Source organism: Dyadobacter subterraneus (assembly GCF_015221875.1).
In the GTDB taxonomy this organism is placed as follows: Bacteria; Bacteroidota; Bacteroidia; order Cytophagales; family Spirosomataceae; genus Dyadobacter; species Dyadobacter subterraneus.
The window spans coordinates 3274557-3389899 of the sequence record NZ_JACYGY010000001.1 but is presented as its reverse complement, the minus strand read 5'-3'; the positions used below and the strand labels follow the sequence as shown (position 1 = coordinate 3389899).

97 protein-coding genes (2 of these 97 cut by a window edge) are annotated in these 115343 nt (G+C 39.4%); 39 read left to right on the top strand and 58 right to left on the bottom strand.

All coding sequences use genetic code 11. The features are described from left to right. A protein-coding gene (locus IEE83_RS13910) for a sensor histidine kinase (protein ID WP_194121153.1) crosses the window boundary here: on the bottom strand, nt 1-1025 show its 5' portion. The gene continues 10 nt to the left of window position 1, outside the view; only the first 1025 of its 1035 coding nucleotides appear in the window; its start codon is at nt 1023-1025; the stop codon falls past the left edge of the window. A gap of 180 nt (nt 1026-1205) precedes the next feature. Here IEE83_RS13910 and IEE83_RS13905 point away from each other — a divergent pair, with 180 nt between their 5' ends. Beyond that, nucleotides 1206-2126: a sugar phosphate isomerase/epimerase family protein gene (locus IEE83_RS13905; RefSeq protein WP_194121152.1), complete on the top strand. Its 921-nt coding sequence runs from the start codon at nt 1206-1208 to the stop codon at nt 2124-2126. 78 nt (nt 2127-2204) lie between these two features. On the opposite strand, the gene IEE83_RS13900 is transcribed toward IEE83_RS13905, so the two are convergent. The 6 genes from IEE83_RS13900 to IEE83_RS13875 form a co-directional block, all read right to left on the bottom strand. Then, nucleotides 2205-3656 carry a hypothetical protein gene (locus IEE83_RS13900; protein ID WP_194121151.1) on the bottom strand — a complete coding sequence of 484 codons (1452 nt, stop codon included), beginning with the start codon at nt 3654-3656 and terminating at the stop codon, nt 2205-2207. 288 nt (nt 3657-3944) lie between these two features. Continuing rightward, nucleotides 3945-4946 carry an alpha/beta fold hydrolase gene (locus IEE83_RS13895; RefSeq protein WP_194121150.1) on the bottom strand — a complete coding sequence of 334 codons (1002 nt, stop codon included), beginning with the start codon at nt 4944-4946 and terminating at the stop codon, nt 3945-3947. A gap of 89 nt (nt 4947-5035) precedes the next feature. Beyond that, the gene (locus IEE83_RS13890) at nt 5036-6199 is read right to left on the bottom strand and encodes an MFS transporter (RefSeq protein ID WP_194121149.1); all 1164 of its coding nucleotides are present in this window, start codon (nt 6197-6199) and stop codon (nt 5036-5038) included. 327 nt (nt 6200-6526) lie between these two features. Beyond that, nucleotides 6527-6946, bottom strand: coding sequence for a hypothetical protein (locus IEE83_RS13885; RefSeq protein ID WP_194121148.1), 420 nt, complete (start codon nt 6944-6946; stop codon nt 6527-6529). Between the two features lie 313 nt (nt 6947-7259). Beyond that, nucleotides 7260-8141: a bestrophin family protein gene (locus IEE83_RS13880; RefSeq protein WP_194121147.1), complete on the bottom strand. Its 882-nt coding sequence runs from the start codon at nt 8139-8141 to the stop codon at nt 7260-7262. After that, nucleotides 8138-8725 carry a 3'-5' exonuclease gene (locus IEE83_RS13875; protein WP_194121146.1) on the bottom strand — a complete coding sequence of 196 codons (588 nt, stop codon included), beginning with the start codon at nt 8723-8725 and terminating at the stop codon, nt 8138-8140. The genes IEE83_RS13880 and IEE83_RS13875 overlap by 4 nt, the downstream gene beginning before the upstream one ends. Before the next feature lie 131 nt (nt 8726-8856). On the opposite strand from IEE83_RS13875, the gene nspC reads away from it, so the two are divergent. After that, nucleotides 8857-10014: a carboxynorspermidine decarboxylase gene (gene nspC / locus IEE83_RS13870; RefSeq protein ID WP_194121145.1), complete on the top strand. Its 1158-nt coding sequence runs from the start codon at nt 8857-8859 to the stop codon at nt 10012-10014. 47 nt (nt 10015-10061) lie between these two features. Here nspC and IEE83_RS13865 read toward each other — a convergent pair whose 3' ends face one another. After that, nucleotides 10062-10955, bottom strand: coding sequence for a PIG-L deacetylase family protein (locus IEE83_RS13865; RefSeq protein ID WP_194121144.1), 894 nt, complete (start codon nt 10953-10955; stop codon nt 10062-10064). Nucleotides 10956-11244: 289 nt separating this feature from the next. Here IEE83_RS13865 and pyrG point away from each other — a divergent pair, with 289 nt between their 5' ends. The 5 genes from pyrG (at nt 11245) to IEE83_RS13840 (ending at nt 18951) form a co-directional block, all read left to right on the top strand. Continuing rightward, nucleotides 11245-12891, top strand: a complete 1647-nt coding sequence (gene pyrG, locus IEE83_RS13860; RefSeq protein ID WP_194121143.1) for a CTP synthase — start codon at nt 11245-11247, stop codon at nt 12889-12891. A 96-nt stretch (nt 12892-12987) separates the two neighbouring features. Further along, the gene (gene yidC / locus IEE83_RS13855) at nt 12988-14811 is read left to right on the top strand and encodes a membrane protein insertase YidC (protein WP_194121142.1); all 1824 of its coding nucleotides are present in this window, start codon (nt 12988-12990) and stop codon (nt 14809-14811) included. Between the two features lie 121 nt (nt 14812-14932). After that, on the top strand, nt 14933-16639 hold the full coding sequence (locus IEE83_RS13850; RefSeq protein WP_194121141.1) for an ABC transporter substrate-binding protein: 1707 nt from the start codon (nt 14933-14935) through the stop codon (nt 16637-16639). Between the two features lie 7 nt (nt 16640-16646). After that, entirely contained in the window at nt 16647-17939 is a 1293-nt protein-coding gene (gene hemL, locus IEE83_RS13845) for a glutamate-1-semialdehyde 2,1-aminomutase (RefSeq protein WP_194123406.1), read from the top strand. Between the two features lies 1 nt (nt 17940). Continuing rightward, nucleotides 17941-18951: a glycosyltransferase family 2 protein gene (locus IEE83_RS13840; protein WP_194121140.1), complete on the top strand. Its 1011-nt coding sequence runs from the start codon at nt 17941-17943 to the stop codon at nt 18949-18951. 38 nt (nt 18952-18989) lie between these two features. Here the strand turns inward: IEE83_RS13840 and IEE83_RS13835 are convergent, their stop codons facing one another. After that, nucleotides 18990-19760: a class I SAM-dependent methyltransferase gene (locus IEE83_RS13835; RefSeq protein ID WP_194121139.1), complete on the bottom strand. Its 771-nt coding sequence runs from the start codon at nt 19758-19760 to the stop codon at nt 18990-18992. Nucleotides 19761-19819: 59 nt separating this feature from the next. On the opposite strand from IEE83_RS13835, the gene IEE83_RS13830 reads away from it, so the two are divergent. Beyond that, nucleotides 19820-20209 (top strand): hypothetical protein, encoded by a 390-nt coding sequence (locus IEE83_RS13830; RefSeq protein ID WP_194121138.1) that lies wholly within the window; start codon nt 19820-19822, stop codon nt 20207-20209. A 41-nt stretch (nt 20210-20250) separates the two neighbouring features. On the opposite strand, the gene IEE83_RS13825 is transcribed toward IEE83_RS13830, so the two are convergent. Continuing rightward, nucleotides 20251-20475, bottom strand: a complete 225-nt coding sequence (locus IEE83_RS13825; protein WP_170982949.1) for a hypothetical protein — start codon at nt 20473-20475, stop codon at nt 20251-20253. Between the two features lie 162 nt (nt 20476-20637). Here IEE83_RS13825 and hisS point away from each other — a divergent pair, with 162 nt between their 5' ends. From hisS to IEE83_RS13755, 14 genes are all read left to right on the top strand, one after another. Further along, nucleotides 20638-21996: a histidine--tRNA ligase gene (hisS, locus tag IEE83_RS13820; protein WP_194121137.1), complete on the top strand. Its 1359-nt coding sequence runs from the start codon at nt 20638-20640 to the stop codon at nt 21994-21996. 70 nt (nt 21997-22066) lie between these two features. Then, on the top strand, nt 22067-22927 hold the full coding sequence (gene hisG, locus IEE83_RS13815) for an ATP phosphoribosyltransferase (protein ID WP_194121136.1): 861 nt from the start codon (nt 22067-22069) through the stop codon (nt 22925-22927). Between the two features lie 55 nt (nt 22928-22982). Further along, entirely contained in the window at nt 22983-24251 is a 1269-nt protein-coding gene (hisD, locus tag IEE83_RS13810; protein WP_194121135.1) for a histidinol dehydrogenase, read from the top strand. 83 nt (nt 24252-24334) lie between these two features. Then, the gene (locus IEE83_RS13805; protein WP_194121134.1) at nt 24335-24763 is read left to right on the top strand and encodes an Xre family toxin-antitoxin system antitoxin; all 429 of its coding nucleotides are present in this window, start codon (nt 24335-24337) and stop codon (nt 24761-24763) included. After that, a complete protein-coding gene (locus tag IEE83_RS13800) occupies nt 24764-25207 on the top strand; it encodes an RES family NAD+ phosphorylase (RefSeq protein WP_194121133.1) in 444 nt (147 codons plus the stop codon). A gap of 53 nt (nt 25208-25260) precedes the next feature. After that, a complete protein-coding gene (gene hisC / locus IEE83_RS13795) occupies nt 25261-26334 on the top strand; it encodes a histidinol-phosphate transaminase (RefSeq protein ID WP_194121132.1) in 1074 nt (357 codons plus the stop codon). A gap of 49 nt (nt 26335-26383) precedes the next feature. Beyond that, nucleotides 26384-26914, top strand: coding sequence for a hypothetical protein (locus IEE83_RS13790; protein WP_194121131.1), 531 nt, complete (start codon nt 26384-26386; stop codon nt 26912-26914). A 103-nt stretch (nt 26915-27017) separates the two neighbouring features. Next, nucleotides 27018-30350: a UvrD-helicase domain-containing protein gene (locus IEE83_RS13785; protein WP_194121130.1), complete on the top strand. Its 3333-nt coding sequence runs from the start codon at nt 27018-27020 to the stop codon at nt 30348-30350. Nucleotides 30351-30364: 14 nt separating this feature from the next. Next, nucleotides 30365-30850, top strand: a complete 486-nt coding sequence (locus IEE83_RS13780) for a GNAT family N-acetyltransferase (RefSeq protein ID WP_194121129.1) — start codon at nt 30365-30367, stop codon at nt 30848-30850. 284 nt (nt 30851-31134) lie between these two features. Beyond that, a complete protein-coding gene (locus IEE83_RS13775) occupies nt 31135-34563 on the top strand; it encodes a response regulator (RefSeq protein WP_194121128.1) in 3429 nt (1142 codons plus the stop codon). Nucleotides 34564-34566: 3 nt separating this feature from the next. After that, nucleotides 34567-35382 carry a CheR family methyltransferase gene (locus tag IEE83_RS13770; RefSeq protein ID WP_194121127.1) on the top strand — a complete coding sequence of 272 codons (816 nt, stop codon included), beginning with the start codon at nt 34567-34569 and terminating at the stop codon, nt 35380-35382. Beyond that, nucleotides 35379-35966 (top strand): chemotaxis protein CheB, encoded by a 588-nt coding sequence (locus tag IEE83_RS13765; protein WP_194121126.1) that lies wholly within the window; start codon nt 35379-35381, stop codon nt 35964-35966. Before IEE83_RS13770 ends, IEE83_RS13765 begins: the two co-directional genes overlap by 4 nt. A 3-nt stretch (nt 35967-35969) precedes the next feature. Further along, nucleotides 35970-37892: a response regulator gene (locus tag IEE83_RS13760; RefSeq protein ID WP_194121125.1), complete on the top strand. Its 1923-nt coding sequence runs from the start codon at nt 35970-35972 to the stop codon at nt 37890-37892. A gap of 144 nt (nt 37893-38036) precedes the next feature. After that, complete coding sequence (locus IEE83_RS13755; protein WP_194121124.1) at nt 38037-38804, top strand: hypothetical protein; 768 nt, start codon at nt 38037-38039, stop codon at nt 38802-38804. 58 nt (nt 38805-38862) lie between these two features. Here IEE83_RS13755 and IEE83_RS13750 read toward each other — a convergent pair whose 3' ends face one another. The 7 genes from IEE83_RS13750 to IEE83_RS13720 form a co-directional block, all read right to left on the bottom strand. Then, complete coding sequence (locus IEE83_RS13750; protein WP_194121123.1) at nt 38863-40125, bottom strand: SAM-dependent methyltransferase; 1263 nt, start codon at nt 40123-40125, stop codon at nt 38863-38865. Between the two features lie 22 nt (nt 40126-40147). Next, nucleotides 40148-40960 carry a DUF1365 domain-containing protein gene (locus IEE83_RS13745; RefSeq protein WP_194121122.1) on the bottom strand — a complete coding sequence of 271 codons (813 nt, stop codon included), beginning with the start codon at nt 40958-40960 and terminating at the stop codon, nt 40148-40150. Between the two features lie 24 nt (nt 40961-40984). Then, nucleotides 40985-42259: an NAD(P)/FAD-dependent oxidoreductase gene (locus IEE83_RS13740; protein WP_194121121.1), complete on the bottom strand. Its 1275-nt coding sequence runs from the start codon at nt 42257-42259 to the stop codon at nt 40985-40987. A gap of 2 nt (nt 42260-42261) precedes the next feature. After that, complete coding sequence (locus IEE83_RS13735; RefSeq protein ID WP_194121120.1) at nt 42262-43389, bottom strand: alpha/beta hydrolase; 1128 nt, start codon at nt 43387-43389, stop codon at nt 42262-42264. A 2-nt stretch (nt 43390-43391) separates the two neighbouring features. Continuing rightward, nucleotides 43392-44423 carry an SAM-dependent methyltransferase gene (locus IEE83_RS13730; protein ID WP_194121119.1) on the bottom strand — a complete coding sequence of 344 codons (1032 nt, stop codon included), beginning with the start codon at nt 44421-44423 and terminating at the stop codon, nt 43392-43394. Nucleotides 44424-44519: 96 nt separating this feature from the next. Then, complete coding sequence (locus IEE83_RS13725) at nt 44520-45311, bottom strand: DUF1295 domain-containing protein (protein WP_194121118.1); 792 nt, start codon at nt 45309-45311, stop codon at nt 44520-44522. Next, nucleotides 45304-45660: a DUF1475 family protein gene (locus tag IEE83_RS13720; RefSeq protein WP_228101806.1), complete on the bottom strand. Its 357-nt coding sequence runs from the start codon at nt 45658-45660 to the stop codon at nt 45304-45306. The genes IEE83_RS13725 and IEE83_RS13720 overlap by 8 nt, the downstream gene beginning before the upstream one ends. Before the next feature lie 289 nt (nt 45661-45949). Between IEE83_RS13720 and IEE83_RS13715 the strand changes: the two genes are divergently transcribed. Continuing rightward, on the top strand, nt 45950-47698 hold the full coding sequence (locus IEE83_RS13715; RefSeq protein ID WP_228101805.1) for a chloride channel protein: 1749 nt from the start codon (nt 45950-45952) through the stop codon (nt 47696-47698). Nucleotides 47699-47784: 86 nt separating this feature from the next. Here IEE83_RS13715 and IEE83_RS13710 read toward each other — a convergent pair whose 3' ends face one another. From IEE83_RS13710 to mgrA, 6 genes are all read right to left on the bottom strand, one after another. Beyond that, nucleotides 47785-48624 (bottom strand): DUF4097 family beta strand repeat-containing protein, encoded by an 840-nt coding sequence (locus IEE83_RS13710; protein WP_194121115.1) that lies wholly within the window; start codon nt 48622-48624, stop codon nt 47785-47787. A gap of 4 nt (nt 48625-48628) precedes the next feature. Continuing rightward, nucleotides 48629-49489 carry a DUF4097 family beta strand repeat-containing protein gene (locus IEE83_RS13705; RefSeq protein WP_194121114.1) on the bottom strand — a complete coding sequence of 287 codons (861 nt, stop codon included), beginning with the start codon at nt 49487-49489 and terminating at the stop codon, nt 48629-48631. 24 nt (nt 49490-49513) lie between these two features. Continuing rightward, nucleotides 49514-50356, bottom strand: coding sequence for a HEAT repeat domain-containing protein (locus IEE83_RS13700; protein ID WP_194121113.1), 843 nt, complete (start codon nt 50354-50356; stop codon nt 49514-49516). After that, nucleotides 50325-50867 (bottom strand): RNA polymerase sigma factor, encoded by a 543-nt coding sequence (locus tag IEE83_RS13695; protein ID WP_194123405.1) that lies wholly within the window; start codon nt 50865-50867, stop codon nt 50325-50327. Before IEE83_RS13695 ends, IEE83_RS13700 begins: the two co-directional genes overlap by 32 nt. Nucleotides 50868-51240: 373 nt before the next feature. After that, a complete protein-coding gene (locus IEE83_RS13690) occupies nt 51241-51594 on the bottom strand; it encodes a hypothetical protein (RefSeq protein WP_194121112.1) in 354 nt (117 codons plus the stop codon). 90 nt (nt 51595-51684) lie between these two features. After that, entirely contained in the window at nt 51685-52671 is a 987-nt protein-coding gene (gene mgrA, locus IEE83_RS13685; protein ID WP_194121111.1) for an L-glyceraldehyde 3-phosphate reductase, read from the bottom strand. A gap of 353 nt (nt 52672-53024) precedes the next feature. On the opposite strand from mgrA, the gene IEE83_RS13680 reads away from it, so the two are divergent. Genes IEE83_RS13680 through IEE83_RS13665 form a run of 4 tightly spaced genes read left to right on the top strand, consistent with a single transcriptional unit; the run spans nt 53025 to nt 56471 of the window. After that, nucleotides 53025-54395 carry a sensor histidine kinase gene (locus IEE83_RS13680; protein ID WP_194121110.1) on the top strand — a complete coding sequence of 457 codons (1371 nt, stop codon included), beginning with the start codon at nt 53025-53027 and terminating at the stop codon, nt 54393-54395. Nucleotides 54396-54427: 32 nt separating this feature from the next. Next, entirely contained in the window at nt 54428-54808 is a 381-nt protein-coding gene (locus IEE83_RS13675) for a response regulator (protein WP_194121109.1), read from the top strand. Then, nucleotides 54798-55844 (top strand): adenylate/guanylate cyclase domain-containing response regulator, encoded by a 1047-nt coding sequence (locus IEE83_RS13670; protein ID WP_194121108.1) that lies wholly within the window; start codon nt 54798-54800, stop codon nt 55842-55844. Before IEE83_RS13675 ends, IEE83_RS13670 begins: the two co-directional genes overlap by 11 nt. A 42-nt stretch (nt 55845-55886) precedes the next feature. After that, complete coding sequence (locus tag IEE83_RS13665) at nt 55887-56471, top strand: HD domain-containing protein (protein WP_194121107.1); 585 nt, start codon at nt 55887-55889, stop codon at nt 56469-56471. A 111-nt stretch (nt 56472-56582) separates the two neighbouring features. On the opposite strand, the gene IEE83_RS13660 is transcribed toward IEE83_RS13665, so the two are convergent. After that, nucleotides 56583-59816 (bottom strand): cyclic nucleotide-binding domain-containing protein, encoded by a 3234-nt coding sequence (locus tag IEE83_RS13660; protein ID WP_194121106.1) that lies wholly within the window; start codon nt 59814-59816, stop codon nt 56583-56585. Between the two features lie 180 nt (nt 59817-59996). Between IEE83_RS13660 and IEE83_RS13655 the strand changes: the two genes are divergently transcribed. Then, the gene (locus IEE83_RS13655; protein ID WP_194121105.1) at nt 59997-60365 is read left to right on the top strand and encodes a VOC family protein; all 369 of its coding nucleotides are present in this window, start codon (nt 59997-59999) and stop codon (nt 60363-60365) included. A 199-nt stretch (nt 60366-60564) separates the two neighbouring features. Here IEE83_RS13655 and IEE83_RS13650 read toward each other — a convergent pair whose 3' ends face one another. The 11 genes from IEE83_RS13650 to IEE83_RS13600 all read right to left on the bottom strand — a co-directional run bounded on the left by IEE83_RS13650 (nt 60565) and on the right by IEE83_RS13600 (nt 76800). Continuing rightward, the gene (locus IEE83_RS13650) at nt 60565-62049 is read right to left on the bottom strand and encodes a mandelate racemase/muconate lactonizing enzyme family protein (protein ID WP_194121104.1); all 1485 of its coding nucleotides are present in this window, start codon (nt 62047-62049) and stop codon (nt 60565-60567) included. Nucleotides 62050-62120: 71 nt separating this feature from the next. Then, nucleotides 62121-63053: an RraA family protein gene (locus IEE83_RS13645; protein WP_194121103.1), complete on the bottom strand. Its 933-nt coding sequence runs from the start codon at nt 63051-63053 to the stop codon at nt 62121-62123. A gap of 81 nt (nt 63054-63134) precedes the next feature. After that, nucleotides 63135-64679 (bottom strand): SusD/RagB family nutrient-binding outer membrane lipoprotein, encoded by a 1545-nt coding sequence (locus IEE83_RS13640; protein WP_194121102.1) that lies wholly within the window; start codon nt 64677-64679, stop codon nt 63135-63137. Nucleotides 64680-64697: 18 nt separating this feature from the next. Further along, complete coding sequence (locus tag IEE83_RS13635) at nt 64698-68114, bottom strand: SusC/RagA family TonB-linked outer membrane protein (RefSeq protein ID WP_194121101.1); 3417 nt, start codon at nt 68112-68114, stop codon at nt 64698-64700. A 253-nt stretch (nt 68115-68367) separates the two neighbouring features. Continuing rightward, the gene (locus IEE83_RS13630) at nt 68368-69450 is read right to left on the bottom strand and encodes a FecR family protein (RefSeq protein ID WP_194121100.1); all 1083 of its coding nucleotides are present in this window, start codon (nt 69448-69450) and stop codon (nt 68368-68370) included. 180 nt (nt 69451-69630) lie between these two features. After that, complete coding sequence (locus IEE83_RS13625) at nt 69631-70242, bottom strand: RNA polymerase sigma factor (protein WP_194121099.1); 612 nt, start codon at nt 70240-70242, stop codon at nt 69631-69633. A 178-nt stretch (nt 70243-70420) separates the two neighbouring features. Further along, nucleotides 70421-72415 (bottom strand): plastocyanin/azurin family copper-binding protein, encoded by a 1995-nt coding sequence (locus IEE83_RS13620; RefSeq protein ID WP_194121098.1) that lies wholly within the window; start codon nt 72413-72415, stop codon nt 70421-70423. 44 nt (nt 72416-72459) lie between these two features. After that, nucleotides 72460-74184 (bottom strand): 3-keto-alpha-glucoside-1,2-lyase-like domain-containing protein, encoded by a 1725-nt coding sequence (locus IEE83_RS13615; RefSeq protein WP_194121097.1) that lies wholly within the window; start codon nt 74182-74184, stop codon nt 72460-72462. A gap of 345 nt (nt 74185-74529) precedes the next feature. After that, nucleotides 74530-75852: a sugar porter family MFS transporter gene (locus IEE83_RS13610; protein WP_194121096.1), complete on the bottom strand. Its 1323-nt coding sequence runs from the start codon at nt 75850-75852 to the stop codon at nt 74530-74532. Nucleotides 75853-75958: 106 nt separating this feature from the next. Further along, nucleotides 75959-76360 carry a hypothetical protein gene (locus IEE83_RS13605; protein ID WP_194121095.1) on the bottom strand — a complete coding sequence of 134 codons (402 nt, stop codon included), beginning with the start codon at nt 76358-76360 and terminating at the stop codon, nt 75959-75961. A gap of 50 nt (nt 76361-76410) precedes the next feature. Further along, nucleotides 76411-76800, bottom strand: coding sequence for a hypothetical protein (locus IEE83_RS13600; RefSeq protein ID WP_194121094.1), 390 nt, complete (start codon nt 76798-76800; stop codon nt 76411-76413). A 127-nt stretch (nt 76801-76927) separates the two neighbouring features. On the opposite strand from IEE83_RS13600, the gene IEE83_RS13595 reads away from it, so the two are divergent. Further along, nucleotides 76928-77836, top strand: coding sequence for a LysR substrate-binding domain-containing protein (locus IEE83_RS13595; RefSeq protein WP_194121093.1), 909 nt, complete (start codon nt 76928-76930; stop codon nt 77834-77836). 70 nt (nt 77837-77906) lie between these two features. Next, on the top strand, nt 77907-79097 hold the full coding sequence (locus tag IEE83_RS13590; protein WP_194121092.1) for a threonine synthase: 1191 nt from the start codon (nt 77907-77909) through the stop codon (nt 79095-79097). A gap of 111 nt (nt 79098-79208) precedes the next feature. Here the strand turns inward: IEE83_RS13590 and IEE83_RS13585 are convergent, their stop codons facing one another. The 3 genes from IEE83_RS13585 to polA all read right to left on the bottom strand — a co-directional run bounded on the left by IEE83_RS13585 (nt 79209) and on the right by polA (nt 87646). Then, the gene (locus IEE83_RS13585; protein WP_194121091.1) at nt 79209-80789 is read right to left on the bottom strand and encodes a SusD/RagB family nutrient-binding outer membrane lipoprotein; all 1581 of its coding nucleotides are present in this window, start codon (nt 80787-80789) and stop codon (nt 79209-79211) included. Between the two features lie 22 nt (nt 80790-80811). Next, a complete protein-coding gene (locus IEE83_RS13580; RefSeq protein WP_228101804.1) occupies nt 80812-84165 on the bottom strand; it encodes a SusC/RagA family TonB-linked outer membrane protein in 3354 nt (1117 codons plus the stop codon). A 598-nt stretch (nt 84166-84763) separates the two neighbouring features. Beyond that, nucleotides 84764-87646: a DNA polymerase I gene (gene polA, locus IEE83_RS13575; RefSeq protein WP_194121090.1), complete on the bottom strand. Its 2883-nt coding sequence runs from the start codon at nt 87644-87646 to the stop codon at nt 84764-84766. 161 nt (nt 87647-87807) lie between these two features. On the opposite strand from polA, the gene IEE83_RS33280 reads away from it, so the two are divergent. Both IEE83_RS33280 and IEE83_RS13565 read left to right on the top strand, forming a co-directional pair. Beyond that, nucleotides 87808-88356, top strand: coding sequence for a hypothetical protein (locus IEE83_RS33280; protein WP_194123562.1), 549 nt, complete (start codon nt 87808-87810; stop codon nt 88354-88356). 102 nt (nt 88357-88458) lie between these two features. Continuing rightward, nucleotides 88459-90609, top strand: a complete 2151-nt coding sequence (locus IEE83_RS13565; RefSeq protein WP_194121089.1) for a S9 family peptidase — start codon at nt 88459-88461, stop codon at nt 90607-90609. A gap of 178 nt (nt 90610-90787) precedes the next feature. Here the strand turns inward: IEE83_RS13565 and IEE83_RS13560 are convergent, their stop codons facing one another. The 9 genes from IEE83_RS13560 to IEE83_RS13520 all read right to left on the bottom strand — a co-directional run bounded on the left by IEE83_RS13560 (nt 90788) and on the right by IEE83_RS13520 (nt 96918). Then, nucleotides 90788-91339 (bottom strand): NADPH-dependent FMN reductase, encoded by a 552-nt coding sequence (locus tag IEE83_RS13560; RefSeq protein WP_194121088.1) that lies wholly within the window; start codon nt 91337-91339, stop codon nt 90788-90790. 19 nt (nt 91340-91358) lie between these two features. Then, nucleotides 91359-92327 carry a hypothetical protein gene (locus tag IEE83_RS13555; RefSeq protein ID WP_194121087.1) on the bottom strand — a complete coding sequence of 323 codons (969 nt, stop codon included), beginning with the start codon at nt 92325-92327 and terminating at the stop codon, nt 91359-91361. 53 nt (nt 92328-92380) lie between these two features. After that, nucleotides 92381-92674, bottom strand: coding sequence for a DUF3861 domain-containing protein (locus IEE83_RS13550; protein ID WP_194121086.1), 294 nt, complete (start codon nt 92672-92674; stop codon nt 92381-92383). A 40-nt stretch (nt 92675-92714) separates the two neighbouring features. Continuing rightward, nucleotides 92715-93665, bottom strand: a complete 951-nt coding sequence (locus IEE83_RS13545; protein WP_194121085.1) for a helix-turn-helix transcriptional regulator — start codon at nt 93663-93665, stop codon at nt 92715-92717. Between the two features lie 22 nt (nt 93666-93687). Beyond that, entirely contained in the window at nt 93688-94701 is a 1014-nt protein-coding gene (locus IEE83_RS13540; protein WP_194121084.1) for an LLM class flavin-dependent oxidoreductase, read from the bottom strand. Between the two features lie 110 nt (nt 94702-94811). After that, a complete protein-coding gene (locus IEE83_RS13535; protein WP_194121083.1) occupies nt 94812-95186 on the bottom strand; it encodes a VOC family protein in 375 nt (124 codons plus the stop codon). Between the two features lie 87 nt (nt 95187-95273). Then, entirely contained in the window at nt 95274-95972 is a 699-nt protein-coding gene (locus IEE83_RS13530; protein WP_194121082.1) for an SDR family NAD(P)-dependent oxidoreductase, read from the bottom strand. Nucleotides 95973-96012: 40 nt separating this feature from the next. Then, entirely contained in the window at nt 96013-96438 is a 426-nt protein-coding gene (locus IEE83_RS13525) for a DUF2141 domain-containing protein (protein ID WP_194121081.1), read from the bottom strand. 12 nt (nt 96439-96450) lie between these two features. Beyond that, a complete protein-coding gene (locus IEE83_RS13520; protein WP_194121080.1) occupies nt 96451-96918 on the bottom strand; it encodes a DoxX family protein in 468 nt (155 codons plus the stop codon). A 200-nt stretch (nt 96919-97118) separates the two neighbouring features. On the opposite strand from IEE83_RS13520, the gene IEE83_RS13515 reads away from it, so the two are divergent. Continuing rightward, nucleotides 97119-97349, top strand: a complete 231-nt coding sequence (locus IEE83_RS13515) for a hypothetical protein (RefSeq protein ID WP_194121079.1) — start codon at nt 97119-97121, stop codon at nt 97347-97349. A 56-nt stretch (nt 97350-97405) separates the two neighbouring features. Here the strand turns inward: IEE83_RS13515 and IEE83_RS13510 are convergent, their stop codons facing one another. After that, complete coding sequence (locus IEE83_RS13510; RefSeq protein ID WP_194121078.1) at nt 97406-98002, bottom strand: peptidylprolyl isomerase; 597 nt, start codon at nt 98000-98002, stop codon at nt 97406-97408. Between the two features lie 171 nt (nt 98003-98173). Here IEE83_RS13510 and IEE83_RS13505 point away from each other — a divergent pair, with 171 nt between their 5' ends. Beyond that, entirely contained in the window at nt 98174-100315 is a 2142-nt protein-coding gene (locus IEE83_RS13505) for a Tex family protein (protein ID WP_194121077.1), read from the top strand. Between the two features lie 106 nt (nt 100316-100421). Then, nucleotides 100422-100877: an SRPBCC family protein gene (locus tag IEE83_RS13500; RefSeq protein ID WP_194121076.1), complete on the top strand. Its 456-nt coding sequence runs from the start codon at nt 100422-100424 to the stop codon at nt 100875-100877. Nucleotides 100878-100955: 78 nt separating this feature from the next. Here the strand turns inward: IEE83_RS13500 and IEE83_RS13495 are convergent, their stop codons facing one another. The 9 genes from IEE83_RS13495 to IEE83_RS13455 form a co-directional block, all read right to left on the bottom strand. Next, nucleotides 100956-102287 (bottom strand): putative porin, encoded by a 1332-nt coding sequence (locus tag IEE83_RS13495; protein ID WP_228101803.1) that lies wholly within the window; start codon nt 102285-102287, stop codon nt 100956-100958. A 534-nt stretch (nt 102288-102821) separates the two neighbouring features. Continuing rightward, the gene (locus IEE83_RS13490; RefSeq protein WP_194121075.1) at nt 102822-103259 is read right to left on the bottom strand and encodes an SRPBCC domain-containing protein; all 438 of its coding nucleotides are present in this window, start codon (nt 103257-103259) and stop codon (nt 102822-102824) included. A gap of 162 nt (nt 103260-103421) precedes the next feature. After that, the gene (gene ygiD / locus IEE83_RS13485) at nt 103422-104249 is read right to left on the bottom strand and encodes a 4,5-DOPA-extradiol-dioxygenase (protein WP_228101802.1); all 828 of its coding nucleotides are present in this window, start codon (nt 104247-104249) and stop codon (nt 103422-103424) included. A 146-nt stretch (nt 104250-104395) separates the two neighbouring features. Then, on the bottom strand, nt 104396-105049 hold the full coding sequence (locus tag IEE83_RS13480; RefSeq protein ID WP_194121073.1) for an NAD(P)-dependent oxidoreductase: 654 nt from the start codon (nt 105047-105049) through the stop codon (nt 104396-104398). 69 nt (nt 105050-105118) lie between these two features. Further along, nucleotides 105119-105529 carry an RrF2 family transcriptional regulator gene (locus tag IEE83_RS13475; RefSeq protein ID WP_194121072.1) on the bottom strand — a complete coding sequence of 137 codons (411 nt, stop codon included), beginning with the start codon at nt 105527-105529 and terminating at the stop codon, nt 105119-105121. Nucleotides 105530-105926: 397 nt separating this feature from the next. Then, nucleotides 105927-106352 (bottom strand): DoxX family protein, encoded by a 426-nt coding sequence (locus IEE83_RS13470; protein ID WP_194121071.1) that lies wholly within the window; start codon nt 106350-106352, stop codon nt 105927-105929. A gap of 60 nt (nt 106353-106412) precedes the next feature. Continuing rightward, entirely contained in the window at nt 106413-106841 is a 429-nt protein-coding gene (locus tag IEE83_RS13465) for a type II toxin-antitoxin system VapC family toxin (RefSeq protein ID WP_194121070.1), read from the bottom strand. A gap of 3 nt (nt 106842-106844) precedes the next feature. Beyond that, complete coding sequence (locus IEE83_RS13460; RefSeq protein WP_194121069.1) at nt 106845-107102, bottom strand: DUF6364 family protein; 258 nt, start codon at nt 107100-107102, stop codon at nt 106845-106847. Nucleotides 107103-107165: 63 nt separating this feature from the next. After that, a complete protein-coding gene (locus IEE83_RS13455; protein ID WP_194121068.1) occupies nt 107166-109373 on the bottom strand; it encodes a T9SS type B sorting domain-containing protein in 2208 nt (735 codons plus the stop codon). A 61-nt stretch (nt 109374-109434) separates the two neighbouring features. Here IEE83_RS13455 and rlmD point away from each other — a divergent pair, with 61 nt between their 5' ends. Then, on the top strand, nt 109435-110838 hold the full coding sequence (gene rlmD / locus IEE83_RS13450) for a 23S rRNA (uracil(1939)-C(5))-methyltransferase RlmD (RefSeq protein ID WP_194121067.1): 1404 nt from the start codon (nt 109435-109437) through the stop codon (nt 110836-110838). Nucleotides 110839-110998: 160 nt separating this feature from the next. Here rlmD and dnaB read toward each other — a convergent pair whose 3' ends face one another. After that, nucleotides 110999-112630 (bottom strand): replicative DNA helicase, encoded by a 1632-nt coding sequence (gene dnaB, locus IEE83_RS13445; protein ID WP_194121066.1) that lies wholly within the window; start codon nt 112628-112630, stop codon nt 110999-111001. Nucleotides 112631-112867: 237 nt separating this feature from the next. Between dnaB and IEE83_RS13440 the strand changes: the two genes are divergently transcribed. The 3 genes in view from IEE83_RS13440 to IEE83_RS33200 are tightly spaced (at most 10 nt apart) and all read left to right on the top strand, a layout consistent with a single transcriptional unit that may run on beyond the window. Then, complete coding sequence (locus IEE83_RS13440; protein ID WP_194121065.1) at nt 112868-113815, top strand: PhoH family protein; 948 nt, start codon at nt 112868-112870, stop codon at nt 113813-113815. Further along, nucleotides 113796-115130 carry a M43 family zinc metalloprotease gene (locus tag IEE83_RS13435; protein WP_194121064.1) on the top strand — a complete coding sequence of 445 codons (1335 nt, stop codon included), beginning with the start codon at nt 113796-113798 and terminating at the stop codon, nt 115128-115130. Before IEE83_RS13440 ends, IEE83_RS13435 begins: the two co-directional genes overlap by 20 nt. Before the next feature lie 10 nt (nt 115131-115140). Beyond that, a protein-coding gene (locus IEE83_RS33200; protein ID WP_194121063.1) for a ComEC/Rec2 family competence protein crosses the window boundary here: on the top strand, nt 115141-115343 show its 5' portion. It continues 757 nt past the right edge of the window; 203 of the gene's 960 nt are visible here — the first part of the coding sequence; its start codon is at nt 115141-115143; its stop codon lies off the right edge, out of view.

Below are 115343 nucleotides of genomic sequence, written 5' to 3'. Positions count from 1 at the left end.
GTGAGTTTTAAATCGATAACAAAATTTTCAGTACTGTCCTGAATTTCCAACTGATATTTAGAGGGATAAAGCAACTGCAAACGGGTTTTTGTATTATTTATTCCAATACCGCCCGACGATTCCTCCGTATGATTTATCCTGACTTTATTATTACAAACATGAAGAACAAGGTCATCACTTTGCATCGTAATTGATATTTTTATTAAAGATTGCTGTTCAGGATTGACGCCATATTTGAATGCATTTTCAATAAAGGAAATCAGTATAAGAGGTGCAATCTGCTTGTTTGCAAAATTACCCGAAACCTGAAAATTTATCAAAACGGTGTCATCTAATCTGAATTTTTGAAGAGAAACATAATTTTTGATATACTCAATTTCTTTATTTAACGGCACCAAACTTTCAGTCGCGTCGCGGATAACATAACGCATTAATGAAGAAAGCATCACGACCGCGTCAGCGGTCCGGTCAGATTTTTCGATAGCGAGCGAATAAATACTATTCAATGTATTGAATAAAAAATGCGGATTGATTTGTGCTTTTAAATACGATAATTCTGTATGAAGCTTTTCCTGTTCTGACCGTTTCAATCGGTCATTAATCTTTAAGGCAAAAGATACTACCAGCCCGACGAGGAAAAGAAATAATGTCTGACTATTGTCAAATGCTCCGGGTGGTTTGTCAAATTTTATAGCATGCGGTGGGCGATGAGGAAAAGGTCGTGGATTTCCCGGCTGTTTATCAAGTGTATATATGAAAAACAGGATGGCAAGGAAACTGCCCAGAATAAAAGCAGCGTAGAAAATATATTTTTTGTTGAAATAAAACCGGGGTATTAAATAGTAATAATTCGCATAAAAAAATGTCAGCATCAGCAGATAGGAAACGAAAATTGTTCTTTCATGTGCGTTCCGTTCAAATTCTGCAAATCCGGGAAAACCTGTCGGAGCAAAAATATAAGGCAAGGCCAGAAAGGCCGAAATCAGAAAAACATGTATGAAAAATTGAGCTCCCGAACGTTTCATATAAATCAATTTCCTGAAATTTACGAAACCGGATGTTTACTAAAAAACCTTTGCGGTATTTGGCCGGAATGTGTCGGTATTTCTGGTGATTTGAATTGATATCCTTAATTTCACATTTATAAATAGTGGAAATTTCTGCGTTCCGTAGGAAATTGATTTAATATTCTAATCCCTTTTGTTATGCTCAAATTAGGTTTTAATAGTGCCATATTAGCTGATTTTGGTTTTGATCATGTGGTTAAGTTTGCTGGCAACCACGGATTTTCATGTATAGAAATGATGTGCTGGCCAGCCGGGAATGCGGACAGTCGCCGTTATGCCGGTGTTACCCATATTGACGTAAATTCATTGACTGATCAAAAAGTTGCGGAAATACATTTTGCATTGAAAGAAGCGCAGGTTTTCATTTCTGCCCTGGGTTATTATCCCAATCCCATGGATCCAGATCCGGTTAAATCTGAATTTTATCTTGAACATATCAAACAGGTAATCCGCGGAGCTGCAAAACTTAGTATTCCTGTGGTTACTACATTCATAGGCCGTGATCCGTCAAAAAGTATCAAAGAAAACCTGAAAACTTTTGCTGACGTCTGGCCGGCGGTTGTAAAAGTGGCTGAGGAAAATAATGTGAAACTGGCGATTGAAAACTGCCCGATGTTTTTCACGGATGATGAATGGCCGGGAGGTAAAAATCTTGCGATCAGTCCTGCTGTTTGGGACAGAATGTTTGAAATAATTCCAAGCCCTATTTTTGGTCTGAATTATGATCCTTCTCACATGATCTGGCAAATGATGGATGAGATAAAACCGATTTATGGGTACAAAGATCGCCTGCATCATGTACATTTGAAGGATGCCAAACTTTATAAGGACAAGCTTGATAAAGTAGGAATTATGGCAAACCCGCTGGAATATCATTCGCCAAAGTTACCGGGACTTGGTGATGTTAACTGGCGTGGTTTCTTCGGTGCACTTACCGATGTGCGTTACCGTGGACCTGTGGTTATCGAAGTGGAAGATAAGGCGTATGAAGGAAATATTGAAGATGTACAAAGTGCAATTCTTACGAGCAGAAATTACGTAAAGCAATTTTTTGCCTGATAGTTGAGAAGATATTTTTACAAGAACAGGGCTGAACAAATTTTGGTTAGCCCTGTTCCTTTTTATTTCGATTCATTTTCAATTCTTTAACTTATAAATCCGAACTCCTTCAATATTTTCTATTAGTGAATAGTATTTATTAATATACTCCCTTATCTGCGGGATATTGTAGTGAGGAGAAAGAATTTTGGCAAATGTAGAATAACCCTCGGGCTGTGTGACGTCTATAAAAACGGACGGTTTGTTTTTCCTAATATCATGTAAAAAGTCGATGGTCCAGTAAGGTATTAATCTTGATTTTAGTGCAAAATGAAAACTATGCGCATCCCTATATCCCATGGGACGCTGAGCGCGTACATACAACTGATCACGCCACCCCCAGACAACAACGGGCTCACCAGACCTGGAATTTCTTCTAATGCTTGCAATGATTTTTTGATCCAGATCAGAGTGGTCTGCCAGTAAGTTTTTTTCTTTATTCAGTAAATTTTTTCCAGCTATGAATGCGCTGCTTATTATAAAGAAGATCAGGCAATATTTTTGGATCTTCGTAGGAGAAAGTGCAATGATAATTCCAGTGAAAAGGGTTACCGGCACCCACAAATACAATTTATAGTGGGCAAAAGAATTTCCGGATTGTAAAACGGCATATAAACTAACAAAAATATAGAGCAGGGAAAAGAAGAATATTTGCTTTTGTCGGGCAGTTGTGGGCTGACGTTTGACAACATTGGCGATAATCCCGACTATTGCGACGATCGTTATCGATAAATAATACCATTTCGAATCATCATAAAAATATATGAATCTGAAAATTCTTACCAGATTGAAACGATCGCTAATCGGGACGTCGGAGAACTGGGTTGTGTAAGCATAATAGAAATAATTCCAAAAGTAATTATTCCAAAAAATCATCAAACTTCCCTTTGAATAATAATAGAGATTGATGAAAATTGTAAGTATAAGAGCGCCAGAAATTAGAATCAGCGCACTTTTATAACGTTTTTTGACCAGTACTTCAATAAAAAGCGCTATTGAGATGAAAATCCCCATGGGGACATTCTGAAATTTCACGTAAACGAGACTTCCCATGGCAAATCCGAAAAATAAAATTCCCCAGCTGCTTTTCCACTGATCATAGCTATAAGTAAGATATGCATAAGTACAGGCGGTAAGTAAAAGAACACTAAGCTGCTCTGAATTGTAAGCGGTATAATCGGAGACAAAAGTGGTTCCAATAAGCAGGCAAAAGCCCCAGATGAGAATCAGACTAACTTGTTTTGATAGAAAGAAATCAAAAATTTTGTAAAGAAGGAAGGTCGTCGTTAACCAGAATACTAATCCAACACATTCTGAAACGATATAACCGACATTGATACCAAGCTTTGAGACAAAAATTAGCGGAAGGACAGTCAACGGTCGGGAATCCGTATAATTGAGTAATGTCCATATCCATTCCGGATAATGATTTACCGTATAAACTGCACTAAGCCAGGTACTTGTATCGATATTTGACTCTGCTTCTTCCATATACAGGAAGCGTATAACAAAAGTTATTACCAGAAATGCAAGGACATAAAATTCAGAATTACGAACCAAAATTTTTCCTGGCTTCAAATATTCTTTGCCAAGCTGAAAACTGATAAAAAATAGTATTAAAATTAGAATTAATTTAAAGTAAAAGTTATATATCATAGATGGTAAAGTGCTGATTTGTAGAGATTAACTAATTTAAAAATAGGTTATAATCATACAAATTGCAATTATACTTATCTAATGGTACAATTTCAGTTCTCGGAATAATTCGATTGTTTAATTTCAATCTTCATTCAGGAAACTTAGCAGCGGTTTTATAAATCTGTCAAAATCTTCAATATGAGGAAGATGTCCAATATTATCCAAAGGTATCAGCTGACTATTTTTTATTAAGGTATTAGCTTTCTTACCAAGTTCCGGATAATTACCCAACGTTTTCTGATCCTCTGTCGATGCCAGATTTTTACCTACTGAACTGCGATCTCTTTGTCCAATGATCAGCAGTGTTGGAGATTTGATGGCCTGGATTTCATAAATAACCGGCTGGGTCATGATCAGATCATAGGTCAACGCGGAATTCCATGCGATTCTTGGATAATCCTTATTCAACGTCCATCCAGCGTATAAATTCGCCCAGCGCGTGTAAGCATCTTTCCACTTTCCGTCATAATAGCTGTTGAGCTGATACTTTTTGATCGTTTCAAAATTGCTTTTTAATTCTGTTTGATACCACTTATCAACGGGTTGATAGGGAATTTTTAATTTATAATCTTCTAATCCCAAAGGATTTACTAGTACAAGTTTTTCTACCGTTCTTGGAAACATCAAGGCAAAACGCATGGCAACCATACCACCCATGGAATGACCCAGAATCGTTGCAGAGGAAATACTTAAAGTATCAAGAATCTTTTTGGTATTCGTTGCCAGCTGTTGAAATGAATATTGAAAATGTGCAGGCTTGGAAGATTTTCCGAATCCGATCTGATCGGGAATAATCACACGATAGCCGGATTGCGTTAAAGATTTTGCCGTTTGCTCCCAATATGCCCCGTTGAAGTTTTTGCCGTGAAGTAATACCACTGTTTTTCCATTCGCCTTTTCGGGCTGAACATCCATGTAAGCCATTTTTAATTTTTCTCCCTGCAAATCAAGCGGTAGAAATTTTACAGGAAATGGATATTGATAATTTTCCAGATTAATGTCCAGATTTCGAAGCGAATCATTTTGTGCATTTACATGCAGCGTGAAGAGAAAAAAGGCAATAACAAAAAGTGAAGTTCTCATAATTGGAAATAAAAAAAGCCAGGATGACTAAGTCATTATCCTGGCTAATAAAAATGTACCAATCTATTTTGAAAGCAATTTCGACCAGATTATTGGATCAATTTTGCTCTTGAAGATAAAAGCGTTGTACAAAAAGCTAACAATGCTACAACGGCAAATGAGAAACGAAGATCTGCAACTTGTGCAATAATTCCGATCAGCGGAGGTCCGATAAGAAAACCAATAAAACTGATTGAAGAAACTGCGGCAAGCGCCATTCCTGCCGACATTGTAGTAGATCTTCCTGCTGCACTATAAACAAGCGGAACCACAGAGGAAACTCCAAAACCTACAAGTAACAAACCGAAAGTTGCAGTAGCCATATATGGCAACAAAACAGCAATACCCATTCCACTTGCCATCAATAAACCGCTGATTTGCAGCATCTTCTTTCTGCCAATTTTGTTTGCAAGCCAGTCACCAGCAAAACGTCCGCCAGTCATTGTTCCCATGAAAGCAACATATCCCATCGTTTTCATCGCAGCCGGAACTTTCACAACTTCCATGAAATATACACCAGACCAGTCAAACATTGCACCTTCACATACCATTGCACAAAATCCGATCAGACCAAGCATTAAAAGATCGCGGTCAGGTTTCACAAACATTGGCTGTTCTTCGTCGCGATTTTTTTCGCTGTCAGGCATTGTATGTTTGTAAGCAGTAAAAATGATCGCAAATGCAATTACCGCAATTACCATAAAATGGATTTGCGGCGGAATATTAATTGAAATAAAGAATGTACCGATCATCGCACTCACAAATCCGGCTAGGCTCCACAATCCGTGAAAGGAGGCCATAATGGATTTACCATAAACCTGCTCAACGGCAACTGCCTGGGTATTTACCGCGATATTACAAAGGTTTCCCCAAAGTCCGAATGAGAAAAGAACGATAACCAATTGTTCTGTTCTGGTTGCGAAACCAATGAAGGTTAATGTTATGGCGTAAAGAATTGCTCCGAAAAGAACCATTTTTTTACTTCCGTATTTGGTAACCATCCAGCCTGAAATTGGCAAACTGGCCATCAATCCAAGTGGTAATGCAAGCAACACAGTTCCCAAACCGCCTTCGGTCAGGTGAAGCATATTTTTAATATCCGGAATACGACTTGCCCAGGCTGCGAAACTTAAACCCTGAACAAAAAAGAAAGCAGCAACGGCCATCCGAAGATATTTTTTTGACTGCGAGGGTGCTAAAATTGAATATGACATAGGTATTATAGTTGCTCTGTGATTTTATCAAATGTTACAGGATAGAAAAAATATAACATTTCACAGAATTTGTTAATTTCTTTATGGTGTTAATTTGACCGGGCTTAAATGTTAAATTGCCTCTGGTTGAAATAAAAACATTATTTGTTCAAATAACATTCCATTAATTTGTATTATCTCAATAATAATGAAAAGTAGTTATTGTACTAATTAAAGAATTTTAAATTTATTTGAACGATTTTTTCGCAAAGTTGCTCTTCAATGAAAAAACAACAAAAAAAGCCAGTGCTATAAGCGCCGGCTTTTCAGTTTCTAGTTTGAAGTATGTTAATCGACAGATAGGTAACCTAAGGTGTCGGCTTTGCTTTTTATTTTCGCAACATCTTGTGAGCTGCTGCGTTCCGTGACATTAGGTGTTTTATAATTTCTCGGCGAAATAAGCGGATTTATATCAACTGCTTCCTTTTTATAAGTTCTTGTCACAACAAGCGGTGTAGCTCTTGGTGCATACTTAGGCGTGGTACTCACGTAACGCGAGTTTTGCTGTTTACTATACGACTCAATCGTGTTGATATTCGACACAACAATTCCGTCATTTTTCAAAGCTTTGGCTTTTGCTGCTTTATTAGGATGTTTGTAATTATGCGTCGACATACCAGGATCAACTAAAGTTGACTGCGCTTTAACTGCTCCTGCAATAAAACCTGATATGATAATTGCTGCGAATATTAAGAATGATTTTCTCATGACATTATGATGTTTATTGGATTAATGAACAACAATCCCTAAGGATCAAGCGCAATAAACATCAAATATTATTGAGTTCTAAATGGGTTGAAAAAACAGTTTTTTGCCAGTTTTCAAAAAGTAAAGATAAGAATAATGATATTTTTATGAGAAAAGTGAAAAGCCAGCGCGATTGGGTTTCAAAACCGTGGCGGTTTTTGAAAAAAATGAATAATTGCCAAAAAACAGGTGAAATTCACACCAGTGAAAAAAGTTTTAAATACTATAAATTTTAATCACTTTCTAATAAGTAGGATTAAAATTGCATTAAAATCTATTTTAATAATGCGTTTGCAGAAACTTGTATCCCTGCACAAATCCTGTCAATTGGCAGATCATTGGCATCATCTCCAAAAGGATCTTCGATCTCTTCGGCAATCACTTCGAGACTTGCCAGGATATAGAACACGAACATTACAAAGGGAATAACCAGAAAATGCAGGCTGAATACATAGCCAATTGGTAAGGTAAGACAATAAATAAAGATGAATTTTTTGATAAAAGAGCTGTAAGACAATGGAATGGGCGTGTTCTTAATTCTCTCACAGGCACCACAAATATTAGTGAAACTTTCCAGTTCAATATTGAGAATTAAAAGGTGCTCGGGTAATATCAATCCTTTTCTTTGCAATTCAACTGCTTTGCTAAATATGGCTGCTGCAATCTGATTTGGGATATGATCTTCTAAATGCAAATTAGAAAGTTTGAATGTAGAAGTTTCTGTAAAGCTTTCAGAAAGAAAATGACCTCTGAGATGATTTTTAAATGCAAAAGCATAATTGGGAATCATGATACGGAAAAATTCTCGGGCTTCAATATTGTCTTTATCAACCAGAGAATTGATTTTTAAGGAAAGGTTCCGGCTGCAATTCATCAGAGCGCCCCATTGCCTTCTGCCTTCCCACCAACGGTCGTAAGCCGTATTTGTTCTGAAAACCAATAACATGGAAATAACAAAACCCAGCAGGGAATGCATTAATGAAATATTTTTCAGATCGGTATTTTCACCAATACGCCAGACTTTCAGAATTAAATAGGCCAGGATAGAAGTGTAAACCATGATAGTAAGTATCAATGGCATCAGTTTGCGGACTGTATCCGCTTTCTGAAAATAGAATATATACTTAAACCATTCTTTGGGATTGTAATCAATCATACCAGTTTTATCTTATCAATCAGTTTAAAGAATTCTTTAAAACAACGCGCTGTTAATTGGGCATCTTCCAGTGCATTGTGTGTTTCATCTTCTCTTTCAAAACCAAAATAGGCGGAAACGGAGCCCAGACTTAATGAACGTGGAACGGATTGTCCATTCTTTTCCAAAATTTTGAAAAACAAGTAAGAAACCGTGTGTAGGTCAATTTGTTTATTGGAAAATGGCCAGTTAATCTTTTCCTTCCGATAGGCGAAACGAAGGAAATTAATATCGTAAACAACACTTTGTCCACAAATAATAACGTTTGAAAGATTGGGTTTGCCTGAATTTAATTTTTTGAGCCATTTTTCAAATTCCGGAATTACGTCAAAAATCATGGGTGCTTCTTCCAGATCATCGATAGAAAGTCCATGCACTTCTTCCGATTTTGCAGTAAAGGCTTCTTCGTTTTCCGGGTACACGTTTTGAAGATAAGTACCCAGCGAACGCCACTGATCATCAAAGAATTCAGCACCGATTTGTATAATTTCATTCCAACCTGGCTCCGGCCCGGTCATTTCGATATCAAGCACAAGGAAGGCCATAGTTCTATATTATTAATTTGAAATGAAAAACGTAAAATGCAATTTTCGCAAACCAATCTTTTACTTTTGTACGCAAATGTAAATAAACATTGCTTTTAGCTCATTGATTCATCGCTCATTTGTATATAAAAATGCCAATCGATTACACGAATATCCCGTCTCCCTGTTTTGTTTTAGAGGAAGAATTACTAAGAAAAAATCTGCAATTAATAGATCAGGTCCAGAAATCGGCCGGCTGCAAAATTATTCTTGCGCTTAAAGGTTTCTCGATGTACAGTGCTTTTCCAATTGTAAAAGAATATTTGAGCGGGGCTACTGCCAGTTCATTAAATGAAGTAAAACTGATCAATGATTTCATGGGATATCCTGCGCATACGTACATGCCGGCATATTTGGATAGTGAATTCACAGAAATCATGGAACGCAGCAGTTACATTACATTTAATTCTTTTAATCAGTGGGAACGCTTTAAAAAAAGGGTTTTTGATTTTAAAATTAAAAATCCTGAGCAAGCTTTGTCTTGTGGAATCCGCGTAAATCCTCAGTATTCCGAAGTTGAAACGGATATGTATAATCCTTGCGTTCCGGGTTCACGTTTAGGTGTGACCAGAGATAAATTACCTGATACTTTGCCCGAAGGAATTGACGGAATTCACTTCCATTCTCTTTGCGAAAATGATTCTTATACACTGGAAAGAACATTGGAAGCACTGGAAACGCGTTTTGCCGATTTATTACATCAGGCAAAATGGCTGAATATGGGCGGTGGACATTTGATGACAAGGGAAGGTTATGATACCGAAAAGCTGATCGATCTTGTTCAGAAAATACGTGCAAAATATAATATTGAAGTCATTCTGGAACCGGGTTCTGCGATTGCGTGGCGAACCGGAGAATTGGTAACGACCGTTCTGGATGTGATGGATAGTCAGGGAATTAACGTAGCAATTCTGGATACTTCTTTTGCAGCGCATATGCCGGATACTTTGGAAATGCCTTATAAACCGGTTATCCGCGGAGCGTATCACGAAGCGCAGGCAGGAAAACCAACTTACAGAATGGGAGGGATGACTTGCCTTGCTGGAGATTTTATTGGGGATTATTCTTTTGACAAACCGCTGGAAATTGGTGATCAGATTGTTTTTGAAGATATGATCCACTATACCATGGTAAAAACGACGACATTTAACGGCGTTAACCTTCCTTCCATTGGTATCTGGCAGAAAAACGAATCTTTCAGGTTAATCCGGTCTTACGGTTACGAAAGTTTTAAGGATCGTTTATCATAAGAAAAACTGGCCTTACGGGTGTTAAATACATCTGTAAGTCCAATTCTTTATGGAAGCATCGGAAACAGCTTCCTGATTTCTTCTGTTGTCGGCTGTTTTCCATATTCACATATTTCAAAAACTTCCGCCTGTTTAACCAGAGCAGCCTTTTCCTTCCCATACCATTTGTCAAGTGCAACCTTAATTTCCGGCGTCACGGCTGATCTTTTTTCAATAGCAGCAAACAGCCACTTTTTTCTTTCAAGAGTATCTTTTGGAACATTTTCAAGATCCTGATTTGTCCAGGGCAGCCACTCGTAAAACTGTGATACGTGCGCATCAAGGCCATTTACTTTTTGCGGTAATGCGCCAGTAATGTCGATGGCAATATCGGGCCGGAATGGGTTAGGTTTTTGAAACCTGTCCCGGAAGTAAAGGAAAACCGGATTTTTCCTCAGTGGCGGAACATTGCTGGCTATGTTTGGAACGATTACCAGATAAGCTGCGTCCTGCACAATTACGCCAGTATTCCTATGATCCGGATGATAATCATTTGTACGCGGTCCAATGACAATATCAGCATTCCATTTTCTTATTTGTCTGATTACTTCAAGGCGGTTTTCCAGTGTTGGAAACAATTCACCGTCGTTATTATGCAGCACTTCATATTCAACCCCAAAACGTTTTGCCGCTTCCTGGGCTTCTTTTAATCGGCGATAATACAATTTCCCTTCGCTCATATTCTGATGACCTTTATCGCCATTTGTCAGCGAAACAAATTTCACTTTGTGCCCCATGGCAGAATACATTGTTGCAATTCCGCCGGCTCCCAAATCACAATCATCCGGATGTGCTCCAAAGACAATAACACGTATAGGATTGGAAAGTTGTGGTTTATTTGTCTGCGCGTGTGCATAATCAGCAGCGAGTAATGCTATTACAATTACGAAGATTTTTTTCATGTGGTGTTTTGGTTAGGAAGTAGTGGAGTAATTGCTAAAAATAGTGATTTTAGTTCTATTTCAACTTAATTTGAAAAGATTGGAAAATGAGAAAAATGGTATTTTGAGCTTAACAAAGGGACAAAATTACTTTCACGGAAATGTTCAAAAATATTTTTTTCATGCTTCATCTTGAAGACTTCCAATCCGTTACATTATCAAATAGAAATATTTAACAGGCAAACCATAAAAATCTGCCTTTTTTGCTGTACTTTTGTATCCCGTAATCATAGAAAAAAAGCAAAGTCTTATGGCTTCCAAAGCACGAAAGACCGCTAAGTACATTTTCGTTACGGGCGGTGTTACATCTTCATTAGGTAAAGGGATAATAGCATCTTCTCTTGCTAAATTGCTGCAAGCCAGAGGGCTTTCAGTTACAATCCAAAAATTCGATCCATACATAAATATTGATCCGGGCACAATGAATCCTTATGAGCATGGTGAATGCTATGTAACGGACGACGGTGCAGAAACGGATCTGGATTTAGGTCACTACGAACGTTTCTTGAACGTTAGTACTTCTCAGGCAAATAACGTCACTACGGGAAGAGTTTATCACAATGTTATTACAGCTGAAAGACGCGGAGATTTTCTTGGAAAAACCGTTCAGGTTGTTCCTCACATCACAGATGAGCTGAAAAGAAATATGATGTTGCTGGGTCAATCCGGTGATTATGATATTGTTATTACAGAAATTGGTGGTTGTGTAGGGGATATTGAATCGCTTCCGTTTTTAGAAGCAGTTCGTCAGATCAAGTTCGAACTTGAACACAATGACACATTAATTATTCACCTGACGCTCATTCCTTATTTGAATTCTGCCGGTGAATTAAAGACAAAACCGACGCAACATTCGGTAAGAATGTTGCAGGAATCAGGTATTCAGCCTGATATTCTGGTTTGTCGTACAGAACATCCTTTGCCAACAGATCTTCGTAAAAAAATTGCGTTGTTCTGTAACGTTCAGGTTAATTCTGTAATTGAAGCAATGGACGCAGACACGATTTATGCTGTGCCGTTATTGATGTTGAAAGAAAGACTGGATCAACGTGCATTGTATATGCTTGACATATATAATGATAAAGATGTGGATCTGGATGCATGGAAAACTTTTCTTTCAAGACTTAAAAATCCAATTGACGCGATTAAAATTGGTCTGGTTGGAAAATATGTGGAATTGCATGATGCATACAAATCGATCGTTGAGTCTTTTATTCATGCAGGTTCTGCCAACGAATGTAAAGTAACTATCGAATGGATTCACTCTGAGAGTCTTACACCTGAAAATGTAGTTGAAAAGCTGGCAAATCTGGACGGTGTACTTGTTGCTCCGGGTTTTGGAGAAAGAGGAATTGACGGTAAAATTGAAGCAATCCAATACGTTCGCGAAAACGGAATTCCTTTCTTTGGAATTTGTTTGGGTATGCAAATGGCAGTTATTGAATATGCCCGTAATGTGGTAGGATTGGAAGGCGCGCATTCTGTTGAAATGGATGCAACTACCGAACATCCTGTGATCAATTTGATGGAAGACCAGAAAGATGTTTCCAACAAAGGCGGTACAATGCGTTTGGGAGCTTATCCTTGCCGTTTGAAAAAGGATTCTCTTGCCAACCGTATTTACGGAAAACTGAATATTAAAGAACGTCACCGTCACCGTTACGAATTCAACAACAAATACCTGAAAGCTTTTGAAGACAAAGGTTTGTTGGCTACGGGTATCAATCCGGACAATAATCTGGTTGAAATGGTTGAACTGCCAGGACATCCGTTTTATGTTGGTGTACAATTTCACCCTGAATTGAAAAGTACTGTAATGAATCCGCATCCGCTTTTCGTTAATTTTGTGAAAGCTGCGCTTACTTATTCAATTGAAAAACGGTCGGTTATATCCTGATTTCATCTTATCCTGTAATCAGGAAAGCCAATCAGGAAAAACTTATTACCTTTGCCCTCCCGATGGGGCAATATCTTCAATAATTTTTAGTTAAGAATGGATAAAAATTTTATAATCGGCTTAGTACTAATAATGCTAATGCTGGTAGGTTATCAGTTTCTGGTTCCGAAACCAGTTGAACCCGCGCCGATAGCCCAAGTAAATAGTGACTCTGCAAAGTCTGTAACTGTAAAAGGTTCAATAGCATCGGATACAGCAAAATTGGCTTTAACTGCTGGTGACTCTTCGGCCGTGAAAATCGCTCCACAGGATCTAGTAATCGAAACAACGGATTCGCGTGTTGTTTTCACAAATAAAGGTGGAGTTTTGAAAGAAGTGATGTTGAAAAAATACAAAACTTTTGACAAAAAACCGCTTTATCTTATTGTTGAAGACCACAATAAATTTCAAATTGAATTTCCAACACAGACAGGTAATATAAACATTGCTGATCTGTATTTCCAGACTACGGCAACCGGACAAACATTGACCGCAAAAGATTCTGCAATTATTTCATATCGTGCGGATTTGGGTAAAGGCCAGTTTGTAGAGCAGACTTATGTTGTTCATGGTTCAGGATATGTTATTGATTATGGTATCAAGTCAAATAGTCTGGTGGCGGGAGACAAGACAATCAAGTTTGATTGGAAAAATGATCTTCTGAAACTGGAAAATGACATGAATGAAAACCGTAAGGCGATCACTGTCAACTATTATACAGACGGTTTGCATAGCCTTGCGCAAAGTCCTACGGCTAATGAAGCGGCAAAAGCGGAAGATCCTGTTAAGTGGTTTACCATCAAACACAAGTATTTCTTGGCTGGATTGATTTCTGAAAAACATCCTTTTACTGATGTTGATGTTCAGACAGCGGTAAACGTGAATGACACGACCATTGTTAAAACAGCAAATGTTGCTGCTTCGATCCCGATGTTGGCAGTTCAGAAAAATGAAGCAAATTTCCAGTTTTATATTGGTCCGAATGATTACCATATTGTTCAAACAGTAAAAGCTGAAAACTTTGATCAGAACGTTTATTTAGGATACGCTTTCCTTAAACCGATCAACAAATTCTTCCTGGTTCCGTTGTTTAATCTTTTAGAAGGATTTATTACAAACTACGGTTTGCTGATTATATGTCTTGTATTGTTTGTAAAAACGCTGTTAACGCCGCTGACTTACAAATCTTACATCAGCATGGCGAAGATGAAATTGCTTGCGCCGGAGCTTGAAGAATTGAAAGCTAAAAATCCTGATGACGCTGCAAAACAACAACAGGATCAAATGAAATTGTATCAGGAAGTGGGTGTGAGTCCGTTAAGTGGTTGTATACCAGTGCTCGCCACAATGCCGATTCTGTTTTCGTTGTTCTTCCTATTTCCGAACTTAATTGAGCTGCGACAACAGACTTTCCTTTGGGCAAGCGATTTGTCGACTTACGATTCATTTATAAAACTACCGGTATCGCTTCCTTTTTATGGTAACCACGTTAGTTTGTTTACCATCATGATGACGATTTCGAGTATCGGATATGCATATTATAACAACCAGATCACACCAACGCAGCCTGGGCCGGTTAACATGAAAATGTTGAGCTATATCATGCCGTTGATGTTTATGTTCGTTCTTAACTCTTTCCCGGCAGGTTTGACGTTCTACTATTTTGTGTCTAACGTCGTGACAATCGGTCAGCAGTTGTTGATCAAAAAGTTTGTGAATGAAGATAAGATCAGAAACATTCTGGAAGAAAATCGCAAGAAAAACGCGAATGGCGAGAAGAAACAAACCAAGTTCCAAAAATATCTGGAAAAGTCTCTTCAAGCCGCTGATGAAGCTAAAAAGAAACAGGCTGAATTAGAAAAACGTACGAAACGTAAGTAATAAAGGGTTTTTACCTAAGGAAAGAGGGCAATGTTTCGGAAGGAAACATTGCCCGTTTCTTTTTCCCTTAAAACGGTTTTCGTAATTTGACCCACCAAATTCAACAACGACAAAAAGACCAATGAGAATTTTCGTTCTTTTAATAATATTCATCTGTTCAGGTTTTGGCAAAATTGTTTGTGCCCAAAATCCTGCACTGAATGAAGATAAGTATAAAGCTGCCGTATCGGACTTGAAACAAGGACGTTACAGCATTGCTATTGAAAAGTTTGCTCCATTAACTACTACGAACATTCAGGCTCCGTACGCGCCTTATGCGCATTATTACTATGCGTTATCTGCTTATCAACTAAAAAGATACAGGGAAAGCAAGCAAATGCTTCTTCAATTGTTGAGCCGCTATCCGGGTTGGAACAAGATCAATGATGCCTATTATTTATTAGGTGCAAATAATCTTGCAACCGAGCAATACAAGGAAGGACTTGGTTACTTGCAGCGCATAAAAGATTCTTCTTTCAACAAAGATGTACAGGGTTTAAAGCAGCATTATTTTGGTGAAATCCGTGATCTTGCAAAACTTAGAGATATTCAAAAACAATATCCCGAAGACCGTGATATTGCCATTGCTTTAATTCAATCGATTGAGCATTCGCCGTCATCGACCAAAACGGATCTGATGCAGGCAAGTCAGCTTAGTGCAGATTTCAAAGTGAGTGGTAAAGAAAAAGTTGAAAAAACGGAAGGTCCCGACAAGAGTATTCCAAAGCGCGCAAATCAGTGGGGGAAAGGTTATTATAATGTGTCAGTTTTACTTCCTTTTAGGCTGGATGAATTTGGAAGTTCTAAAAAACGCACAAATCAGTTTGCGTACGACTACTATCTTGGTCTGGTTCAGGCTAAACAGCAGCTTGAAACAGAAGGAATTAAAATAAATCTTTGGGCTTATGATGTCAGCAACGATGAAAAATCGATGAAGGCCATTGTGGGTAATACTGATTTTCAGCAATCAGATCTGGTTATCGGTCCTTTGTATCCAAGCACTTTTGAGGTAGCGGCAAATTACGTTTCAGGTACAAATTTGTATATGTTGAATCCCCTTTCAACAGATGCCAATGTAGTGAAGCATGGAGAAAACACTTTTCTGGCACATCCTTCAATTCCTTTTCAGGTTCAAAAAGCTGCGGAATGGATGAAAACAGTTGCTCCCGGTCCAACGGCTGCGATTTATTATGGAGGTAGTGCAAAAGATTCCATGATGGCGTTTTCCTACGCAGCCGAGTTTATGGCGCGTGGCGGAAAAGTTATACAAATGCTGAAAATCATTTCAGATCGTGAATGGCTGCAAAACAAAATTTTATCGTTTGAAACCAGCAAACCTTCACATGTAGCGCTCTTTGCCTCTGACGGAAATTCAGGAGCTCCAATTATAGAGATTTTAAATGACAGAAAATTGACGGCAACGCCAATAATTGCAACGTCAGGCAGTTTTAATTCTCAACAATCGCGTTTGGGAAAATATGGTTCACGTTTGTATTTGATCGAAACAGATCATGTTGACAGGGACAAAGAAAACGTCCGTGAATTTCAAAAAAACTACTGGTCGCAAACGAATACTTTCCCATCTAATTATTCTTATCAGGGATATGATCAATTGCTTTTCTTCGGCAGAATGTTAGCGGAATATAAAGATGGATTGAAAAGAGGAATTGGAATGAGACGTTATGAAGACGATTACCTTCTTTCCGGTTTTGATTTTACCAGATCACGCGAAAACGAGATTTCGCCCATATTAAAATACAGCGGTACTAAATGGGTACCAGTCAGATAATCACATGATGAATATTTCAACAAGTCAGGCCTTATTTGAAAAGGCGCAGCATTTTATTCCGGGTGGCGTAAATTCACCCGTTCGTGCGTTTCGTGCAGTAGGTGGTTCACCGGTTTTTATTAAGTCGGCAAAAGGGCCATACGTTTATGATGAAGACGATAATGAGTATATAGAATTGATCAATTCTTGGGGACCGATGATTTTGGGTCACGGGCATGAATTAATCCAAAAAGCCGTTTCTGATGCCATTCAGCACTCTTTTTCTTTTGGCGCACCCACAAGAAGAGAAGTAGAAATTGCAGAATTGATCACTACTATGGTACCATCCATCGAGAAAGTACGTATGGTGAATTCGGGTACAGAAGCTACCATGTCTGCCATTCGCGTGGCCCGTGGCTTTACTGGACGTGATAAAATTATTAAGTTTGAAGGTTGTTACCACGGTCATGGTGATAGCTTTTTGATTGCTGCCGGTAGTGGTGCCGTAACTTTTGGTACACCTGACAGTCCGGGTGTGACAAAAGGTGTTGCGAATGATACCCTAACGGCTCCTTACAACGATTTAGACGCTGTGCAAAAACTTGTTGATGCCAATAAAGGTCACATTGCAGCTTTGATTTTAGAACCGGTTGTTGGAAATATGGGCTGCGTTTTACCGGCAGAAGGATTTTTGGAAGGTCTTCGGAAGATCTGTGATGAAGAAGGAATCGTTTTCATTTTTGATGAAGTCATGACAGGTTTCCGTCTTTCAAAAGGCGGGGCTCAGGAAAGATTTGGTATCAAACCGGATTTGACTACACTTGGAAAAATTATTGGCGGTGGTATGCCCGTTGGTGCTTACGGTGGAAAAGCTGAGATTATGAACTGGGTTTCTCCATTGGGGCCGGTTTATCAGGCAGGGACATTATCCGGAAATCCCATTGCTATGGCTGCGGGTTTGACCATGCTGAACTATCTGAATGAGCATCCGGAAGTTTATACCCAGTTAGAATTATCAGGTCACAAACTGGTGAACGGTTTTACCAATTCAATTAAAAAACTTGGATTGAATTACACGATCAACAGCATCGGATCCATGTATACTTTGTTCTTTACGGATCAGGCTGTGACGGATTTTCCTTCTGCAAAATCATCAAATCTGCCGTTGTTTGGAAAATATTTCCACGCCATGCTGGATCGTGGAATTTATATGGGGCCATCTCAGTTTGAAAGTATGTTTTTGTCTACCGCGCTGGAAGACGGTCATATCGAAAGAATTATTGAAGCCAACGAAGAATCGCTTAAAGAAGTAATTGGATAATATGCGTAAATATTCAGTCATAATTCCTGTATATAATCGTCCTGATGAATTGCAGGAATTATTGACTTGTCTGGATACCCAGACTTATAAAAACTTTGAAGTTATTATTGTTGAAGACGGATCAAAAGTAAAATCGGATCTTGTGGTTCAATCTTTTCAACACAAACTTGACATCCATTATTTTTACAAAGAAAATGGCGGTCAGGGGTTTGCAAGAAATACCGGTTTTGAAAAATCGAGTGGAGATTATTTTATTCTTCTTGATTCGGATGCGCTGATTGAGCCGGATTATTTGTCAATAGTCGAGCAAAGGTTAAATTCAGATTATGTCGATTTATATGGAGGACCGGATACGGATCATCCTTCTTTTTCTCCAATCCAGAAAGCAATCAGTTACTCGATGACTTCTTTTATTACAACCGGAGGAATTCGCGGTAAAAAGAATAATATGGGTGGAACCTTCCATCCGCGTAGTTTTAATATGGGACTTTCGCGTACCGTTTACGAGCGTACAGGAGGTTTTCAGACGAGCAGAATGGGAGAGGATATTTTGTTCAGCATCGGCGCTCTGCGACTCGGATTTCGCTCAGCATTAATTCCGGAAGCTTTTATTTATCACAAAAGAAGAACCCAATTCGCACAGTTTTTCAGACAACTGAAATTTTTTGGACGTGCGCGGATTAATATCGCCCGTTTTTATCCTGAGGAATTAAAACTTGTCCATACCATACCATTTCTTTTTACAGCTGGTGTGATCAGTATTCCGTTTTGGTTCTGGATTTTTAAACCATTTTTTTATCTGGGAATTGCCTTTGTTTTGTTGATCATTTTGGCGCTATTTTTTGACGCTTTACGTTCAACCAAAAGTATAAAAGTGGCTTTTTTAGGAATAGTAGCAGCTTTTGTTCAGCTGTTTGGATATGGGATTGGGTTTATTCAGGAGGGCTGGACGCGTATCTGGGAAAAAAAATCGCACCGGGAAACCGGCGCGACCATTGAATATCCTTCATGATTTGTAAAGCGGTTTTAATCAACCACTTTTTTTACATCTTATTTCTGACAGAAATAAACGATCTCCTGGCTCGGCAATGAATAACGTTTTACTTCCGCAGGTGTTAATTCATCCATCACAAACCGGTCTTCGGTAACAGTGAATCCTCCTTTTTCCAATTCCCTGCCGTAATTTCTTCCAAAAAGACGCAAGTGATCATTTTGAAGGAAATGTATTTCACGTTCACGCGGATCTGTGATCGATGCATCCTCATAAGTGAATTCGTATTTCAAATCCTGTGGTGACTGGATTAGGGCCCAACCGCCCGGTTTTAATACACGATGTAATTCGCTCATGGCTCTGATGTAATCGTCCACATGTTCCATAACGTGATTACAAAAAGCCACGTCAAAAGTATTATCAGGAAATGGGATGTCATGAATGTCCATTTTCACTTTTGCCAGCGGAGATTCAATATCCGCCGTGATATAGTCAAGATTTTTCATATGCTCGAATCGGTCGATAAAACAGTATTCCGGCGCTACATGTAAAACTTTAAGATCTGCGCTAAAAAAGTTGGTTTTACGTTTTAAATACAAACCCATAAGACGATGTCTTTCCAAAGATAAACAATGGGGACACAGCGCGTTATCTCTGCTTGAAGTATTTCTTCCGTAAGGTAAAAACTTGCGGTAATGGCTGTTGCAAACAGGACATTCAACCTTATTTCCAATGTAAAAAATACTCAGAAAACGGGCAACCCAGTGACCGACAAGTTGCAGATAGGGACGAGGAATATAACGTAAAACTAAACTTATGATGGCTTTCATTAAACCAATTGATTAAAAATTAATAATTTTATGTTCTTACCAAGTAACAAATACTTAAAATGATCCCAGATATCAATCCAAAACCGCCGGGAAGGCAGATGATTAAAAGAATGTCGACGCGTACCAAGTGGCTTATACTTGCTCCGCTGGGACTTGTTTTATTCAGTTTTGGCCTGTGTGTGCTTAGCGAAGCGGCACATCAGCGCCGAATAGGCCAGCCGACACAGGTTTGGGTTCTTTTGGGACTTTACAGTCTGGCGTTAATAAATACCGGACTGATTTTCTTCGGAGAAGCTTTACGGTTTCGTATACTTCTGGATGTTCGCCGGGAAACCCGCCGCAGTATGCGTCAGCTTTTGCGGAAAGTGAATGCAAAAGCACTTCGTAAAGAACCAGTCCGAAAAGGCAAATCCGACAAAAAAACAAAAAGCCCTACCAAAACAGATTGACAGGGACTTGTTGATAACTTTGTATCGGAGAGGCGCTTGGATTATTGCTTGTTAGCTTCAAACTGCGCTTTTATTGCCTCAACATCGACGTTTCTTACTTCTGGCTTACGCAAAAGATTCTTGATAGTAGCTGTACGATTATTTGCCACAGCTTTATTTCTACGACTCTTACGTTTTAATTCCGTAACTCCCATTTTAAAATTATTGTTTTGTGAAAGAGCCGCAAAATTAGTAATAATTACGTAAATAAAGTAGCAAATAGTCATAAAAATTGCATAACCTCTCTAACTTTACATTTTTAAATGCTGAGATATTTGTTTGAGCAGTTCCGATTTTCAACTGGATTTGTAATCTGTTGATCGAAAATTGTTTTCAGGGGAACTAAACTTTTATGGCAGCCATTGACTATTTGAAGAATTTAGAATTAAATGAGTAAACCAAGCCTTGCCCGCGGCACCCGTGACTTCGGTCCCGAACAAATGGTGAAACGCACCTTTATATTTGATACGATCCGTCGCTCTTTTCAACGTTACGGATTTCAGCCTCTGGAAACGCCGGCATTTGAAAACCTTTCTGTTTTGATGGGGAAATATGGCGATGAAGGAGATCAGCTTCTGTTCAAACTTTTGAATTCAGGAAATTTTAGCGAAAAATTAACTGAGTCGGATCTGAATGCCGGTTATAAACCATTGACTGCCAAGATTTCTGAAAAAGGTCTGCGTTATGATCTTACCGTTCCTTTTGCCCGTTATGTGGTGATGAATCGGGGGACTTTGGTAATGCCATTTAAGCGTTATCAGATACAGCCGGTTTGGAGAGCAGACCGCCCGCAGAAAGGTCGTTACCGGGAATTTTATCAGTGTGATGCCGATGTAGTAGGAACGGAATCTCTGCTTTGCGAAGCGGAAATTGTTTTGCTGCTTCACGATATTTTGCCTCAGTTAGGTATTGAAGATTTTACAGTGAAGATCAACAATCGCAAAATCCTGACAGGAATTGCGGATATGATCGGTGCACATGGCCAAGAAGGAACGCTTTGTGTTGCGATTGATAAACTGGATAAAATCGGAAAAGATAAAGTCGTCGATGAATTGCGCGAACGTAATTTTTCCGAAGAAAGCATCAATTTGCTTGATCCGGTTTTTTCTTTGACGGGTGGAGAAAATCCATTTGCTGATCTTCGAAAATGGCTTGCATCTTCTGAAATTGGCTTAAAAGGCATTGACGAACTGGAACAGGTTTGGGAAATGGTGGAATCGCTTGGTTTGAAAAACCCTAAGATTCAGTTTGATGTAACTTTGGCCAGAGGTTTGTCTTATTATACAGGAGCAATCTTTGAAGTGAAAGCAAATAATGTGCAGATTGGCAGTATCTGCGGTGGCGGAAGATATGATAACCTGACCGGCACATTCGGTGTTCCCGGAATTTCCGGAGTGGGTATTTCTTTCGGTGTTGACAGAATTTATGATGTGATGGAAGAATTAAACCTTTTTCCTGAAAATCAGACGATCAGTACGAAAGTGATGATTTCCAATTTTGATAAAGAAGCTTTCAAATACGGTTTGTCTGTTCTGCCAAAATTACGTGAAGCCGGATTGAACGCTGAAATGTATCCGGATTCTGTCAAGCTGAAAAAACAGCTGGATTATGCTGATCGTAAGAATATTCCTTTCGTAATCCTGATCGGATCTGATGAAATGAATACCGGGCAGCTTACCTTGAAAAATATGAAAACCGGAGAGCAGCAAAAAGGAACGATTGAAGAATTGATCGCCGCTGTGAATTAACGGATTTAAAAATAACAATAGAATTTTAAGCTGACAGCCGCAAACGCCCCAGCCCAATTTTAATTAAAACATGGATAATATTTTAAGGATTGCAATACAAAAATCTGGAAGACTAAGTGAAGATTCTTTGAAATTGATCAAGGAATGCGGTATTCGTTTTGACAACGGAGCCGGAAAGCTGAAAACTTCCGCAACCAATTTTCCTGCTGAAATTCTTTTTTTACGTGATGATGATATTCCCGGATACGTGGAAGATGGCGTGGCACATCTGGGTATTGTTGGTGAAAACGTTTCGGTTGAATCGGATCGTGATGTGAATACGGTTCATAAACTTGGTTTTTCAAAATGCCGTCTTTCTATCGGGGTTTTGAGAGAACATGAGTATGCTGGTGTTCAGGATCTGGATGGAAAGAGTATTGCGACTTCTTATCCAAAACTTTTGGGGAAATATCTTGCTGAAAACAATGTTAAGGCTCAGATCCATGAAATCAGTGGTTCAGTAGAAATCGCTCCGAGTATAGGATTGGCTGATGCGGTTTGTGATATCGTAAGTTCAGGAAGTACTTTGCTTAGCAACGGTTTAAAAGAGGTAGAAACGATTTTCAAGTCGGAAGCGGTGATGATTGCGAGTAAGCATTTAACGGCTGGTCAGCAGGATTTACTTGATCAATTGCTTTTCCGTATCAAATCGGTTCAGGTTGCTAAAAACAATAAATATATTTTATTGAACTGCCCGCTGAGTGCAGTGGATGAGATCACAAAATATTTGCCTGGAATGAAAGCGCCAACGGTTATGCCATTGGCAACGGAGGGCTGGTGTTCAATTCATTCGGTGATTAATGAAAATGATTTCTGGGAAAATATTGAGAAGATCAGACAGGCGGGAGCGGAAGGAATTTTGGTAATTCCGATTGAAAAAATGATTCTTTAAATGGCTATCGGCTGTCAGCAATCGGCTTTCAGCCTGGCGATGAATAATATCAGTTATGAATATAATTTCTTATCCTGAAAGAAGTGAATGGCCTGCGCTTTTGACCCGGCCGGTTCAGGATTCTTTGGCTATTGAAGGAAAGGTTTTGCCTATTCTTGATTTGGTTAAAACCAAAGGTGATGAAGGTTTGCGTGAACTGGCTAAGAAATTTGACGGCGTTGAGCTGGCTGAATTTGCTTTTTCACAGGAAGAATTTGATGCCGCAGAAAGCCAGCTGGATGAAGAATTGAAAGCAGCGATCCGTCAGGCTTACCAGAATATATATACTTTTCATAAGGCTCAGTTGCAGCCTGCTGAAAAAATTGAAACCATGCCTGGCGTTACTTGCTGGCGACGGAGTGTGGGGATTGAAAAAGTTGGAATTTACATTCCTGGCGGTACGGCACCTTTGTTTAGTACAGTTTTAATGCTTGGGATTCCTGCACAGTTGGCTGGTTGTAAAGAAGTTGTTCTTTGTACACCATCCAATCACCCGGCTATTTTATTTGCTGCCAAATTGGTCGGTGTCACTTCCGCATTCCGTATTGGTGGTGCTCAGGCTATTGCTGCTATGGCTTACGGGACCGAAAGTGTTCCAAAAGTTTACAAAATTTTTGGTCCTGGAAATCAATATGTTACCACTGCTAAGATGTTAATTAGCAAGGAAGGTATCGCGATTGATATGCCGGCTGGTCCGTCGGAGGTTGCGGTTTATGTGGATGATAGTGCGGTTGCTACTTTTGTTGCGGCGGATTTATTGTCGCAGGCTGAACATGGCGCGGATAGTCAGGTTTTACTGGTTTCTACAAGCGAAAAGTTTTTAACAGCTGTCAATGAAGAATTGACAACGCAGCTTGAAGTTTTGCCACGCCGGGAACTTGCTGCTCAATCTATTGCAAATAGTAAAGCAATTCTTGTCAATTCAGCTTATGAAGCCATTGATATTCTGAATGATTACGCTGCGGAACATTTGATTTTGAGTGTGAAAGATGCCGAATCTGTTTCAGATAAAATTTTCAATGCAGGTTCCATTTTCCTGGGCAATTATACACCTGAATCTTGCGGTGATTATGCTTCTGGTACCAATCATACTTTGCCTACCAATGGATATGCCCGCGCATATAGCGGTGTATCTGTGGATAGTTTTGTAAAGAAAATTACTGTTCAGCATATCACAGAAACAGGAATTAGAAACATAGGACCGACTGTTGAAGTAATGGCACATGCGGAGTCTTTGGATGCTCATAAAAGGGCGGTTACTGTTCGTTTAAATTCTCTTTTGTAAAAAATAGTGGCAGGGTTTCTATAAATGAGAAAAATGTCGTAAATTTGAAAGACTAATTTCCGGTCTCTTAAAATGACAGAAAGATGACAGCATTAATGGTTAATGAACTTTTGGGAGGTTATAATGTCCTGAAACATTCTGTAAAGAATGATTTTGACCTGGCTTACCTTGCCGAAAACGGTATTCCCAAAGAAGCAATTCAGCATCTTGCGGATTCCGCAGGCCTTGAATTGAAAGATGTAATTTCACTTTTGCCGGTTACGCCAAGGAATCTGCAACGCTATGAAGATAAAGATCTGCTTAGCAATGTGGTTTCTGATCATCTGATTGCTCTTGCTGATTTATTTTCAGTAGGAACACGGGTTTTAGGAAAAGAGTATTTTTTGGATTGGATGAATAGCAAAATCCTGGCTCTGGGCAATGTAAAACCGATTCAGTTTCTTCGTACTCATGCAGGTATCGAACTAATAAAAACGGAACTGGGGCGTATCGAGCACGGTATTTTTGCATAGATGGAGTTATTCAGAATCACGAAGTCGGAGTACCAGCATGATTTGACGGGAATTGGAGCTTACCGGCATGGGGGAAGATGGAATACACCTCAAAATTCCATGCTTTACACTGCTTCACACCGCTCACTCGCTATGCTTGAAATCATCGTTCACTGGCAACAGCCGAGTCCTCCGAAAGATTTTGTAGTTGTTGTTTTATTTGTGCCGGATAATGCGTCTGTGGTTAATCCTTACATGATTGCTGACTGGCACGAGGATTCACAATGGAGCAAAGAATTTGGAGATTCCTGGCTGAAAGAAAATAAAACGCTGCTTATGAGTGTTCCTTCTGTGGTGGTGCCTTCCGAAAAAAACTATTTGATTAACCCATTACATGCTGATTTTGGTTCGGTCAAAATTATTAGTATTGAGCCTTTTCAATTTGATAAAAGATTATTTTTATAATTACAGAAGCAAAATTGTCTAAACCGAAAATTGCTTCAAAATAGATAGTACCAATGAACAATTCCTTCGACCTGAATTCGGTCATTCGCCCGCACATTTTAACTTTGGCTCCATATTCTTCGGCACGTGACGAATATACCGGACATTCTGGTGTTTTTCTGGATGCTAATGAAAATCCTTATGGCTCGGTCACTGTTGAGCATTATAACCGCTATCCAGATCCATATCAGGCTGAAATAAAAGCGAAATTAAGTCCGATAAAAAATATTGATACCAAAAGAATTTTTCTTGGAAACGGGAGCGACGAGCCGATTGATTTATTGATCCGCGCTACCTGCACGCCTGAAAAAGATCATGTTATCATTTTGCCGCCCACGTATGGAATGTATGAAGTGAGTGCTTCTATTCATAACGTTCAGATTGATAAAGTTTCATTAACTGTTGATTATCAAATTGATATTGATGCAGTTTTGAAAGCGATCACACCTGATACCAAAATTATCTGGGTTTGTACGCCAAATAATCCAACCGGAAATGTGATGCAGGATGAAGCAATTGTTACGCTTTTGAATAATTTCAATGGTCTGGTTGTGGTTGATGAAGCTTATGTGGATTTTACAGATTCTGTGTCGTGGATCTCACGTCTGGATGAGTTTCCCAATCTTGTTGTTTTGCAAACTTTTTCGAAAGCCTGGGGCCTTGCCGGTATCCGCGCCGGAATGTGTTTCGCTTCTGCGGACCTGATCAAAATCCTGAATAAAATAAAATCGCCATACAATATTAGTCTCCCTGCACAGCGCGCTTTGCTTGAAGGTTTGAGTGCAGTTGAAAAGAAGGATGAAATGGTGAAAGAAATTCTGAAAGAAAGAGCTTCCCTACGTACGATGCTGGAAAATTTATCGTTGGTGAATAAGGTATTTCCATCAGACGCCAACTTTTTACTTGTCCATTTTGACGATGCCAAGGCTGTAATGGCTTATTTGATCGACGAAGCCATCATTGTTCGTGACCGTTCGAAAGTGCATTTGTGCGAAGGATGTCTGCGGATTACGGTAGGCACCGAAGAGGAAAATGAGCTTTTGATAGAATCTTTAAAAAAATATCAGCAAAATAGCGTAATTGCATAAACACTAAAATCACACTATAACAACAATCCCCAGCACCAATCAATTATTTATGAAGAAATTAGCACTTACTTTTATTTGTATACTTTCCTTTGGACTTGCTCAGGCACAGGATAACAATTGGGCCGTTGGTTTTAAATTAGGAGAACCATCTGGCGTTAACTTCCGGAAATATTTTAATAACATTCATGCGCTGGATGTGACAATAGGCACTTATGGTGGCGTATTGTCAAATGACCGTGATTACCGTAGTGGAAGATATAAAACTACGGGTTTGTCAATTCAGGTGCATTATTTATGGACAACCCCACTTTTTAATGCTGAAAATGTTCGTGTTTACTACGGATTAGGCGGACAGGTGAATAGCAGAAATTACTATCCTGATAATAAAAAATTGCTAGCTCCTCCGGGTGATCGTGAGAAAACTGTTTCTCTTGGTGGTTCTGCGATTGGTGGGGTAGAATATTTTATACCTGACAACAGAATTTCGGTATTTTTAGAAACAGGCGCTTATGTTGAATTGCTTCCAAGGCCGTTTTATTTAAGTCCGAATCTTTCAGCAGGTATTCGCTTCAATTTATAAAAAGTTGTAAGTCAAAAACATAGAAAATAGTAAAAGCAGGCATTTTAGCCTGCTTTTTTTGTAAATTGATTTGCCGTTTTCATCCCAAATTAGAAATTCAAACGTGTTCAAAGTATATAGCTCTTCCGCTGGTTCAGGTAAAACTTATACGCTTACCAAAGAGTATCTCAAACTTGCCCTGCATTCCAATTCTGACACTTATTTCAGGCAAATTCTGGCTGTAACTTTTACAAATGCTGCGGCAAATGAAATGAAGGAGCGGATTTTGCTGATGTTAAGAACTTTCGCTAATGCAATGTCGGCGGAAGGAACAGAGCATCCGATGCTTAGAGATGTCGTTACTGAATTATATCCGGTAACGTTGGAGGATCCGGAGCTTTACGCAGGTGCAAAGGAGCTGATTTCCGGTCGCGCACAGCTGGTTTTTCGTCAGATACTGCATCGCTATTCAGATTTTTCAGTGATGACGATTGATAAGTTTACACAGCGACTGATCAGTAGTTTTACGGATGAACTTGGAATTCCTTTTGTTTTTGAAACTCAGCTTGACGGACAATTACTCGATGACGCGGTAGACCGTTTACTGGCCCGCATTGGTCAGGATGGAGAAGAGATTTTATCAGATATCGTTGAAAAATATTACAGGGAAAAAGCAGAAGAAGGAAAAAGCTGGTCGTCATTGCCGGCACAAATAAGAGAAACGGCCGGCACCTTGTTAAGCGAGCAAAGTTATCTGCAAATGCAGCGTGTTGCCAATTTGCAAATGAGCGACTGGGTGTCGATTCGAAATCAAATGCGTGTTTTTGTGAAGGGACGGGAGGATGCTATAAAACGTCTTTCACTTAGTGCGTTTGAACTTATTCAGGCGGAATTATTGTCAGATAAAGATTTTTATCAGGGAGCTCGGGGAATTTATGGATATTTCAAAGACAGGAGCGAGGGCAAAAATACCTGGACTGCGCCTAATTCTTACGTAAGCGGAAAAACAATTGGTGAGGAAAACTGGTATGGTGCAAAAACTGCGGGACCGATTAAAAATAAAATTGAAGCGATAAGACTGGAACTGGAACGGTTGTATTTTGAAATTGAAAAGATCAGAGACGGAGAATCGGCTAAGATCACTTTGTATACTCAGCTCGACAGGCACTTATATAACTTGTCGCTTTTGGGAGAAATCCGGAAGGAATTTGATGTACTTTTGAAACAAAATAACCAGGTACATATTTCTGATTTTAACCGTCGGATTCTTGAAATTGTATCAAGAGAGCCGGTTCCATTTATTTTTGAGCGCCTTGGCGAAAAGTATAATCATATTCTGGTAGATGAATTCCAGGATACTTCCAAATTGCAGTTTGCCAATTTACTTCCTTTAATTGAAAATGCACTGGCGGATGGTTATTTCAACCTGATTGTGGGTGATGCAAAACAATCCATTTACCGTTTCAGAGGTGGAGATATGGATTTGATTTTGCATCTGGCACAAAACCAGGTGATGCAGCTGATGCCGATTCTGGGCGATAATATTTACAATGAGGAAAGATTATGGAGCGTTGACAGCCATCTTGAAATAAACCATTTACGTACTAACCGCAGAAGTTTCAGGGAAATTACCAATTTCAATAATCAGTTTTTTGGATTTATTTCAGAAACAGTAGGTGAAGAATATCCTTTGATCCGCCATGTTTATGATGATAATTTCAGACAGGAAATACCTGATGGTGTAAATGAAGGCGGCCATGTGCAGATGGAATTTATTGATATGCAGGAATTTGCGGATGAGTTTTTAGAAAACCAGACAAAAAATGATGCGATCGTAAAACGAAGTGTTGAGCTGATTTCCGAGCTGCGAAATTCCGGCTACCAATGGCGTGATATTGCCATATTATGTCGTAAAAAGAAAGAGGCTACTGCTTTGGCAAATGCTTTGAAAGAGACAGGATATCCGCTTATTTCCGACGATGCTTTATCATTAGCTTATTCCAGATCCGTGCATTTCGTCATTTCGTTTATGGAGGTATTACATACTGACCAGCGATTAAAACGATATGAAGCAGCTTATTTGTTTCACCGGGTTATCAGAAAAGAAAACCCGAGTGCAGAAGAACATGAGGCACTTCGCAAGCTTTGCACTCAGAAAGGGCTGGATACTTTTTTAAGTTATTTTCTGAAATGGAACATTGAATTAACCGCGTTCCGAATCCGCCAATTAACGGTGTTTGAGCTCAGTGAGCAATTGATGCAAACTTTTGGACTTTTTGAAAACAAGACTGAAAATGAATATTTGTTCCGTTTCCTTGACGTCGTGCTGGAATTTGGAACACGCAGAAGTAATCACCTTGGAGACTTTCTTCAATACTGGGAGACATCAAAACATAAACTTTCCATCACAATTCCGGCTGATACGGATGCGCTCCGGATCACAACCATTCATAAATCAAAGGGTCTGGAATATCCGGTAGTTATCGTTCCCTATGCAAATTGGAAAGTCACCCCTAATGCAAAACTTGACAGGTTATGGATTGATCTGGATGAGGTTTCCTATGACGAACTGGTTTTAAAAGAAAAAGAAAATGAGCTTTTCCCGATCACCAAGAAATTGAGAAGTTCTCTGGTTTCGGTGGTTAAGGATTTGGATAGTACGCTTGTCGCTGATCAGTATCAGGAAGAGAAAACAAGGACGCTGGTTGAAAACCTGAATTTGCTTTACGTTGCTTTTACAAGACCCATTCAGCGTTTGTATATTTTGGCAAAACGTGAAAAAAACTGGAAGCAATCGCAGCAGGTAAGTACCTGGCTTCACGATTATATAAGTCAGCCGGAATCGCAGCCGGCTTATGACGAGCTTGAAAGTAAATTTATTCTGTCGCAGGGAAATCAGGATTGTTTTCATTCACATTCGAAAAATAACGCCGAAACTTATCTGATCAGTGATGTAATCAGTAATGACCGAACCGATACGCTTCGCCTCAGAAGAATGGCAGAGCGGATTTTTGATATCGAAACTTTTGAAAGGAAAAAAGATCGACTTCAAAAAATGAGGCATTTGTTGATTAAAATGAATATTGAATCTGATTTGCCTCAGACTGTCAGTCAGCTTATTCGTGAAGGAATTGTGGTGAGAGAGGAAGCGAGGAGCCTTTATGATCAGGTAAAAAATTTATTGCAAAATAAGTTGCTGAATGATTTATACAACGAAAATGTCAAAGTTCAAACTAATAAAGAGTTGTTACTTCCGGGCGGAAAAATGCTTCATATAGACAGAATCGTTCAATTACCAGATGAATCGTTTGTTTTTATGACTTTTATTGCCGGAAGCGGAAATGAACAACCTAAAAATCATTTAAAACGTCTGATACGGGTTTTTGAAAATGAAGGAAATGTGGCAAGAGCGGTTTTAATAACGCTTGAAAATGAAGTTATTGAGTGGATAAGTTAGACTTTATGAAAGTTATGAATATTACAATCAGAGAAATTCAACCGGAGGATAACGCCGAACTGGCACAAGTGATTAGAAAAGCGCTGGAAGAATTTAAAGCCAATAAACCAGGAACTGTTTATTACGATAAAAGTACGGATCATTTAAGCGATCTTTTCAAAACGGAAAACAGCGTTTATTTCGTAGCACTGGAAAATGATATATTGTTAGGCGGAGCAGGCATTTTCCCAACCGAAGGCTTGGATCCGGATACCACCGAACTGGTTAAAATGTATCTCAAACCGGAAGCAAGAGGCAAAGGGCTTGGAAGAACTATAATTCTGAAATGTATAGAATACGCCAAAAGCAAAGGATACAAAAGAATTTATCTTGAAACGATGACGGAACTTGATAAAGCAGTTAAGGCTTATGAAAAGTTGGGATTTGAATTGTTAGATCATCCGCTGGGAAATAGCGGTCATCACTCCTGCGAATTGTGGATGGTGAGAAGTATTGAATAAGAAATTGAAATACCTTTTCTATCTTTTTATATTTTCTATCATTCACTTTCGAATCTGGGAAAATTTATATTAGTGTTCAGTTGTATGTCAAATCCTAATTTGTACTATATTAATAATAATAATACTTTTTCTTTTTTGTGAATAAATTTATCAGCGTTGTAGAAAGAACTCGGTCTTTTATGTAGCAAAATTAGTATCATTGATAGTTCTGCTTTATTTTTTTGATGATATTCACGGGAAATTTGAATGATATTTCCTTAGGTACTCTTCGTTATTTATAAAATATGCGATTTTCGTTTCAACAACAGGTCTTCACGGGCATTATTGTGTCTATACTTCTTGTAATAATCGTAGGAATCACTTCTTATGAAGCAATTCTGTTACAACAAGAAAATGCAGGTTGGGTGGACCACACCAGAGAAGTAATCCGATCCTCATCCGAAGTCAGAAATGAACTGCTTACTGCTGAAACCAATCTTCGGGGTTATGCACTTTTAAATAACCAGGATTTTGAAAATGCACATGTAAAGGCAAGGGAGCGAATATTAAGTCAATTCAGTTTTTTAAAACAATTGGTTGAGGATAATCCGGTACAAACGGCTCGGCTGGATAGTCTGGCGCCTGTGCTGCAAAGCAGGTTAAAACTCATGTCGCAGCAATTAGTGTTGATTAAGTCCGGTAATTATTCTCTTGATTCCCTAAAATCAATGGTAGCTGGCGGACAAAAATTGTCTGCTCAGCTTTCAACATATTTTAACCATGTTGAAGGAATGGAAAACAATCTGCTGGCAGTTCGTGAGGAGCAGGCACTTGTGAGTACAACCAGAGCAAAACAGGTGATTTTGGGAGGAACTGCCGTTTTCATGCTGGTGATATTTATTCTTTTCTATTTCATAAGAAAAACATATCTGGCCCAGGTATCTTCAGAACAAGTCGCATTAAAAGCGAATGCAGAACTTGAAAAATTATCTCTTGAAGATCAGCGCAAAAACTGGATTTTATCGGCCGCAGTAGAGGTTAGTATTTCCATTCGTGGAGAACCTACGGAATCCGAACTGGCTGAGAAATTTTTGCATAAAATGGCGAAGCTTACGGATGCTTCCGGAGGGATATTATATATCGTCAATCGTGATGCAAGTGCCTGGGAACTGGCTTCTTCCTATGCGGTGGATAGGCGTGACGGGATACCAGCGTTGATTTCTGAAAAAGACGGATTATTCGGACAAATAATTAAAGACAAACAAAGTCTGAAAAAACTGGAAGTCGCTCCCGGGTATTTAAAAATCGGTACAGGGCTTGGAAATACCACACCTGAATCAGTTTTTGTAAAAACGATGATCCAGGAAGGAAAAGTAGTAGGAGTGCTCGAACTGGGATATCTGACACAGCCGGATGACAACGTAATTAAACTTTTGGAACGCGTGACTGACGGTGTTGCCATTGCGTTTATGGCTGCGAGGGAACGTCAGTTGATGAGAGAATTACTTGACAAAACCCAGCTCCAGGCAGAAGAACTTGAAAGTCAGCAGGAGGAATTAAGGGTTACTAATGAGGAACTTACCAGACAAAGTTCACTTCTTCAGGTATCCGAAGAAGAGCTGCGTGTTCAGCAGGAAGAACTCAAACAAATCAATACCGAGCTTGAAGAAAAAGCGTTTTTGTTAGAAGAACAAAAGAGCACGCTGGTAGAAGCAAGAGATCAAATTCAGATCAAAGCCGACGAACTTGAAAAAACGGGGCGTTTTAAAAGTGAATTTTTGGCTAATATGAGTCATGAACTGCGCACGCCACTTAATAGTATACTGATTCTTTCACGCATTTTATCCGAAAATAAAGGGGCTCGTCTGAGTGATGAAGAGCAGCGTTATGCTTCGGTGATTAATAATTCCGGAAATGATTTACTGACACTTATCAACGATATTCTGGATCTGGCGAAAGTTGAATCGGGAAAAGTAGAACTTCATCCCGAAGAGATAAATACAGAATTACTTCTCGTTGAAGTTAGAAATACCTTCCAGAAAATAGCTGAAAATAAAGGACTTGATCTTAAAATGATCAAGGAAGATTCCTGCCCTGAAACGCTGTTTGTGGATCATGTGAGGATTTTGCAGGTAATTCGCAATCTTCTTTCGAATGCAATAAAGTTCACTTCGGCGCCGGGAAGTGTTTCCCTTATCATCTCACAAAGTGAAAATCAATGGCACTTTGAAGTTTCGGATACAGGAATTGGTATTCCAAATAATAAGCAAAAAGCAATTTTTGAAGCATTTCAGCAGGCTGATGGTTCTACAAGCAGAAAATATGGCGGAACGGGTTTGGGATTGTCCATCAGCAGGGAACTTGCGATTTTGTTTAAAGGCTCAATTTCGCTTAGAAGTGAAGTAGGGAAGGGTTCTTCTTTTAAACTTTCCATACCGGTTCAAATCAGTAAAGCTGGTGCAGAAGTTACTGAAATTGAGCCGCAAACACCAGTGGAGAAAGTTGAAGTTAAAATACAGGAACCCAAGATTGCAGACACTTTGAAAGAAAATCGTCTGCTGCTCATTGAAGATGATCCGATTTTTGCCGAGGATATGGCCAGCAAAGCACGCGACAGCGGTTTCGATGTACTGGTTGCATCTACCGGTAATTCTGGTTTGGATATGGTCAAAAGTTTCAAACCAACGGCCATTATTCTGGATATGCATCTACCGGATATTTCAGGCGAGGAAGTTCTGAAAGAATTGAAATCCGATTCAAAAACCAACCTTATTCCTGTTCACACGGTTTCCGCGGGTGACGAAAGTATTGCGCAAATGCTGGAAGAAGGCGCGATCGGTTTTATGCAAAAGCCGGTTGACAAAAAATCAGCCGAGTTTATTTTCAATTTATTAAAACTGGAAGGTTCAAATACTGAGAAAAGACGGATTCTTCTTATTGAGGATGATGCTTACCAAAGTCAGTATTTCGGAGAGTTTCTTGAAAATAATAATCTGTTCGTTTTATACGCATATTCCGGGGCGGAAGCATTGTCATTGTTATCCAGAGAAACTGTTGACGGCATTATTCTTGACATCCGGTTATCGGATATGAACGGGCTCGATTTGCTTGATCAAATCAAACAAGATCCGAAGTGGGCCGGTTTGCCTGTTGTTGTGAACACGGCCGAAGATCTTTCGCAGGAAGATTTATCGAAAGTGATGCGTTATTCGCATCCTGTGGTTATGAAAACGCGCAAATCCAATGAGCGTTTGCTGGATGAAGTGAATTTATTTTTGAAAAAGTTTCAGCCTAAACAGGCTCCGTCCATTCAGAAATCTCAGTCATTCAGCAATCCTGTTGTACATGCAGAACGTGTTTTTGTTGGGAAAAAATTGCTTCTGGCCGACGATGATATGCGCAATATTTTTGCTTTGAGCGCTGTTTTGGAAGAAGCCGGATTTGGCATAACCATTGCTGCAAATGGTCGTGAGGCCATTGAAAAGCTTCAAGAAACAAAGGATATCGACCTGATTCTTATGGATGTGATGATGCCTGAAATGGATGGCATCCAGGCAACAAAGCTGATCAGGAAAGAACAAAAATGGAACAATTTGCCCATTATAGCTGTCACCGCAAAAGCGATGCAGGGCGACAGAGAATTATGTTTATCAGCCGGTGCGAATGATTATATATCCAAACCGGTTGACATCGATAAATTACTTTCTCTGATCAAGGTCTGGCTTCATTCGTAAATTATGGTTTTGTTGGAATATCAGGAACTGGAATTATTAATTACACGTGTCAGGGAAATATCAGGTTTTGATTTTTCGGGATATGCGCGTCCTTCGCTGCTGCGCCGCGCTTCCCGATATTTGGCAAAACATACGATGAACTTGTCTGAGCTTTATGTTCATATTGAACAGGGCGGGAAAGCAGTTTATGATTTTATTCAGGAATTGACGGTCAATTATTCCGAAATGTTTCGGGATGCTGACTTTTTTATAGCCTTGCGTTCCGAGGTTTTAGCATATCTGGCATCTTACCCGGCCATCCGTTTATGGGTTGCTGGCTGTGCATCGGGAGAAGAAGCTTTTTCGCTTGCGATATTATTGAAAGAAGCCGGATTATTCGAAAGATCACTTATTTATGGAACAGATTTGAGCGAACGCGTATTAGCGTCAGCGCGGGAAGGTGTTTTTGGTCTGGGACATATGCGTACCTTCTCGGAGAATTATATGTTGGCAGAAGGAAAAAGATCTTTATCCGATTATTATCATGTTGCTTACAATCAAGCGGTTATTGATGCCACATTAAGAAAAAACATCGTTTTTTCCTTACATGATCTTACCGGCGACGGCGTTTTTAACGAGTTTCAAATGGTGAGCTGCCGGAATGTAATGATCTATTTCAATCTTGAACAGCGCCAAAAAGTTTTCAAACTGTTATACGAAAGCCTGGGAATGTTTGGTTTTTTATGTTTAGGAAAAAGAGAAACCCTGCGTTATTCAGGTTTTGAGGAAAATTTCAGGATTATCAATGCCCATTTAAATATTTATCAAAAAATTAAATGACCGAGCCGCACAGTAATCCGCTGAATTTGGTACTTATGGGAGGCTCGTCGGGAAGTTTTGTAATTTTTGAACAAATTGTGAAGCTGGCTACGAAGCCGTTATCATGCGCTGTAATATTTATTATTCATCGTGGGAAATCCAGTTTGGCCAATCTTCCGTATTTGTTCAAAGGAAAAACAACGGTAAAAATGGAAGAGCCGCAGCATCTGGATCCGATAAAGAATGACTGCATTTATTTTGCCATACCGGATTATCATTTGCTTGTGGGGCCCGACGAAAGATTTTATCTGGATGACACAGAAAAGGATTTTTTTTCGCGTCCGTCCATAAATGCAACGTTTATTTCAGCGGCGCAGTCAGGTATTAACATACGTGCTGCCATGTTGTTCTCCGGTGCAAGTCAGGATGGAGCGGCAGGATTAAAATTAATTGCTGAAAGAGGTTTTGCCACTTATGTCCAGAATCCTGATTTTGCGGAGATGCCTCGCATGACAGCGGAAGCTTTAAGTCAATACAATGGACATCATATTTTGAATAGGGAAAATATTTTTGAGGAAATAAGAAGTGTACTTTACTCAACGTAGGCCATGGAAAAAACCAAAATTTTACTTTTAGACGACAGGGAAGAAAATCTGATTTCCCTGAAAGCGATACTGGATCGGGATGATATTTCCATTTACTCAACCACTTCGCCAAATGAAGCATTACGTATTGTTTGGGAAAATGAAATTGCCGTGGCGCTGGTAGATGTACAGATGCCCGGAATGGATGGATTTGAATTTGCCGAAACACTTGCTTCCAATCCAAAAACGAAGGATATTTTAATCGTTTTTGTTACCGCCATTTCCAAGGAAACTACCTACGCAGTGCGTGGCTTGAAAACCGGTGCGATTGATTATTTGTATAAACCGCTGGATCCTTACATAACCAATGCAAAAGTTGATTCGCTGGTTCGTCTTGCAAAAAGTCAGCGGGAGATTCGCGAGAAAAATAAGCTGCTTGAAAATTACGCAACCATCGTTACCAATTCTCCCGATATTATCGCTACCGTCGATGCAGAATCAGGACGTATTTTGTCGATAAATCCGTCAGTTTTTACAATTCTGGGTCTGCATCCGTCGTCATTGTTAAATGTTTCCATGCTTGATTTACTGGTGGAGCCTAATCGTTCTGGTTTACAGGGCGTTCTCATTAACCAGACTTATATGAGTGGAGAAACCATTGTTGTTGAAGACAAGTTTCATGGAAAACTGCATCAACCGGTTTGGCTTGAATTGCGGATTATGTACAAAAATAAACTCTTGTTTATCAACCTGCATGATATTGAAAAACGTAAAGCACACGAACTTGCTCTGGTAGAAGCACGGAGCCTGGCGGATAAATCGCGAAAAGTTAAAGAGGCGTTTCTTGCCAACATGAGCCACGAAATCCGTACACCCCTGAACGGAATAATTGGTATCGGTAACCTGCTGGAAGCTACTGAATTAGAGCCCAGTCAGCGGGAGTTACTTGAAATGCTGCTGCATTCTTCGGGATCTTTACTCAACATTCTGAACGATATTCTCGACATATCCAAAATTGATGAAGGCAAGTTTTCTATTCTTCCGACACCTACAAATCTAAATCTTTTAGGAAAGGGGATCATTGACCTGATGCGTTTCAAGGCAGATGAAAAGCGGCTCGATTTGATATTAAACGTGTCAAGGGAAATACCTGAAAGTGTTTTGGTAGATGGCATGCGCCTGAATCAGATACTAATGAACCTGGTGGGTAACGCATTAAAATTCACACACGCAGGTTATGTCAAGCTCCGGATTGAGTACGGTGGCGTTGAAGGAATTTATCACAAAGTCAGACTGGCTGTGGAAGATACCGGAATCGGAATTTCGGAGGACCATATACAGTTCATTTTTTCAGAATACGGCCAGGCCACGGCTGAAACCTCTCATAATTACGGAGGGACAGGTTTAGGACTTACCATTTCTCAAAAACTTGTTTTACTAATGGGCAGTGAATTGAAGGTAACCAGTCAGTATCAGCGGGGAAGTGAATTTTATTTTACTTTGATGCTGAAAGATGCCAATCAAAAAATTGAAGAAAAAAAGCCGGTCATTTCTTTTAAAACACTGAACCCGTTTTTCGGGAAAAGAGTGCTGGTAGCCGAGGACAATCAAATTAATGCCATGTTAATAAACAAGTATCTGACAACCTGGCTTATTGATACTACACTGGTAGTCAATGGAAAAGAAGCGGTGGCAACATTGCAAAAGGAGGAATTTGACCTGATCATTATGGATACCCGCATGCCGGAAATGGATGGCTATGAGGCAGCACAACGGATCAGGAAATTAGGAATTACAACACCAATTCTATCGCTTTCTGCAACAGTACTGGAAGAAGATACGAAACAGGCGCTTGATTCCGGAATGAATGATACTTTATCAAAACCATTTGAACCAATGAAACTGCATGAGAAAATTGGTTCGTTGCTGTCACTGCCTGTATTTTAAATTTATATCCACGTTTAGGGTTGATTTACGTATTGAATTTTATTAATGTAATATTAAATGCAACGATTTTTTCTAATTAATCGTAATGATTTATATATGATTTCGTTTAATTAAAGTCGAAATTTAGTGTACTTAAAAAATAAAATGAAAAGTAAATCGAACCGCTGGTTTCTCCTGTCGTTAGTAGTGCTGGCAGGGTGTAGTTCTTCCAAAACTATTCCTGTTGAATCAAAATGGAATGCCCCTTTTACTTATGTTGATGAAATAAAACCTGATCATAAAGACCAGGCTTCCAGGCTTGCTTATGGGATCATAAATGATGATCACTACCTTTATCTGACCATGACAACGCGTGATCCGCAAACCATACAAAAGATTCTTGGCAGCGGACTGAAAGTATCTTTCACGCCTGAGGGACAGAAAAAGGATTCTTATTCATTGATGTTTCCAGTCGTATTGAAAGAAGATCGCAAGGCTTTACGCCGGATTGATACTGATCTGCCGAATAGTCTGGGGCTCAATTTGTTGATGGACTCTTATAATAAAGAAGCCGTTTGGAAAGATCCAAAAGGGCAGCATTTTATCAATTTGGTTGAAGCGGACGGCAGTATTAAATCCAAAATCAGCATGGATCAAAACGGTGAGCTTACGGAGCAAATCGCAATTCCATTTAGCTTGCTTGCTTTAAACACAAGGGAATCTTCACAGTTGGGAATCAATATCAAAATTGATGGCGCGTCCTCTCAATCAGGTTTTTCGCCAAGAATCGGTATTGGTTTGGGTGGCGGAATTGGTATGGGAGGTGGAATGGGTGTTGGTATTGGAACAGGAAGCGGTTATGGCCGTTATGGCAATGCTGACCGTGGTGTTGATATTCGCCTGGCCGTGCAGCTTGCCCGCGGAAATGGTTAAGTAAAAAATATTATAGATATAATAAAACGCCCGTCGGTTAATCCCAGCGGGCATTTTATTAATGCAGATTTGCATTATTTGGCCTGCTGTATACAAGTTGCATGACACTGATATTCCGGCTTGCAAAAGCTGCTTCACAATAGCAAAGATAATATGTCCATTTACGGATAAAGGAATCATCAAAACCCAATTGCTTTATTTCTTCAATCCGCTCAATGAATTTTTGATACCAGGCGTTCAATGTGTATGCATAATGAAGGCCTAATTCTTTCAAATCAACCAGACTCATTTCGCTGGTTTTGTTAACAGATTGATTTATAGCGGATACGGAAGGAAGTAATGAGCCTGGAAAAATATGTTTTTGAATCCAGTCCACACCATTTCGCAAGCTGTCATAGCGCGAATCCGGGCAGGTAATAACCTGAATGGCCAGAATTCCGTCTTTTTTCAAAAGTGAATTACATTTACTGAAATAAAGATCAAGATATTGATGACCCACTGCTTCAAGCATTTCAATTGAAACAATTTTGTCAAACTGCCCCTGAATGTGACGGTAATCCATCAACAATACCTGTACTCTTTCAGACAAACCGGCTTTCTCTATACGTTGCATTGCAAGTTGTTGTTGTTCGGTGGATAACGTTAGTGAGGTAACTTTACACCCATAATTTTTCGCCATAAAAATTGCATTTCCACCCCAGCCGCTGCCGATTTCAAGTACATGATCAGAAGGTTGCAAGTGCAGTTTTTGACATAAACGATCATACTTTTCCAGTTGCGCTTCTTCCAGGCTCATTCCTTCATTCCGGAAATACGCACCCGAATAGGTCATTGTTGAGTCAAGGAAAACCGCAAAAAAATCATTACTCAAATCATAGTGCTCGGAAATGTTTTTTCTTGATCCTTCCAGCGTATTGGATCGCATATTATGGGTCACCTTGTTCAAGAATCGCAAAATATTCAAAGCAAAATTTTGCGACTTGCTTCCGGATACACCAGGTGCATTTTCAACATTTAAAAGCACCCAATTGATCACATTGGTTATATTGTCGCTTTCCCAGAATCCTTCAACATAGGCTTCACCAAAACCAATATCACCAAATAATATCAGCTTTTTAAAAAAATCAGTGTGCGTAACGGTGATGCAGGCTGTGACATGAATGCCTCCGTCGCCAAAAAATTCTGTCTTGCCGTCAGGCAAATTCATTTGAAGCTGGCCGATTGTCATTTTTCTTAATTGACTAAAAACCAGTTGCTGATAAAAGCCGGGTTTTGCGTCAACCAGTGTTGTGCGATTTAGTTCTGAGCGGGTTCTTAGCATAATGATGATAGTGTCTGGCCTATTAAGATTTATACGATCGGAAAACTTCTGTTTGCAGTTCAGGATTGTCCGCTTTTTTATAATATTTTACTTTTTTTGACCACAATTTGAAAGCCTGCCAGTGTATCAAAAAAGTTATCTTCATGGTAATCAATGGGATACTGAAAAAATACCGTATCATGTTTCGGTCTGTTAATTCTTCCCGTGTACCGTGCAATTTGCTCAGGAAAAAAAGTTTACCCAATTCATCATAATCATTTACAGCAATATTCAGATTCTCCTGAGGGATTTTTAGATTGAAATCAAAATAATTATCAAGCTCTGTAAATGGCGAAACATAGAATTTTTTAAAGGTGTGAAGATGAAAATGATCCTTCTTAAATCTTTCCGTACCCATGAAATACGGCTTGATTTCTTTATAAGTATTACAAACTTCTGCTACCGAGCAAACCGGATTATCGTTCTCATCAAAACAGAAATAAAAACAAACCGGATTGAACTGGTAACCCAACGTGCATAAATTGGTTAGTAACATGATCCGCCCGTTCCCAATTTCAACTCCGTTTTCCGACAAAAAGCGTGTAATATGTTCTCTTGTACTTTTGCTCTTATCGGGTTTTTCTCTCGGCAGCTGCATATGATCGTTGTCTCTAAAATTGAACAGGTTGAAACGATTATAGCTTAGCCATTTGAACTTCGCAGTAATTACATCCAGTTCAGCCAGATCCAGGTAAAACATGAAGATGTCATACTTGAACTGATGCTTTTTCGGAAGAATTCTGTAATGCATGACACTAGCCTTGTACAGGCAGGAATTTAATTTATCCTGTTTCATACAAGGATATACGACAAAATAATTTCAATAGATTGTCGTACCTGAAATTTTTACTTTTTTCAAATTTTCACACAATTCCACTGCGCTCGTGTAAGCATCTTCATGAAAACCGTATCTGAAATAACTGCCACAAAAGTAAACCGGACCATTTTCATTTAACAATTTCAGACAAGCCTGTGCATGCATTGCAGGAACATCAAATAGCGGGTGGTCGTAGTCAATTTCCCTGATAATTTTTCTCTCATCAAGATCATCATGCGGATTAATTGAGACGAAGTAATTTTTCTTGTCCGAAACCTGTTGGAGTTTGTTCATCCAATAAATAGTACTGGGAATCAGCTCATTATTCTTTTTCTGTATGCGATAATTCCAGCTGCTCCAAGCCAGTTTTGTTTGCGGCATCGTATTTTCATCCGTATGCAAAACTGCTTTGTTGTATTGATATTTAAATTTGGACAAAACATTCTGTTCCAGATCCGTCGGATTTTCGAGCATCAAAAGTGCCTGATCCGCGTGACTGGCAATGATAACCCTGTTAAAAACTTCCTGCGAACCGTCCGATGCATGAACAGTAACTTTATCATTTTCCCGGGAGATTTTTACCGCTTTCCGGTTTATATGGATTTTATCTTTAAAAGGTTTGATCAGTATTTCCCTGTAAGCCTGGCTTCCTTTATCCAGCGTATACCATTGATGCTGAGTATCAAGCCCTAAAAAACCATGGTTTTTAAAAAAGCGGATTAAAGTGATCGCAGGAAATTCCAGCATTTGCTCCATGGGCGTAGACCAAACGGCCGAGCTCATCGGAACAAGATATTTCCAAAGCATATCCTCACTGAAATTGAATTCCTTTATATACTGTCCGATGGAATAATTCGCGTAACGGGAATCATCCAGAATTTTGATACTTTCCTTATTGAATCTTGAAATCTCAGCAAGCATTTTCAGATAAGCAATATTGAAAATGTTTTTTCTTTGAGCAAATAAATGATTTAAGCTGGATCCGCTGTATTCAAGCCCGGTAGGTTTATGCTGGACGCTGAAAGACATATCCGTTTTTTTGACCGGAGCACCAATTTCGGTAAATAACTTGCAGAGATTTGGATACGTTTCGAAATTGAAAACCATGAAACCTGTATCAATAAAAACCGGTTTTCCGTCTTCATCCACAGTTACTGTATTGGTATGTCCGCCAACGTAATCGTTTTGCTCATAAAATGTAAGATTATCTGTCGAATGCAAAAAATGGCCGCAGCCCATTCCCGCAATGCCTGTTCCGATAATTGCTGTTTTAAGCATAGTTATTCTGTTACAGATTTTAAAAAATACATGATAGCGTATGTAGAAATTTGTCCGCCTGGGCCGTATAAATTGTAATCAAAAGCATGCGTTGCCCAGGGCAATGTCACCAGGTAATGTTTGACACCATTTTCTTCAAGTTTGGCATTCAATCGGCGACTATGTTCGTAGGCAACCAAAACATCATTTAGTCCATGAATTAGCAGAGTAGGAGGCGATTGTTTATTTACAAAAAGCAGGGGAGAACTTTTCTCGAATTTTTCGGGATGTCCGCTGTAACTTCCACCCAGATAATCCTCCATCACTTTTCTGGAATCCATAATCAAAGGATTGGACGGAATCGAATATCCCCAAACCATATCCGCAGGTCCGTATAAGTCAATGATTCCTTTTAATGCAGGTTCTTTCAAAGTATAACCAGCCAGCAAAGCAATCTGAGCACCGGCTGATCGTCCTAATAAAATAAAGTTTGTCGTATCAATGTTCCATTCGGCCGATTTTCCTTTCAAAAAATGAAAGGTTTTACTAATATCTTCAACGGGTGCCGGACTTTGAAATTCCGGCGCTAAACGATAATTAATCGCTGCAACGTGATAACCATTTTTAGCCAGATAGCTGTTAAGCTCAGGTAATTGCTGGCTGTCGCCACTTTTCCATGAACCGCCATGAATGATAATAACACATGGTTTTTTGCCTTTTATCTCAGATGGGTAAAAATCCAGGGTCAAATCCGTCTTTCCGTTTTTATCATAACTCACTGTACTATACGGTACAGTAACTTTTGGCTTAAACATTTGAACGTAAGAAAACGGAGTGAATTCAAATGCATTCGTTCCGATTTCGTTCCCAAACGCAGCCGCCAGATTTTTTTGTAATTTGCTCCCAACCAGGTATGATCTCACCATTGGCGAAAGAAAAAGCAGAAGCGATATTACTGCCAGAATCATCGTAGGCAACTGATAAGACGGCGACCTGAAATTGATAAAAACAATAACCAGAATGATGGCAATGAAAATCCACGGGAATTCATCAGTCGCAATGGCAAGCAGCCATAAATAAAATGCCGGAGCCGATAAAACGGTCAGTAACGAAATCAAAAAAAGGATAATCGTTAAAACAAGCTTTACCATAATTATGGTGTTTTATGGAAAAGATAGTGGCTCACCATCCACTCATTACCATGATTGTAATTCCATAATTCCGTACAGGACATGTAGAAAATCCGCCAGTATACCCACCACTTTAAAGCCTGGTTTTCTCCATATGTTTTTTCAAAAAGTGGCATAATTTCCGCTTTGTGGGCATCCATATTGCTTAGCCAGGCTTCCGATGTTTTGGCATAATGCGTACCATTTACCAGCCACTGCCGCTCAATCTGCATATCTTCATTGAAATAAAGAAGCAAATCATTGCTCGGCATGACACCTCCCGAAAAGAAATATTTGCTCATCCAGTCGGTTTCATCTTTTACTTCAAAAAGATAGGCGTATTCTTTATGTGTGAAAATGTGAATAAACAATTTTCCATCGTCTTTCAAAAAGGAGGCTATTTTTTTCATCAGCAGCTGATAGTTACGCATGTGTTCAAACATCTCGACAGAAACCACGCGATCAAACTTTTCATCGATCTGAAAAGTATTCATATCCGCCGTGATGACTTTCAGATTTTTGATATTTCTTTCAACAGCCTGTTGATCAATATATTCTTTTTGTGTGCGGGAATTCGAAACTACGGTGAAAGAACTTTCCGGATATTTTGTCGACATAAAGAGAGACAGCGAGCCCCAGCCACAACCCAGTTCCAGTACTTCTTGGCCATTTTTAAGTTCAGCTCTTTCGCAGGTTATTTCCAACATATCCTTTTCGGAAGTGTCGATATCCGTTACTCCTTCTTTCCAGAAACCACAGGAATATTTTAAATTTTCACCAAGGCAGTACTGGTAAAATGGTGTTGGTACTTCATAATGCTGTTCGTTGGCGTCAGCTGTATTTACTGCAATTGGAAACGTTTTTAATTTTTCGACAAAATTCAATAAATGCAATTTTTGAGAATCTGCATTTCCCTGATTTTCATCGTCCAATCTTTGTTTTAAATATTTTCGAATTCCTAAACGTATTAAAAAATCGGGAATCTGGTCATTAATTAGTAACTGATCGTACCACATGGTAAATTATTAATGGGTTATACAGGGAGTCTTAATAATATACGTCTGCGGCTCGTCCTTGGATTTATACTAATCAGATTTATTCTAGGTGTTCATTTATTTTCTTTTAAACCAGGGGAAAAAGGCGCTTGTAGTCTGCTGGTAACGAATATACAACTGACCTTTCGACCGAATGGACTGTTCTTCTGTGGCGGGAATTCCGGTCACCTTGAAAAGCAGATAAAGGATGATGGCAGGGCTGATGATGGCAAGATATCCGTATGGAGAACCTAATGCGAAAATAAAATAAGACATCCATATCAGCCATTCAAAAAAGTAATTGGGATGGCGCGAATAATTCCACAATCCGGTATCGCAAACTTTTCCTTTGTTGTCAGGATTTTTTTTAAACTGATCAAGCTGCCAATCCGCTGTGGCCTCGCCGATAATGGCAATAACCCAAAGGCCTAATCCGAAAAACTCAAAAGTTGATAATTCCGTCGATTTATTTTGTGTGATCATGAAAAATGGAATCGCTAAAAACACATTGGATAACCCCTGAGCCTGAAAAAATGTAAAAAACTTCTGATCTGCTTTGGGAGCCCATTCTTTTCTTAGTTGTGCATAACGGCCTTCTTCTTCGTGCAAATGTTTAATCACTCTTCTTCCCAGATGCAAACCCAAGCGGCATCCCCAAATTATTACCATGCCGCATATCAGCAGTTTTCTGGTTTCAAATCCATCTGCCAAAAAGAACAAAAGCACCGCAATAACCGGGAAATTTAAGGACCAGAAAATATCGACAACGCCTGCGTTTTCAATTTTTTTAGCCCAAAGCCAGACAAGCCACATAATAATGGCGCAGACTAGCAGACAAACCAAAATGGTTAAAATGAGAGAACTAAACATGTTTTTTAACAAATAAATCCCTAAGTCCTTGGCCAGGTTTCAGACGGAAAAGTTGGATAAGTATGTAGGCGCAGCTGGCTATACTGCCAAGAAAAAACATTAGCAAAAACCAGATAATTTTTGCCAGCACGCCTGACTCTTTATAAAAAATCCACAAGTAAATGATTAGCGCATTGGTGTAGAAATCCCAAAGTGTCGCACGCATCCAGGGAATTGATCCCAAAAAATCCCATTCTGCAAAAAGATTGCTTTCCAGACTTGTACTGATCACCACATGGATCATCCAGACCAGCAGGATTGTGAAAACTATTTTCAGGGCGTTAATCATGGTTTTCCGGTTTGTTGACAAAGCGAATTTATTAGTTATAAAACCAATCGGAGTGAGATGAAATTTTTTAATTATTCAACCCGGTTTACTTAAAAGAATCGTTGTTAAAGAAGTGCAGTATAATTTAGTAATACGTTTTTTTCGATAAATCAGATTGACTGATGGGAGTTTTACTTTAAAAAGATGTTAATTTGACCATAAAAGAAATAGAGTGAAGAATCGGGACATAAAAAAATATTATAATTTTTTAAAATTTAAGCGGGACTTTACGCGGTTTAGCCTGCACAGGGTCAAGAGTTATGAGATTGTAATGTTCTGGCTTAAAAGTTTGCTGACAAGAAGCCAGTTTTTGATTCTCTCGGGTATTTTGGTAGGATGTACCGCCGGGCTTGCAGGTGTGGTTTTGAAGTCGCTGGTGCATTATATTCACTATGTCATCACGTATAAAGTCCATTTTGAAGACCAGGTTTTTTTCTATCTCATCTTTCCTTTTTCCGGCATTGTGATTACGTCGCTGGTCGTGAAGTTCTTCTTCAAAGGACTTGACAAAAAGGGAATTCCTGTTATTCTCTATGAGATCGCGCAGAATGCCAGCAATGTTTCTCCGGTTAAAATGTATTCCCAAATTGTTCAAAGTGCTATTACTGTCGGTTTGGGAGGTTCCGCCGGACTGGAAAGTCCGATTGCAGTTACCGGTGCCGCCATCGGTTCAAATTTTGCACAAACCTATAAACTGGATTATCGCGAAAGAACTTTATTGCTCGCTGCCGGCGCTACGGCGGGTATTGCATCGGCCTTCAACGCGCCGATTGCGGGTATGATGTTCGCATTTGAAATACTGCTTACGGGTGTCGTTTTTTCCGATTTCATTCCTCTTGTTGTTGCAGCTGTTTGCGGGAGTTTAATTTCCCGAATTTTGTTGAAAGAAGAAGTTCTTTTTCTATTTCATACCCGAGACGCCTTCAATTATCACAATCTTCCATTTTACTTCATTCTCGGTATTTTTTGCGGTTTATATGCCAGGTATTTTCTTGTAATTACCCGTTACATCGAAGAATTTTTTCACGGTTTGAAAATGTCAAGATTGCAAAAGGCAATGCTTGGCGGTGCTATTTTGTCTGTTCTCTGTGTGTTGTATCCACCTTTATTTGGAGAAGGTTATGATACAATCAAATCATTTACCAACGGTGAAATCAAGGAAGTAATCGAAAACAGTTTTTTCAGTTTTATCGCTTATCGTGAATGGGTGGTTATTGTATTTGTTGCGGTAGTTTGTCTTTTAAAGGCGTTTGCTACTTCAATTACAATTTACAGTGGTGGAAATGGGGGGAATTTTGCTCCGTCTCTTTTTGCGGGAGGTTCTCTTGGTTATGTGATGGCATTGCTTTGTACACAGGCAGGAATTCAGGATGTGCCGATGACTAATATGATTCTGGTCGGTATGGCCGGCGTTATGAGCGGCGTCCTTTATGCACCGTTGACAGCCATTTTCCTGATTGCTGAATCAAGTTCAGGATATGATCTTTTTATTCCGTTGATGGTCGTTTCAGTGATCTCTTTTTTGATGGCAAAATGGTTTTCGCCAATTTCTCCGGATCTTGAAAAACTGGCCAATCAGGGGAAAATATTTACAAGAGAGCACGACAGAAATTTATTATCACTTCTACATACGCTGGATTTGCTTGACAAAGACGCTCAGGTAATAAAAGAAAATGCAACTTTTGACGAATTGCTTGAAGTCGTTAAAAATGGAAAAAAGAACCTGATTGCCGTTTTAAATGATAATCTAACACTGGTAGGAATTATAACTTTGGACGATTTGAGGCCAGTTCTCTTTAATAAGGATTTGGATGGAACGCTGACCGTCGGCAATCTGATGAAAGAACCCAAAGCGGTAATTGTTGAAAATGACTCTGTGGTTGATGTTGCGAGAAAATTTGATGAGACAGGATCCTGGCATTTGCCTGTAATTAAGGAGTCAGGGAAATTTGCTGGTTTTATTTCAAAATCAAGTGTGCTAAATAGTTACAGGCAATTGTTACAAGCGCATTCCGGATAGGTTTTTATAATTTATGAAAACAAAATCCTGTTAAAGTTGAGGTTGTCACTTTAACAGGATTTTTTGTTTTTTAGGTTGAATAACAATTATTTAGCTTTTCTTACATAAATATTACCATTCATATTTTTCATCATCACTTCTTTTCCGCCTCCATTTACTTTTCCCTGCACCCAATCAGAAATACTTATTTTATACAAACCTTCTTTGGCTGTTTTTACTGTTTTAGGCTGGGTTTTGTCAACATCTACATCATAATCACTGAATATTTCTCCACGATCAGATTTCAATTTGACATCAAATTTTGCAGCAGCTGGAAAAGTAACGTCTACATTACCGTTCAGCGTTGAAAAGGCCATTGGCGATTCCGGATTTATTGATTTAAAACTCGCTTTCACATTTCCGTTAACCGTATTCGCTACCACAGATCCCGAAATATTATTGAGCATAATAGCACCATTGACATTTGAAATTTCAAATTCACCATTCACATTGTCAATTACAACATCACCTTCGTTAATAGCGCCAACGCGTAACGTGAAATTCTGAGGTACTTTTATGGTGAGATTTACAGGGTAACGCGGCATGCTCGGTTTGATCCTCACATTATTTTTTTCTTCTTCAATCGTAAGATCCAGACCATTTCTGCCGGAACTTATTCTTTTCATTCCCCTGGCTGCTTCGTCTTTTGGCTCCTCATTTCTTTCTGCTGCTCCTTTGCTCACCGCATCAATAATGACTTCTTTGCCGGCATAGCCAATAACGTGAATGGAGCCACGGATCAGTTTTACATCCAGCGATCCTGTTTTTGACGGATCTGAAAGAGGTACCGTAATCTGCTCTTTTACATCATTCTGAGCAAATGTTGGTAACGTTTTTATACTTGTAGCCGCAATGAAAATAATGGCTAATAATTTGTGGGTTTTCATATAATCAGGATTGTTTTTTTAGATAAATATTTCCGTTAAAGGTTTCGAATTTGAAGACTTTGCCTCCTTTTCCAATCCTTATGGCCGTTTCTGCGTTTACTTTATAGGTAGTTTTATTTTGATTGGTTTCCTGGTTTTTAACCAGCTTTACAGGCAATGTTTCGGCTTCCGGAAAATCGGTATAAAATTCACCATTGAAACTTTTGAACTGACAATCTGCCGATAAAGTATTTGGATAAGTGATTGTAATATTTCCGTTCAGGGTTTTAAACTTAGATTCTCCCGGAGGAACAGCAAGATAATTGGCATCCACATTTCCATTGATTGTTTTTACATCTGCCGCACCTTTTGCGTTTGTAAGTTTGATGGCACCATTAACATTAGCCACATGAAGAAGGCCAGCAACATCTTCAACCAAAACATCTCCGTTATTCACCGTTGAAACGTGTAAATCCATTGAATAAGGCACTTTTACGGTATATTCCAGATTGTAATGATATTCGATTTTCTTTTCGTTATTCCAATTTCTGTTATTTCGGTTTGGCCGAGAATCAAACGGGCCTGAAATATAACCCAGCACAGAATCCTGTTTTTGTTCCAGACTTACTTTGAATTCATTCTTTCCCTCTTCCAGAGTTTCCTTATCGTCAGCAGTGATGGTTTTATCTACTTCAATAACCACTTTGTCGCCGTTGTAACCCTTTACTTTAATTGAACCAAAAATATTATAAATGGCCAATGTGTTTTTTCCGTCACTAATTGTGAATTCCTTGCTGAGATGTTCTTTAAATTCCAGCTTTTGTGCTTGTGAATGGGTACAAGAGAACATCACTCCCGCCAAAAGGGGGATTAAAATTTGTTTCATGGCTAATAGAGATTATTTGATTGTTTAAGAAAGATCTTTGATTGTCTGTTCGATTTTATTCTTCACCAATTCATTCAGATTTTCCTGCCGAAGCATTTTTCTAAATGTTTTGATGGACCGTTTTTCCTGCAATTTCACCATAACATCAGCAAGCGCAACCTGAACCATAGGGGAGTCCTGCTGCGCCAGAGAATGCACCAGTTTTTCGCGGACTACGGGATCAGCAGCAAACTGTGTAATGGCTTCAAGCGTAACCAGACGCACATTTACATTCGGATCGTTATTTAATGTTGAAAAAAGTGCATCTATCACTTTATCATCTGCATTCGTAATATCATTGGTATAACTGACCGCTCTTAACCGTTCTGTTGCCGACGGATTTTCAATTAAAGCAAGCATCATAGTCTGGCGCATTTCCTGGATTTGTGTGGCCAGCGTATCAATTTGCTGTGTATAAGCAGTTTCCGCTCTTTCGCTTCTGTTCATTCTGAATCCGATAATCCAGCCAAGTCCTACAAGTATAAGGCTGAACGTAAGCTGAACGGTCCATTGCGGAAGTACAAACTGCCTGACCGCATCAATCAGATTATCAATTGAATATCTATCCTTAGTTTTGACATTCTCTTTAAATTCGCCAAGCATGGAATTAAAATTGACACGCATTCTTTCAGTTGGAACTTCCACTTCCACTTGGCCCATCATCTCCCAAAGTTGCTTACTTGACGCAAATTCTTCCTGACATTCAGGACATTCAGCCAGATGTTTATCGATCCGGATACGTTCCGGATCAGCAGGATCTTTATTCAACCAATCCGTAAACTGAGCTTTTGTATGTTCACAGGTCATGTGCTTTCTTTCGGTTTTCATTTGTCAAAAAAACTTTCTTCAACTCTCCCAATGCCCGGTGTACCCGGACCTTCACGGCGCCTTCTGTAATGTTCAGTATTCCAGCGATCTCCTCATATTTCAACTCCTGGAAACGACTTAAAACCAGTATTTCACGGTGCTCCTCACTTAATGTTGACATGGCTTTGTGAAGCATATCAGCGTCTTGTTTTCTTTCAAATTCGTGATCAGCTGAAATTCCACCTCCGATTTTATCAGCCAGTTCATTCACATTTTCATGATACTTCGACTTATTCTGCTTTATTGAATCATTCAGCACATTTCTGGCCAGGTGGTACATCCAGGTTTTAAATTCACCTTCTCCCGTAAATGTGTGCCTGTATTTCAGCATCCGGTAAAAAACATTCTGAACAAGATCTTCACTGGCATCTTTTTTGCCCGTCATGTGATACAGGAACGAAAACAGAGGCCTGTGGTACCGCTCAAAGAGCAATCCCATTTTGTCCAGGTCTCCGGATTTCACCCGAAGCATCAGCGAATTGTCGGTTATTGCATTCAAGAATCAATTCTTTTTTAGTGATCTTGTAGTGGAAACTGCAAGGAAGAAAAAAGGTTACAGAAAAATTGAAAAATATTTTATTTTATCAATAATTAATTGACAAAGAAGACATTATGTAACAAAAAATTTGAATTAACCTTCAAATATATGGGAGTGTAGATTCTTTCAGAAGGATTAAAACAAAAAAATCCCTAACACGCGCCAGGGACCTTTACAAATATTTCTCACCTCAAAGGCGTCAACACGTCAATGATTAAGTGTAAAAGTGGGAAATATAAATTATTCAAATAATGACTTACGTCAGTTTTTTAAAATAATATCCAATCTTTTAGCATATTCCTGGCAATTATTTTCTTCTAAAATAAAAGAAATGTTCAGATTCAATTCCTATCAAGAGTGATTCAGAATTGTAATGTACCCATCCATTATTCTCCATAAAATTCAGTACGTGGCCAATGGAATAAAATTTCATTTTCTGACCATTTGATTTGTTGGTAATTCGATTCATATCTCTTTTTTCTGGTTGACCATAATCCAGGGAAACTTCATCTGGCGCGGCAAAACTTCGGAATGTAGAAATATTAACCAGACAAACTTTTAGAGAATCGATCTCATTAATATTCACCCCTGCAACGTAAACCTGGGCAAAAGAACAACTTGAACAAAACAGAAGAAATGCTGCAACAATTGAGGTTTTCATAATTTTTAATTATTAGTCGATTAATGGATACAAGGATATCCTTCAACACAACCACGCGTGGCATAACCCCTATGCCACGCAGAATTATTTTTACAAAATCGTTACGATTCTTTTAAGCTCATCATCTGAAAAAGAAAGATTATCCAGACAAGCCAGAGAATCAAGCAATTGAGATACTTTGCTTGCGCCGATCAAAACGGAAGTTATTCGGTCATCTTTCAACAGCCAGGCCAGTGCCATTTGGGCAAGTGTTTGTCCGCGTTCCAGTGCAATTTCGTTTAGTTGTCTGATTTTTTCAATCACTTCCGGTGTTACCTGGTTTTCCTGTAAAAACCCTTCGGGTTTTGCAGCCCGTGAATCAGTGGGAATTCCGTGCAGATATTTGTTGGTCAGCAAGCCCTGGGCAAGCGGAGAAAAAGGAATACAGCCAACACCTTCACGCTCCAGAACATTCAGAAGTCCGCCTTCAACCCAGCGTTCAAACATGGAATATTTAGGCTGATGGATCAGACACGGAGTGCCGAGATCATTCAGAATTTTTATTGCCCTGTCTGCCTCTTCGGCTTTGTAGTTGGACAAACCTACATAAAGTGCTTTTCCCTGACGGACTATTAAATCCAAAGCGCCCATTGTTTCTTCAAGCGGCGTATCAGGATCCGGTCGGTGGTGGTAGAATATATCAACATAATCCAGTCCCATTCTTTTAAGACTTTGGTCGAGACTTGCAACCAGATATTTTTTCGAACCCCATTCTCCATAAGGTCCCGGCCACATTAAATATCCCGCTTTGGACGAAATGATCAGCTCGTCCCGATACGGTGCGAAATCTTTTTTCATCAACAAACCAAAATTTTCTTCCGCCGAACCAGGAGGCGGACCGTAATTATTGGCAAGGTCAAAATGTGTAATTCCGTGATCGAAAGCGGTAGTGATAATGGCGCGGTAGTTTTCATAAATATTAACACCGCCGAAATTATGCCATAATCCAAGAGAAATGGCAGGTAATTTAAGGCCGCTTTTACCACAGCGGCGATAAGTCATTTGGTCATAACGGCCAGGATTTGCGAGATAAGTCATTTAGGTATTTTTCGGATTTAGTATAAAATTGATTCTAAGGCAAAAGGTAATTGTTTTATTCAAGTCGAAAAAATATGAAAGGACTCTATCAGGGAATAAAAACCTAAGTAACTGACAGCGATCAGATTTTAACTTAGCAAATGATTTGTCCAGAGATTTAACGGTTTAGCAATATCGTTTTTTGGCATTTTCCTTTTGTTTTAACTAATGAACCAAGCTATTTTAGCAGAAAATACATACATTGTTCATTGATTCCTGATATTCGCGGGACAGATAACGATTCAAATAATAGGTCAGTTTCTTAAACACATTTTTATTCAGAACAACGCCGTCTTAAATCTCCTTTTCCTTATATGGAATTTTTTCTACTCACTTTCTTTCTGATTCAATTCATTCGCAAAAGGCTGGAAACAGCAACCAAGCTGCCGGATTGGGATAAACAATTACTGGGCGCCAGATACATATCAGGCGCTTTGTTGGCAAGCTATTATATTTTCGATGAATCCACTCTTGTCAGCTGGCTTTGGTATCCTTTTACAGGTTACATTATATGGCTGATATTTACCAGGGATGATTTTAAGCCCGTCCGTTCACTTGCGCAAGGAGCTTTTCCTTTTATAGCAATCTCGCTTTTTAATGATTTTGCTGAGCTGGTTGTTCCGACCAAATTGTATCATCAATACAATGACTATTTAGTTACGGCGAAAGTATTTGCGTTCATCTGGCTTTTTGCGGTTTGGTATAATTCACAAAAACAGCAACGTGTTCTGGATAAAGAGCGCGAAGAGCAACGTATTAAGGATGAAGTAAATCAGGCCAAAAAAGAGGCGCTGGAATATCTGGTTTCGGAGCGAACGATTGAATTGACAAGACAAAAAGAAGAATTGCAAAAAACGCTGGATGAGTTAAAATCTACGCAGGCGCAGCTTATTCAAAGTGAAAAAATGGCATCGCTTGGAGAACTTACGGCTGGTATTGCGCATGAAATTCAGAATCCTCTAAACTTCGTAAATAACTTTTCGGAAGTCTCTGTTGAACTTTGTCAGGAATTGGAAGAGGAAATTGGAAAAACGTCTATTTCAGATGCTGATAAGGATTATATCAACGGAATTATCAGTGATTTAAGCCAAAATCAGCAGAAGATCACACACCATGGAAAACGCGCGGACTCGATTGTAAAAGGAATGCTGCAACACTCACGCACGTCGTCCGGGCATAAGGAACCGACCGATATTAATGCGCTTGCAGATGAATATATGCGGCTTGCGTATCACGGTTTACGGGCCAAGGACAAAGAATTTAATGCTTCGCTGGTAACAGATTTTGATCCGACGATAGGAAAAGTAGATGTTTTGCCACAGGATCTTGGCCGTGTTTTTCTTAATTTATTCACCAATGCTTTTTATGCAGTTGCTGAAAAGAAAAGACTTAGCCGTGAAAATCCTGCAACCGCAGATTATAAACCCGAAGTGAAAGTAATTACAAAATTATTTGCCAATAAATTGTATATCAGGGTAATAGATAATGGAACTGGAATGCCTGAAAGTGTGAAGGCAAAGATTTTCCAACCGTTTTTTACTACCAAACCAACGGGTCAGGGAACGGGTCTGGGACTTTCAATGAGCTATGATATTGTTACAAAATCCCATGACGGTTTATTGGATGTCAGCTCAGTTCCCGGTGAAAGCACGGAATTTAAAATCACGATTCCTGTTAATGCATAAGAAAATAAAAAGAAAATATTTGTAGCTCCTATATGAAAATACTTGTCGTAGATGACGAAACAGATGTTCAGGCACTTTTTGAACAAAGATTCCGAAGAGAAATACGCAGCGGTGAATTACAGTTTTCCTTTGCTTTTTCAGGAGAAGAAGCGCTGCATTATCTGGAAGGACATGCGTCTGAAATTGTCATGATACTTTCCGATATAAATATGCCGGGAATGAGTGGCATTGAACTGCTGAAAACAATCAGAAAAGATCATCCGCTGGCTCCGCCGGTTGTAATGATGATTACCGCTTATGGCGATACTGACAATTATAGCCAGGCTATGAAATTTGGTGCCGATGATTTTTTGACGAAACCGGTGAATTTCACAGAACTGAAACAAAAATTACAAGAACGTTATGAAGGCTAAAATCCTTGTGGTTGATGACGAACCGGATTTGCAATTACTGATAAAACAAAAATTCCGCAGACAAATCCGTGAGCAGCAATATGACTTCATTTTTGCTGAAAATGGTGAAGTAGCGCTAAAAATGATTGCCGAAAATCCTGATGTGGATATGGTGTTGAGCGATATCAACATGCCGGAAATGGATGGTTTAACGCTGCTTATCAAAATCGGTGAAACTAGTCCGTTGTTAAAATCTGTCATCGTTTCGGCGTATGGTGATATGGAAAATATTCGCACTGCGATGAATCGTGGTGCCTATGATTTTGTCTGCAAACCGATCAATTTCCAGGATCTTGAATTGACGATGGAAAAAACGCTGAAATACGTTGAACAATTAAAACAAACATTAAAGGCTGTCAGAGAAAATGATATTTTGAGAATGTATGTGGATTCCTCGGTGCTTCAATTTATGACCAAGGAGGCGTTTGAAACCTCGCTGACTTCCAGTGAAAATATTGAAGCAACGGTTGTGTTTATGGATATGTGTGGTTTTACTTCCATCTCTGAACGTGAGCCGGCTGACCAGGTTGTTAAGCTTATCAATAAATATTTTGATATCATGGTCAAGGAAATTCTTGCACATGGCGGTTTGGTAGATAAATTTATGGGTGATGCCATCATGGCCGTTTTCAAAGGTGAATATCATCTTGACCGTGCAATTGAGGCCTCATTGGCCGTCAGAAATCAGATTAATGGATTTAAGGAAGAGCTGCATACGCAGACAGAATATTTTCCAAATGTATCAATTGGTATAAATTCGGGTGAAATGGTAAGCGGAAATATTGGTTCTGCTACATTACGCCGACTGGATTATACCGTAATTGGTGACGCAGTTAACGTAGCACAGCGTTTACAAAATGCAGCCGGACCGGGACAAATTGTAGTACCGGAATCGGCTTATCAGAGAATAAAAGAAGCGTTTCAATGCAAACTGATCGGAGAGGTGCATTTGAAAAACAAACGGGATGCCATGCAGATTTATGAAGTTGTTGAATAAAACTGTCCGATAGTGAATTGTTAATTAGCCATTTACATAAATATGAACGTTGCCGCATCGGAAAATTATATTCTGGATTTACTCGGAAAGGAGCTCTCAGAAACATTATTTTATCATGGTCTACATCATACACTTGATGTTATCGATGCTGCTTTAATTTTAGCAAAAGAAGAAGGAATTGAAGATGAAGAATCGCTGGAATTATTAAAAACGGCAGCGCTTTTTCATGACAGCGGATTTATCAATACCTATAAAAATCACGAAGAGGAAGGATGCCGGATTGTAAGATCTTCGCTTCCCTTGTTTCGATATACCGATGAGCAGATAGAAATTATTTGCGCTCTGATCATGGCAACAAAAATTCCTCAAAATCCTAAAACTCATTTAGAAAAAATACTATGCGATGCAGATCTGGATTATTTAGGTCGTGATGATTTTGAACCTATTGCAGCCACTCTATTTCAGGAATTATTTGTTCGAAATTTAGTTTCTGATGAAAATACATGGAATAATATTCAGGTCAAATTTATCGGAGCGCATCAATATTATACTGAATCTTCGATAAAAAAGAGAGAAATTAAAAAACAAAAACATCTCAATAGCTTACTGGAATCAATTAGGTTATAAATCAAAATGCCATAGGCATGATCGACATTGCAGCCCCGGGTTTCAACCCGGGGTTTTGTGTAAGTAAACGTAAGTTAAAAGACATTGGCATGACCGATACACACTTCCTATCTAAACCGTAGCCCTCATTTTTTCATTTTGGACACGAATACGCTGACAAAGAATCCTCAGTACATTTCTCAAAATCTCATCACGTTCTTCCATAAGTTCGAAGAAATCTTCCTGGTCTACACGGAACAATAAAACATCAGACTCTGCAACAGTAGAGGCGGATCTTGGCTCAGTATCAAGCAAGGCAAGTTCACCAAATATTTCACCTTTGTCAAAAAGAGCCAGTTGTTTTGGTCCGTCGTAAATCCCGATTTCACCAGAATAAATGATGAACATACTATCACCCGGATCACCTTTTGCAAAAATTTCCTGGCCTTCCTGATACATTACTTCCTTCATAATCGGTGCGATGGAGCTAAGAACGTTTTCAGGTGTTTGAGAAAAAAGCTTCGTATTTTTTAATACGATCACTCTTTCCATTTCAGAAATCTGTTGTGTGTTTTCTGCGTGCTTCATAGTATTTAATGCTGTGGTACTGAATGAATAATTCGGGAATTTCAGATAGGCTCTTTGTACTGCTTCACGCAGCAAACGCACAGGATGATGGGCAAAATCATCCAGCTTTACAATTTCAGTATTTTGCGGTGACCATTTTTCAATGGCAAGCGCAATAGTCCAGGAGGTGAAATATCTTTCCTTTTGTGTCAAAACGTAAGAAATAAAAGGCAAAGGTTTGTCCTGTAAGTTTAAATATTGTCTTAACGCTTCCAGTTTTCTGTTAAGCGGAATATCTTCGAACAGCGCTCTTAATGAAGGATACAATTCCCTTGGAAGCAAGCTTTCTATCATTTCCAGAGAATTTGCCCGTTTTTCCTGAGAAGCATGTTTTATACCTTTCCAGGCATTTTGAACGCTGTCTTTGTCGTACAAGAGCATGAATAGATGGAACAAACGCTGATTGGTTTGCTGTAATTCATATTGTAACGACGATTGCCAGATCTGGTTTTCTGTCCCGTCTTCGGTTGCGCTCAGTATCTGGTAGGCATGACTTAACTCAACTTCCAAAAATTCATTCAGCGGAACTTTGTATTCCTCACTAAAAACATAATGTGTTAACGTCCGCAAGGCGGCTGTGTGAACACGCAACGTCAACGGTGAACCCGCTTCGGATTTATTTTTACTTTGATAAATTCTTGTCAGCAAATTAAATAAAATCGGAAGAATTGCCGGATTCGGTTGCTTCTCTGCTGCTTTCAAAAAGGATAGCAGATCTTTCTGGGAATTGGTCCGGTTGAGCCATTCAAGCAATATCATTGTACCGGTTTCGCCGGATTTTACCAAGGCATAACTTGTCGTTTTAGACAATGATCCTGTAAGAAATGGCTGAATATCATGCACCATGGCTTTGTCGCCACTGGTACCGATAACTTCAATCGCTCTTTTCTGAATGCGTAAATTATCCTGTTTAAGGGCATTTTTAATTTGAAGTCGGTAAGGTTCTATATCAACATTTTCAACACAATCAAGCGCGGTAAGTCTGGCGTTTTCATCTGGTGAAAGAAAAAGATCATTAATCGTCTGACGCAAAAGTGTTGGAGATTTTCCGGATTGGCGCGCTCCCATTACCGCACCTCTTACAATATCAAGGTCGTTGTGAGATAAATAATGTTCGAGTTTTTCACTTGTTAATGATTCGGATGCAGCGGCAATTTGTACTGCCAAAGTTTGCGAAGGCGTATCAGTTTCATTTTCGATATAATCGTAAAACGACTCTGTTGGCTGGTATTTTCCAGTTTGCACAAGCGCCTCCAATGTCTTCAAACGCACAAGTTCAGAAGGGTTTTTTAATAGAAAATCTGCATTTTTTGAAAATGAATTTGGTTTATTTTTAACCAGCCAGGCGATAGCGTTAATAACTTCTTCTTTCTTTTCGCTTTTAAGATTTTCCCTGATAATAGGCAAAGCCTCACCAGGAGAAGCCATTTCTCCGCTTTTCAGGAATCGTTTGCTGATAGCGCTTTTCAATTCCAATACATACTCCCCGTAAGCTTTTCTGAAAATCAGAAGAGCAGCCAGGGAGAAAAATAACGACAAATCAAAAGTCAAACCAATATTCGACCACTTCATGGTATAAATCACCCATAGCAAAATTCCAGCGATCAGCATACCTAATGGCTCATAAAAACCTTTGGCAAGCGTGTGTCCTTTCAGACGGTTTTTTGTTGAAAGTGGCTGAAAAAATACCAGAAAAACCGGATCAAAAAGGGTACGGCGTACGAGTTCAAACAACAAATAGGCAATGCAATAATAGACCAGAAGAGATGGCTCGTCGGTTCGAAAATAAGATGAAACGATTAGTCCAAGAGATGTAAAAACGGTAGTCAGCGGTAAAAGATAAAGGGTAAGTTTTACACCAAACCGTTCAACGATTTTTCCTGAAAATAATAATTTGACAAAAGTTGAAATTACATATGTAGCCGTTAAAAGCGAGCCAATAAAAATAATCGTGTCGTGCTGACTGTGAAATTTATATTTTACATTGACAAAAAAGTGATATTCGATCCAGGTGGCAGCAGCGGCAATGGCGATTGTACCCAGACATAATGCAGTTAGAAGTCTGTTTCCGCTAAAATATTTCTGTACAAATTTTGATTGCGATAAGCCTGATTGTCTTGGTCTGGCGTGATGCGGATTTGGGATGTCCGTGTATTTAAAAGTCAATTTTTGAGTATAAAAAGCAATGGCAAAACAGACTAGTGAAACACCTAAAAGTATCATCAATACAGAAGGCGAATGAATAATAACAGCCAGAACCGCGCCCAAAGCTTTTGCCGGCATATCCCCCGAACCGATCACACTAAACAATCTTTTACTTTGGCGCACATCAAAAACGATAGCAGATAATCCCCAGAATTCCAGATTGATAAGCAGATAAATAATTCGGTATCCAACCATAATGGCAATTGCCGTAGCCATTCCATGACCGGCCCAAAGCAAAATCATCACCACCAAAACCATGAAAAGTGAAGACAACATGGTACCCAGACTCAGCTTTTCGAGCACCAGATGATGTTCGTAATGTTCATAAATTTGTCCGGCAACCATTACCGCAAGTGCGGCCGCGATATAGGCAAGGGGTAAAGAAGATTCAGGATGATTTTCAAGCAATAATATATTGGACGAAACGTAAACAAGCGTTGTTCCGACGTTGATAAAAAAGTTATGAAAAAAGAAGAGAAGCGTCTGTGGGTTTATTGTACTAAAAAATCTACTTTTTGTAATGGCTGATATCATATTTGTTGAAAAGCTAGTCACTCATGTAAAATAAACACTTATTCTGCCTTTTAAAAACAGAAACTATTCAGGAAGTCGTGATTTTTGCAGAAATTTGAAAATACGGACGCTCACATTTATAAAAATCCTGACCTTTTTTTCAATGCCAGGATGAAGAACTGAATTAAAAATTACCCAGTTATGAAGATTAGTTTCAAGCAGATTGATCATGTGATGCTTTGTTTCCCGGAAGGAAAAGAAAACGAAGCGAGAAGATTTTATGAAGAAGTTTTAGGTCTTGAAGAAATCATTGATCCGGAGAGACCGCATTTGAGAGGAGCAATCTGGTATCAAATGGGAAACATTCAGTTGCATCTGATGAAAGATCAGGCAAGTAATTTTTCAGAAAGGCACCCTGCTTTTGAAGTTGATAATCTGGAAGAGGCAAGACAACTATTAGAAAGTCACGGAATTCAGGTAAAAGATCTGACTCCAATTCCAGGAAGAAACAGATTCTCTTTCCGCGATCCATTTGAAAATAGAATTGAATTTCTGCAATACGTGGAGTAGCTATTGGCTGTTAGCGTTTAGCTAGTCGCTCGAAGAGCATTGGTAACAATAAAATTCTTTTTTTGTTAACGAAAAATGCCGGATGAGGGAACTCAACCGGCATTTTTCGTCTTGACAACCATTAACCATTAACCATTAACCATTAACCATTAACCATTAACCATTAACCATTAACCATTAACCATTAACCATTAAAATTTTAGCTCCACAAACGATCATGCGAACGTTTGTCGTTCCACTGGTCGGTAGGAGCGAAGTAGGATTTGTCTTTTGGTGTAAGATGTTTTTTAACTTCTTCATCTACCAGTTCAATTCCTAATCCTGGTGCTTCCAAAGGAACATTTGCGTAGCCTTTTTCAATTAGTTTTCTGCCATCAGTTGTTTTGACAATGCTTTCCCACCAAGGCACATCCACTGAGTGATGTTCAAGAGCCAGGAAGTTTTGAGTAGCAGCTGCACAGTGCACGTTTGCCATAAAACTTACAGGCGATCCTGCAAAGTGCATCGCCATTGCAATACCATGATCCTCAGCATAATCGCCGATTCTTTTTGTTTCCAAAAGTCCGCCTGATGAGGCAAGATCCGGGTGAATAATGTCGATGGCGCGTGCTTCAATCAATGGCTGGAAACCTTCTTTTAGGAAAATATCTTCACCGGTAAGTGTCGGTGTATCAAGTGCTTCTGAAATTTGTTTCCATTGATCAGTGTATTGCCACGGAACCATATCTTCCAGCCATGCCAATCTGTATTTGTCCAAAGCTTTTCCCAAACGGATAGCGTTATTCAAGTCAAAGTGACCGTAGTGATCTGAGGAAATCGGCATTTCATAACCCACAATACTGCGGACATCTTCAACCACTTTTGCCATTTCATCCAGACCTTTTGGTGTGATCTGAATAGCAGTAAAAGGATGTTTTGTATTCGCATAAGAATTGTAATCGCCGGACCATTGAGAAAATCCGCCTCCCCACACTTTATTATTCACAACCGAACCTTCTTTTCCTTTCAGCATACCGATTGAAATATCCATTTTCAGCCAGGTATAACCTTGTGTTTCGGTACGGAATTTTATTTTTTGTTTGAATTCATCCAAACTTTCAAATTCAGGTGTATCGGCATATAGTCTCACTTTGTCGCGGTAACGACCGCCTAGTAATTGCCAGCAAGGAACGTTGTAAGCTTTTCCGCAGAGATCCCAAAGTGCCATTTCTACGCCACAAACACCACCAGCCTGGCGACCGTGCATACCGAATTGTTTGATGGTTTTGAAAAGCATTTCCACATTACATGGATTTTCTCCTAAGAGTCTGCTTTTCAACATTAACGCATAACGTTCATCGGCGCCGTCACGAACTTCTCCCAAACCATAAATCCCCTGGTTTGTATCTATCCGGATAATAGGCGTACGGCCAACATTTTGAATCACACAATAGCGGATATCAGTGATTTTCAATTCAGATGGTTTGGAAGCCCGGTTCACTTTTGAAGTTGCCTGTGCAACTGTATCTTCAATAGACATGGACATAAAACTGCCCAGCGCAATACCGCCTACGGCTGATTTTCTTAAAAAGTTACGGCGACTGTCCTTTGTTGCCGGATTACTTATTTCCGTTTGAACGGCAAGCTTTTCAGCTTTTTCAACTTCTTTATTAGATGCAATGATCTGCTTTAAGATACTCTTCATAATTTTAAGATATTTAGGAAATATTAATGTTTTTAAGGCCGAAAGCCGACTGCCGAAAGCCGATAGCTATTTTAATAATTGCGTTCTTTCAGATAATCATCAAGTTCTTTTTTGCTCATCGGAAGACGTCCCGGATATGAATTGACCCATTTCAAGAAATCTTTTGAAATCGCATCAGTCCATTTGGTATCGATTTCACCAGGTGTATATTTGCCTTCTCTTAGCCTTTGGTGACCGAATTCATCACGAAGCGCCGTTACTTCTGAAGTCAAAACCAGTTCTTCAACCAGATGTGCCGGGATGAAAATGGTACCGTATTTTTTTGCCAGAACCACGTCGCCTGGCAGTACGATCGCGCGACCAATTCGGATAGGAACGTTGATACCTGACAGCATCATTTGCTGGATATAAGATGGATCAGAACCTTTTATCCAGGCGTTATATCCTTTGATTTCGCTAAGTCCTTCTACATCACGAACAGAGCCGTAAAATATGGTTCCTCTTTTTGATTTTGCATAAATTGAATTTCCAAGATTGTCACCTATCAAAGTTCCGTCAGCGATTTTTCCATATCCGTCGGCCACGTACACGTCGCCGTTTGTGAGCACATCAATAGGCCAGGAATTTGTTCCGCCGGCAGGATTACGGCCTTCCTTTTTTCCGGTTTCCTTGATGTAATCCTGAAAATCAGGACGGAGGGGTACGTACTGTGCAGTCACCACACGACCAGTCATAGAGCTGTCGGGATGAATTAATTGCCAGTCACCTTCATATTGATTTTGATACCCTTTATTCCGCAACACACCCCAGGCCTCTTCAATCGAAATGTTTTTCAAACGTGCCAGAATTGCATCCGAGACTTTCGGGCGGCCATCTGCTGAACGTTCGCCTTTCCAGTTTGCTGTTAAGGCTTTAATCTGGTCGACGGTGGGAGAAATGGGTTGGGCATTACTTAAAAAGGAAACAAATAATAGCGCCGGCAACAGCATTGTTTTTTTTAACATAGGTTAGGCAGGTTTATGTAAGGTTTATTTGATTGTACATACAGGCGGCTTATTGCACCGCCTGTATGTATTATTGAAAAATTATTTATCCCAAAAAACGTGGGTACCCAATTCGTCAGCTCCCTGACGGGCGATCGCCTCATTATAATTAACCGTATTTACAGATTTTTCACGAACCGGATAAACCAGTCTGCGGATAAAATCTTTCACCGAAGGATCAGCTCCCGGATATGGATTTTTGGTAAGTGCAGGGAAACCGCTTCTGCGGAAATTGGCCCAGGCTTCTGATCCGTTCAGGAATGACGAAACCCAATATTGTGTATTGATCTGGTTTAGTGCATCGGCGGCATTGTATGGATTAGCAACCAGATAAGCATCCTGGCTTGCTGCCGGAATAGCAGCCGAAACATCAAATTGTGCCATCTGATTCATATGCGCTTTCACACCTGCTTCATAGTAAGTTTTGGCGTCGCCAGAAATATATCCTCTGCTCGCCGCCTCTGCCAAAAGCAGCTGCGTTTGAGAGTATGTAATAAAGAATTCAGGCGCATCAATTTTACCTAGTGTCCGTCGGTTTATTTGTGAATAATTGAATGCAGAACCAGTTTTTCCAGGAAATCCTGGTGCAGTCGCAATCGTTGATTCATTATAACCATAAGGCATTCCGTTCTGATCTGCTGGTTCTGTATTTTCCGCTCCGGCAGTTGCCAAAGGGTTGGCAGGAACGGCATATTTTACCGAAATAACTCTGATGCGGGGATCGGAAGTTGTTTTCAAATAATCAATAAACGGTTTTCCAAGATAAACGTTGGCTCTTTCCGTTCCCTGGAAAAAGTTGGCATTCGGATTATTAAAAGTAGTATTGAAAGCGATGTAAGCATTATCCGTGTTAGCAGCCATCACACCACCATTGGCAGGATCAACCGCTTTTGTGATATAGGATTTTGCTTTGGCTTCATCTACTTTAATCAGACGCATGGCAGCACGAAGCAAGAGTGAATTACCAAGTTTTTTCCATTGCGCAATATTTCCTTTGTAAAACAAATCGCCGGTTTCGATACTTTTCGTAGCGTCAAGCGCTTTGGTCGCTTCATCCAGTTCCTTCAAAATATCGTCATAGATCAATTTCTGATCATCGTATTTTGGAAGGTTGATTCCATCAGTATAACCTTTTGCAGAATCGAAATAGGGAACATCGCCATAGGTATCCACCAAAACCATGAACACATACGCTTTCCAAATTCTTGCCATTTGATAAATGTTGGCTCTCAGTGGATTATCCTGCGTCAGTGTCATAATCGTTTTCAGCAAATTCACCGGTCCGCTTCCCGTATTTGTTCCGATGTACATGGAATTGAAAAGGGCGTTTGTATTCGGATCATAAACGATGTTATGATTTCCGCCCTCCAATACACCAGTATACGGCGTATTAATCTGCTGGACAATTTCGCTCTGATAGTTAAAAGTTGGGACAGCAGAACTAAACTGGGCGTTGGAGAAAAGATATGCCGGATCGGTCGTTGTGGCCAGTACCGGATTTTTATTTACATCTTCAAAGCCGCTGTCGCATGCGCTGGCACCAAACAACAAGCTCACCACTGTAAGGTATATATGGATTTTTTTCATGTCGGTCTTTTATAAAAGTTATAGCTTGATGTTCAGGTTCAATCCGTAGCTTCTTGTTGTTGGAAGCGTGTGGGTTTCAATTCCCTGAAGATTATCTGATGAAGAAACCTGAGCCTCAGGATCAAGGTTGTCAATATATTTCTTGATCATCCAGACGTTGTTTACCATGGCCGAAATGCTCAGGCCTTTGATGAACGATTTGTTGACATAACGGGAAAGATCGTACCCGATTGAAAGCGTTCTCCATCTAACAAAACTTCCGTTGTACATGAAAGGCGTTGCAATGTTGGTACTGCGGTAAGCCGTGTAGAATTGTTCTGCTTCAACTTTCGTAGTATTAGGCGTGCCGTCTGCATTTACACCATCAAAAACAACACCGCCTTCACGACCAACAAGAGATGGTTTTGACAAACCTTCACGTAAGAAGTTCAGGTTTGAGTTAGACATAATCTTGTATCCGGCTTTGAAATCAACCTGTGTGGTAATGCGAAAACCTTTCACATTGAATGTGTTAAGCCAGGCGCCAACCCATTTTGGAATAGCACTTCCGAATGTTGTAAGGTTTCCTTGCTGAGGCAAACCACCGGCAGTCAGGATTCTTCCCTGTGCATCGCGTTTGTAGTCAAATCCTCTTAATGAAGCCAGCGGTTTTCCTACTTCATGAGAAACAATTCCGAAGAATTCACCCGTTCCAACATCAAAACGAAGCTGATTTTGTGCCAGTTCTATTACCTTACTGATGTTGTAACTTCCGTTAAAGCTGGTTTCCCAGATCAGGTTTTCTGTTTTTACCGGCACGATAGTAAGTAAGAATTCAACACCTTTGTTTTGAAGTTTACCAATATTCACTTTGGTACCAGAGAAACCGGAAGTATTTGAAACATCCACGTTCAGAATTTCATCAACCGTGTTCTTTTTATAAACCGACATGTCAAGATTCAACCGGCTATCGAAAGTTTTGAATTCAAGACCCATTTCAAATTCTTTTACTTTCAGTGGACGAAGATTTGCATTAGGACTGACGTTGCTGGAAATATTTCCCAAAGCAACTCCGTTGAACGGATTGGCATTCAGTGCATAATATAAATTGTTCGAATAGGGATCAGTATCACCACCCACTTCTGCATAAGCAGCGCGAAGTTTTCCATAATTCAACCATGATGGAAGCTGATTAAATGCCTGACTGAAAACAAAACTTCCACTTACAGAAGGATACAGATAACTGTTGGATTCAGGATTCAATGTTGAGAACCAGTCGTTTCTTCCTGTTACGTTGATATAAAGAAAGTTTTTGTAAGAGAATTCCGCAGCTCCGTAGATGGAGTTAACTTTCTTTTTGCTGTAACTGTAATTGGGGCTCTTGATTTGTCCGTTTCCGATCGTGTACAAATCACGAATATAGAAGTTCGTTACAGCAGTCGACATATTGTCGCTTACTTGAAGAAGCTGGTTTCCTCCCAAAGTCACATCTATTCCAAAATCACCAAAAGTATGATTTCCACCAAGTAAGAAGTCCATATTCCTTTCACGGAAAGTAGAAACGTCCTGATAGTAATATCCGTTAAATCCGGTTGTTACTGCACCAATAGAGCGTGTTCCTGTCGGGCGGTTATAATTGTATGGTCTTGTGTAGTAATCCTGACCGATACGTGCCTGCGCATATAACCATTTTGTAAATTCATATCGTACTGATGTATTTCCAAAAATACGGTCGCGCCTTACATTTTCGAAACGGTCATAAGCAACCCAGTATGGATTATTTCTGTTGGTAAAACGGGAAAGCGGTGCTTCATTTCCGTTCGCATCTTTGCGTTGTTTAAGCCATGGAACTGCAATACTTGTCGCCAGAGTATAAATTGTGGTATTGGCGTTCATATCCTGAAGACCGATTTGCGGAGGATTATGGTTGTATTCGTTCGAATAGTTCGCGTTGAGCTGAGCCGAAAGTTTTGGCGTGAATTTATAATTCAAACCCAGGTTGAAAATTTTCTTATGGTAGTCAGAATTTGGTACGATCGCGTTTGCGTCCGTATTGGCAAATGACAAGCGGAAATTTCCTTTTTCATTTCCTCCTGAAAGTGCCACAGAATTGGTAAAACTTGTTCCAGTGCGATAAAAATCTTTAATACGGTTTTTATTTGCAGAATAGGGTTGGGTAGAACCATCAAACTGAGGCGTAGGCTTGCCATCCATTTTTTCTCCAAAAGAAAACACACCAGAACTTTGCGCTTCAGCAGTTGTGGTTGGTCTTTTTCCAAATTCACCCTGACCGTAATCATATTGAAAATTCGTGTAATCCAAAGCCTGCTGAGCCTGAAAGTTGGAGTTGATTTCAACACCAATACCTGCCGTTTTTGTACCGGATTTTGTTGTGATAATAATTGCACCATCCTTTGCGCGGAAACCGTAAAGTGCAGCAGCTGCGGCACCTTTCAGAACGGTCATCGATTCGATATCATCCTGATTAATACTTTGCAAACCATCACCTGCATCCGAAGATCCGCCCGTTGGGTTACCAGTACCATTACCGGCAGACCCACCCGCTGAAACGCTTGTGTTATTGATCGGAACACCATTTACAATAATTAAAGGTGAGTTGTTTCCGCCAAAAGAAGACTGACCGCGAATACGGATTTTAGTAGAGCCACCCGGTCCACTGGCTGGTGGCGAAACGTTTAAACCAGCAACTTTTCCTTGTAAACTATTACCAAGGTTTGTCGTACGGTTTGTTTGCAACTCCTCAGTATTTACGGTTGCTGTGGAGTAACCCAGTTTTTTAGCATCGCGTTTGATACCCAAAGCCGTTACAACTACCATTTCCAGATTTCTAACATCTGGTACCAATGAAACGTCTACATTGGAACGGTTGCCAACTGTAACTTCCTGCGGCGTATAACCAACATAGGAAAAAATCAAAACTGCATTGTCATCCGGAATACTTAGCTGATAGGTTCCTTCTGTATTGGTCGCAGTACCTGTTTTGGTCGATTTTACAACCACACTTACGCCCGGCAGAGGTTCACCCTTTTCGTCAATTACCTTTCCAGTGATATTTCTGTCAATCGATGAAGAAGCTCCCGAAGACATCTCATTAACGAAACTGCTGGGCTGGTTAGCACCTTTAACCAGAATTACCTGTTTTCCATCAAGTTTATATCCCAGGTTCATCGGACGTAATAGATCGTCCAGAACATCTGACAACGGTTTTTCAACAGCTTTCAGGGTAACTTTTCTTTGGGTATTGATAACTGCGGAACTGTAAGTAAAACGTATTTGCGTTAGTTTATTTAGTTTGGTCAGGACACTTTTCATATCCTGGTTATTTACATCGATTGTTACCTTCTGATTCAATATTTCCTGAGCGTCAACCACTGTGGCAGAGGCGATAGTCGAGAAGATATAAGCCAACATTAATTGGAAAAATGATATTTTCATAACACTACATAGTAGCCGAATCGATTGTCGGTTTTTTTTCATAGTTTTGATTGTTTTGTTCTGGATTCGTGAAAAAATTTGGACAAAAAGTTCCCCTTACATCTTTAACCGGATGGTGCCTGCAAGCGTTGGGGACGCATAGAGTCAGTGATGGCGCAATCATCGCTGGCTCTTTAAATGTATGGGAGGTTGATTTAATTCATAGGCACTCTCAATTGGTTTGGTTAGTTACATGTACCGGGTCAAAGCGTTTTTAATGACTGCAACCTTTACTATTCAGAATAATCTGGCCATCTACAACCTCGTAAGTCGCTCCGATAGCCTGACAAATTGCATTCATCCTTTGTTTAAGATTTTCTTCTTTAAAAGTGGTGCTGATCGGACATTGCGATAAACTTTCCTCGTCAAACATGATGGCAATTCCATACATTTTTTCAAGAGTCCGTAACACATCGGAAACCGGCTGATCATCAAAAATTAATTCCTGATTTAGGGCTGATTCAGATAACAGATCTGGATTTTCAACTATTCCTTTTTCCAGGCGGTTTTCTTTTTTATAAAACGCCACCTGCTGGTTTGGTTGCAGAATTACTCCGGAAACTTCATGATCAGTTTGATTTGATAAAGTCTCATATTCCTTTTTTGGATAAACTGATACTTTACCGGTCTTTACAAAAACCATGACCGTGTTTTCACCCTCTGGTGCTTTTACCCGGAAACTGGTACCCAACACTTTGGTAACTGTCTCGTTGGCATATACCAGAAAAGGTTGGGTCGGATTTTTTGTAACATCAAAAAAAGCTTCACCGGTTAGAAATACTTCTCTGGTATCTCCGGAGAATTTAGCCGGATATTTCAGGGAGCTGCCTTTTTTCAACGTTGCCACACTTCCGTCGTTTAACAGAATGGTCATTTCTTTATTTGTAAGATTTCTCTTCACAAGCATGTCTGTGTAAGAAACCTTTTCCGGTCTTTGTATTAAATGATTATAGTAATAAAAATAGCCAAGTCCTGAAATCAAAGCGACCATTGCAGCGGCGCGCCAAAATGGATTGTTTAAGAAGGCAAAACGTTTTTTCTTTTTACTAAGCTCAGCCAATTCAACCAGCGCATTAATTTCTGCCTGAATACTTTCCTCGCTTAAATCGTCTTTATATTTCTCATGAATGCCCAAAACCAGTTCTGTGGCCTGATTAACCGTATTGTGCCTATCCGGATTATGCAGCAGCCAGGTTTCCCAGAAATGGATTACCTCGCCGGAAGGATCAAGAACCCATTGACGAAATTTTTCGTCAGTAGCGAATTCTTCAACAGAATAATTACGGTAATTGATCATAGAGTTTAGCAATAGAAATTATTATTAGGTTTAGGGGTGTTTGAATAGTGCAAGTTAAAATTCACATTTCACTATTCTGTGAGCGGTTTTATTATGTATGTCTGATTTTTGGTCATGGATAACCAAAAAAATCAAAATATTTTTTGGAATAGTACTATAAAATTTGAGAGTGCTTGAAAATCAGCAGAATGCGATAAGAAGTAATCCCCAGAAAAATTCTGCGGGCATCCATATATCCTTGATTTCCTTGATTGTGCGGTATAAAAGATTGGCAACGCTTTGGCGCCCAAGGCTCATGATCTGAGCGATATCTTCATTTTCCAGATTTTGATAAAAGCGCAGATAAATGATTTCCTGCTGTCTTTTGGTAAGGTGAGAAACGATTTGATTTAATCGTTTAATCTGATGTTTTAACTGTTCGTTTTCAATGATATGTGATTCGATGGACAGATCCGCATCGTCCGCATCAAATGATAATTCTTTATGTTCCTTAAAACGTTTGAGGCGAAGACTTTCCTTAATCAGTTTGTGACGTAATGCTTTTAAGAGATAAGATTTGACAAAAGCGGTTTCAGATAAAAATGACCGGCGTTCCCATAATTCCAGATACAGTTCCTGAATACAATCCCTGATAAAATCGGAATCGGACGAAAACTTTGTTGCATAATTATATAACGCACGATAGTGGATTTGTGCAAGTTCACCAAAAGCCGCAGCATCTCCTGACTTAAATTTAAGCCACATGTCTGCATTAGGATCTGTATTGCCGGATATGTTTATATCATTATTCAAATTAAAGCCTGATAGGTAATGTTTAAATAAATCAACAAATTATCATATTGAAAAAATGCGGTTCTCTACCTTTTTTACTTGGATCTTTCTTTAAAATTTTATTAGAAAAGACAGGAAAGGGGAGAGGCAATCATAAATCTCCCCGCCATTTAGAAACGGACGGGGAGATTGGAAATTTCTACTTAACAACTTTTAATTTTCCCTGCATTAATGTGTAATGTCCTGGGAAAGTGCACAAATATTGATAAACGCCAACTTGCTTAGGCGCAACGAAATAGATGGATTCTGTTTTTTCCGGTTCTACGATATTAGTATGGAAAAGCACATCATTTGTTTTTGGAACATAATTCATTTCAGTTCCTTTCAAACCAAGATTTAATCCAAGTTCACCAACGGTATTGGCTGTTCCCGGTTTTACAACGACAAGATTGTGAAGCATGTCATCATTGTTGTTCAGGTTCAGTCTGATCTTGCTGCCAGCTTTTACCTGAATTTCAGAAATGTCAAATTTCAATCCCGGAACCGTACCGATATTAATCACCTGATCCGGGCCATTGGTCCATGATGCAGGCATTTCAGTAACACGTTTGGCAGAATTTGTTTCAGCACCTTTCGAATCCGAAGCCGTCATAGTGCTCATATCGTGGGCCATTGCTGGTTTCGAACTTGCTGTGTATTGAGAACTGGTTAAAGCTGCACCACCTGCGATTTCATTCAAAGTATAATATCCGATGTTATGCAAAAGCGAAAGTCCATCCGTTGACTGAACGCCTTCGGCTTTCAATTCATGAATATATCCTTTTCTCAAAGTGGCAGGATCTATCACAATACGTGCACGCAGTCCATCTTCTGAAACTGCTATGCCTTTAATAGCCAATTCATTTGTGTTGATGATTGGGCTACCGTAAATGTGATGATATTTGTAAGTGAAACTGCTCAATTTGTAAGATTCGGATTTCAAAGCCGTTGCCTTATCAACCGGAGACGTGAAAGTTACCTCAAAACCATCTGGCATTGAGCGTATATTTTTCATTTCAAAAGGTGTTTGTCCTGTCCAAACCAGACGCTGAATACCAAAATCAGCCTTACCGGTTGCAGACCAGCCACGACTCGTCTGTCCGACGAACATAGAACCGTCCAAGCCCCAAACCATACGGATAATGCCTGATTCAAAACCTTCACGGAATGGGAAACAAGCTCCCTGATAAACGCCATTAACTTTTTCCATATCCACACGCATTACTTTACTATGGCCTTGATCACCAACAAAAAGTTGTCCCTGGAAAGGTCCGAAAGCTCCACCTGTTGTATCTTCTTTAAAATCAGAAGTTGAAATTCCCATCAGAGTATGAGGAAACCACACTGCCGGTGGCTTAATTCCCGGAACGCGTTTGGCAACATCGTAAAGAGGTTCTCCTGTGTCAGGAACATCCTCCGGTTTTAATTTTACAGGCGAGCCTGGCTCACTGCTCCATCTCAAACCTGCAACGTTTCCCGCAAAATCACCTTTTTCCAAATGTGTCATCCGACCAGAACCAACCCAGTCACCCTGGTTTTCAGTATAAAAAATATCTCCCTTGTAAGAACCAAATCCGGCAGGAGAACGAAGACCTGTGGCATAAGGAGTTAATGAACCATCCTGACCAAGTTTCAACATCCATCCTCTCCATTTGGACTGACTTGCACCACGTCCGATCCAGTCAAGGTTAAGTGTTACGAGCATTTCGCCATTTGGCATTGGAATCGGGCCGTAGGAATATTGGTGATAATTCCCTGATAACGGCCAGCGCGCAAAGGAATCGTAAACATCTGCTACACCATCATTATCTGTATCAACCAATCTTGTAACTTCTCCACGCTGTGAAAGTAAAATATCTTTTCCACGGTAAAATAACCCCAAAGGCTCATGAAGCCCGGAAGCAAAACGGTGGAAAGTTGGCTGTCCGTTTCCTTTCATATAAGGATTGGAAATCATCCACACTTCACCCCGGCGCGTTGATGCGGCCAGTCGGCCATCTGGCAAAACGGCCAGTCCGCCAACTTCCATCTGAATATTTTGTGGAATCGGCATGGTGATGATCCGGTAATAATCATCCTCGGTTTTTGCTTTGCTCTGCGCCTGTGCAGCAAGACAGCCAAGAGAAAGCAGGGTTGTTAAAACTATATTTTTCATTTACTACGATATAAAATTTTTAGTCAAAAAGATAAAAGAAGAAACTACCAGAACATGGAGTAACTGCTTGCATTAGAAACCGGAAGCAACAATTCCTGACCATCGCCGGAATTTCTTAAAACCACTTTTGCCTTTTTATCAATTTGTATATAATAACGGTTGTCAATCTGATACAATCCTTTTTCAATCAACTGGATTTGTTTTCCGCTGGCAAGTAGCGCGTAAAGCGAGCCGGCCGGTGTACCTTTAACATCATACGTAATAGTCAGCGCGTCATTAGTTGCAGTGATATGATCGCTAACGGTGGCAGAAGCAATTGCGTAACGAACGGCTGGATATCCCTGTGCATCCAAAGTATAACCAAGATAATTTACATTGGCAGAATCCGGCCAGGCAGCTTTGTCATTCTCAAGAATTGCCAGATTACTTTTTCCTGAAACAGGTACTTTCAAGCCCGCTGGTTCCAGCAATTGAGGCTCGCCACGTTCATACCACATTTCGGTAACGTTAGCAAATTGACCTCTCCAAGCCTGCAATAAAGCACCGCGGTTAAGATCCATAGTATAGCTCCATCCGGTAGGACTTCCCACTGAAATGCAATGGGTACGTTTATATTTTTCACCATCCAAAAGAACAAAAGAACGAACCATTTCAGGGCGTAAATCAGGATTCACTCCAATATAAGGTTTTGGCTCAGGCTCGGGCAAAGAAGAAAGTACGTGCAGATCATAAGTACGAATTCCTGCTTTTTGAACTCTCAAACCCAAAGCCGGCTGGCGCCATGGAAAACGGGAATAATGAATTTTGAATTTATGAGAACCTTTTGTCAGATTTACAGAACCTGAATGCGATTCCTGAGAAGTACTTTCTCCGGAAGTAATGATCGCCTTTCCATCAATATCAAATGTGAAAACATTACCTGAATAAATGCTTGTGAACACATAATCACCATCTTCTTCGGCAAGTACTTCACCTTCATAGATCAGGTGAAATTCACGCATTCCATTTGTGACTTCCTGTGTCAGACTATTGGTTTTGCTTTCTTTTTCAAGTTTTGAATAAGTAGGAGCATCCCATTTATCTGAATACAATTTGTAACTCAGATTATGTAATGTCAACGGTTTACGGTCATTCAAAAGCTGGTAACCGATGTTGCGGAAAGCGATTGTACCTTTTGTAACTTCCAAACCAAGTGACTGCGCATCACTGATTGATTTTGACAAAGGGAGATATACGCTTTCCAAAACAATAACGTCATTTAATTTCAGAGAATTTAAACGGGCAGAATTCTTTACCGTTGAAACTGAAGCATCATAGGCCAGTTCAATCGTTTGCCATAAACCTGGAGCCTTTGAAGCATTTTGAACAGGGAATTGTCCGATATAACCACTTGTAAGTGCGCTGGTTTCCAATTGTTTATTATCGGCCAGACGAACGCGTTGTCCTCCCGGAAGAATTATATTTCCTTCTGCTCCCGGAGAAAGCATAAATTCGGCGTAAAAACGCAGATCTTTTGCTTTCACTTTTGTAGTAATGGCGGTACCGGCTATTCCTACAAGCGTACCTTCACCATTTGTGGTTTTAGCAGCTTCATTTTTTACCGGATGAATTGAAATATTTCCTTTAACAGACCAGTTTGAACCGGCATTCTCGAAAGAGGACAAGTCTTTTAAAGTAATGGGCGAATAATTTCCCTTTCCTGTTTGGGCTGTAACCGCGAGGGGAAAAGCAAGGAGGAAAAGACAGAGTTTTTGAATGGTTGAACGCATTTTAAATATTAAGTGTAATGTTCACATTTAAAAAGCGAAGTACGGGTTTTTTTCTACTATTATATTATGATTTATTATAAATTTTTTTAAACTGAATATTTTTAAATACAAAATGGGCAGATTGATATTTTCGATCTGCCCATCTCGAAATGGTATTAATATTAATTCATGTTTTCACATAGCGGTTTACCACAAAGAGCACCAAGTTTTACACGAAGGGCTCAAAGAGTAGTAAAATCAGATTACGTTACCATAATTCTTAAACAAAATACTTTTGTCCTTCTTTGTGCAAAAACTTTGCGCTCTTTGTGTTTAATTTTAGCAGGAACACCGAGACAAATGATTTCAATGCATGATAAAAGTTTTATCAACATGTTCCAGTGAAGTTCCTTTGGTTTCGGGCATAATGCGCCAAACGAATATGAGCTGCAAAATCATCATAAAGGCAAAGAAAGAAAACGTAATTCCTCCTCCCAGATATTCTGCGATAATCGGGAAAGAAAATGCAACAACGGCTGCCATAAACCAGTGCGTAAAACTGCCAAGTGCCTGACCATTCGCACGTACTTCATTCGGGAAAATTTCAGAAATGAAGACCCAGATAACCGCGCCCTGAGAAAACGCAAAAAACGCTATGTAAACGAAAAGGAAAATCGGAACGCCTGTAAAATCCTGAATAAAAAATGCGCGGGCAACGAGACTTAACGTAATGATCAGTCCAACGGATCCGATTAACATTAAAGTACGTCTTCCAAAACGATCAATAAAATTGATAGCCAATAAAGTAAAGGCAAAGTTAACAAAACCGATTCCGGCCGAAGATAAAAAAGCGGATTTGGTACCTAGACCTGTCATTTCAAAAATCCGCGGACTGTAATATATGATAGCGTTAATTCCTGAAACCTGATTGAAAACCGCAAACGTAATGGCAAGTCCAACAGGTGATTTATATTTTGCTGAAAACAATTTGGCCTTCGGCTCATTTTGGATATTTTTTGTTGCCGTTAAAATATCCGCCAGCGTTTCTTCGCTGGTTTCTTTATCAATCAGTTCAAGAATCTGGCGCGCTTCATCAATTTTTCCTTTTTTCATAATCAACCAGCGCGGACTTTCCGGAACCGATAAAACGGCTATAAGAAAAATGATTGATGGTATGGCTTGTACGCCCAACATCCAACGCCAGGCATGATCGCCCAGGTCCTGCATGAAATAATTTGAAAAATAGGCAATCAGAATTCCGAAAACGACATTAAACTGGAATAATCCAACCATTTTTCCACGGGATTTTGCGGGTGAAATTTCAGAAATGTACATCGGTGCAGCAACAGAAGAAGCCCCAACACCCAGACCCCCAAGAAAACGGAAAACGAGAAATAAATACCAGTCGTTGGCGAGTGCAGAACCCAGTGAGGAAACAAGATACAAAACGGCAATCCAGACCAAAGTTTGTTTTCTACCAAGACGATCTGCCGGGATTCCGCCTAACATGGCGCCGATTACCGTGCCAATCAGGGCAATGGAAACCGTGAAGCCATGTTCGACCGCGGTTAGCTGCCAAAGAATTTGGATTGCTTTTTCTGCTCCGGAGATAACGGCCGTATCAAAGCCGAAAAGAAAACCTCCCAAAGCAACAACAATCGACCAGATTAATACTTTACTGTTTTTCATCCGTAGTTTAAGTTTTGCTCAAATTACGAATAATATTGACTTGGAAAAGTAAAATTTTAACTTAATATAATTCAGATATTCTGCCAAATGTAAAGAGTATCATAAGTTATTTAAAGTAACAATTGCAATCGCAAACTGCGGGATGTTCCTCGTGATGGAATGTGTAATTCACAGGTGAGGAGTCGGCGAGCGCCGTATAATTAATTGTTAGTTCCTGGCCATCTTTTGATAATTTACCATTTACAGTGATCGGCAAATTTGTTTCTGCTTTTCCTGATTGTGTATAATAAGTGTAAGAACCAGCGACTGAAAAAGAAGTGTTTTTGGTAAGTTTAAATTTGGGGATATTCACATATTCACAACACCTTCCTCTGTGGATCATTTCTTCTCCTTTAATCTCAAAAGTAGCGCAGGTACCATTTTGAGTCCAAAAAACAGGAATTACAAAATCAGATTTGCATGAGATTATAATTATCAGAAATAGAAAAAGGCGGGTAAAAATTTTCATAAACATTGAGGGCTTTAAGCGTTGAGCAGTATTTCTTGGTTTCAAGCTAATTAATCACAGCCGCAAGTGCAAGCCACCTTATCTATCGGTCCTGCCTGCATGTTGTAAGAAACAGTTTGTGCATTGATTACATAACTGATATTGACCTTTTGTGCGTTATTGGATAAATTGCCAAAGACAGAAACCGTTTGACTTGTGAATCCTGAACCATTAAAAGCGTGATAAGTCCCGGTCGTTTTGAAAGAATTATCTTTCTTGATTTCAAGTTTTGGTATGTCCAAATATTGACAACACTTATCGGTCAATTTGAAACCATCAGCAACCGATGAAAATGCAGCACAATCCTGATGCCATTGGCCTTTCGGAAATATTTCCGTTTTTTCATTACAGGAATTAAAAGCGATAGTCGAAACAATAATGAAAAGATAAAAGTTTTTCATGTTTTAATTCTGTTAGTAACGTTTTTATTATGACACCGAAATAAAAAATTACGTTGTAATCATTTTACATTTTTACTTTCGGATCGGCTTAAAATAATACCTTTGAAAAATTGATTTCAATAAATAAATGATATCCTTCCGGCACGAAGTTTTTTTTGAGGTAGCTAATCATCTGAGCTTCACAAAAGCAAGTCAGGTATTGAATCTTAGTCAGCCCGCAATCAGTCGCCATATCAAATCTTTGGAAGAACAATACAAAACAAGTTTGTTTGAACGGGTTGGAAACGGTATAAAATTGACATTGCCGGGAAATCTGCTTCTTGATCATTTAAGGCAGGCAAAGGAAGTACAGATTCGATTGTCTTATGCTTTGAGTACCCATCAGGATGAATATAATGCCAAAGGAGAATTACGGTTAGGAGCCAGCACCACGGTAGCGCTGTATATTATTCCTGAAATATTATCTGCTTTTCGTCAGAAATATCCCAATGTCCGAATCACACTTTTAAACCGCAATTCTGAAAATGTTCTAAAAGCTTTGGGTAATAATGAAATTGATCTGGGTATTATTGAAGGGCAAACCAAAACAACTTCTGTCAGTTACAGATATTTTCTATCTGACGAAGTGATAGCAGTTTGTTCTCCAAAAAGTGAACTTTGGTTCCGGGAATCTATTTCTTTGGAAGAATTGAAAAATTATCCAGTTGCATTAAGGGAGCGCGGTTCAGGAACGCTGGATTCAGTTAAGGCTGCTCTTGCTGAGGTTAACATGAAAATCTCAGATCTTAAAAATAATATCTCCCTTGGTGGAACAGAGGCTTTGAAAAACTTTTTACTGGTTGATAATTGTCTGGGATTTTTACCGCTTCGTTCTGTTCAGAAAGAATTGGCGTCAGGGACATTGAAACAGATTTTGATCGAAGGACTGCATGTTCAGCGTCAGTTTTATTTTATTCAGCGACATGGTTCTGAGAGCGATCCTTTTGGCCAGGCTTTTGTCCGTTTCGCACTGCAAGGTCATAACAATGCGTTATAGCGTATATTAAAATAGCATTGGTTTTGCTATAATTGAACCTATACTTTTGACAAAAAATAATGTCAAAAGCATGGAAAATACGATGACTTTAACTTCACATGTCACACACCTCGAATGTGCAGTAAGTAAAGAGAAATTTGATCATAAGAAAATCCAGACTTTTTGTGCTAATGATGCCGAAGGATGGAAGGCGCCGTTATTTGCCAAATATGATTTTTCACATCATGTAGATAAAGAGGTTCTCCTGGATCGTGAAGCTTCCTTATGGAGATATTTTGAATTTTTGCCGGTCCTTGATCCGGCCAATATTGTAACATTGGGTGAAGGTATGACTCCGTTATTACATCTTGAAAATCTTGCCAAAGAATTCGGAATCAATAAATTACTACTAAAAGACGAATCTCTAAATCCAACCGGTTCTTTCAAAGCGCGCGGACAAGCCGTTGCTGTTTCCAAAATGAAAGAATTGGGAATAAAACAATGTATTGTTCCAACTGCCGGAAATGCAGGCGGGGCTTTGGCTGCTTATGGTGCAAAAGCAAATATTGAAGTAACGGTTGTAATGCCAAGATTAACCCCGGAAATATTCAAACAGGAATGCCGTTATTTTGGCGCAGAGCTAATTCTGGTTGACGGTTTAATCAACGACTGCGGCAAACTCGTTGCAGAAATGAAAGCCGAAAATGGCTATTTCGATGTTTCCACCATGAAGGAACCTTACCGTTTGGAAGGAAAAAAAACGATGGGTTTTGAAATCGCCGAACAAATGAACTGGGAGTTACCAGATGTAATTTTTTACCCAACTGGTGGCGGAACTGGTTTGATCGGACTTTGGAAAGCTTTTGAAGAAATGAAACAAGCCGGATGGATAACAGGGGAATTCCCAAGATTGATAGCAGTTCAGACAGAAAATTGTCAGCCGATTGTCTGGTCATATGAAGGTAAACAAAAAAATGCGTCTGCTTACCAGGCAAAACCTTCGATGGCAAACGGCCTTGCCGTTCCATCTCCTTTTGCAGAAAGACAAATTTTAGAAATCCTGAAAGAATCCAGCGGATTTGCAATTTCAGTAAGCGAGCAGGAATTACTGGATGGTGTAAAAACTTTGTCAAGAAGAGAAGGATTATTTGTGGCACCAGAAGGAGGTGCACTTGTTCCTGCTATGCTGAAAGCAATTGAAAATAAACTCGTCAGCCCTGACGAAACGATATTATTATTAAATACAGGCAGCGGCTATAAATATGCTGAAAACCTGTTATAATATTTCTATTTCTAAATCTACCTTTAAAACAAAAAACGATCTGGAAGCTTCCAGATCGTTTTTTGTTATTCTTTGAAAGTCGGCCAGGCAAAACTTTCAACTAAAAAATGATTATTTCAAAATCCACATAACCCCATTAATATCATCATTTCCGGCATATTGGCTGGTCAGTGCAGCTGTGTAATTTGCTGTGTTTGCTGTTTTTTCAGTCTGGATATACTGGAATCTTTTTGCAATACGCTCACTGTTTCCTGTGCCTGGTCCTGTAGTGAAAGCTGGAACTCCTGTGCGACGGTAAGTATAATAAGATTCAAGACCTGAATGTCTGAAAAGTGCAAGATAACGTTGGTTCAAAATTTCAGTCAAACCTGTTGCACCCGCAGCATATTTCACACTTGACTGCGCATAGTAAGTATCAAAAGGAGTATTGATAGGGTAGCTGTTGTATACAGCTGTGCTTCCCGGACTTCCCGAACTGATAAAATATGCTGTAAATGAACCAGATGCCGGAATACCATAAGATGACCATGAGGCAAGAATTCCTGCTTTGTAATAATCCTCCGCAGTTCCCAAAGCGCCTTTTGTTGCCCAGCCTCTGTTCATTGCTTCCGCAATATTAAAGCACATTTCAGGATATCCGATCTGCACGCTTGGTTCTCCGGTGTAAGTCTCGTAATAATGTCTGCGATTGATAAGAGAATATTCACCAGCGTTGGCTTTGACATACATAATACCCAAATCTTCGCCAGGATCAGCACCAAGGAACGCGCTGAAACTTGTAGGGCTTGTACCCGCAGAAACTTTGGCAGATGCCGGTTCTGTTGTAACAAAAACACGTGGATCCATTAATTTTGTCAACAAACCTACATAAGTTGCAGATGAGTTTTCGCGTAAGGCGTTAAAACCAAATGAACCAGGATTTTCAGGATATTTGTTGGTAGGATTGATGTAAGTATATTGAAGGTTATCATCAGTACTTGTCATCAACGGATATTTCACAGGATCACCAATAATGGTCGCAAACTGCGTTTTGATATTAAGATCCGTATCACTTTCCTTTTTACTCAGGTGAATTAAAAGGCGAAGACGGTACGCATTCACCGTTTTTTGCCATTTTGCTACACTGTTACCAAAATAAATATCTCCTGATAATCTGCTGTCTGACTGGGCAACCAATGTACCAAGCTGCGTATTAGCTTCGTCCAGCCATTTCAGACTTTGAAGGAAAACTGTTTTCTGAGAATCGTAAACCGGATTCAGGTTTGTACCTCCAAGAAGCGCTTCTGTCATTGGGATATCACCCATCTGAAGGCTCATTTGTGTAAAAAAGTAGGCTCTGAAAAATTTACCTAACGCTCCGTACGGATTAATTTCCGTTGTGTAAAGTTTGGCAGCTTCTTCTTCCATCTTGATCACGTTTTTCAACGTAGAGTACTTGTCCTGGCCTTGACCAAAAACATACTGATTATTTCCATAGTAATCATAATTGATAAGGAAGTACTGATCCCATTTTTCATAATCACCCGCAGGTGCATCATACAGATCGTTCAAAATTCCTGTAAGTAACAAAGAAGGCGGAACGGTCGTAGGTTTGTTTGAGTTCAGGTTCAGTTCATCAAAATTCCCCTCACAGCTTCCCAGCAGGATCAGTGCCAGTAAAGGCAAAAATCGTAGTAATACTATTTTTTTCATGTTCTTAAAGTCTATAATTTAATTAAAACAACATGTTCAGATTGAAACCGTATCTGCGCGTTGTAGGCGACTGTAAACCAGTTCCGGTAGTGGAATAGTTATACTGGTCAAGATCCACATCTTTAAAGCGTTTGTCTTTGTAGAAATAAATCAGGTTACGCCCTACAAGAGAAACCGTTACTTTTTTAATGAATGAATTGCCAAGCACTTTTCCAGGAATCGAATATCCGATTGTCAACTCGCGAAGTTTAGCATAAGTTTTGCTCATAAGGTTTGCTTCTGTCACACCGTAATAAGAACTTACCCATGATTGAACAGATTTAACGCTTGTGTTTGGAGAAAACTGCAATTCGCTGTAATTCAGTATTTTACCAGTCTGAGAATCGATGTTGATCGCCTGACCGTTGGCAACCACAACACCGTCACCTACATAACTTCCTTTGTAATTTGGATCACCTGCATGTTGATCATCCAGGTCACGTGCTACACCAAGTGCGCCTGTTGCTGTTTCAAGGTTTCTTCCTCCGCGCATTGTTTTGTTGTGCATGTAATCGGATGTTTTGCCACCTACACGACCGTCAAACTGGAAACCAAGAGAGAAACTTTTATAAGTGAATTTGTTATAAACACTCCATGCAAATTTCGAATTCAGATAACCCAGGAATTGAGAAACTGAGTTAGAAATTGGAGATCCTGAACTGTTATAGATCACTTTTCCGTCTTCTGTTCTTAGGAACGCGCTGTCATAAAATTTATCAACGCGGTCACCTTTATGGAAGAATGTTTTGTAAACTGACTGATTTCCTGGAAGTTCATTGTAAACTTCTTTGAACGTACTGTAATTCACAAGGATATCCCAGTTGAAATCACCAGTTCTGATTGGTGTTCCCGTTAATGAAATTTCGTAACCTGTTTTCTTTGTTTTTAGAGCGTTCAGGTAATAGAAGCTGTAACCTGTTGCAGACGAAATCGGGTTTTGAAGAATTTGCGGACCGTCAAGATATTCAAATCCGGTAAGGCTTAATCCCAGACGGTTTTGTAAAAATTTCATATCAACACCCGCTTCATAATTAATACGGTTGAAGGTTTTGATATTCGGATCGTAAATATTGCTTGTGTAATAAGCAGCAGTCTGGCTATTATATGGTTTGGCAGTAGAATAAACCGAAGAAAGTGAATAATCCGGACCGCCATAAGGAGACTGATAATTACTGCCATAATCTAATGGATAATCAAAAAGTGAATTACCTGAAGGACTTGCACCAAGCGCTGTGATAGAGTTAAAAGGAGCAACACCTACGTTAGCATTTGTAGCATCACCGTGAATTGCGGCAAAAGAACCTCTTACTTTAAGGAAAGAAATTACATCCGGCAGTTTAATGTAATCCGAAATCGGAGAAGCTACCGATATACTTGGGTAGAAATAACTGTTGTTTCCGCTTGGCAATGCAGATGATTTGTCGATACGACCTGTCAATGCCAATGTCGCATATTTTCCAAAAGATGCATCCATAGAAGCATAGCCACTGTAAACTCGCATTTTGGAATCAAAGCTGCTTGCCTGGATTGCATTTAATGAGTTACTAAAACTATATACACCCGGCACGCTCAAATAATCGGTTGAGGTAAAGCTTGAATTATATGTAAACAACCTCGCATTTCCACCTACGAAACCGGCAAGATTAAAGAATTTGCCAATGTTATAATTATAGTTAACCTGAACATCGGTATTGCTTTCGAACAAGTTGCGGCGGTCTTCACGGTAATCACCTTTATTTTGATCACGTCCATATGGGTGAGCAGAATATGGCATCTTTTCAGTACGAAGTAAATTGTAAGTAGTCACCTGCGTACGTGCATTTACATTTACGTTGTCATTGATTTTGTAATTACCCGAAACGTATGAGTATATATCTGTTTTGTAATGACCTCTCGTCCATTCCTTAACCTGGAACCATGGGTTGTGGTAACGCTGATATTCTGCAAAAACAGATTGCGTACCTACTTTTCCTTCCTGCCAGATTCCTTTAATATCCGGAGCTTCCACATCCCAGTCCGCACCGGTCCATACAGCTACGTTGTAAATCAAACTGTTTGGTCCGTAATCCACGTCAGGGAAGTTTGGAGAATATTGACGGTTCAGGTTTACGTTGGCATCGATTTTCAAACGTGAAGTCGGGTTGAAAGAACCGAACATGTTGAAGTTCGTAATGTTAACCGCGTTGTTTGGTATGATACTTTTTTGTGTTGAATGCGAAGCAGAGAAACGAAGATTGTAATTGTCTCCGCTCGTAGTCAACGAAATATTGTTTGTACTTTGAAAACCAGTTTGCAGGAAACGATTCAGGTTGTTTTTTCCGCGCGCTACATAGGGAGTAGGAGTAATATGCCCTTTCCACTGATAACCGCCTGGATAAGTTGTCGTAAATTCCTGAGTCGGATCATATTTCCCATCATATTGAGGAATAAGCTGTCCGCGGAATTTTGGTCCCCAAACATCATAATCATTGTCGTTTAACCCACCACCTTTACCATCACCAAATGCATAAAGCTGGTTTTCACCTCCGCCGTATTCATCCTGAGTTCTTGGAAAAGCAAGGAATCCTTTGTCAATGGCGTTGGTTGAATTAAACTCAACATTCCAGCCTTTTTTCTTGTTACCTTTTTTTGTAGTAATCAAAATCGCACCATATTGCGCACGGCTACCATAAAGAGCTGCCGCTGTTGGCCCTTTCAAAACTGTGTAAGTCTCGATATCATCCGGGCTTACGTTCCAGGTATCAGAGCTGATCGGTACACCATCAACCACGTACAGGTTGATCTCGTTACCTCTCAAAATTACGGTAGGTTTTCTAAGCATCTCAGCCGAAGCACCCACCGACAAACCGGCCACTTTTCCTGTAAGACCCGTGATCGGGTTTTGATCTCTGGCCATGGTAAGGTCCTCTCCCTTAACTTCTTGTACGGCATATCCCAGTTTTCTTGTTTCTTTTTTGATACCAAGAGCCGTTACTACAACCTCCGACAATTCACGGGTATCTGTTGCAAGATCAACATCCATTACCGATTTGTTGCCAACAACTATTTCCTGCTTCATATAACCAATTGCTGAGAATATAAGCGTGCTTCCACCGTCGGCAACGGTAATTTTGTAGCGTCCATTTTCGTCCGTGTTGGTTCCGGTAGTTGTACCTTTCAATACAATGGATGCGCCGGGAACAGGCTGGCCATCCGAGACACCCTTGACAGTTCCCTCAACAGTCCTTACCTGTGCGAACAAATCCGGAATTAAACATAGCTGGATCATGAGCAAAGCAATCAGGATTTGCCTCCACGGCAAGAGCACCCTGTTTCGCAATCGTAAAGATCGTTTCATAAAGTTGAATAGTTAAAAGTGAAAAATTTTGGGTAAAAGATTTTAGGACATAAAGAGGACTTGTAAAGCTCTCAATTATGAATGCGCAAAATTAAATGTATAGTATTACTTAATTATTAATGAATTATTAACAAACCAAAATACGGGTAATATTTAGATAATCAAATTATTATTTCGTTATTTTTAATTTACAAAGAATTAGTAATGAGTGTTATATGGAAACAAAAATTAAGCTGTAAATTAAAATTAGTTACTTGAAAAATGTTCGTCTTGACTATTATATGTTTACAAATTTTAAATTATTCTACAAAAGCATAATAATTTCCTGAAATTCTATGACTGAACTTTTTTGTAACTATATGATGATTTAAAATTGACAATAAAGCAGCCTGAAAATCTTCTGGGAGTTATAAATTTTTGCTCTTTGCCAGATGCAAAAAAGGATGGGTATAATTTGAAGAATAAGTTGAATGGCCGGCTTGAAGAAGGAAATTAAAATGATGTTTTAGACATATATTCTTCACCAAAGTATCAACAAAAAAGGTCTGACTCGTACGTTAAGTTACGGCTCAGACCTTTTTATTGTTATAGTACATGTTTAATGAGCTTCCAGCCAATTGGCTCCGATGCCGATACCAGTTTCCATTTTAACCTGTAAAGGAATAGCATTGCGCATTAATTCGTCTACTTTTTCTTTTAGAAAATCCACTTCGTCGCGATGCACATCAAATACAAGTTCATCATGAACCTGTAAAATCATGCGTGATTTAAGTTTTTCATTTTTGATAAAATCATGAATGTTGATCATGGCAACTTTAATCATATCTGCCGCAGAACCTTGAATGGGCGCGTTAATAGCATTTCGCTCCGCAAAACCACGATTGGTCTGATTGCGGGAATTGATATCTGGCAAATATCTACGTCTTCCTAAAATGGTTTGGACATAATGCTGTTCACGCGCATCAAAAACTACACGGTCCATATATTGCTTGACAGCAGGAAATTCCTCAAAATATGATTTAATAATTTCGGAAGCTTCCCCGCGTGGAATGGCCAGACGTTGTCCTAGTCCAAATGCAGAAATACCGTAAATTATTCCAAAATTGACCATTTTCGCTTTTCTTCTCATATCAGAAGTCACATCCGAAAGATCAACCTTGAATACTTTGCTGGCCGTAGTCGCATGAATATCCCGGCCCTGATTAAAGGCTTCGATCATACTGCTGTCTTCGCTGAACGCTGCCATTATACGTAATTCGATTTGCGAATAATCCGCCGACATAATCTGGAAATCGTCGCCGTCCGGAATAAATGCTTTACGAATTTCCCGTCCTCTTGGTGTACGTATCGGAATGTTTTGCAGGTTTGGATTTGTTGAGCTCAATCGTCCCGTCGCTGCAACTGCCTGATTATAAGAAGTATGAATTCGCCCTGTACGAGGACTAACCAGTGTGGGCAAGGCATCGACATACGTGGATTTCAATTTTTGAAGTTCCCGGTAATCAAGAATTTTTCTGGCTATTTCAAACTGTCCTTCAAGTTCAGAAAGTATTTCTTCGCCGGTTGCATACTGGCCGGTTTTCGTTTTTTTAGGTTTGTCGATCAGTTTCATTTTGTCAAATAAAACTTCGCCTAATTGTTTTGGCGAACCAATGTTAAACGACTGACCGGCAATTTCAAAAATCTCCGATTCCGTTTTACGCAGATCACCTTCCAGTACCAGTGACATATCGGCCAAAGCGCCAATGTCAAGCCTTACGCCGGTATTTTCCATCGCAGCCAAAACCTGAACAAGAGGCATTTCTACATTTTGAAATAACTTTTCGGCATTATACTTGGGAAGTTCCTTAACAAAAATATTGTTAAGCTGTAAGGTAATATCAGCGTCTTCACCGGCATATTGTGTCGCTTCAGGAATGGCAACGTCACGCATATTACCTTGTTTTACTCCTTTTTTGCCAATCAAGGAGGTGATAGAAACCGGCTCGTAGTTCAGATAAGTTTCAGCCAGGATATCCATTCCGTGGCGTTTGTCAGGTTCCAGTAGGTAGTGTGCAAGCATGGTGTCCTGCAACTTTCCTTTTATTTCAATACCATAATTTTTAAGTACCAGGATATCATACTTTACATTCTGGCCAATTTTCTCAATATTTTCGTTTTCAAAAACTTCTCTGAAATACTCCACAATTTCCTGAGCCTGTACTTTATCAGGTGGAACCGGAACATAAAAAGCTTCACCCGGAAGATAAGCAAATGATAGTCCGACAAGCTCAGCATCAATTGTTTCCAGCGCCGTTGTTTCTGTATCAAAGCAAAAAGCTGATTGAAGGCTCAGATAATACGCCAGACTCTTTAAAGTTTCCGGCGTATCGACTGTATGATACCGATGGAAAGTATTGTCAATTGTCTTTTTGGCAAGAAGCGGAATATCGGATTCCTCTCCTTCAAAATTACCCGAAGATGAAGATTCGAAATTTGAAATGTCCGAGTTTTGCTGTGTTACCACATTTTCACTGGCAACAGCATTACCAAATAAATCATACTGACCTTTTTTGTCGACTACTTTTGTCTGTGGCGCCGGAGCTGCGGCCGCAGGTGTATCACTTCCTAAAATCCGCTGACGAAGTGTTTTAAATTCAAGTTCGTCAAATAACGCATTGACTTTATCACGATTGGCTCCGCAAATAGTGAGGTCTTCGGCATCAAAAGGCACAGGAACCTGAATGTCGATCGTGGCCAGTCTTTTGCTCAAAAGAGCCTGTGCACCATGTTCACGAACTTTTTCTCCCAGTTTTCCTTTTATTTCATCCGCATGAACCAATAGATTTTCGATCGTATCATATTCAGCGATAAGCTTTTGTGCCGTTTTTTCACCCACACCCGGAATGCCCGGAATATTATCAACCGCATCACCCATCAACCCAAGCATATCAATAACCTGGTCGATACGTTTGATCTGCCAGCGGTCAAGTACTTCATTGATGCCAAGTTTTTCGGCACCTTTACCCATGAAAGCAGGCTTATATATATGTACATGCTCCTCCACAAGCTGACCAAAATCCTTGTCGGGAGTCATCATGAAAACTTCAAAATTTGCTTTGGAAGCTTCTTTTGCAATGGTCCCAATGATATCATCTGCTTCAAAACCATCCAAAACCAGAATTGGAATACACATGGCTTCCAATAATTTTTTCACATAAGGAATAGCTACGCTGATATCTTCGGGCTGTGCTTCGCGCTGTGCTTTGTAAGCAGGATATTCAATATGGCGGAAAGTTGGCTCGGAAGTATCAAAAGCTACACCGATATGCGTTGGTTTTTCCTTTTGCAAAACTTCCAGCAAAGTATTTGTAAAGCCAAATACCGCACTGGTATTCAAACCTTTCGAAGTAATTCTGGGTGCTTTTATAAAGGCAAAATGAGCACGGTAAATCAACGCCATCGCGTCGAGCAAAAATAGCTTCTGGGTGGGTTTCTCCATAAGATTCTTTTATAAACGAAAATCAAAGATAATGTAACGCTGACTATTTTGTGACTTCCTCACCTAAATCGGGTTCAAATTTTGCTTATGATTCTGCAAATTGGCATCTTCGCCTTATTTTTGAGGCGAGACTTATCAGTAATTAAAGAAAAATGGAAGCAATGAAAAAACAATTTACGTTAGCAGTGTTGTGTTTGGGTTTGGTAATGATGCAGGCTTGCAAAGGACCGGAAGGGCCAGCGGGACCAGCGGGTGTGGGAACAACAGGTGCTACCGGAGCAACAGGTGCGACAGGACCAGCCGGAACTGCCAATGTATTTTATTCGAGCTGGGCTGCTGCGGGACCCTGGACTGGAATTAATTTCAACAGTGTCCAGCGTTCTTATATAGATATTCCGGTTGCGCGTATTACACAGGATATTCTGGATAAAGGTGTTGTGCTGGTTTACGCAAAATTGAATTTGGGCGATACACAGATCCGCCAGCTTCCGGTAACGGTTAAATCCGGTTTTACAGAAGAGCTGATCGATTTTTCTGTGGCACTAAACACTTTGAGAATATGGTCAACTCCGTTTGACGGCAATGCGCAGCCATCTGCAACATATCAGTTTCGTTATGTGGTAATTCCTGGCGGACAGGCGATTCGTATGATGAATTATGAAAATCTTTCATATGAAGATGCTGTTAAATTGTTTAATATCCAGGATTAAAACCTGATAAGAAATAAGCAGAAAATTTGCTAAAATCTAAAAGCTGCCGTTCGTATCACGTGGACTGGCAGCTTTCTTTTTTGTTTTTAACCCTAAATTATTATGCAAAAACGATTTTTTTTACTCATTTTCGCCGTTATCGTTTTTTCCTGTAACCATAGTAAAGAAGTGAATCAAACATATAAATGGCCTGATGTAAAACCTCCCGTTGCAGATCAGAAACCGCATGAAACGGGAATGCACGGAGATAAAAGAAATGATGAGTACTACTGGATGGCTGACTTTTTCAGAGAAGGTCCTGATAGTGACAAGGTAGTGGATTATCTTAAAGCGGAAAACGCCTACACAGATACGATGATGGCCGCAACAAAACAATTTCAGACGAACCTTTTTTCTGAGATGAAAGGCCGGATCAAAGAAAAAGATGAATCGGTTCCTGTTTTCAAAAACGGTTTTTTCTATTATACCAGAAGTGAGGAAGGGGAGCAGTATTTCAAGTATTGCAGAAAAAAGGGAAGTCTGGAAGCTCCGGAGGAAATTCTGCTCGATGTGGATGCAATGGCGAAAAACCATCCTTACTATGCTGCATCCGGTTTCAATATCAGTCCTGATAACAAACTTTTGGCATATGGCGTGGACACGGTTTCAAGACGACAATACACGATTTATATCAAAAATCTTGAAACAGGGGAAACTTATAAAGATGCCATATTTCCTACCAGCGGCGGTTCTGTCTGGGGAAATGATAACAAGACTTTGTTTTATACGGCTACAAATCCAAAGACTTTATTAAGCGAGGAAATTAAAAGACATACACTCGGCGACGATGATAAAAAGGATGTCGTTGTATACAAAGAAAAGGATAACAGCAACTATATCGGCGTTGGGAAAACCAAATCAGGAAAATACATTATCATTGGTTCATCGGCAACGGTTTCTTCTGAATACAGAATTCTGGAAGCAGACAAACCGGAAGGAAAATTCGAAGTTTTCCAGCCAAGAATGAAAGACGTACTTTATGATATCGATCATCAGAATGATAAGTTTTTGATCGTGACCAATAAAGACGCGCTCAATTTCAAACTGATGGAAACGCCGTTGAACAAAACGGGTGTGGAAAACTGGAAGGAAGTAATTCCAACCAGCAAAGATGTTTTGATTGAAGGCGTTGAAGTTTTCAAAAAATTCATGGTTGTAACCGAACGGAAAAACGGTTTGTTACAACTAAGAATCAGAAATATTGAGTCGAATTCAGAATATTACGTTGATTTTGGGGAGCCTGCTTATGCTGCTTACATCGGAGCAAACCCGGAATATAATTCCGAGACTTTAAGATATTATTACACTTCCTTAACCACGCCCGGCTCAACTTATGATTACGGAATGGTTTCAAAAGAAAAGCAATTGCTGAAACGCCAGGAAGTTGTGGGTGGTTATGATCCGGAACAATACCTGACTGAAAGATTATATGCAACCTCGCATGACGGTTTGAAAATTCCTGTCTCTCTTGTTTATAAAAAAGGAACAAAACTGGATGGAAATGCTCCGTTGCTGTTGTATGCTTATGGTTCATATGGAAACAGCATGGACGCGGGATTCAGCACAAACCGTTTGAGTTTGCTAAATCGTGGATTTATTTTTGCAATTGCCCATGTGCGCGGCGGACAGGAAATGGGTCGTCAATGGTATGAAGATGGAAAGTTGTTCAAAAAGAAAAACACCTTTACCGATTTTATAGATTGCGCTGAATTTTTGATCAAACAAAAATATACTTCAACGGCGCATTTATATGCCGAAGGCGGAAGTGCGGGTGGGCTATTGATGGGTGCTATTTCAAATTTACGTCCGGATTTATGGCACGGAATTATTGCTGATGTGCCTTTTGTTGATGTGGTTACAACCATGCTTGATGAAAGTATTCCATTGACTACCAACGAGTTTGACGAATGGGGGAATCCAAAAAATAAAGATTCGTATGAGTATATGAAATCGTATTCTCCCTATGACAATGTTGAGAAAAAAGATTACCCGAATATGCTCGTAACAACAGGACTTCATGACAGCCAGGTGCAATATTTTGAACCGGCCAAGTGGGTAGCGCGTTTGAGAACCCACAAAACGGATAAAAATGTTTTGCTTTTAAAAACAAATATGGAAGCTGGTCACGGCGGTGCTTCGGGGCGGTTTGAATATCTTAAAGAAATTGCATTGCAATATGCTTTTCTGTTTGCATTGGAAGGAATAGACAAATAAAAAACAGGCTGCCGGAATGCATCTGCGTCCGGCAGCCTGTTTAAATAACGTTGAGCTTAGGAACTTGCACCATCCTCCTTTGCTTCTTTTACTTCAATTAATTCTCCGGATTTTATATCGTAAACAAATCCGCAAACAGGAATATCTTTTGGGACAAGCGGATGAGTTTTTATTCTTTTTACCGATTTTCTCGCTTTTTATTGATTTGTTCAAGCAGATTGATCAAAATCAATTCCAATTGGTTTTTGAGTTCAATCTCAATTAGTTTTCCATCCGCACTGATCTTCTGTTTGATATTAGGAATTGACAAGGATGATCCTTCATTTTTTACAGTACCGAGCGCGGTGAGCGTAAACAGGAGAGAAGCGAGCGCTTTGTCTCCACCAGAATTTAAAGGAGAAGCGCTAATAGCCACAACAGGTTTGTCGTTAAATTCTCCTGTGGAAACCGTCCAGTCCAGGGCGTTTTTTAAAACTCCGGGAACACCAAAGGCATACTCCGGTGTGCAAATAATTACTCCATCTGCGTTTTTCACCTTTTCTCTGAAATGTGCCACCTTTTCGTTATCCTCATCAATTCCCGGATTAAAATGCGGAAAGGTGTCCAGTCCTTCATAAATCTGAAAATCAACGGAATCACCAGCTATTTCGGCTGTTGCTTTTAAAATATTTGTGTTGGAGGAATTACTTCTCAAACTGCCGGAAATGGCAAGAATTTGAATATTTTTCATGTTTGCTAAAATTGATAATTTATTTATCAGCGTTAAGGTTGTTCAACTCAGAGATTAAACTCTGCATATCCTGATTAATTGAACGAATTGTAGACTGTAACTGATTGAGCATGGTTGCTCTTGTATGAAGCTTGTCGGCGTCATAAATTCCTCCGTTTTTAAACAAAACATTAATCGTTGTACTATCGATATCCTTATCAAGTTCGAATTTATTCCAGCGGTTTTTTACAGTCTGTACCAACGGTTCCTGCTTACTATTGCTGAATTTTTTTTCTTTCAGCATGTACCAGATAAACGGAGGATATATAGCTGACTTTTCGGGAGCAAACCAGATGTCTTCCAGGACATTACGTTCATGTGTGTAGCTCATTTTTTTGCCATGAGGTTTTATTGTCAACACAGCCAGTCCGGCCGAAATAATGCCTCCGCTAATGGTAATTCCATTTTGTAAACCATGATTATTGACCATCACCGCGGCAACTGTTGCAAGCGCGGCAATCACGATAGAGGCACCTGTCAGACGAGCCGTTTTTTTATCGTTAAGATCGTCCAGATAACCTGCAAAAAGATCTGCACGCTCACCTTCACAATCCAGCTCAGCTGCAATTCCTGAGATTTCCGTGGTTAACAGGTGAAGGTGATTTTGAATTTTATTACTGATTTCCAAACGGTTTAACCGTCCGTTAATCGTTGTATCTTTTTTTGATTCAAGAAGCTTATTAATCAAGGAAAGCGTTCCGGTTGCGTTTGCCATCAGGACATCATGTTCAGATAATTTTCCCAGCAAAGTTTTACTATTTACCAGAATGGAATCGGTGTTGGAATAAGGTATGAATTCCGGATTGTAGGTATAAGCTATCGTTGGGGCACAATACTGACTGGAAACATTTAATTTTAAATGACTGATAATGTTTGCATTACGGCATGATAAAAATTGTGAAGCGCCGATAATTATGTAAAAGAATCCTGATAAAGTTTTTTTCATCATGAAAAAGTGAAGTGATTGGTTCCCAATATAAGCGCTTCAGCAACTTTTTGAAATCAGGATGATTTCAATTTTTTCATGAATGCCCCGAACGCAGGAAAAAATTCTTCAAACAAAGGCATATTTTTGTTTTTGATCATTACTTCGCTGAATAATTTCAACCCAATGGCAAATTCCGTAGCCTGATTTTCATCAGTAAATAGATTTTTTTCTTTCAAAGTTTCGATGATCGCAAAGATGTTGTCATGATTTTCGAACTCAATTTCAACAGGTTCAGGCAAAACTGCGTCATCTTTTGCGCTTGATAGATATTTCAGATTCAGGCGGTATCTGTTCGTACGTTTTTCCATAATAAAAATATATTCACTGGGTTTTCCGGTTCGACAGAACTCATGAAATATTTAGATGATTTGAAATTTTGCAAATATTTTGTTTTAGCAATTCCGTAAGACTTGCGGGTTGTATAATTTCACCGTATTCGGCAAACATCATAAACCATCTGGAAAAAGCATCCAGATAGGCACTTAGAAAAGTCATTTCCACCTTATCTCCCTGACGCTTTTCTGAAATAAAACCATAGTAATATTTCTGGTTTTGAATGTAGGGCATAACATGCCTTTCCACTTTAATTACAACAGTTTCAAGCTTATCATACGTGGGCACATTTGCGAGATATTCTTTTAATGAAGCATGTTTCTGGCTGAATGTTTTTTCGGTCAGTTCAATCGCAATGATTCTATCCGTTCTGAAATTTCTGTAACTGTTTCTCAATAAGCAATATGCGATCGCATACCAGTAGTTATTTTCATGATAAACCCCGACTGGCTCAATCGTCCTCTCTGTTATCTCTTCTGACGCAAAAGTCTGGTAATGTATCCTGGCCACTTTCTTTTCGGCCACACTTTTTAGTAAAATTTCTAGTGTATTATTTAAAGTAGGATTGAAAAGTGTGTAACGTTGCCTGATTTCAATATGCTGTTCCATATCTTCCACCAGATCTTTTTCAGTACTTTTCAAAACGGCCTTAACCTTAAACATGGCCGACTGATAATGCGACTTGGTGGAAGGATCGGTAAACTTTTCCATCAGTTTTTCCGCAGTGATGAAAGTCCGCGCTTCCTCTTTTGTAAACATAACAGGAGGCAAACGGTATCCTTCCATAATGGAATAGCCGATACCGGCTTCACCAATAATGGGAACTCCGGCTTCGGCCAGCGTATTCATATCTCTGTAAACCGTCCGAAGGCTGATCTCAAACCGTTCAGCCAAATCCTGAGCCTTTACAATTTTTCTGGATTGCAGCTGAATCAAAATGGCAGTGATGCGGTCAAAACGGTTCATAGAGAATGATAATAAGCGGTTGTCAAGGCACTAAATTAGTCAGATTAAAGGCTTCTGATACCAATTCGAACGAACGTTTTCTTGATTCAAAACTATTCGACATGGATGAAATAACGATTTCATCAACGTCAAAATCATTGGCAAGTTTGGTAAGCTGTTCTTTAACAAAGTCTTGCGTACCCGAAATAATCCGTCCGCTATTATATTTTAATCGTTCGAGTTCGCCTGGTGTGAAGCGATAATTTTTTACAATTTCAGGATCAGGAAAAGGGCCTGATTTTCCTTTTTCAAATTCAATTAAAATGTAATCCATCATTTTACGCATTGCCAGCGCCTTTTCTTCTGTCTCTCCACAGATCACAAAAATAGAAAGCATGGCCTGCGGCTTTTCCATTTGCCCCGATGGCTTAAAGTTTTTTCGATAAGTTTCAACAACGTCCGGCCCAACAAAACCATTTATAAATTTCGCAACAGCCAACCCCATACCAAATCTGGCTGCAATTTTACTGCTTCCGCCGCTCGAACTCAAAATCCATTGCGTGGGCGTTGTAACAGATTGAGGAGTTGCATAAATAAATCCTCTTTCTGTTCCGGCAGTATCACCAAAAAAATGTTGTAAATGTTCCAGCTGGCGCAGATAACTGGACTCACTGAAATCGTTTGAAGGATTCAGAATTGTAGAAGTGACCCGATCGGTACCGGGAGCGCGCCCCATACCCAGATCAATCCGGCCGGGAAAAAGTGTTTCCAGCATTCTGAAATTTTCTGCGACTTTTAAAGCACTGTGGTTGGGAAGCATAATCCCGCCGGAGCCAATTCTGATACGACTGGTTTCATCCGCCAGTTTTACCATTAAAACCTCCGGTGTAGATCCTGCAATAAAAGTAGAATTATGATGCTCAGATATCCAAAAACGGCTATATCCGAGCTTTTCTGCCAATTTCGCTGTTTCAATCGTTTCCAGAATTGCTTCCCTTACATTATTTTCATGGCGGACAACAGACTGATCAAGTACTCCAATTTTTATATTTTTCATGGTGATATTTGCTCTTTTAATGAGAACAACACCAGTTAAATTTCTATTCCAATAAAGGAAAAGAAAGCGCGGTAATTTTCGATTTTAAAAACAGGAGATTTGTTTTCGTGTTATGGTAACTTAAATTCAGCATTGTAAATCAGGCCGATAACATTTCCCCAGGCGTCCTTTACAGAAGCGACAATTATTTCACCACCCACATTCACCGGTTCCTCATGAACAACAGCGCCTGCATCAATAAACCGCTTATATTCCTCATCCATGTTGCTCACTCCCCAGTAGGTAAGAACGTTATCAGTTTTTTTGGTATCGCTCGCTTCTTCCGGTTGTAGCCCAAGTTCATAGCCTGCAATATTATAGCCGACATGAAAAGGTTCGTCAAAATAGGGAGCGGTCTGGAAAACACCGGTATACCATTTTTTAGCCTCTGCCAGATCACTGACTTTATAAATAGTGGTTCGTAGTCCTAAAATGGATGTTTGCATATGAAGTTGATTTGAAGATGAAAGTTTTTACTAAAAGCTTTGCAGACTCCAAATCTCATCAGTTTCAATTATTTTGACCGGAAACTATTATTTCAAAACACTCATACCACCGTCAATGTGAAGTACTTGACCGGTTATCCAGCTGGCTTTTTCCGATAAAAGAAAAACTGTCATGGCAGCGATATCCTCCGGTTTTCCGATTCTTTGTAATGGATGTCTTTTGTTATTGGCTTCAATTTTTTCTGGTGTATTCAATAGTGAAGCTGCCAAAGGCGTGTCTGTGAGCGACGGTGCTACCACATTGACACGAACTTTATTTTGAGCCAATTCAGCAGCAAGTGTTCTCGCAAGCCCTTCAAGTGCAGCTTTTGAAACCGCAACAGAACTATGAAAAGTCATACCCAGCTTTGCTGCAACCGTACTAAATAATACAACACTGCTGCCATTTGCATTTTTCAGTCTCGGCAAGCAATATTGGAGAATTCTTACGGCTCCTAAAACATTTTGATTCAAATCATTCAGAAAATCCTCCTGCGTTAAACGTTGAAACGGTTTTAGATTAATACTGCCCGGACAATATATCAACCCATGCATTTCCTTAGGCAGGTTGTCAAGTTCAGCCAAGTCATCTTTGGTGATATCTAATTGATAATGAACAATGTTATTTTTTAGGCCTTCAGGTTTTATCCCTCTTGAAATTGTATAGATGGTGCAATCTTCATCCAGTAATTCTATCGTTTTCAAACCAATTCCTTTTGTCCCTCCAACGATAAGGTAATTTTTCATAAGTAGTTTTTAATTTTGTCGAGATGAAGTTTCGTAATTTTTATTTTAATCGGATTGGTATGGTTCCTGATTTTCCTTGAATTTCAAAAGCAGCTTCTTCGAAATTAGCGGCACGTGTGGCAGGAAACACATTATTGGAAAAACCATATTTTTCTTTTGGTATGCCAAGGAAGTTCATATCAAGTTTTCCGTTATTATTTTCGTCGAGATAAATGGAAATTCCATACCTGCCATCCGGAATATTGTCAAAAGGAACGCTGATTTCTGACAAATTATTTACGGCAACTTCCTTTGTGAAATCGGGATCTTTTCCGGGAAAAGATTCTGGCGCGGTATACCAGCCAATGAAAAGCCGGCCTGATTTATTTTGCAGATTGCTAACCAAAACGGTTTGTTTGCTATTCACCTGCATGTTGAAGGATGTGAAAAGAAAAAAAGCAAAGGCGGTAGTATAAATGATTTTCATGTTATGAAATAACTAAAAGGTGTAAGTTGAATTCTCAATTGCAAAAAACCATACCCAGGCAATCAGGAAAATCTGCATCGGAACTCTGAACCATAAATATTTCAATCCGTTTCCGTCATATGTACCTTTTTGATAATCAAGGTGATGGGCAGCTGCGTAAATATTGGCAGGTAAAATGCATATAAAGAACAGCAGCAAAAATAATCCTGCAAAATACCTTGTCTGAGGAAAGAGCAAAGCGAATCCTGCCAGAACTTCTAAAATCCCTGTAATGAAAACGAGTTCTTTTTTATAGGGAATAAATGATGGAATCATCTTTGCCATGCCATCGGGAAACTTGAAATGACCTATTGCGGTAAAAAGAAGCATGATACACATAGCAATGTTTCCACTGAAAAGGAGATTCGGATTCCCGGAAATTAATTCAAAGAAACCGCAGCTTACACCGAATGAAATGATAAGTACCAGTAATACAAACATTTTTTATTGAGGTTATTTTTCAAATTGAAACATGTATATAGATTTAAGTGATTTGTGGCTGGCTGCTATTTCCTGATTTATTTTGAATTTACAAAATATAACTTGTTGATTTTTAAGGACTAAAATAAATCATCACTATTAAGGAATCAGGCACAGTTTTTTATTAACCCTAATTTAAATTACACTTAATATCACAAACGATGATGGAATTTCAGTACAATGACTTGTTCAATGCAGTAATGAACGAGTTTCCGGATAAGCAGATGCCTGACAGTTATCCAAATACAGGTAACCCAACAATTATGCCGCCCATGAATCCAACACCAGATATTCCGGGTCCGGATGCGCCAGAAGTAGTTCCAGGTACAAATGTGGAACCGCAAACTGAAAGTGGCGATGATGTGCCTGCGAAAGATGGAAAACTTTCTTAATATATATGATGAAAAATATATTTATTCGAAATAAGGATAGATATATTTTTTGTGTATCAACCATTCTGGACAGTCATTCGAATTATTTTGACTGCCTTTTTTAATGTCTGACTTTTTTCGCCTTCTCCGGTTGGTTGTATCTGGATCTTTTTAATTACATCCATTCCGGAGACAACAGTCCCAAAAGCTGCAAACCCTTGGCCATCAGGATTTCTTTTACCCCCAAAATCGAGTTCTGGCTGATCATTAATACATATAAAAAATTCAGATCCTGCGGAGCCAGGTTCATTTCTGGCCATTGATAATGTGCCGTTCAAATGTTTCAAGCCTGTAATATTTGTGGACTCGTGCTTGATTCTTGGGAAATTTTTTGTCGAATCATCTCCCAAGCCACCTTGTATTACTTCAATTTTTATTTTCTTATCTGCCTGATTGTCCATTCGTACTACCCGATAAAATTTTGCACCATCATACCGATGTGCATTTACATATTTGAGAAAGTTACTGACAGTCAGCGGTGCTTTTTCGGGATTCAGTTTTAAAATTACATTTCCCAGGTCAGTTTCGACCAGGACTTTTTGTGCAAAAACCAAGGAGGTAGAAAGCAGCAACCCTGTTAAAAGCAATAAAATATTTCGTTTGAAATTTTTCATTAGTTAAAATTTTAATGTTTCATGCAAGAAGTGAAAATTTTGACATAGAATAAGTGGGAGCTGGTTAATTTTTCGGCAGGTGATTTCTTTCGCACAAATCTGTCTTGAAAATTAAACATATAAAGGAATACCTCGTTACTTTTACAAAATAGTAACAGCCAAAATATTGATATGAATTTCCCGCTTATTGCCCAGCAAACCAGCATTTCAGAAAAACAAGTTCGAAATACCATCCAATTATTTGAAGAAGGAGCAACACTTCCTTTTATCTCACGATATCGAAAAGAAGCAACAGGCGGACTGGATGAAGTGCAGATCGGAGCAATTAAGGATGCTTATCAAAAACAACAGGAAGTTGAGAAACGCAGGGAAGCAATTCTGAAAAATATTGAAGAACAGGGAAAGCTTACACCAGAATTGAAAAAACAAATTTCCGGCGTTTTTTCTCTTGTTGAACTGGAAGACCTGTATTTACCTTACAAACAAAAGCGAAAAACCCGGGCTTCCATGGCCATTGAAAAAGGCCTGGAGCCATTGGCAAAGCTGATTTTTGAAGGTCGTGAATCCGATCCTGAAAGAAAAGCATTGTCTTATTTGAACGATCAGGTTGAAAATACAGAAGATGCTTTGCAGGGAGCGCGTGATATCATGGCAGAGTGGATCAGTGAAAATCAGGATGCGCGTGGCCGGGTGCGTTCCATATTTCAGCGAAATGCGCTGATTACCTCAAAGGTCAAAAAAAAGAAAGAGGAGGAAGGAGCGAAATATCGGGATTACTTTGAGTTTTCGGAACCGCTTTCCAGGATTCCGTCGCATCGTTTATTGGCATTGAGAAGGGGAGAAGAGGAAGGATTTTTAAGTGTGGACATTTCTCCTGATGAGGAACAGGCGATCAGCAATCTGGATAGAATTTTTGTTAAGGGGTTGCCCGGAAGTAAGGACCAGATTGAAATTGCGATTCGTGATAGTTATAAAAGATTGCTCAAACCGGGAATTGAGACGGAATTTACAAATCTTTCCAAAGAAAGAGCGGATCAATACGCAATTCAGATTTTTACTGAAAATCTCAGACAGCTACTCCTGGCATCGCCGCTTGGACAAAAAAATGTATTGGCCATTGATCCAGGTTATCGTACAGGCTGCAAAGTTGTAGTTTTGGACAGCCAGGGAAATCTCCTGTCCGACAAAGTTATTTATCCGTTTGACAAATCCAATGAAGCGAATGCTATATTGTCTGATTTGATTCAAAAATTTAAAATCGAAGCAATAGCTGTTGGTAATGGAACGGCCGGCCGTGAAACGGAAGACTTTGTTAAAAAACTTTTGTTGACAGTTAAAAAATCTGACGAAATCGGATTGTTCAGTGTCAGCGAACAAGGTGCATCTATTTATTCTGCATCGGATGTGGCCAGGGAAGAATTTCCTGATAAAGATGTTACCGTGCGCGGTTCGGTTTCAATCGGCCGTCGTTTGATGGACCCGTTGGCAGAATTAGTGAAAATTGATCCGAAATCAATAGGGGTTGGTCAATATCAACATGATGTCGACCAAAAAGCATTGAAGAATGCTTTGGATGTAGTCGTAGAAAGCTGCGTAAATTCCGTAGGCGTAAATCTCAACACGGCAAGTAAGCATTTATTGCGCTATGTTTCGGGCCTTGGACCCGCTCTGGCGCAGAATATCGTGGATTTTAGAGCAAAAAACGGAGATTTCAAATCGCGTCAACAATTGTTAAAAGTGCCTAAGTTAGGAGCAAAAGCATTTGAGCAGGCTGCCGGATTTTTGAGGATTGAAAATGGAGTTAATCCTTTGGATAACAGTGCTGTACATCCGGAGAGTTACCCGATTGTTGAACGAATGGCCAAAGATGTGGGAGCTACGGTAAAAGATCTGGTTCAAAAATCAGAATTGCGTAAGGAAATCAACCCGTCGAAGTATGTTACTGATGCTGTGGGACTTCCGACTTTAAAGGATATTTTGCAGGAACTCGAAAAACCGTCGCGCGATCCGAGAACGCCTGTGAAAAAGTTTGAATTTGATAGTTCTGTCAGAAAACCGGACGATCTTCGAATTGGAATGATTCTTCCAGGAATTGTCACGAACATTACGGCTTTTGGTGCTTTTGTTGATATTGGTGTAAAACAAGATGGGCTTGTCCACTTGTCTCAACTCGCCGATCGATATGTCAAAGATCCTAATGAAGTAGTGAAGCTTCAACAAATTGTTACGGTGAAAGTAACGGAGGTTGATCTGGGAAGAAAAAGAATTGCACTTACCATGAAAGGATTGAACTTATCTGTTTTAATCAAATAGAATTTTTTTGATGCATTTATATCCGGGCAATCAATTTTTTTGAAAACAAGGCACGATTGTTTATCGGTTTGATTAACATTTGGAACTTAATTACCAGACCTATTTCATGCAAGAGTTATATTTTACACAACAGTTACCCATTTCTCTTGATGAAGCATGGGAGTTTTTTTCAAATCCTGCAAATCTGAAAGAAATCACTCCGCCGCATATGGGTTTTGTCGTTACTTCAAAACATTCGAGAGAGCACATGTATGCCGGACAGATTATTCGTTACATTGTTAAGCCGGTTCTTGGGATTCCTTTAAAATGGTGTACTGAAATCACGCATGTTGAAGATAGAAAATATTTTATAGATGAACAGCGTTTTGGACCTTATGCTTTCTGGCATCATCAGCATCATTTCACAGAAGTGGAAGGTGGAGTTTTGATGGAAGATATTTTAAACTACAAATTACCGCTTTGGTTTTTAGGCGATATCGTTGATTCGGTTTTTGTCAACAATGAAGTAAAAGGTATTTTCAGTTACAGAAAGAAAATTTTGACACAGCGCTTTGGCTCATAAAAAATTAGTTATCCTATATTTATTACCAAAAACGGAGCCTGGAAATTATTTCCAGGCTCCGTTTTTGGTGTAACTTTATTAGAAATTATACTGAACCCGGGCCGTGAAAACGTCATCCTTGGCATCTTCGGTAAAACCTGTCAAATCTGATTTTTCATTTTTGACAAAGTCATAATAAAACATAAATTTCAGAGATTCATTGGCGCGGTAAACATAGCCGACCCCAAGAGTATTGTATCGCAGATCTGCCTTGCTAAAACCATTTGCGGCGGAAACCTCTTTTCCGGAAATCTTTTTATTTGGATCATACCAATCATATTTTAGTACAAACTGGTGATCTACACTATTCAGATTTTGAAGAAAATAGAAATAAGCTCCGTCAAAACTTCTTGTATATAACGGGTCTTTCAAGTTGTTGGTTATAGGATAAGTTCCAGGTGTTTCACTGCTTAAAGCAGTTGCAGTTTGTTTTCCTTTGATATATTCTGCACGGAATTCGGTTTGTCCTTTCTTGTTAGGAATTACAAACTGGATGTCTGCACCGGCATAATTTCTTGGAGTTGCTTTTCCAAAATTACTTTTTGAGCTATCGCGAACCATCTCATAGCTGTCACTTTTTCTTTGAACTTTGTAAAGTACATTCGACTGACTGGTAATGCCACCGGCATATCCGGAAACTGCCGCAGAAATTAAAATTGGTGAAGCAGGATTAATTTTTTTTGGCTTCATACTAACCCTCGCTATAACATCTTTGTGACTGTCATAATCTGTCGGCCCTGACATTCCCTGTCCATTAAATAGGCCAATGTCCAGTTTGAAATCCGATGGGCGTCCGTTTTTATTCCTTTTATTTACAGTAAGCATCACCCCAATATCACGTTCCGTTTTCATCAGTATCTGAGACATTCTTCCACGTTCCGGACTCTCGCGATTCGCTGATGAAAGGTTAACTTCATAGCCAAAGGGTCTTGCGAACATCCCGGTTGTCAGGGCAAAAAGTTTGAATTTATTTTCATAAAATCGTCCCCAAAAATCCCGGATCGCAACGCCTCTTTCTGTTCCGTCAAACTGGAAAACGAAGTAAGAAGTTGGTTCTCCTTTTTCATTTAAATGCGCATAATCGACACGTAATCTTCCGCGTCTCAGCATAAACCGATTGTTGGAAAGTTCCGAAAAATTACCTCCGGCAAAACTTTCTGCACCTTTCGCATTTGTAAATTGAAACTGCGGTTGAATATATCCACTGATCCGAACGCGGTTGTAACGTTCATAGATTGACAGCATTCCTTTTCCCATAGTGTTGGTTGTATCAACAAGATCCATCAGGAAACGCTGCGCAAAAGTGAAATTAGGTTTTAAAAATACAAGCAGAAACACGAATCCTATGATCCATTTTTTGGTAAAATTCAAAATTTATCTTTTTTATGATGTCAGTAGATAGTTTGAAATCAATTCAACTATTTGTAATTGAGTAATTTATAAGTTCACACTTTTTATAATTATAATACATCTAGTATTATTAGAAAAAATAAAAAGTATATAAAGTATGATTAGTATACATCTTTTTAATAAGTAGAATATAAATGAAGCATATGAAATGTATTTATGATGAATGATGTCAGATTAAAGATGCAAAGAACATCATTAATTAACACTCCAATGTTACCTAAATGTTAAATTAAAATTATCCCAGTGTTACCCGTATCAGATAATGAAGTTTCGGGTGGGATCAATATAGCAAGTGATCTAATAATGTGACTTTCTTCAATTATGCATTACCGATTTTGTTTGATCAAAAAAGTCCGGCAAATGTGAAAGCCGACTATAAAGAATTGGTGCGAAAACAGCTGGTGTTTTTTTGAAGGAATAAGAATAATATCCAAGTTAAATGGCAGAAAAAAGCCGGTATCAAAATCTGAAAGATTGACACCGGCAAATGATATTTTAATGATTTTTCAGTTCAAGAATTTTCTTTAGATGTGTTAAAGTTTTCATCCAGTTTTCTTCGGCTGCCACTACTTTGTCTTCATCTTCTATATTATCCTGCGTTACCGTTAGTGTGGTTTCATCATCATACGGAGAAATATGATAGGTAATGATTGCGTAATTATCTTCAAAATCTTCTGTTCCGGACAATGGACTCCAATAGGTATAACTTAAAACTCTTTCCGGAATTATTTCCACGATTTCGCCTTTGTCAACATATGGAACACCTTCCCATTCGCCTCTGAAAGTAATAGGTGTGTGCAATTCCCAGGTTGTCTGCGTTTCAGTTCCATGCATATATTGCTTTATAATGTCCGGATCAATCAGCGATTTCCAGACTTCTAATGGGCTTGCAAATATTGAAATGGACGTGGTGGCTATGAGTTCTCGGTTCATGTTTTCCTTATTTTAGTTAAAATTTCTTCCAAAATATAAAGAAAAATCATGCCATTCCATGTAGATCTTGGGTTAATAAATCATGTTTGTTAAATAAAAAAAAGGCCCATAGAAATCTCTAAGGGCCAGATCTGACAATAATTATAAATTAAAAAACCAATGCTAACCAATCCGCACCGAAGTCATTGTCAGTGAGCCCATTACTGCCTTATCATTAAAGATGGTCGCTTGTTCCTTGCTATTTTGTAATCCAAGAGAATACAGTAAAGGATAATAATGGTCAGGTGTCGGGATCGCATATTTTCCGGCAATTCCGAAATTCTGGTAATTGATGATCGGATCGTGATCTCCATTCAGGATCAGCTCTTTAAATTTTGAATTAAGTTCAAGTGCCCAGTCAAAGCCATACTCAGGAAGTTCGGCTTTGTCCCATGCGATCATCCTTAAATTGTGGATCATATTTCCACTTCCGATAATCAAAACACCTTTTTTTCTTAAAGAAGCCAATTCTTTTGCTAATGCATAGTGATAAGCCGCCGGTTTTCCGTAATCAATGCTCAACTGCAAAACAGGAATATTAGCTTCCGGATACATCTGACAAACCACCGACCAGGTTCCGTGATCCAGACCCCATTCATGATCAAGCCCTACATGTGTACTTTTTATTAACGCGGCAGTTTCTTTTGCGAGCGCCGGGTTGCCCGGTGCTGGATATTGCACATCAAATAATGCTTTGGGAAATCCTCCAAAATCATGAATGGTTTTTGGTGCTGTCATGGCCGTGACCTTGGTGCCGGTTGTCAGCCAGTGGGCGGAAATACATAAAACTGCGGTTGGTTTTGGGATTTCGTTTCCTAATTTCCTCCAATATTCCGTAAACTCGTTGTCTTCAATACCATTCATTGGTGAACCGTGGCCCGTGAAAAGAACCGGCATCAGGTCACTATTCTTAAAATCGTCTGTTATGTTTTTCAGATCATTTAATTTCATTATATTTAAAGTAAGCGGTAAAATAGAAATTGCTTTGATAAAATGCGCTCTGTTCATTTTGATTATCAGCAATTACAAAACAAAAGGACTTGGAAATGTTCAAAATTCCAGTCCTCTGTTTTCAAGTATGAGACCAAAAAAGCAATCTAGTAAGCTGTTGTAAAACGTTTTTTGATAAAATTTGGATTTTCCAATTCATCAACAATAGCCATACTCATATCCTCAACGGAAATTACACTACGGCCATTTTCGTCAAAAACAGGACTATTTTCTCCAACCCTGTAAACACCTTTTCGAACACCAGCGGTTCCCTGATGCATTTCAATGGCCGGGCTGATAACTGTCCAGTCTAGTTCGGTTTCATTCTTCAAAATGTCATAATATTCACGAGCTGCATTTGCACCAGGTTTGATTTCTTCGGGAAAGCCGGGTGTGTCGATAAGTTGTACTCCGGGAGCAACTTCCAGACTGCCAGCGCCACCCACGGTGAAATATCTTTTTACTCCTGCTTTCTTTGTTGCTGATTGAATAGCCGCGGATCCTTTTAGAAATTCAGCATAAATATCAGGATTTGTCCACCCAGGATTGTAAGCGCTTAATACAACATCATTTCCTGCCAGTTGCTCGGCCAATTTATCTTCGTTGAAAACATCCCCTTCAACAACTTTTAACAACGGACTTTGTGCTGTAACTTTTTCAGGACTGCGCACAATGGCTGTAACTTCGTGTCCACGATTTAGTAATTCTGTTACCAGGTGTGAGCCTACAAATCCTGTTGTTCCGATCAATGCTACTTTCATTTTATGTTATTTTTTAGTTTAAATAAATATTACTGGAATAAAAATTGTTACAGTTTTATTCAAAAAAAATTAAGCAAATTTTTGTAAAAATTCAGCCAGGTTCATGTTGTCCAGGCTTCGCATTAATGCTCTTTCTGATTCCAGATAAAGATCATCAAGATGCTGATTAATTTGTCTTCCAATCGGACATGCCGGGTTAGGTTCGTTTATACTTTTTCCCAAAAATTGTTTCTCACGAACCGCTTCATAAATATCAGACATCGCGATTAATTCTGCTGGTTTAGCCAAAGTGCTGCCACCTGTCTTTCCTTCCTTACTTATAACTAAACCATGATTTCGAAGATTTATCAATTCCTTTCTAACCAATACCGGATTGATATTGATACTGCCAGAAAGATAATCCGAAGAGCAGTATTCTCCCGGCTCACTGGCGAGCAATGTTAAAATATGGACCGATATGGCAAATCTTCCGTTACTCATACTGTAATTTTTATTATTACAGTACAAAGGTAAATTAAGTTTCAGTAATTCAAAAATATTTTTATAATGAGATTTTTAGGTAAGCAGAATGGCATTATTCGTTTTGAGATTTCAAGAGCAAAATGTTCAAATATGAATAGGGAGTTTGTAATTACTTGCTAATGAGTGCTAAAAATTATTGGTATTAATATTTATAGTTCATATTATATATCCAGTTAGTTAAATATTTAATAAAAGTATGATACTAATAATATGTATAATTTGATAACTACTTATTATATGTATTTAAGTCATGGTCGGAATATAAAGTAGATATAGGATAATACTTTTGATTGTATTTCCACATACTTAAAGTTCTATACTTTATCATCTTTTTATATTTTCAATACATATCGATTTATTGGAAACCCGCCTTCCTGTTTCGTTCCAATATCGAATCGACTGCAAATGAATTGTAGGATTTTTCAAAGGTTAATAAAATGGTAAAGAAGGCGGCATGGATGAGTTGTGAAGGAATTGAACCCCATTCTTCAATCATTGAACTTCCAAAAATGAGCGCAATCATTATTATAGTACCGGCAATTAATGCCTGTTTGGTAAAGAGGCCAATCAGCAAAAATATGCCTGTCAGCAATTCTGCTATGGGAAGAATGTAGCTGAATGGCGTAACGATAAATCCAGGTAAAATTGATTTTTCAAATTGGCTGACCATGCCGTTGCTGAACGTATGCAGTTTAGGAAGTCGGACCAGTCCGTGACCAAACATACTCATGCCAACAGCAAGGCGGGCTAAAAGGAATGATATTTGTTGTGGTGAAATCATTATGAATTATGGGTTAAGTTTGAGATTTAGAACTGAAATTGCAAACGGATAATAATTATATCAGGATTTCTTGTCAGTCATATATTTGGAAAAAAAAGTCTTGCAATCAATCACTTCAATTTCAGAAAAATAAAAATCAGTAATATTTTCCGTGACAATACATGTGCATCCTGCGTGAAGAGCGGCATAATACTGAAGTCCATCTTCAAAATCATGAATTGATTTATTTAATGTAGCAGCTAAAACTTCGCGGTGTGTAACAGGCGCAGTTTGAATATGATCTGCAAGAAGTTTAATTTTAACCAGTGCAGAATTATTACCTGATTTTTTTTCAGAAAAGTAATAAGTTATTGCTAACCAGACAGCAGAAGTATAAAGTATAAATTTTGGATTCCCTGCCAAACTAAGAATGCGTGAGGAATAGGAAAAAAGTGGTTGCTCCTTGTTAACGACTGAAATTAATACATTTGCATCAAGAAAAACATTCATGAATTAACGTTTACTTTCGTAGAAGTCCTTTTTTAAATCCACTTTGGATTTTTTTGATTTAGTATACTCCACTTCGCCCTCACTCAGCATAGTAACCCAATCTGAAACGGGAAAGTCTTCCAGCTCTTTAAACTGTCCGCTTACAATTTTACGAAACAAAAATTCTGTCAGGCGGCTTAGGCTAATGCCATTTGCGTTAGCATATTCCTTTGCATCAAGAATTACCTGTTCATCAAAACTTAATGTGATTTTGGCGTCCATAATTTTGAAGTTATACGACGAAAATAAATAATCTATACGTAAAGATCAATGGTATATTCATAATTATTTCAAAACGGTCAAGCCACCCTTGTAAGTACTTTTCGTGTATTTAATCACGTAATAATAATACCCTCCGGAAATGTCATTCGGACACCAGTTTTTTGTTTTGTCTCTGGAATAATAAATCTGCTTTCCCCAGCGATTAAAAATTGTCACGTCTTTAAACTGGTCGTTGCAGCTACCTGTCGGAAGCTCATCTAAAATCAGGCAGTCGTTTTTCCCATCACCATTTGGTGTTATTACGTTTGGTAAATCAATTTCAGATTTTGCCTCTAAATCGCTTAAAGAAATGGTAACCGAGATTGTGTCCAGGGAAGCGGTGCAACTCTTATCCCGCGCTACAAAATCAACGGTAAATGAATGGCTGGTATCCCCGTTCATGATCGCGCAATCCGGAAACCATGTGAAATCCGAAATCAGCTGCCCGGTTCCGGTTTTATTTTCGAAAGTTATTCCGAGAGCATTCAACTGAAAACCTCTTCCTGATGCACTTAATAAAATTGTGTTGGTATCCGGATCAATGGCTTTCACCTGAAAAGTGATACCACCGCTGGCTCCCAAAATATAGCTGACATCTGCCTGAACAAGCGATGTGGTTATCGCCGGCGGATGATTCGGAGATTGATCAACAATAAAATAAATGGTTTTGGATGTTTTTAAACCACTTCCGGCGCAACGGAGATCTTCTGCCGTAAAATCCACTTTTATCGTATCACCCTCAAGAGCATTGCAGGGAGGAACCCAGCTAAAACCGGATTGGACGGAAGTTTTGCCGCTCACCGTTTTGAAAATCATTGATTTTGAAGATAAGGTAAAATTTTCTCCGGCTCCTGACAAGCTTAGGCTATCAGTATCCGAATCTTTTCCAAAAACTGTAAAACTGACAGCAGTTCCCGCTACCACATGTACATAATCTGTTTGTAGTGAAGTTGTTACAACAGGAGCATTGTTGCCGCTGCTTTCGCGACGAATGTAAATTACGAGCGTGTCCATAAGTGGAATCGGGCAGCTTTGATCCTGTGCAATTAATTCAATACGAATCGGACGATTATCATAGGTTATGAAACATTCATCCAGGCAGACCTGAACCCGCATGGTATCATTGGCCACGGTAGTTGCGTATTCAACAGGAAAAAGTGAGAAATAATCATTGGTTTGATTGATGGCATGTCCCTGAATTTTGATCAGGTCATTAATTGTTGGATCTGTAACCATCACTTCAAAACAATTCGGATCGCCATCTTTTACAGTGATAATCTGGTTGCTGTTGTAAAATGTGCTGCTTCCTTTTGGTTTGAAAAGAATTTTTGGCGGACTCATTTTTGGGCAATCAACAACTTTCAGCTGAAAATCTCTGGTTAACGTTCCAATTTTAACACCATTCCTGAACTCATCAACCTGAACTGCAAAAACGTAAAGTCCCAGATTTCCAGGGGTTACAGAAAGCATTCCGGTTTTTGCGTCCACCGTTAAAGGCTGAGGACCAGGAATAATATTGGCATTTGTGATACCATCAATCCAGGTTAAAGTCGGATAACTTGACGAACCAATCGCCTGAACGCTGGGTCTGTCCTGGGTTGAATATCCCTGCAAAGGTGTCATGAGCCGATACGCCAAACTATCTCCGTCCGCATCCGTTCCACCAAAATTGAAAAAGAAAGGAGAATTTACACAAGCATAATCACCTTGAATGGCAGGGAAAACCGGTGAAGAATTTGAAAATGAAGTACTGTTTTTTACAATTGGCGGAAATTCAAGATAAAACAAACTGCCGGCTGTCCCCGGTGATTTTATATTGGTGATCGCCGCATTCCTGCAACATCTGTCCCAGACCATATAATATCCGCCAGGATCATTAAAAACGGAAGATTCGAGCAATACATCACTGGCATAAGTGATCATAATTGTCTCGGTTAAAGATATTCCACACTGCGGATTTGTGTAGGTGACGTTTTTTCGTTCTATTTTTGGGGCTGAAACGTAACCCACAGATGCATTATCTCTTTTCCGGAACACGTAAATGTAGACGACATCGTCTTCAGCGCCCGGATTTCCGTTGAGTGCATCGAAGTACATGGTAAGCCCGATCTTGTAATTGTATGCGCTGTTTTTGTTTTCGGTAATAAAGAGTTGTCCGCCCACAATGTGCGTGGCTCTTGCTTGGAGAATGCATAACAGAAGTACGAAGGATAAAATCAATCGGTTTTTCATATCAGACGCTTCAGTAGAAATTAGGCGATAATAATAAAGTTTAGAAATTAAAAAGGAAAAAATGTCAAAGGGTACCAGGTATGAATACGTTGAAATTACTGATTTCGCGGCAGAAGGCAAGTGTATATTTAAATCGGAAGACGGGGTAATTTTTATTGAAGGTGATGTGGCGCCGGGTGATATTGTGGACCTGGAAGTGGTGCGGACGAAAAAGAAATTAAAGGAAGCTGTTGTAACAAAAATACATTCGTTGTCCAAGTTACGGGCAGAGCCATACTGTCAGCATTTCGGTGTTTGCGGCGGTTGTAAATGGCAGCATATTGGTTACGAGCATCAGATTGGCTTTAAAAGACAACAGGTGGTTGATCATTTTCAGCGAATTGGTAAAATTAAAAATGTTGAGATCAATCCGATTCTGGCCGGACCTCAAACAACTTTTTACCGTAATAAACTTGAATTTACATTTTCAAATTATCGTTGGGTAACGAAGGAACAACTGGATTCGGGTGAGAAATTTTCTAAAAATGCTTTGGGTTTTCACGTCCCAAAACGTTTTGATAAAATTTTTACGGTTGAAAAATGTCACTTGCAGCCTGATCCCTCGAACGCTTTAAGAAATTCTCTGCATGCCTTCGGCGACGCTCAGGGTATTCCTTATTATGATGTAAAATATAATGTCGGAACGCTGAGAAATCTTGTTGTCAGAACTGCAAATACGGGTGATATCATGGTTATCGTTCAGTTTGGAGAGAAAAACGATGAGGCGATTGAACTCGTGATGAATTACATGAACGATATGCATCCTGAGATTACCTCCCTGAATTATATCGTCAATCTGAAAGGAAATGATTCGTATCAGGATCAGGAAGTGATTAATTTTTCCGGTGAAAGAACCATTCGTGAAACGATGGAAGATCTTACTTTTCTGGTAGGACCTAAATCTTTTTACCAAACAAATTCTGAACAAGCCTATAATCTTTTCAAAGTAACAAGAGAATATGCAGGATTAACCGGAAATGAATCAGTTTACGATTTGTACACAGGGACCGGAACAATAGCGAATTTTGTTGCCAGACAAGCCAAAAAAGTTGTAGGTGTTGAATACGTGGAAGCGGCTGTTAAAGATGCTAGAATAAATTCTGCTTTAAACGGCATAATAAATACAGAATTCTTCGCTGGTGATATGCGCTGGATCATGAATGAATCTTTTTTAGCAAAACATGGAAGACCTGATGTTATCATCACGGATCCTCCGCGCGCTGGGATGGATGTGCCGGTAATTGAAACGATTTTGAAAGCTGCTCCTGATAAAGTTGTATATGTAAGCTGTAACACGGCCACACAGGCAAGAGATCTTGCCTTAATGTCGGAAGATTATGAAGTGACAAAAGTGCAGCCAGTTGATATGTTCCCTAATACTCACCATGTAGAAAACGTGGCACTTTTGGTGAGAAAAGATAGATAATTGAAAATTATCAGATAGAATTATTTCTATATCTGTAATGAAAAAGAAGCGATATAAGACTTCTTTTAGTTGTACTATTTTAATAAAAAGAAAGTCGCCTGGGAATTTTCTCTGGCGACTTTCTAGTAATATATCAGTATTTATTTTTTGATAATTTATATCAAAACGGTGGTTCGCTATCAGGACCTTTATAATCAAAATTGCTTAAATCATTTGCGCGGCTTCGGAGGGTTCCTCCACTTGCCGGATTGCTCGGTGCCGGATTATTTCTACCCTGACTTTCAAAAGAAGAAATCGGGTTAGAATTTGTAATCGGTCTGTCCACTGAAAAAGGAGCCGGAGCAAACTGAGCGTCCAGATCGGCAAATTTGGTGTATTTACCGATAAATCGTAACTGTACCGTTTCAAGCGATCCCGCCCGGTTTTTGGCAATAATTACTTCACCGACACCTGCTACTGAATTTCCGGTTTCGTCTTCTGTAATACCATAATATTCAGGACGATACAAGAAAATTACCATATCCGCATCCTGCTCAATAGATCCTGATTCCCTTAAATCTGAAAGCTGAGGCCTTTTTTCTCCGCCACGTGTTTCCACCGCACGGCTAAGCTGTGAAAGTGCGATTACCGGTACGTCAAGTTCTTTTGCAAGATTTTTCAACGAACGGGAGATCATCGCAATTTCCTGTTCACGGTTACCGGCACCTTTTCCACCAGTATCACCGGTCATCAGCTGCAAGTAGTCAATCACGACCATCTGGATATCGTGCTGCGCCTTTAAACGACGGCATTTTGCACGTAATTCCAAGATGGATAGGGCAGGCGTGTCATCGATATAAATCGGCGCGTTTGTAAGCCTGTGAATACGGTGGTGAAGTTGTTCCCACTCGTGCGGAGCCAGACTTCCTTTCCTGATTTTTTCACTGTCAATTTCCGCTTCGGCTGATATAAGACGATTTACCAACTGAACCGAGGACATTTCCAGAGAGAAAATCGCTACGGCCATATTAAAATCAACAGCCGCATTTCGAAGTGAAGAAACGACAAATGCCGTTTTACCCATACCGGGACGAGCCGCAAGAATTACCAATTCCGTTTTTTGCCAGCCCGACGTAATCCTGTCAAGTGCCGAAAAGCCGGAAGGAACTCCTGTAAGTCCGTCTTTATTATTTTTCTTCTGATCAAGTTCTTCCAAAGCCTGACGCATCAGCGAACCCATGTCAGAATAATTTTTCTTGATATTCGATTCTGAAATCTGAAAAAGCGCCTGCTCGGTTTTATCCAATAGTTTGAAAACATCCGTAGTATCCTCAAAAGCTTCCTTTTGAATTTCAGAAGAAATCGTAATTAATTCCCGTCTGATGGATGCCTGTGTAATGATCCGGGCGTGGTACTCAATATTGGCAGCCGAGTTCACTTTTGAAGTCAGGCCAATAATGTAAGATGCTCCTCCAATGATTTCAACTTCACCTGTACTCCGTAATTTTGAAATTACGGTAAGCATATCAATTGGTTCAGAATCAGCAAATAAAGTAAGGATTGCTTTGTATATCCGCTGATGCGAATCTTTATAAAAACTCTCAGGACGAAGAATGTCCACAACGGCAGTTAACGCATCTTTTTCAATCATTAAAGCGCCAAGAACGGCCTCTTCAAGATCGGTTGCCTGCGGGGGAAGTTTGCCGTAATTTTGGTCAAAACTTTGGGTGCGTGTGTTTGCAGATCTTCCATTGGAAGTACCTGTTTTATTACCTGTCCTGGGGTATTGATTTGGTGCCTTGTCATTTTCCATGTAACACAAAATTAATCATAAGGCAGCTGTGAGAAAAGGAACTGCTAACAACTATTTTTTTTATTAATTCTAAAAAAGACCTGTGGGGCTGATACTGAAATAGTTGATCAAAATATATTTATTTAACGACGTTAAAATGAAGTCCGAAATTTTTAATTATGTATCATAATCGAAAATTTGTTGGTTATTATTACTAAATTTTATGAGAATTTAATTTACACTAAAACGATCATTCATTTGCTAGAAAAAATCATCACGCTCGAAGACGTCTCTATGGTCGATTTTTTGGGCATTCACAATTCGAATATTAAAGAAGTGTCCGCAGCTTTTCCAAAAAGCAAAATTATTTCACGCGGAAATGAAATCCGTATTCAGGGAACAGCGCCTGAGATTATGCGCATTACTGATATACTTGAATCGCTGGTCGCTCATTACCAGAAGTACGGAAAAGTTACTAATGAAAATGTTAAAGTTTATTTAAACGGAATTTCAAGACCAGCCGTCCAGAATGCAGAAGATGACGCGGATGTCATCATTTATGGAAATAAGGGACTGGTTGTCAAGGCGAAAACGCAGAATCAGAAGTTGTTGGTTGAGGCAGCTGCGAAATTTGATCTTGTGTATGCTGTGGGGCCGGCAGGAACGGGAAAGACATATACAGCCGTGGCTATTGCGGTTCGTGCACTGAAAAACAAAGAGGTTAAGAAGATAATCATAACGCGTCCGGCGGTTGAGGCGGGGGAAAATCTGGGTTTTTTACCGGGCGATTTGAAAGAAAAAATAGATCCTTATCTGAGACCGATTTATGATGCGCTGGACGACATGATCGCTCCTGAAAAGCTGAAATTATATCTGGAAAACAGAACAATCGAAATTGCACCGCTCGCTTATATGAGGGGCCGGACGCTGAATAACGCTTTTATTTTGCTCGATGAGGCACAGAATACCACGCCGATGCAGATGAAAATGTTTTTGACACGTATGGGGCCAAGTTCCAAGGCGATCATTACCGGTGATAAATCACAGATTGATTTACCAAAAAACCTTAAATCCGGTTTGATAGATTCACTGACGATTTTGAAGGGAATTAAAGGAATCAGTTTCGTCGAACTTGACGGATCTGACGTTGTACGCCACCGTTTGGTTAAGGACATTCTGGCTGCATATGAAAAGTCTGATAACTAGATTTAACTTTTTTATCGGTTTCGGAATTTTAGGATTTTTTAATCCAGTGCTTGTTGATGCACAGGTGGCGGATTCATTATTAATCCGTTGTGTAACGCATGAGCGGGATATAATAAGAACAAAAAAAAATTCTGATTATCAGCAAGCCCGGTTAAAAACCGAAGAGGCAATACAGGAATATCTAAAAAATAACCGGTCGCAGCTTCGAAAGGCTGCGACCGATGAAGTTATAAGAATTCCGGTGGTGGTTCATGTTGTTTATGATGGCGCTGTTGGTAAAATCGGCGGCGAAAACAATCCGAATATATCAGACGACCAAATTCGCAGCCAGATTGCAGTGCTGAATGAAGATTATCGCCGGAAATCGGGTACAAATGGTTTTAATACTGATCCGGTCGGTGTGGACGCTGGTATTGAATTTTATCTGGCTGAATATGATGACAATGGGAAAAGCACTACCGGAATTACAAGAACCCAATACACCGAACGCAGTCTTTTTAATCCCTTAACGGATGATGACCTGCTGGCGAGTATCATTTACTGGCCGTCTGATAAATACCTGAATATCTGGACTTGCCGGTTTATAGACAGCTATCTGGGCATTTCTCAGTTTCCATCGGTAACAGGTGTTGACGGGCTTAATACCAAGAATGAAACTTATGAAAAAACCGACGGTGTCATTATAGATTTCAGGTTTTTTGGCAGAAATGGTAATTCGAATACCAGCAAAATTTACAATCTCGGAAGAACGACAACGCATGAAGTCGGACACTGGCTTGGTTTGATCCATACCTGGGGAGACGCGTTTTGCGGAGATGATTTTTGTGCGGATACGCCGCCTGCGGAAGGATCTAATCAGACGACTGTTTGTGTTGATAAATATTCCAATTGCTCCGGTTTCAGGACAAGGAATATGATTGAGAATTACATGGATTATTCGCCTGATTCCTGCATGAATATTTTTACGGCGGACCAATTATCCAGAATGAAAGCGGTTTTAGCGTTGAGTCCCAGACGTATTAAACTTGTGGAGTCCGCAAAAATTGGCAGACTAGATCCCTCTGATAAGCTGGTTGTTGAAGTTTTTCCCAACCCTGCCAGTGCAGAAATAAGTGCAATTGTGCGATTTTCCGACTACCAGAATTTTTCTGCCACGCTTTATGATCAAATGGGTAATGCACTTCAAAATCAAAGCTTTACGGATGTGTGGAGCCGCAAAATTTCAGTTGATATTAACAAATTTCATACAGGATTATATTATTTAAAAGTGACCACCGACAAAGAAACCGTCACAAAGAGGATCGTAATTAAATGACAGTTGCAGTATGCTGCCACGTGTTCCTTTTGTAAGCTTTGTGCTGGTTTTTGTAATTGGTATTCTGGCAGGAGATTTTTTAATCTCTCTGAATTTTTTTGACACCCATACAACTTCGTGTTTAGAAACGGCTGTAATCCTGGTGATTACAGCCGTTTCTTTTTTGCTTTATAAAAAGCGCAAATATTTAGTCTTCGGAATATGCTTTCTGTT

What these genes read in the sequence shown, in the direction of transcription:
- IEE83_RS13905 (WP_194121152.1), top strand. Translation starts at nt 1,206, where the DNA reads ATGCTCAAATTAGGTTTTAATAGTGCCATATTAGCTGATTTTGGTTTT.
- IEE83_RS13900 (WP_194121151.1), bottom strand. Translation starts at nt 3,656, where the DNA reads ATGGAAGAAGCAGAGTCAAATATCGATACAAGTACCTGGCTTAGTGCA.
- IEE83_RS13895 (WP_194121150.1), bottom strand. Translation starts at nt 4,946, where the DNA reads ATGAGAACTTCACTTTTTGTTATTGCCTTTTTTCTCTTCACGCTGCAT.
- IEE83_RS13890 (WP_194121149.1), bottom strand. Translation starts at nt 6,199, where the DNA reads ATGTCATATTCAATTTTAGCACCCTCGCAGTCAAAAAAATATCTTCGG.
- IEE83_RS13885 (WP_194121148.1), bottom strand. Translation starts at nt 6,946, where the DNA reads ATGAGAAAATCATTCTTAATATTCGCAGCAATTATCATATCAGGTTTT.
- IEE83_RS13880 (WP_194121147.1), bottom strand. Translation starts at nt 8,141, where the DNA reads ATGATTGATTACAATCCCAAAGAATGGTTTAAGTATATATTCTATTTT.
- IEE83_RS13875 (WP_194121146.1), bottom strand. Translation starts at nt 8,725, where the DNA reads ATGGCCTTCCTTGTGCTTGATATCGAAATGACCGGGCCGGAGCCAGGT.
- nspC (WP_194121145.1), top strand. Translation starts at nt 8,857, where the DNA reads ATGCCAATCGATTACACGAATATCCCGTCTCCCTGTTTTGTTTTAGAG.
- IEE83_RS13865 (WP_194121144.1), bottom strand. Translation starts at nt 10,955, where the DNA reads ATGAAAAAAATCTTCGTAATTGTAATAGCATTACTCGCTGCTGATTAT.
- pyrG (WP_194121143.1), top strand. Translation starts at nt 11,245, where the DNA reads ATGGCTTCCAAAGCACGAAAGACCGCTAAGTACATTTTCGTTACGGGC.
- yidC (WP_194121142.1), top strand. Translation starts at nt 12,988, where the DNA reads ATGGATAAAAATTTTATAATCGGCTTAGTACTAATAATGCTAATGCTG.
- IEE83_RS13850 (WP_194121141.1), top strand. Translation starts at nt 14,933, where the DNA reads ATGAGAATTTTCGTTCTTTTAATAATATTCATCTGTTCAGGTTTTGGC.
- hemL (WP_194123406.1), top strand. Translation starts at nt 16,647, where the DNA reads ATGAATATTTCAACAAGTCAGGCCTTATTTGAAAAGGCGCAGCATTTT.
- IEE83_RS13840 (WP_194121140.1), top strand. Translation starts at nt 17,941, where the DNA reads ATGCGTAAATATTCAGTCATAATTCCTGTATATAATCGTCCTGATGAA.
- IEE83_RS13835 (WP_194121139.1), bottom strand. Translation starts at nt 19,760, where the DNA reads ATGAAAGCCATCATAAGTTTAGTTTTACGTTATATTCCTCGTCCCTAT.
- IEE83_RS13830 (WP_194121138.1), top strand. Translation starts at nt 19,820, where the DNA reads ATGATCCCAGATATCAATCCAAAACCGCCGGGAAGGCAGATGATTAAA.
- IEE83_RS13825 (WP_170982949.1), bottom strand. Translation starts at nt 20,475, where the DNA reads ATGACTATTTGCTACTTTATTTACGTAATTATTACTAATTTTGCGGCT.
- hisS (WP_194121137.1), top strand. Translation starts at nt 20,638, where the DNA reads ATGAGTAAACCAAGCCTTGCCCGCGGCACCCGTGACTTCGGTCCCGAA.
- hisG (WP_194121136.1), top strand. Translation starts at nt 22,067, where the DNA reads ATGGATAATATTTTAAGGATTGCAATACAAAAATCTGGAAGACTAAGT.
- hisD (WP_194121135.1), top strand. Translation starts at nt 22,983, where the DNA reads ATGAATATAATTTCTTATCCTGAAAGAAGTGAATGGCCTGCGCTTTTG.
- IEE83_RS13805 (WP_194121134.1), top strand. Translation starts at nt 24,335, where the DNA reads ATGACAGCATTAATGGTTAATGAACTTTTGGGAGGTTATAATGTCCTG.
- IEE83_RS13800 (WP_194121133.1), top strand. Translation starts at nt 24,764, where the DNA reads ATGGAGTTATTCAGAATCACGAAGTCGGAGTACCAGCATGATTTGACG.
- hisC (WP_194121132.1), top strand. Translation starts at nt 25,261, where the DNA reads ATGAACAATTCCTTCGACCTGAATTCGGTCATTCGCCCGCACATTTTA.
- IEE83_RS13790 (WP_194121131.1), top strand. Translation starts at nt 26,384, where the DNA reads ATGAAGAAATTAGCACTTACTTTTATTTGTATACTTTCCTTTGGACTT.
- IEE83_RS13780 (WP_194121129.1), top strand. Translation starts at nt 30,365, where the DNA reads ATGAATATTACAATCAGAGAAATTCAACCGGAGGATAACGCCGAACTG.
- IEE83_RS13775 (WP_194121128.1), top strand. Translation starts at nt 31,135, where the DNA reads ATGCGATTTTCGTTTCAACAACAGGTCTTCACGGGCATTATTGTGTCT.
- IEE83_RS13770 (WP_194121127.1), top strand. Translation starts at nt 34,567, where the DNA reads ATGGTTTTGTTGGAATATCAGGAACTGGAATTATTAATTACACGTGTC.
- IEE83_RS13765 (WP_194121126.1), top strand. Translation starts at nt 35,379, where the DNA reads ATGACCGAGCCGCACAGTAATCCGCTGAATTTGGTACTTATGGGAGGC.
- IEE83_RS13760 (WP_194121125.1), top strand. Translation starts at nt 35,970, where the DNA reads ATGGAAAAAACCAAAATTTTACTTTTAGACGACAGGGAAGAAAATCTG.
- IEE83_RS13755 (WP_194121124.1), top strand. Translation starts at nt 38,037, where the DNA reads ATGAAAAGTAAATCGAACCGCTGGTTTCTCCTGTCGTTAGTAGTGCTG.
- IEE83_RS13750 (WP_194121123.1), bottom strand. Translation starts at nt 40,125, where the DNA reads ATGCTAAGAACCCGCTCAGAACTAAATCGCACAACACTGGTTGACGCA.
- IEE83_RS13745 (WP_194121122.1), bottom strand. Translation starts at nt 40,960, where the DNA reads ATGAAACAGGATAAATTAAATTCCTGCCTGTACAAGGCTAGTGTCATG.
- IEE83_RS13740 (WP_194121121.1), bottom strand. Translation starts at nt 42,259, where the DNA reads ATGCTTAAAACAGCAATTATCGGAACAGGCATTGCGGGAATGGGCTGC.
- IEE83_RS13735 (WP_194121120.1), bottom strand. Translation starts at nt 43,389, where the DNA reads ATGGTAAAGCTTGTTTTAACGATTATCCTTTTTTTGATTTCGTTACTG.
- IEE83_RS13730 (WP_194121119.1), bottom strand. Translation starts at nt 44,423, where the DNA reads ATGTGGTACGATCAGTTACTAATTAATGACCAGATTCCCGATTTTTTA.
- IEE83_RS13725 (WP_194121118.1), bottom strand. Translation starts at nt 45,311, where the DNA reads ATGTTTAGTTCTCTCATTTTAACCATTTTGGTTTGTCTGCTAGTCTGC.
- IEE83_RS13715 (WP_228101805.1), top strand. Translation starts at nt 45,950, where the DNA reads ATGTTCTGGCTTAAAAGTTTGCTGACAAGAAGCCAGTTTTTGATTCTC.
- IEE83_RS13710 (WP_194121115.1), bottom strand. Translation starts at nt 48,624, where the DNA reads ATGAAAACCCACAAATTATTAGCCATTATTTTCATTGCGGCTACAAGT.
- IEE83_RS13705 (WP_194121114.1), bottom strand. Translation starts at nt 49,489, where the DNA reads ATGAAACAAATTTTAATCCCCCTTTTGGCGGGAGTGATGTTCTCTTGT.
- IEE83_RS13700 (WP_194121113.1), bottom strand. Translation starts at nt 50,356, where the DNA reads ATGAAAACCGAAAGAAAGCACATGACCTGTGAACATACAAAAGCTCAG.
- IEE83_RS13695 (WP_194123405.1), bottom strand. Translation starts at nt 50,867, where the DNA reads ATGCTTCGGGTGAAATCCGGAGACCTGGACAAAATGGGATTGCTCTTT.
- IEE83_RS13690 (WP_194121112.1), bottom strand. Translation starts at nt 51,594, where the DNA reads ATGAAAACCTCAATTGTTGCAGCATTTCTTCTGTTTTGTTCAAGTTGT.
- mgrA (WP_194121111.1), bottom strand. Translation starts at nt 52,671, where the DNA reads ATGACTTATCTCGCAAATCCTGGCCGTTATGACCAAATGACTTATCGC.
- IEE83_RS13680 (WP_194121110.1), top strand. Translation starts at nt 53,025, where the DNA reads ATGGAATTTTTTCTACTCACTTTCTTTCTGATTCAATTCATTCGCAAA.
- IEE83_RS13675 (WP_194121109.1), top strand. Translation starts at nt 54,428, where the DNA reads ATGAAAATACTTGTCGTAGATGACGAAACAGATGTTCAGGCACTTTTT.
- IEE83_RS13670 (WP_194121108.1), top strand. Translation starts at nt 54,798, where the DNA reads ATGAAGGCTAAAATCCTTGTGGTTGATGACGAACCGGATTTGCAATTA.
- IEE83_RS13665 (WP_194121107.1), top strand. Translation starts at nt 55,887, where the DNA reads ATGAACGTTGCCGCATCGGAAAATTATATTCTGGATTTACTCGGAAAG.
- IEE83_RS13660 (WP_194121106.1), bottom strand. Translation starts at nt 59,816, where the DNA reads ATGATATCAGCCATTACAAAAAGTAGATTTTTTAGTACAATAAACCCA.
- IEE83_RS13655 (WP_194121105.1), top strand. Translation starts at nt 59,997, where the DNA reads ATGAAGATTAGTTTCAAGCAGATTGATCATGTGATGCTTTGTTTCCCG.
- IEE83_RS13650 (WP_194121104.1), bottom strand. Translation starts at nt 62,049, where the DNA reads ATGAAGAGTATCTTAAAGCAGATCATTGCATCTAATAAAGAAGTTGAA.
- IEE83_RS13645 (WP_194121103.1), bottom strand. Translation starts at nt 63,053, where the DNA reads ATGTTAAAAAAAACAATGCTGTTGCCGGCGCTATTATTTGTTTCCTTT.
- IEE83_RS13640 (WP_194121102.1), bottom strand. Translation starts at nt 64,679, where the DNA reads ATGAAAAAAATCCATATATACCTTACAGTGGTGAGCTTGTTGTTTGGT.
- IEE83_RS13635 (WP_194121101.1), bottom strand. Translation starts at nt 68,114, where the DNA reads ATGAAAATATCATTTTTCCAATTAATGTTGGCTTATATCTTCTCGACT.
- IEE83_RS13630 (WP_194121100.1), bottom strand. Translation starts at nt 69,450, where the DNA reads ATGATCAATTACCGTAATTATTCTGTTGAAGAATTCGCTACTGACGAA.
- IEE83_RS13620 (WP_194121098.1), bottom strand. Translation starts at nt 72,415, where the DNA reads ATGAAAAATATAGTTTTAACAACCCTGCTTTCTCTTGGCTGTCTTGCT.
- IEE83_RS13615 (WP_194121097.1), bottom strand. Translation starts at nt 74,184, where the DNA reads ATGCGTTCAACCATTCAAAAACTCTGTCTTTTCCTCCTTGCTTTTCCC.
- IEE83_RS13610 (WP_194121096.1), bottom strand. Translation starts at nt 75,852, where the DNA reads ATGAAAAACAGTAAAGTATTAATCTGGTCGATTGTTGTTGCTTTGGGA.
- IEE83_RS13605 (WP_194121095.1), bottom strand. Translation starts at nt 76,360, where the DNA reads ATGAAAATTTTTACCCGCCTTTTTCTATTTCTGATAATTATAATCTCA.
- IEE83_RS13600 (WP_194121094.1), bottom strand. Translation starts at nt 76,800, where the DNA reads ATGAAAAACTTTTATCTTTTCATTATTGTTTCGACTATCGCTTTTAAT.
- IEE83_RS13595 (WP_194121093.1), top strand. Translation starts at nt 76,928, where the DNA reads ATGATATCCTTCCGGCACGAAGTTTTTTTTGAGGTAGCTAATCATCTG.
- IEE83_RS13590 (WP_194121092.1), top strand. Translation starts at nt 77,907, where the DNA reads ATGGAAAATACGATGACTTTAACTTCACATGTCACACACCTCGAATGT.
- IEE83_RS13585 (WP_194121091.1), bottom strand. Translation starts at nt 80,789, where the DNA reads ATGAAAAAAATAGTATTACTACGATTTTTGCCTTTACTGGCACTGATC.
- IEE83_RS13580 (WP_228101804.1), bottom strand. Translation starts at nt 84,165, where the DNA reads ATGAAACGATCTTTACGATTGCGAAACAGGGTGCTCTTGCCGTGGAGG.
- polA (WP_194121090.1), bottom strand. Translation starts at nt 87,646, where the DNA reads ATGGAGAAACCCACCCAGAAGCTATTTTTGCTCGACGCGATGGCGTTG.
- IEE83_RS33280 (WP_194123562.1), top strand. Translation starts at nt 87,808, where the DNA reads ATGAAAAAACAATTTACGTTAGCAGTGTTGTGTTTGGGTTTGGTAATG.
- IEE83_RS13565 (WP_194121089.1), top strand. Translation starts at nt 88,459, where the DNA reads ATGCAAAAACGATTTTTTTTACTCATTTTCGCCGTTATCGTTTTTTCC.
- IEE83_RS13560 (WP_194121088.1), bottom strand. Translation starts at nt 91,339, where the DNA reads ATGAAAAATATTCAAATTCTTGCCATTTCCGGCAGTTTGAGAAGTAAT.
- IEE83_RS13555 (WP_194121087.1), bottom strand. Translation starts at nt 92,327, where the DNA reads ATGATGAAAAAAACTTTATCAGGATTCTTTTACATAATTATCGGCGCT.
- IEE83_RS13550 (WP_194121086.1), bottom strand. Translation starts at nt 92,674, where the DNA reads ATGGAAAAACGTACGAACAGATACCGCCTGAATCTGAAATATCTATCA.
- IEE83_RS13545 (WP_194121085.1), bottom strand. Translation starts at nt 93,665, where the DNA reads ATGAACCGTTTTGACCGCATCACTGCCATTTTGATTCAGCTGCAATCC.
- IEE83_RS13540 (WP_194121084.1), bottom strand. Translation starts at nt 94,701, where the DNA reads ATGAAAAATATAAAAATTGGAGTACTTGATCAGTCTGTTGTCCGCCAT.
- IEE83_RS13535 (WP_194121083.1), bottom strand. Translation starts at nt 95,186, where the DNA reads ATGCAAACATCCATTTTAGGACTACGAACCACTATTTATAAAGTCAGT.
- IEE83_RS13530 (WP_194121082.1), bottom strand. Translation starts at nt 95,972, where the DNA reads ATGAAAAATTACCTTATCGTTGGAGGGACAAAAGGAATTGGTTTGAAA.
- IEE83_RS13525 (WP_194121081.1), bottom strand. Translation starts at nt 96,438, where the DNA reads ATGAAAATCATTTATACTACCGCCTTTGCTTTTTTTCTTTTCACATCC.
- IEE83_RS13520 (WP_194121080.1), bottom strand. Translation starts at nt 96,918, where the DNA reads ATGTTTGTATTACTGGTACTTATCATTTCATTCGGTGTAAGCTGCGGT.
- IEE83_RS13515 (WP_194121079.1), top strand. Translation starts at nt 97,119, where the DNA reads ATGATGGAATTTCAGTACAATGACTTGTTCAATGCAGTAATGAACGAG.
- IEE83_RS13510 (WP_194121078.1), bottom strand. Translation starts at nt 98,002, where the DNA reads ATGAAAAATTTCAAACGAAATATTTTATTGCTTTTAACAGGGTTGCTG.
- IEE83_RS13505 (WP_194121077.1), top strand. Translation starts at nt 98,174, where the DNA reads ATGAATTTCCCGCTTATTGCCCAGCAAACCAGCATTTCAGAAAAACAA.
- IEE83_RS13500 (WP_194121076.1), top strand. Translation starts at nt 100,422, where the DNA reads ATGCAAGAGTTATATTTTACACAACAGTTACCCATTTCTCTTGATGAA.
- IEE83_RS13490 (WP_194121075.1), bottom strand. Translation starts at nt 103,259, where the DNA reads ATGAACCGAGAACTCATAGCCACCACGTCCATTTCAATATTTGCAAGC.
- ygiD (WP_228101802.1), bottom strand. Translation starts at nt 104,249, where the DNA reads ATGAAATTAAATGATCTGAAAAACATAACAGACGATTTTAAGAATAGT.
- IEE83_RS13480 (WP_194121073.1), bottom strand. Translation starts at nt 105,049, where the DNA reads ATGAAAGTAGCATTGATCGGAACAACAGGATTTGTAGGCTCACACCTG.
- IEE83_RS13475 (WP_194121072.1), bottom strand. Translation starts at nt 105,529, where the DNA reads ATGAGTAACGGAAGATTTGCCATATCGGTCCATATTTTAACATTGCTC.
- IEE83_RS13470 (WP_194121071.1), bottom strand. Translation starts at nt 106,352, where the DNA reads ATGATTTCACCACAACAAATATCATTCCTTTTAGCCCGCCTTGCTGTT.
- IEE83_RS13465 (WP_194121070.1), bottom strand. Translation starts at nt 106,841, where the DNA reads ATGAATGTTTTTCTTGATGCAAATGTATTAATTTCAGTCGTTAACAAG.
- IEE83_RS13460 (WP_194121069.1), bottom strand. Translation starts at nt 107,102, where the DNA reads ATGGACGCCAAAATCACATTAAGTTTTGATGAACAGGTAATTCTTGAT.
- IEE83_RS13455 (WP_194121068.1), bottom strand. Translation starts at nt 109,373, where the DNA reads ATGAAAAACCGATTGATTTTATCCTTCGTACTTCTGTTATGCATTCTC.
- rlmD (WP_194121067.1), top strand. Translation starts at nt 109,435, where the DNA reads ATGTCAAAGGGTACCAGGTATGAATACGTTGAAATTACTGATTTCGCG.
- dnaB (WP_194121066.1), bottom strand. Translation starts at nt 112,630, where the DNA reads ATGGAAAATGACAAGGCACCAAATCAATACCCCAGGACAGGTAATAAA.
- IEE83_RS13435 (WP_194121064.1), top strand. Translation starts at nt 113,796, where the DNA reads ATGAAAAGTCTGATAACTAGATTTAACTTTTTTATCGGTTTCGGAATT.